The sequence below is a fragment of the Mycobacterium sp. H4Y genome, from assembly GCF_000364405.1.
Taxonomy (GTDB): Bacteria; Actinomycetota; Actinomycetes; order Mycobacteriales; family Mycobacteriaceae; genus Mycobacterium; species Mycobacterium intracellulare.
Genome location: NZ_AKIG01000002.1, coordinates 224,519 through 336,690, shown reverse-complemented (window position 1 = coordinate 336,690; position 112,172 = coordinate 224,519). Strand labels below are relative to the sequence as shown.

Genomic DNA, 112,172 nt, shown 5'->3' with positions numbered 1-112,172 from the left:
GCAGGGTTTCCGGATCGGAAACCGGCTTGCCGCCCGGCTCGTAGTAGGAGAAGCCCTTTCCGCGACGCTTGCGCGCGATTCCCGGCTTGCTCAGCACGCTGCGACGCAGTCGCATCATCGGCCCTCCACTTCCGTTCGCCGCCCGCACCGATATTCGCCAGAAGTACCCGCCCGCAAAGCCGTTCACACGGGCCCTCGGGGCTCAACGCGGAAACGACCCGCCACATCGTCGTGGCGGGTCGTCTCGTGGGCTGGATCAGCCGGCCATGAACTCGTGGTAGGCCGACTCCAGGTACGGCGGCAGGGCGGTGACATTGCACTGCCTTTCGGTCTCGCCGATCGGCGCGAGGATGCCGCGCAGGTCGTAGTACTCCTGCGGGTGCCCGGTGAAGTAGCTGCGCAGGCTCGATGCGGCCTCGGGGCGCGGCTGGCCATAGGCGGCCGTCACCACCTGGTTGGCCCCGGGGTGCGCAGCCAAATACTGCTCGGCGGATCCTTGCACCGAGGAGACGGTGGAGTTCACACCGGCGGGGCTGCAGTCGGGTGCCGCGGCAGCCGACGGCGCGCCGACGATGCCCATGGCCATCCCCCCGAGCAGGCAGCCGGCGCTGACTCCGGCCACTCGGCGGCGCGCGACAATACTGCTGATTTTCATGATGTTTGTTGTCCTTCGAAACGAAATGGATTTCTTTCGACTGAGGCTCCCGATCCTCGAAATCCAAAGTAGCGGAGGCAAACAGTGGCGATGTTCGCTGACGACGAACGATCGGGCGCGCTTGGGCCGTTGAGGGCGCTCGCGGCCGTCTTTGCTAAGCGAACCGTGAAGCGGTCCGAAAATTTCTAAGAGAACGCACCCGTTCTTAACCAATCGTGATGTCGATCGTGACGCAATCGTTATTCGCGGTGCGCTGACCGTGGACGGTTGATCATGCCGTGCGACGGGTATTCCGGACCGTCCCCGCGATACGAGGGCGAAAGGTGGGCATCGGGGTGGGCATTGCGGCGCGTGCGCAGCGGGTAGTGGCGCTGACGGCGTGGGCTTTCGCGGTGTGGATCCTGCTGACCTGGACCCCGACGGTGGAAAACCTGCTGGTCGGCCTGGTGGTCGCGGTGGGGTGCGGGTTCGCTTTCGCTCCGCTGGGCCCGGTCGCCGGGCCGTGGTCGGCGTTGGCGCCGCGCCGCCTCGCCGCGCTGGTGGCGCTCGCGGCCGCCTGTGCGGCGCGCATCGTGGCCGCCAACCTGTCGCTGTCGCGCCGCATCTTGTCGCCGTCGCGGCCGCTGCGCTCGGGCATGATCATCGTGCCGACCCAGGCGCGCTCCGACGGGGAACTCGCCGCGACGGGCCTGCTGACGTCCCTGGTCGTGGACAACCAGTTCGTCGACCTCGACCGCGGCCGGCACCTGTTGCAGTATCACGCGATGGCCGTGCCGCGCGGCCCGGCGCGGGAATCGGTGAACGGGCCACTGGAGAGCCGAGTGATCGCGGTGGCCCGGGCTCGGGGCGGGAGAAGCGGATGAGCGGCGTGCTTTCGGGGGTCTGCATCGCGCAACTGCTGGTGGCGTGCCTGCTGCTGATTCGGCTGGCGCGGGGGCCGTCGGTGTCGGATCGCGTGGTCGCGCTGAACACCATCTCCACGCAGTGCGCGCTGGTGGTGTTGTTCTACGCCGCCGTGGCCGACCGCGCGATTTATCTGGACGTGGCGCTGTGGCTGGCCTCGTTCAGTTACCTCGGCGCGCTGGTGTGGGCGCGGTACCTGGAGCGGGGTCTGCTGTGAGCTCCGTCGTCACCGAGGCGCTAGTGGTCGTCTTATGCGTTGTGGGAGTGTTCTTTTCGCTGAGCGGGGCGATCGGCATCCTGCGCATGCCCGACGTCTACACGCGAATCCAGTGTTCCTCCAAGACAATCACCGCCGGCGCGTTACCGCTGTTGGCCGGTCTGGCGGTGGCCAAAGGGCCTTTCACCGAGTACGGCTCGAGGGCGCTGCTGGTCGCCGTGTTGCTCCTGCTGGTCAATCCGATCGCCGCGCACGCGTTGGCGCGGGCGGCGTACAAGACCGGGGTGCCGATGTGGCACGGCGCGGTCATCGACCAGCCCGAGGGGCCCGGAGCGGGCCGGTGACATCGCTGTGGGCGGTCGACTATCTGTGCCTGGCGCTGGTCATCGCCTGCGCGGTGCTGGTGGTGTTCCAGCGCAGCATCACCGGTTCGGTGATGGCCCTGTCGGCAATGGGCACCGTGCTGGGCGCGCTGTTCGTGGTCATGGCCGCGCCGGACGTCGCGCTCGCCACGGTCGCGGTCGGCGCGATCGCCCAGCCGGTCCTGTACTTGATCGCCATCGGGAAGATTCGCACCGACGTTTTCGACCGGGGTGAGCTGGGCGAGGCCCTCGACGATGGTGGTGCCCGCGGTGACTGATCGACGATCCCCGCGCGAGGCCGGGTGGCACCGCGTGTGGCTGGGCGGGCTGCTGGTCGGCGGTTTCGCCGCCGTGGTGGCCGTCGGCCTCACGGCCTTGCCCGACGGTTCAAACGCGTTGCCGGACATTGCAAGGCACGCGATGGCGATCGCTCTGCCGCGGTGGGGGACCACCGAGGCGGTCAGCGAAGTGGTCTACGGCAGCCGGGCATTCGACACGTTCGGCGAGACGTTCCTGTTGCTGGCCGCCGTCGTCGCGGTGCTGCTGCTCTCGCGGGGCCGCGAACCGCGGTCGGAGTTCGTCGGCGAAGCCAGCGCCGGGCGCGCCGAGCAGGAGAAGGCCGACCCCGACGAAGGCCCCGACCCGCGGGAGTCACAGGCGCGTGCGGCGGAAGACCAAGAGCGCCAGGACGAGCCGGAGCCCGCCCCCGAGCACGCCGACGACGACGTGCTGGGCGCGCCCGCCCCGGAGCGCGCGGTCGCGATGACGGTCGTGGTGCGAGTGGGCGCGCGCGTCGCCGCGGTCATCCTGGCGGTCGCCGGGGTCTACCTGGCCGCGTGGGGCTACACGCCCGGCGGCGGTTTTCCCGCCGGGGTGGTGCTGGCGGGCTGCGTCGTCCTGCTCTATACGGCGCTCGGGCACCGCGCGGTGCGCGCCGCGGTGCGCCCGGCGACGCTGGAGGTCGCCGAAATGGCCGGTGCCGCAGCCATTGTCGCGGTCGGCCTGGCGGGCATGTGGCTGACCGGTTCATTCCTGGCCAATTGGCTTCCGCTGGCGCCCCAACAGACGATCCGCGCCGGTGGCACGCTGCAGGTGATCTCGGCCGCCGAGTTGGTGGAGGTGGCCACCGGCATCACGATCGCGGTGTTCGCGTTGCTGGGCATGGGACATGACTGGACACCCGACGAGGACGAATCATGATCGTCGCCAACTACGTCGCCGCCGGGGTGTTGTTCTGCCTCGGTTTGTTCGCGGTGACGTCGCGCCGCAACCTGGTCAAAATCGTCCTCGGCCTGTCACTGATGGAGTCCTCGACCTATCTGCTCTTGGTGTCGATGGCCTATCGCAACGACTCGACCGCGCCGGTGCTCGCCGGGCTGCCGGGCGGGCGCACTCAAAAAGACCTGGTTGCCGGGAACGTGGCCGATCCGGTGCTGCAGAACTTCTGCATCACCGCGGTGGTCATCGGGGTGGCCATCACCGCGGTGTTCTTGACGGTGGTGGTCCGGGTGGCCCAGCACTACCGCAGCGTCGACGCGGCGGACCTGACCGAGCTGCGGGGCTGAGCCGGTGCCGACGCCCGCGCAGCTGCTCCCGTTGCCAGTGGTGCTCCCGCTGATCGGCGCGGTGCTGGCTCCGCTGGCCGCCCGGCGGGCGCGGCGGGCGCCGCTGTGGGTGGCGGTGACCGCGTTGAGCGCATCGCTGGCGGTGCTGCTGGGCGTCGCCGCGCGCGTGTTCGCCGGTACCGGTCATCTGTTGACGCACTTCCTGTCCAACGAACACCCGGTGCGGGGCGCGTCGCTCGGAATCGCCTTGGTGGCAGACCCTTTCGGGCTCACCTTCGCCACGCTGGCCGCCGGGGTGGGCGTCGTGTTGGTGGTCAGCGCGCTTTCCGAACTCGGCGACCTCGGCCGCCGAGAGCTGGGTGGCCTGGCCTGCCTGGTGCAGCTGCTGTTGGCCGCGCTGATCGGGGCCGCGCTCACCGCCGACACGGTCAATCTGTTCGTCTGGTTCGAGGTGGCCGCGCTGGCCAGCTACGGCCTGACCGGTTTCTTTCTGGAACGCCCCATCGCGGTGGAGGCCGCCTTCAAAAACCTGGTCCTCACCAGCATCGCCGGCTTCTCGGTTTTCATCGGCAGCGCGATGCTCTACTCGGCGACCGGGGCGCTGAACTTCGGGCAACTGCACGGCGCCGTCGCCGCCGGTGCCACCAGGGCGACGCTGCTCGCGGTCGCGTTTCTGGTGGCGGGCTTCGCGACCAAGGCCGGCCTGGTGCCTTTCCACGCCTGGCTGCCCGACACTCACACCCCCGTCCCGGGAGCAGTGTCGGCGCTGTTCTCGGCGCTGATGGTCGACCTCGGGGTGGTGGCGCTGGCCCGCCTCAGGCTGCAGGTCTTCGTGAACCTGCCGTCGCTGCCGGCCCTGCTGACCGGACTCGGCCTGGCCTCGGCGCTGGTCGGCGCGGCGATGGCATTGCTGCAAGACGACCTCAAGCGATTGCTGGCCTGGGACACCGTCGCCCAAACCGGAGTCCTGACAACGGGATTCGCGAGCAGGACCGCGGACGGCGTCGCGGGTGCGGTCTATCACCTGGTCAACCACGGACTGTTCAAGGCGCTGCTATTCCTGTGCGCCGGCGCGGTGGTGCACGCCACCGGGCTGACCAGACTCTCCGAGATGGGCGGGCTGGCGCGTCGGCGTCCGCTGCTGACCGCGGCCTTCACGGTCGGGGTGTTGTCGATCGCCGGCCTGCCGCCGCTGAACGGCTATGCCTCACTTGGCTTGATACACAAGGGTTTGTCGGACCAGCCAGCCGTGCTGGGCGGTGCGCTGCTGGCGCAGGTCCTGACCGTCGCCGCCCTGGGGCGCGCCGCATACCTGGGCTTCTACCGCCGCCGGAACCGGGCCTACTCCCATTTGGAGCCGATCCGGCCGGGCATGAAGGCCAGCCTGATCATGTTGAGCGCGTGCTGCCTGGGCTTCGGCGTGCTGGCCGGCCCGTTCGTCGCGCACGTCGCCGGCCCCGCCACTGCCGGGCTGCTCGACCCGGCGGGATATGCGGCGGGCGCTTTGGGGTCGGCGGTCACGCTGCCGGACCCGGGCGTGGGATTTGGCTATGTCGAACCGAAGACGTTGGGAACCATCGCCATCGAGCTGATCCTCGGTGTGGTGCTGCTGGTGCTGGCGCTGCGGCGCGACGGCGTTGCGCGATCGCTGGGGTGGCTGCGGCGCGTCCACACCGGGAGCATCAACGACTACGCCGCGTTCGTCACCGTCGGGATGATCGTCGTCAGTTGTGCGCTGCTGCTGTGAGCTCAGTTCCCGCCGGGTTTTTCGCCGTCGGCCGCGTGGTGGCCGTCGGTGCTCGGCGCCAAGGTCCGCAGCCACGTGTCGACGTCGGGACCGACGACCACCGCGTGCCCGGACGCCAACAGCGCCCCGTTGGCGAGCGCGGCCACCGCGGGCCGCACGGTCCGCACCTGCCGGCCATCGCCTTGCTGGGCAAGCAGTTTCGATGTCAGCTCGGGCAGGCGGATGGGATGTGGGCCGGTGATGGTGCGCGGGGTGTGCGACTGTCCCAGCGCCGCCTCGACGAGGACGTCGGCAACGGTGTCGGCGGCGATCGGCTGAATCAGCCAGTCCTCGACGATCACCTCGTCGCCGTCGCAGCTCACCGCATCGCAGTGGGTGGCGCATTCATACCACTGGGTGGACTTCACGATCGTGGTCGGCACCGGGCCGTCGAGCACGATGTTCTTCGCCGCCCGTTTGCCTTCGTAGTAGGGGATGCCGTCCAATTCCGGGTCGTCGATGCCCGCGATCGTCGGCACCACCAGGCGATGCACCTCCTGGATGGCACAGGCGCCCACGATGTTGTGCGAGGCGGTGGCCAGAGATTCACCGATGTCGGACGGCTCGGGCGGCACCGGATCGGACACGTCGATCGCCACGTCGACCCCCTGGAGCGCCTCGCACAGGTCCAACCCGCTGAACACATCGACGCCCTGCTCGCGTGAGATCTCGACCACCGCGACGTCGCGCGACCTCAGCCGGGCGACAACGCGGGACCCGGCCGTGCCGGTGGCCCCTATCACGGCGATGGTGGTCACCGCCTTCACCCCCCTTCGCGCCGCCGGCTAGTACTACTACCCGGTAAAACCCCGTTCAAACCGACCGATCGGCGCTGGAATACGTGGGGCGTGGGATGCGACGGCGGGGCGTTTGGCGAGGCGCGCGGCGGGAACGCCCTAGTGTCGCGAGTCGTTAATTCGCTTGCAGTAGTTGGCGACGGATTCGAGGATTTGGTCGGCGGTTTTGGTCCAGACGTAGGGGCGCGGGTTGTCGTTCCAGTTTTGGATCCAGGCGCGGATGTCGGTGTTGAGTTGGCGTACCGAGGTGTGGGTGCCGCGGCGCAGTTTCTTGGTGGTCAGTTCGGCGAACCAGCGCTCGACGAGGTTGAGCCAGGACGAGCTGGTCGGGGTGAAGTGCAGGACGAACCGTGGATGGGCGGTCAGCCAGCGTTTGACCTGGGGCGTCTTGTGCGTGGAGGCGTTGTCCAGCACGACGTGGCAGTCGAGGTCGGCGGGGACTTCGGCGTCGATCTTTTTCAGGAAGGCCAGAAATTCCTGGGCGCGGTGACGCGAGTGCAGCGCGCCGATGACCTGGCCGGTGGCCAGATCCAGGGCGGCATACAGGCTCGATGTGCCGTGGCGCACATAGTCGTGGCTGGCCCGCGCCGGGTGCCGGCAGCATCGGGAACACCGGTGCGGTGCGGTTGAGCGCCTGGATCTGAGTCTTCTCGTCCACGCAGAGCACGACCGCACGTTCGGGCGGGTTCAGATACAACCCGACGACGTCACGCACCTTGTCGACAAATAACGGGTCCTTGGAAAGTTTCCACGAATCCTGTTTGTGCGGAGCCAATCCGAACGCCCGCCACACCCGCGACACCATCGACTGGCTCAACCCCAAATGTTGGGCCATCGACCGCGTCGACCAGTGCGTGGCATCGAGCGGCGCGGTCTCCAGCGTCGCGGTGATCAACGCTTCGATCCGCTCATCACCGACCACCCGGGGCCGACCCGGCCGCGGCTCGTCGAGCAACCCGTCGAGGCGATCGGTGGCGAATCGATTGCGCCACTTGGTCACCATTCCCCGCGTGATACCCAGATCGTGTGCTATCGCGGTATTACTCGAATCCCCTTCGCAGGCAAGCACGATCCGTGACCTCAGGGCCAGCGCCTGGGCGCTCTTCGGGCGGCGCGCCCATCCCCGCAACTGATCGCGTTCTTCATCGGACAACACCACAGGCACAGCAATCGGACCCGGCACAGGCCAAGTCTACTATCCGGATGCGGATTAACGACTCACGACACTAGGTGCCATCGAGCGCAAGTCACTCACCACCGAGAGGGAGGTCGACCCATGGGGGATCAGAAGAGCGGGCCGCAGGAAGCGGTGCAGGGCGCCGTCGAGGGCGTGAAGGGCAAGGCCAAGGAGGTCGGCGGGGCCGTGCTCGGCCGTGACGACCTTGCCGACGAGGGCCGGGCTCAGCAAGACAAAGCCGACGCCCAACGCGACGCGGGCAAGAAGGAAGCCGAAGCCGAGTCGGCGCGGGCCGGCGCGGACGCGGCCGAAGAGCGCCAGAAGAAAAACCAGTAAGCCGCTTGCTCGAGGGTCCGGTCCGGGCCCCGGTTTCAATCCGCCCCGCCTGGTTATCCCTGCCGTGTCCCGCTGGAGCGGGCGGGCGGTGGATGAGCGAGGTGGACCATGAACCTTCAAGCTCGGGTGTCCAGGGTTGTCGCGTTTCTGCGTGCGGGCTGCCCGCCGCTCGCGCCGGCCACCGGATACGCGCCGCTACTGGCGTTGTTGCCGCGACGGGTGGCCGACGACGAGGTCATGGCCATCGCCCGCAAACTTGTTGCGCCCCAGCATCGCCCGGTCGACAGCGCCGACGTCGGAGTGGAGATCATCAGGGTCACCGGCGAGGCGCCGTCGACGTACGACATCGAGCGCGTCCTGGGTGCCATGAAATCGGCCGGCGATCGCCCGTGCTGACGCCGCGGGCTCAGACTCGCTGCAGGTCGACCACCAGCGGTCGGTGATCGGAAATCGGCATGGGGCTGGCGTCGACCGCTCCGCCGCGCAGCCGGGGATCGTCGGTCAAGATGTGATCGAGCTGGCGGTTGGGGTTATCGGCGGGAAACGTTTCGGCGGTGGCCAACGCCCGCATACCCGACCAGCGGCCAACGGTTTTCGGCGTCATGTTCAGGTCGCCGGTCAGCAGCCGTGGACCGGGGAAGCCGCGCAGGTCATGAATCACCCGCAGCAGCTGGCGCCTGTTCCAGCCCGGAACGAAGGACAAATGCGTGTTGGCCACCGTCAGCCCGCCCATCGGGGTGCGCAGCTGCGCGATGACCGCCGCCCGCGGCTCCTCGTCGACGATCATCACCCGGTTGGGGCCGGGCAGGTACATCGGAAACCGCATCGGGATGCGGGGCAGTCGCAACACCTGCCAACTGGCCACGGGGTATCGGGACAGCAGGGCGATTCCGTACGCGGCTGTCCCGGGTTGTTCCCGGCCGGTGGCGGCCATCCAGGTCGCGCCCGGGGTACCGGAAATCGCCGCCACGAAACGGTGCTCGACAGCGCCCATGGCCTCGGCCGCCGCGGCGGTCAGGTCGGCCCGCTCGGAACGTGGCTGATCGCAGTCGACCTCCTGCAGGCTGAGCACGTCCGGATCGAGACGGCGCACGCAATCGCGCAGGCGCGCAACGTCGACACCGTCCCCGACCGTGCGGCCATGCAGGATGTTGAAGGTCGCCACGCGCATAGGTTTTCACCTACCCACTTTGCCGCCTGGGCACTCACCGCGGCATTTCGTCGCGGGTCGGCGCGGGGGTCACCGGAATACGAGTTCCCCCATCGCGGCGCCCACCGCGAGCAGCCGCGCAAGCACGAAACCCGGCAAGGTGGGCGAGGATTCCCCGCCGGCGGGCTCGAGTTGGCTCCGATAGCATTGCGCCGCGCGGCGTTTGCGACCCATCGCCCAACTCGGTGACGGCACCGAATAGGCCCGATCCCACGGCACGGCAGGATCGGCGACGCGCGCCCAATGCCACATCAGCACCGGATATTCCAGCAGCGTCGTGCCGGTGCGGGCGCACGCCGCGGAGGCAGCGCGCCCGGCGGCTTCGTGATCGGGATGCCCGTCCCCCCGCCACGTCGCCGCACACCAGGTCGCCGGGCCGCCACCCTCGAGGATCTCCGCCAGCGTGTCGGCCAGCGTGTCCTCGTGATCGGTCAGCTCACCGTCGGGAAAACCCAGCGAGATCGGGCTGGGGACATTCAAAAGGCTGGCCGCCCGGCCCAATTCGTATCTGCGGATGGTTGCCATACGAAGTCGGTCCGTGACCGACACGCCGGGCTGGGCAGCGCCGCCGTCGCTGACCGAGACCACCTGAACGTCAACCCCCAGCGCGGTCAGCTGCGTGGCCATCGCGCCCAGGCCGAGGGTTTCGTCGTCGGGATGCGGGGCTACGACGATCAGCCGCCGGCACTCCGCCAGATCCAGTGTCGGCAGGGGACTTTCGGCGAAAGCAGCCAGCCACAACGGCACCGGTGTGCCGCCGTGGGTCAGCGGATCGGCCGCGAACGCGCAGTTGCCCGCCGGCGCGGTTTTCACGGCGCCCTCATCGCCTGTCTGCCCGCCAGCTGCCCGAGTTCGGCCAGGTCCCGCTCCGCATGGCTCTGTCGGATGTAGATGCTCAGGTCGGCGACCCGTTGAGCGTGCCGTCCGTCCTGGCACAGCGGGCCGGGGCCCAGGGCCCGGCCGGTGCGCGTAATCGCTTCGTCGACAGCGTGTTCCACGACCGTGCGGACGCGGCGGGCCAGCAGTTGCGCGGTTCCGGATCGGTCGAACGGATCCGTGTCGACCTGCGCCGCGGCCTCGGCCAGCATTGCGTCACTGGCGGCGAGCGCGGCGTCCACCGCGCCCAGGTGCGCCAGCGAGTACGCGTCGGCGGATCGGCTTGCGGCGCAGCGGTATAGCGGGTCGGCGACCCTGCGTGCACCGCCGAGCCAACAGGCGGCGACACCGATTGCGCCGTGCCAGAAGCCCGGTCGATTCAGGTAGGCCCCGGGGTCACCCACGGCGACGGCCTGGGCGTTGGTGAACTGGACCGGCCTGGTGTCGCTGCCGGCCATCCCCGCGTTCCACCAGGTGCTGGGCAGGGCCTTGACGGCGGGGTCGGTCACGGTCACCGCGAATAGGCCTTGGGTCCCGTCCTCGAGCCGCGCCGTCACCAGCGCATGCGTGCAGAACCCGGCGCCCGCGCACCAGACCTTGGTGCCGTTCAGGGTGAACGCGCCGTCGGTGTCGGTTGCCGTCAACGCCGTGTCCGGCGCTTCGGCGGCCCACACGCCCCACAGCTGACCGGGGTCGGGGGGCTTGCCGCCCAACTCGTGCAGGATCGCGACCGCATCCACGTGCGACTCGGCGATCCTGGCCGCGACGATGTTGTCCTCGGCCAGCCGCGCCAGCCGCTGCCAGCGTTCGGCCGTGCGTCCCGACGCAGGCAGGGGAAGCTCGAGCCGTCCGGACTCGAGCCAGTGCTCGACCAGCCCCGCCGTCACGCCGGGCCGCCCACCGGGAGCGTTCCCCCTCGCCTGAGGGGGTCGGGGAGGGGGCCGAAATCACGACGGCCGCAGCATCGTATGAGCGTGGCACCGCGGTTGACATAACGGACGATTTCCCCGTTCCGCGCAAGTTAAACGGCCTTACGATCGTCCGTCGTCAGGTTGCCGGTCCGGCCCGCGGGGTATCACCTAATGCACCATGGAACCCCTCGACGCACATGCCGACGCAACCAGCTGCGCCTCGCGGTTGCGAGAGGCGCTGAGAGGCGCCGCCTCGGCCCTCAAGGAACATGGGCCGCGCTTCGCCCTGGCGGGCAGCTATGCGTTATGGGCTTACGGCGCACCGGAACCCAGCCACGACGTGGACCTCGTGGTGGCCGAGGCCGACGTGGAGACGGCGGTGGCCACCCTGACCAATGCGGGGTTCGCCATCGAACGTCCCCCGGAGGACTGGTTGTTCAAGGCCCGCACCGGCGACACGCTCGTCGACGTCCTGCATCGCATCAACGGCGTGCCCGTCGATGCCGCGACGCTGGATCAGGCCGAACAGCAGGAGGTCCTGGCAATCGGCATGCCGGTGCTGCCCCCGACCATGGTGCTCGTCCAGCAGTTGCGCTCACTGGGGGAGCATCACTGCGACTTCGCCCGGCTGTTGCCGGCCGTGCGCGCGGTGCGTGAACGCCTGGACTGGCAGCGCATCGAGGCGGAGACCGCCGAAAACGATTACGCGGTCGCCTTCTTGGTGCTGGCCGACCGGCTCGGCCTGTCGCGTCAGTGATTACGCAGCTTGGCCACGAGCTTGTCCTTGGTCAGGCTCGAATAACCTGACATACCAAGCTCTTTGGCCCGCTTCTTAAGTTCCGGAACGGTCCAGTCCTGGTAAGACCCGGACTTGCCGCCCTTGCGACCCACCGAGGACTTGCCCCGGCCGGCGGCCGCATTCGAAATCCGCGCGGCCTTCTCCTTGGAGTCACCCTTCTTGCGCAGATCCTGGTACAGCTTCTCGTTCTTGATCGACGAACGCGGCATGATCCATCCTCCTGTCCACGATGAGACACCTTTTCAGTTATGCCCGCCCCGGCCGCGAGGAAAACACCGGCGCTAGGCCGGAACCGGGTCGGTGCGCCGTTGCCAGCAACGGTGTTGGGCGAGCGCGCCGGCGAATTCCTCGACGAAGCGATCGGGCAACTCGTCGGCGGCGGCCTTGGTGGTGATGACGGACTGGTCGTTGAGCACGTCGGTGTCCTCGGCGAGGCGGTTGGTGATGCCGGCGGTGCGCAACAGGTCGACGCCGGCGCCGTACGCCCCGATGGGCTTGAGATGCTTGTAGGCCTCGGTCACGAAGTGCACCGCATACCCGTCGTCGGACAGCGTCGCGATCGACCGCGGCCCGCACGCCACCACGACCGCGTCGTAGAGCACCGAGGCCATCGTCGTGAAGGACCGGTCGACGGGAAGTTCGCCTCCGGATCCGCCCTCGAGCGTGCCGCCGGCCACCGGCGCCAACACCTCGACCACCGCCCCGAGCTGTCCCATCAGCTCGATAAAGCGCTGTGTCCCCACCACATCGACGCCGTTGGCGGCCAGCACGGCGACCTTGCGCGATTCGATGGTGTCGCCGGCGTCGGTGACCTGTGACAGCGCCGGTGAGGCGGTCACCGTGTCGACCTGCTCCTCGGGCGGCGCGGGAAGCCCCAGCTTCGCGGCCACCTGGGCGGCCAATTCGCCGTCGACCCGCGCGAGCTGTGCCACCACCGCCGAACGGATCTCGGGCATCTCCACCTTGCCGAGCTCGAAAGCGAACGCCGCGACGATGTGTTCGGCCTCCACGCGCGTCATGCTCATCCAGAACATCCGCGCCTGGCTGTAGTGATTCTCGAAGGACTCGGCCCGCTTACGCATAGTCTGCCCGTCGAGGCGCTGGGTGTAGTGCCGGAACACGTTCTCGTCGGCCAGCGCTGGGCAGCCGCCGCCGATGGTGTTCTTGTAGTAGCTGGAGCGGCCCTGCGGAATCGCGTGCTGCCCGTAGCCGTCGTGCTGGTTGGTCCGGACCTCGGCCACCGGCCGGTTGATCGGCAGCTGGGCGAAGTTGGGGCCGCCCAGCCGGATCAGTTGGGTGTCCAGGTAAGAGAAGTTGCGGAACTGCAACAGTGGATCGTTGGTGAAGTCGATGCCGGGCACCACGTTCGCCGTGTGGAACGCGACCTGCTCGGTCTCGGCGAAGAAGTTGTCCGGGTTGCGGTTCAACACCATCTTGCCCACCGGGCGCACCGGAACCTGTTCCTCGGGAATGATTTTCGTCGCGTCGAGAAGGTCGAAATCGAAGCTGAACTCGTCCTCCTCGGGCACGAGCTGGACGCCGAGCTCCCACTCCGGGTACTGGCCCGACTCGATGGCCTCCCACAGGTCGCGGCGGTTGTAATCGGGGTCCTTGCCGGCGATCTTTTGGCATTCGTCCCAGATCAGTGAGTGCACGCCGAGCCGCGGTTTCCAGTGGAATTTCACGAAAGTGCCCTCGCCGCGGTCGTTTACCAACCGGAAGGTGTGCACGCCGAAGCCCTGCATCATCCGGTAGCTACGGGGCAATGCCCGGTCCGACATCAGCCACATGATGGTGTGCAGCGTCTCGGGCTGCAGCGCCACGAAGTCCCAGAGCGTGTCGTGGGCCGACTGTGCCTGCGGAATCTCGTTGTGCGGCTCCGGTTTCACCGCGTGCACGAAATCGGGGAATTTGATGCCGTCCTGGATGAAGAACACCGGGAAGTTGTTGCCCACCAGGTCGTAATTGCCTTGTTCGGTGTAGAACTTGGTGGCGAAGCCGCGCACGTCGCGCACGGTGTCGGCCGAACCCCGCGAGCCGGCCACCGTGGAGAATCGCACGAACACCGGGGTCTGCAAACCTGGAGTGGTCAAGAATCTCGCCGCGGTGTACTGCGCCAACGAGTCGTCGTACGGTTCGAAATAGCCGTAGGCGCCGGCACCCCGCGCGTGCACCACGCGCTCCGGGATGCGCTCGTGGTCGAAGTGGGTGATCTTCTCGCGGGCGTGAAAGTCCTCCAGCAGCGTCGGTCCCCGCTCACCGACCGACAGCGAATCGTCGGTGTGGTCGACGCGCACGCCCTGCTGGGTCGTCAGGTATCCCGTGTCGCGGCGGAACCGTGCGGATTCCAGGTCGCGCTGCTTGGGATTCTGGTCGGTGGCCATGGCCTCCCTCTCTGCCTGATGTGGAATCGGGACTGATTTGCTGTGATGGGCCGCTCAACGGTGTGGGGTACCACAGCGAAACCGGTGTAAAACGGCCCGAATCCGGCCCTGTCCATCGCGTCGACGGTTGCCTACCATCGATCCGGGTAGACGGAAGTGGTGATTGCGGCGGCGGACGGTGGCGATCTCGAGGGCGACCTCCAGGGCCTCAACGGTGTGGTGGCGATCGGCGCCTCGGCGGGCGGCGTCGAAGCGCTGTCGAATCTGGCCGCCGGTCTGACGCCGGATGTGCCATTCGCCTACTTGATGGCGTTGCACGTGCCCGCCGACGCACCCAGCATCCTGGCGCGCATCATCGACCGCAGCGGGCCGCTGCCCGCGGTCACCGCGCAGGACGGCGCGCCGCTGGAGCCGGGGCACATCTATGTCGGGGTTCCCGATCGCCACCTGCTCGTCTCCGACCATCACGTCCTGCTGTCCCAGGGGCCCACCGAGAACGGGCATCGGCCGGCGATCAACGCGTTGTTCCGGTCGGTCGCCGTAGCATTCGGGCCCCGCGCGATCGGCGTGCTGCTCTCCGGCGTGCTCGACGACGGCGTGCTGGGAATGGGAGCCATCCGTGCCCGAGGCGGCACCACCATCGGCCAGGCACCCGAGGACGCCTTGTTCCCCGCGATGCCCGTCAACGCCGCCGAGGCCGGCGTGGTGGATCGGCAGGCCGACGCGGCCGACATCGGAGCGGTCCTCAAACAGCTGTCGCACCGAGAGACGAAGGATATTGCCATGGAGCGCGACGCCGCGATGGAGCTCGAGAACCGCATCGCCATGATGTCGCGGTTCGCGACCGACTTCGACACGGAAAAACTTGGGGCGCCGTCGGGCTACACCTGCCCCGATTGCAACGGTTCGCTGGTCTCCATCAGCGAGGGCAACTTCCGCTGCCAGGTCGGCCACGCCTGGACGGCCGAAGCCCTGCTCAGCGCGCGGGACGACGAGCTCGAGGGGGCGCTGTGGATCGCGGTGCGCAGCCTGCAGGAAAAGGCCCGGCTCGCAAGGGACATGGCCGACAAGGCCGGGCCCGGACTGCTCGTCCGCCGCTACGCGGGGATCGCCGAGGAAACCGAACGCGCGCTGCACGTGCTCAGCGACCGGCTGTCCGGCGCCGCCCGGCAGCCGGGTGAAGCCGGATGACCGGTCGCAGCCCCGCTCCGCGGGTAGCGCTGGAACCCGTTGAGGATGCGCCCATCCTGAGGGTGGAGGGCGTGCTGGACAGCTCTTCGTATCGAACGATCCGCGACGCCGTGATCAAGGCCGCAATCGACGCGCCGCGCGCGGTGATCGTCGATATCAACGGTCTGCATGCGCCGTCGGCCTCGGCGTGGGCGGTGTTCACCAGTGCTCGCTGGCACGTCAGCGTGTGGCCGGACGTCCCGATCCTGCTGGTGTGCGAACATCCGGCGGTGCGCCGGGCGATAGCCATGGCGGGGGTCACCCGGTATGTGCCGGTGCATCCGGACCGCAAGCTCGCGCTGGAGGCGGTGCACGGGGAGTCCCTCAAGGTCCGGCGACGGGCCCGCACCGAGCTGTCGCGGTCCGGCGCAAGCATCGATCTCGCCCGTGCCGTCGTCGCCGATTGGCTTACCAACTGGGATATTCGCGAGGTGATCGCGGTCGCGGCCACCGTGGCGACCGTGTTCGTCGAAAACGTCCTCGACCACACCGAGAGCGCTCCGGTGCTGATCGTCGAGAGCTACCAAGACACCATCTCCGTCGCGGTCGAGGACAACAGCCCGCAGTTGCCGGCCCGGCATGAAGATGCCGAGCGCGGCGCCCACATCGTCTCGGGCCTGGCGATCGTGTCCGCGGTGTCTCGGCGGTGGGGGGCCACCCCCACGTTGTCGGGCAAGACTGTGTGGGCAATGGTCGGTCGGGAAAACCGGCTCTGACATCGCGAGTAGTGTTCAAGTCCGTCGTCGAACCGTTATCGGACGGAACTTGCATTGGAATCCACGACTGACGAGGCGTTCGAAGCCCTGCTGCGCTATATGCGCGATTCGCGGGGCTTCGACTTCACCGGCTACAAGCGCACTTCTCTGATGCGTCGCGTCCATCGCCGGATGGACCAGGCGGGTTACGCCACGTTCGGGGAATACCTCGATTTCTTGCAGGCCAGCTCTGACGAATTCACCGCGCTCTTCAACACCATCCTGATCAACGTCACCTCGTTCTTCCGCGACGCGGAGGCCTGGGACTACGTCGCCGCCGAGCTCGTTCCACGGCTGCTAGCCGAGCGCGGGCCTACAGACCCGATTCGGGTGTGGAGCGCCGGATGCGCGTCGGGCCAGGAGGCGTACACGTTGGCCATGCTGCTGGCCGAGGCGTTGGGAGCCGAGGAGTTTCGGCAGCGGGTCAAGATCTACGCCACGGACGTCGACGAGGACGCGCTCGGCGAGGGGCGCCTCGCGTCCTACGACGCCAAGGCGGTCGAGTCCGTGCCGCCCGAAATGCTCGGGCGCTACTTCGAACAGGTCAGCGGCCGCTACGCCTTTCGCAAAGACCTGCGCCGAGCGGTGATCTTCGGCCGCAACGACCTGGTCACCGATGCGCCGATATCACGCGTCGATCTGCTGGTGTGCCGCAACACGTTGATGTATCTCAACGCGGAAACGCAGCGAAACGTGCTGGGGCGACTGCACTTTGCGCTCACACCCCAGGGCGCGCTGTTTCTCGGGCACGCCGAGATGCTCCTCAGTCATGGCGACCGATTCACGCCGCTGAGCCTGAAGCACCGGGTCTTCCGCAAGGCGGCGGGGACCCATGTTGGCGTGGATCGCTACGAGCCGGGCGGGGCGTTCTACGAACGCCACGCGGAGCTATCGGGCTTGGCGACGGTGCGGGACCTGGCCTTCCGTGCCGGCCCGGTAGCCCAGATCGTGGTGACCGGCGAGGACACCGTCGCCATGATCAACCAGCAGGCCGAAACCCTGTTCAATCTCTCGGCGCGCGACATCGGCCGGCTGCTGCGTGATCTCGAGGTCTCCTACCGTCCGGTGGAGCTGCGCGCCTACCTAGAGCAGGCCAAGGTGGAGCGCCGTCCGGCGCGGATCCAGGACGTCAAATGGCAGCGGCCGGGCGCCGAGACGGTGTGGTTCGAGATCCACGTGAATCCGCTCGTCGACGCCGAGAACGGCCTGCTCGGCGTGTCGATCGTCTTCTTCGACGTCACCGCGACGCGGGCCCTGCTGGACAAGGTCGTGCACACCAACCACCAGCTGGAGGCGGCCTACGAAGAGCTGCAGTCCACCAACGAAGAGCTCGAAACCACCAATGAGGAACTGCAGTCCACCATCGAGGAACTCGAGACCACCAACGAGGAACTGCAGTCCACCAACGAAGAACTCGAGACGATGAACGAGGAGCTGCAGTCCACCAACGACGAACTGCACACCATCAACGACATGCTGCGCGAACGCAGCCTGGAACTGGACCACGCGAAGAACTTCCAGGATGCCCTGGTCGACTCGATCCAGAGCGGAATGGTGGTGGTGGACCGCGAAATGAACGTCGTTCTGTGGAACCGCGGCTGCGAAGAGCTCTGGGGCCTGCGGGCCGACGAGACGAGCGGGTCGCGGCTGACCGCGCTCGACATCGGCCTGCCGCTCGACGGCGTGCTGCCGCTGATCGGGAACGCCTTCGTCGATCCCGACACGTCCGGGGAAGTCGTGGTGGACGCCGTCAACCGGCGCGGCCGGCCCGCCCGGGTGCGGATCATTTGCACGCCGTTTCGTTCGAACGAGGGCGCCGTCGGGGGCGCCCTGCTGCTGATGGAGGTCCTGGGCTAACAGCCCACAGCAGCACACTTGTGGTCCATCAGACGAATTGCCGGCCACCAAACGAAGCGGTGATCTTGTTCGTTTCGCGGATGCCCCAGGGTGGTATGCCCCAGGTGATGTCGGGGTGGACGGATGACGTGCGCGGAGGGAACCGCGAGTGAAGATCGCAATCGTCAGCGGCGATGACGTGGTCGGGGAGGACCCCGAGCAGCTGGGCGCCGCGCTGACCACCCAGGGGCACGACGCGACGGTCTGCCTGCGGCAAAACGGCCCGCGGCGTGCCAGGGGCGGTGCCTGCCGCAGCGTGTCGGTTCCCGTCGGTCCGCGCGCCGCGGCCTCCGCCACCGACGTGCTGCCCTATGTCGGGGACTGGGCGGCCAAACTCGAGCGGGTCTGGTCGAGGGAACAACCCGACGTCGTGCACGCGTACGGGTGGCTGGGCGGGTTGGCCGCCCAGCTGGCCGCACGACGTCAGCGTGTCCCGGTAGTGCAGACGTTCTTGGGCCTCGCCACGGCATCACGCGCCCACGCGGTGAATGGGAGCGAACGGCGGCGCATCGAGCCGTTGCTGGCGCGCAGCGCCGCCTGGGCGACCGGCGAGAGCAGCGCCGACGTCGACCTGCTGGCCCAACTGCGCCGCAGCCGGGCCCGGGTGTCCGCGTTGACCTGCGGGGTGGATTCCGAGCGATACACCCCGGCCGGTCCCGCAATTGCCCGTGACGGGCTGCAGCGTGTTCTCTGTATAGCGCCGAACCCCCTGCAGCATAACGGTTTTGACATTGCGATCAGCGCGCTGTACCGCGTCCCCGGAGCCGAGTTGGTCATTGCGGAAACCGAGGCGACCAACACCGCGCACGACGACGCGCGGGCCCAGCTGCAGTATCTCGCCAAGGAATTCGGGGTTGCCGATCGTGTCCGCTTCGCGGGCACGATCCCCGGCGACGAAATGCCGATGTGGGTCCGGTCCGCCGACGTCATGGTGTGCACCCCTCGCGAACCGCTGCGCCCCGCGACCGCGTTGCAGGCCATGGCCAGTGGCGTGGTGGTGGTCGCCGCGACCGTGGGCGCCCTCGCCGACGTCGTCCTCGACGACATCACCGGCGTCGTACTGCCCCCGGAAAATCCCGTCGGCCTGGCCGCCGCGCTGAGACGGCTTCTCGCCCAGCGCTTTCAGTGCGAAAGCATGGGAGCGGCCGGACGCAGCCGCGCACAGTCACGCTTCGCATGGGAGCGGATCGCGCTCGACGCGCTGAATGTCTACCAGAGCCTGGGCGCGCAAGGCCGGGCATCCACAGATCTGTCATCGACGGCGGCACGGTGATGCAATGACGATGCTGCCCCCGGTCGTTCCTCCGAGCCGGCCATGACCACCGCGACCCGCGGGACCGCCAGTTTGCCCTCTGGGGAACTCCTGGGTTCCGCGGGCGAGGAGACCCGGGTCGAGTACCGTCCCGCACGTCCCGAGCTCGGAGGTGAGGTGGAGCACGGGGTTCAGCCAGTCGCGGTGGAATACAAGCAGTTTCGCGGCATTGATGCGCAGGCGGCGTGCCGGCTTTTCGCGGCCGCCTATCGGCCGGGCTGGCGGCTCTCCGGCTTCACCGGACACTGCGCGGTGTCGCATCGGCGCCGGGACACCGGATCGATGACGGTGGACGAGGTGGCGATCCAGGGTCGATTGACGCTCGAGATCCCGGCGGGCGACACCGTCGTCGTCATACAGCCGCGCGCGGGATCGTTGAGCGTCGCGGGCGGACCCTCGGCGACCGCGGACTTCCCCATCCTCGTCGCGCACGGCATGTCGTGTGTATTGCACTGCAACGGGGCACGTTTCGATGTGGTTGTCCTCGCGGCGGAGGTGCTGCACGCGGTCGCCGCCGAATGGCACACGGCGCTGTCGCAACGGACCCAGTTCCTGAAGTGGCGACCACGTTCGCGTGCCGCCGTGCGGGCCTGGCATCGCGCGCTCGACTACGTGTTGACGACGTTGGCGTGTGCCGACACCGCCCAGCAACCGATGATCGCCGCGGGCATGGCCAACCTGTTGGCCGGCGCGCTGCTCGAGTGTTATCCGTCCAATCTGACCGAGCAGGATCCGGCCGGCGACGGCACGCTGCCCGAAACGCTCAAGGAGGCGGTGTCTTTCATCCACCGTCACACCACCGAGGACATCGGCATCAACGATGTCGCGGCCGCGGTGCATCTGACACCCCGGGCGGTCCAGTACCTGTTCCGCCGCCAACTTGACACCACACCCACCGAGTACATGCGCCGTGTCCGGCTGCGCCGCGCCCATCTAGAGCTGATCGCGGCGTCGGCGGGCACCTCGACCGTCACCGAAATCGCCCAGCGGTGGGGGTTCGCGCACACCGGGCGGTTCGCGGTGCTGTACCGGCAGACCTACGGGCAAAGCCCCCACACCACGCTGCGCCAGCAGACCCCGGCGTGACGGCCGGCATAGCGCCCCACTGAGCACCGCGCCGGTCGCGGTCGCCGTCCGTACGTCGGTCGGCGCGATGTGGTACCCGAAGAGCCGGATTTCCCAAATCCATACCGAATGTCGGGATAAAATCGTCTCATCCTTAGCTGCGGCGACGGGGTCGCGTTCGAGGGGGGAGCGGCGCATGAGTGCTCGACGGGCGGTACGCGCCTTTGACCCGTTCCCCGAACGGCTGCCACCGAGCGAGACCGTGCCGGTCCGCGCGGCCGACGGCACCTGGCTGCACGCGGAGGTGTTCGGGCCTGCTGACGGTTATCCGATCGTCCTGACGCACGGCATCACGTGCGCGATCCGCGCGTGGGCCTACCAGATCGTCGACCTGGCCGGCGACTACCGGGTCATCGCGTTCGACCATCGCGGGCACGGCCGCAGCGGCGTACCGCGGGCCAAGGGGTACAGCCTCAAACACCTTGCGTCCGATCTGGATTCGGTGCTGGATGCGACGCTGGCGCCGCATGAGCGGGCGGTGGTGGCCGGCCACTCGATGGGCGGCATCACGATCGCCGCGTGGTCGGAGCGCTACCGGCACAAGGTTGCACGGCGCGCCGACGCCGTCGCGCTGATCAACACCACGAGCGGCGACCTGATCCGCAACGTGCAACTGTTCGCGGTGCCCCACCGGCTGTCGCCGGCGCGGGTGCTCGCCGGGCAGGCCCTCATCGGCGCCTTCGGCGGGTTTCCCGTCCCGGGTGCGGCCCGCATCCCGAGCCGTTACGTGGTCGCGATGCTGGCGACCGGGCGCGACGCCGACCCGAGCATCGCCCGCCTCGTCTACGAGCTCTTCGAGGACACGTCGCCGCGCGGGCGGGCCGGCTGCGCGCGGGCGCTGGTCACGTCGATGGGGTCCCGCTATCTCGACCTGAGCGGGCTGACGGTGCCGACGCTGGTCATCGGCAGCGAACGCGACCGGCTGACACCGATCAGCCAGTCCCGCCGGATCGCACGCGACGTGCCCAATCTGATCGGTCTGGTGGAGCTGCCCGGTGGGCACTGCTCGATGCTCGAGCACCCGCGCGAGGTGAGCCGCCAGCTGCGCGCGCTGGCCGAAGCGGCGATCCACCAAGCGGCGACCAGCCGGATCAGCTCATAGCAGCGCGGTGATCTCGGCGGCCGCACGCTGGCCGGACCTGATCGCCCCGTCGAGGAACCCGGTCCATTCGTCGGCGGTCTCGGTGCCCGCCCAGTGGATCGGGCCGACCGGTTCGCGCAGCCACCGCCCGAACCGCGTCCACGACCCCGGCGGCACCGCCGCGGTCGGGCCGCCCGGCGCGAATTCCTCTGCGCCCCAACGATGATCGACGTAGTCGAGCGGTTTGAGTGCGTCGTCACCGAAAAGCGTTGCAAAGCAACGTAACACGTCGCGACGGCGCTGGTCGCCGGGCAGTGAGTCGAACGCGCGGGCGTCGACGAAACCCATGAGGATGCCCGGACCGTCCGGGTGCGGGCTGACGTCGAACGTGATGAAAACGGGGCCCCGGTCGGACAGCGCCTGCCCGGAAAAGCCGTTGGCCCGCCAAAACGGCGTGGAATAGGCCGCGTACGCCTTGGACAGCCGGCCCTGGGGCCAATGCCGGGCGAGCTGCTCGTACTCGGCGGGCAGCGGGGGAGTGAACTCGATCGAGGCGCGATGGGCCGGCGGGATCGCGACGATGACGAAGCCGGCCTCGGTCTCGCCGACATCGGTCGTCACGGTCACGCCCGCACCGTGGCGTTCGATGCGCCGCACCGGTGCGCCCAGCACCACTCGCGTGTCCAGTTCGGCGGCCGCGGCCTCCGCGATCTGTTGCGTGCCGCCGGGAAAGCGGTCCTGTTGGGCGCCGTCCTCGACGTCGAGCAGTCGGTCCAGGCCGCCGGCCGCGTGCGCGTAGCGGGCGGCGTGCAGCATCGACACGTCGTCGGGCTCGCACCCCCAGGTCACCCGCGCCACGATCGCCAGCAGGTCGCGCGACGAGGCGGTTGCCCGCACCGAGCGCAGCCAGCCGCCGAGCGACAGGCCGTCGAGTTCGCGCGCCCGGCGGGCGTCCCACGGGGCCGCCAGCGGGACGCCGCGGGCGATCCGGTCGAACTGCCAGCGCAGTCGGCCGATGTCCAGCAGGCCGGTCAGGGACAGCTTGGGAATGGTGCCGCGATACGCGTGCGTCCAGCCGCGCCAGTGGATCAGATTCTTGCCGTCGTGGTGCGTGGGCGTGGTGGGAACGTCGAGTTCGGCCGCCATCGCCAGCACGGCGTCTTGGGTCGGCCCGACGAAAGTGCCGCCCAGGTCGGCCGGCAATCCGGCGACGTTGCCGGTCAGCGACCGCCCACCGACCCGGTCGCGGCCCTCGAAGACCACCACGTCGTGGCCCTGCCGGTTGAGCTCGCGCGCGGCGGCGAGCCCGGCAAAGCCCGCTCCGACCACGACGACGTCGACGATCCGGGGCGGCTTTGACACGCGGTCTAGTGAACCGCATTTCCGCGGTTTGCAGGGCGAAATCGTGAAGCGGACCGGTTACGGCGCGACCGTCAGCCAGTCCTTGAATCCCGACGGGTCGTGGCGGCCCAGCGCGCCGTGCTCGTAGAGGCCCCAGCCCTCCACCGGTGGCTTGTCGCCGTCGCGGCACAGCGCCCGGCCGACATGGTCGATCACGCCGAACCCCGCGCGCGCGACGATCGCCGGGTCGGTCATGTCGTAGGTCAGCCGCTCGGCGAACTTCTCGCCCTTCCACATGCCGTGTATCCAGTCGGAATCGCCGCCGTAGCCACCGCCGACGTGAATGGGGACCGGCAGCTTGGACTCCACGTCGAAGTGGACCTCGGTGCCGTCGGGGGAGGTGGCCTCGATGGTCGCGCCGGTCGGGATGCGGGTGCCCGAGCGGTAGTGGATCTTGACCCGCGGCCAGCCGAGCTGCTCGACGCGGCCGTCGCGCCAGATCCGGGTGCAGTCGTTGAGCGAACGGAACCCGTTGGGCTCCTCCTGAATGATCAGGACGATCGCGAAATCGTCGAAGGCCATGGGCACATAGAGCCACCACATGCCCTCGAACGGCGGGTCGGCGGGCCGGCCGGCGGGCTCGGCCTCGCCGATCGGGCGGATGCCCCAGGACCGGTCGCGGCTGCCCAGCCAGGTGTTGGGGTCGACGGTTATTTCCTCCCCGTCGATGACGATGCGGCCACTCCAGCTGCCGAGTTGCGCGAAACGCTGGGCGTCCAGCGTCACCCGGTTGCCCGAACGCAGGATGTGCGGCTGTTCCTGGACGACGTCGAACAGCCCCTTCCAGGTGAGATCGGCTGCGATGCCTTCGGTTTCGTCGAGCACGATGCGCAGCTGGTGCAGCGGTTCGATGACCTCGACGCGATAGCCGTTGACGTGCTGGTTGAGCCGGTCCTGATCGATGGCGTCCGAGACGTGCACGGCGGTCTGGGTGTCCCCCCGCCTGACGAGCAGGAACGCGTCCTTGACCCCGAGGTTGGGGTAGTAGCCGATGCCGCTGATGACGAAGATGTTCCCGGTGCGGTCGTGGGCGTTGAAGTAGGAGCGGTCGTAGAAGTTGCGGTCCGAGGAGCCCGGCCACGCGATCGGCTGGGGGATCTGATGTACCGGGTATTCGTCGAGCGGTCCGAGCATTACTGGTCCTCTCCGATCAAACGTCGCATCAATCCGGCGTGGTAGAACAGCGATTCGACATCGTCGGGCTTTTCGGTCTCCCCGAAGTGCACGCGCCGCGCGCCGGTGCGCATGAACACGCACGCCCACATGACGCCCGAGTACACGTAAAACCAGTGCAGGTCGCCGACTTCGACGCCGGCCAGGCGCGCGTAGGTCGCGCGCACGTCGTCCTCGCGCATCACCTCCGGCAACCCAGGCAGCGTCGCCAGGCCGGCGAGTTCTTGAAAGACCATGTGCGCGAATATCATCCACGCCACGTCCAGTTCGCGCGGGCCCAGCGTCACCATTTCCCAGTCCAGCACCGCCACCGGCGCGAAGTCTTTGTACAACACGTTGCCGACGCGCGCGTCGCCCCACAGCAGCACCGGCTCGGCGGCGGCCGTCTCGGCCGGCCAGTTGGCCTCCAGCCAGTCGAAGGTGCGTTCCAAAAGCGGCGACCGCCCGATGTCGGGCACGGCGAAGTCATACCAGGACCGCACCCAATTGAAGTGCTTGCGCAGCGCGGTGTCCCCGATTTGTCCCTCGGTGAGGAAGCCAAAGGTGTTCTGCGCGTCGGGAATCGAGTGCAGCGAAGCCAAGACGCCGACGGTGGCGTCTTGCAGTTCGCGTTGCCGCTCGGTGGGCGCGTCGGCGAACCAGTTGCCACCGAACGTGTAGGGCATGACGTCGGGCGGCACCTCCCCGTCGACGTAGTCCATCACGAAGAACGGTGTGCCCAGGACGTCGCCGGTGTTCTCCAGCCACCGCACCCGGGGCACGGGCACGTCGGTGAGTTCGCCGACCTTGCGGATGACGTCGAATTGGTGGTCGAGCCGGTAGGTCGGGAAGACCTGCACGTCCTCGGCGGTGGGCGCCACCCGCGCCACCAGCTTTTGCTCGGTCGGTTGCCCGTCTTGCTGCCAGCGGACGGTCAAGATGATGGTCTCCGACGACATGCCCGTCGAATCCACGCCGCTTTCGACGGTCACCTCGGGTTTTGCGCCGTCGGGCAGTACGGTGGAGAGCCAGCGCGACATCACCGTCGGCAACGTGGTGACGTCGCGGCTGGAGCGCTGCAGCCGGTCGACGTTGTCGACTGCCGGTTCAGTGGCCACGGGAGTGCCTCCATCCTTTGAGACTTTTTCGCGGCAATTACGATACGGTAGGTAGCGTTATGAAAGCAGACCCGTCCGGCCTTGACAAGGCCCCCGGCGCCGGCCGCCCGCGCGATCCGCGTATCGACTCGGCCATCCTATCGGCGACCGCGGAACTGCTTGTCCAAACGGGCTATTCAAACATCAGTCTGGCCGCGGTGGCCGAGCGCGCCGGCACCACGAAGTCGGCGCTGTACCGGCGGTGGTCGAGCAAGGCCGAACTGGTGCACGAGGCGGCCTTCCCCGTGGCCCCCACCGCGCTGGAGGCGCCGGCCGGGGATATCGCCGCCGACACGCGGATGATGATCGAGGCCGCCCGCGACGTGTTCACCACCCCGGTGGTTCGCGCCGCGCTGCCCGGCCTGGTGGCCGACATGACGGCCGATCCCGCACTCAACGCGCGGGTGATGTCGCGATTCGTGGACTTGTTCGCCGCGGTGCGGGTGCGGCTGCGCGAGGCCGTCGACCGGGGCGAAGCCCATCCCGACGTGGATCCGGATCGCTTGATCGAGTTGATTGGGGGAGCGACGATGCTGCGGATGCTGCTGCGCCCGGAGGAAGAGCTCGACGACGCGTGGGTGGAACAGACCACGGCCATCGTCGTGCACGGCGTGCGGCGATGACGGGCCGGCTCGCCGGGCGCGCCGCGATCGTCACCGGTGCCAGCCGCGGCCTCGGTCGAGCGATCGCGTTGGCGCTGGCCGCCGAGGGCGCGGCGGTGGCGGTCGGCGGGCGCACCGAAGAGGTCTGGGATGACCGGCTGCCGGGAACGATCGGTGAGACGGTCGCCGACATCGAGGCCGCGGGCGGACGCGCCGTCGCGGTGCGGGCCGATCTGACCGACCGCGACGAGATCGCCCGGCTGGTGGACTCGGCGCGAGATGCGTTGGGCCCGATCGCGATTCTGGTCAACAATGCGGCCTTCACCGCGCCCGGCCGCCCGCCGGCGCCCGGCGGCGAACCGCGCCCCAAGCCCGCCAAACCGCCGAGCGGCGCCGCCAAGCCCGGCTGGCCGGGGTTCGTCAGTACGCCCTTGCATGCGTATCGCCGGCATTTCGACATCGCGGTGTTCGCGGCTTACGAGCTGATGCAGCTGGTGTGCCCCGACATGATCGAGGCGGGGGGCGGGTCCATCATCAACATCACCTCGGTCGCGTCGCGGCTGCCCGGTGATGGCCCCTACGCCGACCGCAGCGACGGTGTGCTGCCCGGTTACGGTGGGTCCAAGGCCGCGCTCGAGCATCTAACCCAATGCGCGGCATTCGATCTCACCGACCACAACATCGCGGTCAACGCGCTGTCGCCGTCCAAGCCGATCCTCACACCGGGGCTTTCCTACTACGCCCGCAACTTCGACGACACCGCGTCCGCGGATGAATTCGCCCGCGCGGCAGTGGAATTGGCGCTCGTCGACCCCGGCAAGGTCACCGGACGCACCATCGGGCACCTACAAGTGCTCGACGGCAGTTTCCGGCCGTTCGCGCTGGACTGAGCCGGGGCGGTCGATCGCACTCCGGCGAAGCCCGGACCACGCCACCGACGCTATCGAACGCCAGTCCTGGCCCTAGGGTCGCCTGACGTGCAAGTATGAGCAAAGCCAGTGCCGCAACGGCGGCAGGCAACCGGTTGAGTGGTGTGCCCATGCCTGGTATGGACAAGCCGACAGGGCGGGTCGTGGCCCTGATCGTTCTCCTACTCGTGGTCGCGGCCGCCCTGCGCGGGTATTTCCCGGCTCAGCAGCATGCGGCCCGCAGCGAGGCGGGGGGCCGGGCGGCCATGGTGTTCGTGGTCGCGATCCTGGCGGCGACGCTGGCCTTGGTCGCGATCGCGGTCGTCGCGCGGTTGCGAGACCCCCGTGCACCCGCGCCGTCCGCCGGGGCGCTGTCCGACATGCTGGGCACCGGGAGGGGCCGACCGAGCTGGCGGGTGTTGCTGATCGGCCTCGCGGTGATCGTCGCGTGGCTACTGATCGTGATGCTGCTGAGCAGGCTCCTGGCGCCCCACGGCATCGGCCCGGCTCCCTCCGCATCCGAGACCGGCGGCCAGCCGCCGTCGGGGCATGGCGGCTCGCCGCCACCACCGCAGCAGCAGCACCGGCCGCGCGGCGGCTCCCAGAGCATGCTCGGCGTGCTGCTCGCCAGCACGGCCGCGATGTTGTTCGTGATCGTCGCCGGAACGGTCGCCACGGCGAGGCGAAGGCGGCACCCGATCGCACTCCCCATCGCCGACGAGCCGGCCGAAACCCCGGCGGCCGCGGCGCCGCCGCGGTCGCTGGCGCGGGCCGCCGAGCGTGGACTGGCGGAGATGACGGACCTCAGCCGCGAGCCGCGCGAGGCGATCATCGCCTGCTACGCCGCGATGGAACGCGAACTCGCGCATGTTCCCGGGGCCGTCCCCCAGGACTTCGATACCCCGTCCGAGGTGTTGGCCCGTGCGGTCGAACGCCATGCCCTGCATGCCGATAACGCCGTACAACTGGTGAACCTGTTCACCGAGGCGCGGTTCAGTCCGCACGTGATGAACGAGGGACACCGCGACGTGGCGGTGCGCGTGCTTCGACTGGTCCTCGACGAACTCCGATCGCTGAGCGTCGCATGAAAAAGACCGCGGCCCTCGGGGTTTGCCTCATCATCGCCATCGAACTGCTGACGCTGACGCAGCATGACCGCCGACTCGTGTTGGCGGCCTCCGGTATCGGGCTGGCCGTGGTACTGCTCGGCCTGCGGCGCACGCTGGGACGCGGGCCCGAGGCCGGCACCGAGCCCGAGGCCGACGACCTCGGGGATTCGTTGCGCCGCTGGCTTTCCACCACCGAGACGACCATCCGCCGGTCGGAGGCCACCCGGGCCGACTGGGACCGGCATCTGCGCCCGATGCTGGCCCGACGGTACGAAATCGCCACGGGCCAACGGCAAGCCAAAGATCCCGCCGCCTTCCACGCGACTGGCCGAATGCTCTTCGGTGTCGAGCTGTGGGACTGGGTCAACCCCAACAACGTCATCCGCAACGGTGACCGCCAGCCGGGGCCGGGCCGGGCGGCGCTGGAAGAGATTCTGCGAAAGTTGGAGCAGGTATGACAGGGGGCGCGATCCAGAAATGACGCTGCCGGCAGCAACCACGACCGCACACTGCGAGGCGATCCTCGACGAAATAGAACGCGTGGTGGTGGGCAAGCGCGCCGCGCTCAAGCTCATCCTGACCGCCGTTCTCGCGCGCGGTCACATCCTCATCGAGGACCTGCCGGGCCTGGGCAAGACGCTGATCGCGAGATCCTTTGCGGCCGCGCTGGGGCTGCAATTCACCCGTGTGCAGTTCACCCCCGACCTGCTGCCGGCGGACCTGCTCGGGTCGACGATCTACGACATGCAGTCGGGGCGCTTCGCGTTCCGGCCCGGACCGATCTTCACCAACCTGTTGCTCGCCGACGAGATCAACCGCACGCCACCGAAAACCCAGGCGGCGCTGCTGGAGGCGATGGCCGAACGACAGGTCAGCATCGACGGCGAAACACACCAGCTGTCAAGGCCTTTCATCGTGCTGGCCACCGACAACCCGATCGAGTACGAGGGCACGTATCCGCTGCCCGAGGCGCAGCTCGACCGATTCGCGATCCGGCTGGAACTGCGCTATCTCTCCGAACGCGACGAGACCTCCATGCTGCGGCGGCGCCTCGAACGCGGATCGGCCGAGCCGACGGTCAATCAGGTCGTGGACGCGCACGACCTGCTGGCGATGCGGGAATCGGTCGAGCAGGTGACGGTGCACGAAGACGTCCTGCACTACGTGGTCTCGCTGGCCAACGCGACGCGGCACCACCCGCAGGTCGCGGTCGGGGCCAGCCCGCGCGCCGAACTCGATCTGGTCCAGCTCGCCCGCGCCCGCGCGCTGCTGCTCGGCCGCGACTACGTGATCCCCGAGGACGTCAAGGCGCTCGCCACCGCGGCGGTTGCGCACCGCATCACCTTGCGCCCGGAGATGTGGGTGCGAAAGATCCAGGGCGCCGACGTCATCGGGGAGCTGCTGCACCGGCTGCCGGTGCCGCGCACCGGCGCGAACCCGGGGGACACCGGATGAGTCCGGCGTGACGCGGGGCCGCGGGATCGAGTTTCGCTGGCGCGCATCGGGATTGACGCGCGCGGTCGCCACCTGCGCGGGATTCGCGATGGCCGCGGCCGTCATCGACGCCCGGTGGCAGCTGATCGCGTTCGCGGCGCCGCTACTCGGCGTGCTGTGTTCGATCAGCTGGCAGCGGCCGGTGCCGGAAATTCGCGTGCACGGCGAGCCCGACGCCCAGCGATGCTTCGAAAGCGAACAGGCGCACCTGCGGGTGTGGATCAGCGGGGAAGAACAAGGGTTGTCGGCCGCCCGGCTCACGGTCCCGGACGTCGACGGGATGGAGCTCGAGATCGCCGATGCCGATGCGGGCCGGGCGAAGACGGTCGCGGCCACGGCGCAGCGCTGGGGACGGTACCGGATCGCGGCCCGCGTCGAGGTGATCGCACGCGGTGGGCTGCTCACCGGCACCGGCATTGTCGACGCCGCCGAGGTCATCGTGTTTCCGCTGACGCCGCCGCAGGCCACGCCCATCCCGCAGATCGAGTTGCTCGACCGGCTGGGCGCCCACCTGACCCGGCACGTCGGCCCCGGGGTGGAATACGCCGACATTCGTCCCTACGTGCCGGGAGACCAACTGCGCGCGGTGAATTGGCCGGTGAGCGCGCGCCGCGGCCAGCTGCACGTCACGGAGCGGTTGACCGACCGCGCGGCGGACGTGGTCGTCCTGATCGACGGGTACCGGCAGCCGGCGGGTCCGGCGACCGTAGCCACCGAACGGGTCGTCCGGGGCGCGGCGCAAGTGGTGCAAACCGCACTGCGGCACGGTGATCGGGCCGGGATCGTCGCGCTCGGGGGCAACCGTCCGCGCTGGCTCGGCACCGACATCGGGCAGCGCCAGTTCTATCGGGTGCTCGACACCGTGCTCGGTGCCGGTGACCGATTCGAGCGCACCACGGGCACGCTGGCACCGCGCGCGGCGGTGCCTGCCGGGGCGATCGTCATCGCGTTCTCCACGCTGCTCGACACCGAATTCGCGCTCGCCCTCATCGATCTGCGGAGGCGGGGCCATGTCGTATTGGCCGTCGACATCCTCGACAGTTCGCCGTTCGAAGACGATCAGGATCCGTTGGTCGATCGGATGTGGGCGCTGCAGCGCTCCGCGATGTATCGCGACATGGCCACCGTCGGGGTGGACATCGTGTCGTGGCGGGGCGACAGCGGTCTCGAGCAGTCGATGGGTGTGCTGCCCGATCGCCGCCGCCGGGTGCGCGGGAGGCTGCGTGGATAGCGGTGGTGCGGGCGCGCTGGGTCGGCTGGGGTCGCCCGCGTTCGCGACCGGGTTCGGTCTGCTCATGGTCGGATCGGCGGCCGGGGGCTCGCACGGTTTCGCCGTGGCCGCGGGGGTGGCGGCCCTGGTTTCGGTGGGTGCGGGGACGGTATTCCGGTTCGCCGCAACGGTTGCCGTGCTGCTAGCGGTCGTGACGGTCACGCTGTCCGATCCGCCGGTCGTGTTCGTCGCGCTGTCCGGATTGTGCGCGGCCGCCTACCTGGTGTGCCGCCACGCGGCCGGCGCGGCCGCCCCGGTGGTGCTGGGCAGCTGGCCGACGGCCGTTGCCGCGGTAGGGTTTACGTTCGCCGGGTTGGTCGCAACGTCGTTCCCGTTGCAGTTGCCGTGGTTGCCGTTGGCCGCCCCGCTGGGTGCGCTGGTGATCTACCTGCTGGCGATCTGGCCGTTCTTGGCCTGAGCGCCGATGTCGGTCACCGTCAGTGCAGCAGGTGCGCGGCGTGGTCGGCCAGGTCGAGCAGCGGCTGCGGGAAGATGCCCAACACCACGGTGACCGCGGCGCAGACCGCGATCGCGGCCTTGCTCAGGATGCCCGGCGCCACCACGTGCGGGGTGTCCTCGGTGGCCTCGGTGAAGAACATCGACACGATCACCCGCACGTAGAAGTAGGCGGCGACACCGCTGGCGACCACACCGACGATCACCAGGGGCGCGGCGCCCCCCTGCGCGGCGGCCTTGAACACGGCGAGCTTGCTGACGAATCCACTGGTCAGCGGGATGCCGGCGAAGGCCAACAAGAACATCGAAAACATCACGCCCACAATGGGGGAACGCTGTCCCAGCCCGGCCCAGTGCGACAGCGCGGCATCCTCGACACCGTCGTCGTCGCGAATCAGGCCCACGATGGCGAACGCGCCCACGGTGCTGAAGCTGTAGGCGAGCAAATAGAACAACGTGGAGGAAAGCCCGGTGTGGTTGTCGGCGATGACGCCGGTGAGGATGAATCCGACGTGGGCGACCGACGAGTAGGCCAGCATCCGCTTGACGTCGGTTTGGTTCACCGCGGTGATGGTCCCCACCACCATGGTCAGGATGGAGATCGTCCACAGCACCGGCCGCCACTGGTCGTGCAGCGGCGGCAGCGCGACGTAGATCACCCGAAGCAGCGCGCCGAACGCCGCCACCTTGGTGGCCGCCGCCATGAATCCCGTGATCGGGGTGGGGGCGCCCTGGTACACGTCGGGAATCCACGAGTGGAACGGAACGGCGCCGACCTTGAACAGCAGGCCGACCGACAGCAGCGCGACACCGACCAGCGCCAGCGAGCTGTCGCCGTGGGTGGCCAGTGCATCGCGGATACCGGTCAGCAGCAGCGTGCCGGTCGCGCCGTAGAGCAGCGCCACACCGTAGAGGAAGAAGGCCGACGAAAACGCGCCCAGCAGAAAGTATTTCATGGCCGCTTCCTGCGACAGCAGGCGACGGTGGCGGGCCAGGCCGCACATCAGGTATAGCGGCAAGGACAACACTTCCAGCGCGACGAACATCGTCAGTAGGTCGTTGGACGCCGGAAAGACCATCATGCCGCCGACCGACAGCATCGCCAGCGGGAAGAGCTCCGTCTGGGCGGCTCCGGCCCGCTCGGCCTCCCGCTCCGCGTCGCTGTCGGGCACCGCCGACGCCTGCGGGGTGAACGAGTCCAGGCCTCCCGTGCCGCCGGCGCCCGTTGCGACGGAAACCTTGCTCTCCGTTTTGGTTTGGGTCCGTTCGGCGATGAAGATGACGGCCATCACCGCGACCAGCAGCACGGTGCCCTGCAGGTACAGCGTCGGACGGTCGATGGCCATGGCGCCCAGGACCGCGGCCCGCCCCGAGCTCTTGATCGAGCGGCTCACGGCGACGACGGCGACGAACGCCGCGATCAAGCCGCCGAGGGCCAGCGCCACCTGGCCGCTGTAGCGAATGCGCCTGGGCAGGAACGCTTCGGCGAGGACCCCCACCACGGCGATGCCGAACACGATGAGGGTCGGGGACAGCAGGAAGTACTGGATGCTGGGGGTGGGGAGGGTCATCGCGGTCCTTCAGCGGTCCGGGCTTGGGCCGGTCTGGGATTGCCCACCGGCACCGTCGGTTTGGGGTCGTGCTGGCCGATGGTGGTCATGGTGTTCTCGACGGCCGGATTGATGATGTCGAGGACGGGCTTGGGATAGATCCCGAGCACGAGCAGCAGCGCGATCAACGGTGCGACGACGATCAATTCGCGCGCCCTCAGGTCGCCGATCTTCTCGTTGCCGGTGGCCACCGGCCCGGTCATCACGCGCTGGTAGAGCCACAGCATGTACACGGCCGACAGCACCAGCGCGGTGACGCCGAATCCGGCGGCCAGCCAGTACCGGTTGAAAGTTCCCAGCAGGACCAGGAATTCGCTGATGAACGGGGCCAGGCCGGGCAATGACAGGGTGGCCATGGCGGAGACCAGGAAGGTGCCCGCCAAGATGGGCGCCACCTTCTGCACGCCGCCGTAGTCGGCGATCGCCCGGCTGCCGTGCCGCGAGATCAGGAAGCCGGCGATCAGGAACACCGCCGCCGTGGACAGCCCGTGATTGAGCATGTACAGCGTCGACCCGCTCTGGCCCTGGCTGGTCATCACGAAGATGCCGAGGATGATGAACCCGAAGTGCGAGATCGACGTGTAGGCGATCAGGCGCATGATGTCGGTCTGGCCGATGGCGACGATCGCCCCGTAGACCACCCCGATGACCGCCAGCACGACGATCAGCGGACGGAAATACGTTGAGGCATCGGGGAACAGCTGCAGGCAGTAGCGCAGCATGCCGAAGGTGCCGACCTTGTCCATCACGGCCATCATCAGCACCGCGGTGGCCGGGGTGGCCTCGACCGCGGCGTCGGGCAGCCAGCGGTGGAACGGCCACAGCGGGGCCTTGATCGCGAACGCGAACATGAAGCCCAGGAATAGCGCCTTGAACACCGCGGAGTCCGCCCCGTAGCGCCCGGAGGCGACGCCGGCGACGATCTCACGGAAGTCGAACGTGCCCGACCCGTGCTGCGAGGTCACCACGTACAGCCCGATCACCGCGGCCAGCATGATCAGCCCGCCGAACAGGTTGTACAGCAAGAACTTCACGGCCGCGCGTGAGCGGCCCGGCCCCCCGCCGAAGCCGCCGATCAGGAAGTACATCGGGATGAGCATGGCTTCGAAGAACACGTAGAACAGCAGCACGTCCAACGCGATCACCGAGATCAGCACCATGGATTCGATGGCCAGCGTCAGCGCGACGTAGGCGTGCACGCCTCGCGTGCGCTGGCCCGCGTCGTTCCAGCCGGCGATCTGCAGCACCGGGATCAGCACCGCGGTCAGCAGCACCAGCACCACCGCGATGCCGTCGACGCCCAGGGTGTAGCCGGCCCCGAAAGCCGGGATCCACTGGTGCTTTTCGACGAACTGATACGGGGCGCCGCCGGTCTTGAACCCGAGGGTGACGACGATCGCGACCGCCAGAGTCGCGACGCCGAACACCAGGCCCGTCCACTTGGCGAGCTGCCGCAGCCCGGGCGGCATCAGGATGATCAGCACCGCTCCGGCCAGCGGCACCAGCCACAGCACGCTGAGCCACGGAACCGAGGTCATCGGGTTCACCACAGTTTCACCGCCAGGATCAGCGCGACCACCAGCACCGCGCCCGTCAGCATCGACAGTGCGTAGTTGCGGGCGAAGCCGGTTTGCAGGCCCCGCAGCCGATTCGACGTCTGGCTCACCAGCGCCGCCAGCGCGTTGACCGAGCCGTCGACGCCCGCGTTGTCGACTTCGACAAGCGCGTGGGTCAGTTGCGCACCGGGGCGCATGAACACCTCCTCGTTGAAGGCATCGCCGTAGAAGTCCTTGCGGACGGCCGTCGTCAGGGCCGAGACCGACAGCGGGGCCACCCGGGGGATGTCCGCGCTGGCGTAAAGCCGGTAGGCGACGGCGATCCCGATGGCGACCACACCCAATGCCAGCGCGCTGCTGACCCAGACCGGGAACGCGTGGGTGACTTCTTCGTGTTTCCCGACGACCGGTTCGAGCCAGCGCGCCAAGGTGCCACCGACCGCGAGCAGGCCGCCGGAGAACACCGAGCCGATCGCCAGCAGGATCATGGGCCACGTCATCAGGCCGGGCGCCTCGTGCGGGTGGGCGCCGGGCGCCCAGCGCTTTTTACCGAAGAAGGTCATCAGCATGACGCGGGTCATGTAGAACGCGGTGACCCCCGCGCCCAGCAGCGCCGCCCCGCCCAGCACGTAACCCCGGACGCCGCCGACGGCCAGCGCCGCCTCGATGATGGCGTCCTTGGAGAAGTAGCCCGCGAAGGGCGGCACACCGATGATCGCCAGGTATCCCAGGCCGAACGTGGCGAACGTGATCGGCAGCGCGGCCCGCAGGCCGCCGTAGCGGCGCATGTCCTGCTCTTCGTCCATCGCGTGGATCACCGCGCCGGATCCCAGGAACAGCCCGGCCTTGAAGAAGCCGTGGGTGAGCAGATGCATGATCGCGAACGCGTAGCCGGCCGGGCCCAGGCCCGCGGCCAGCACCATGTAACCGATTTGGCTCATCGTCGAGGCCGCCAGCGCCCGCTTGATGTCGTCCTTGGCGCAGCCGATGAACGCCCCGAGCAGCAACGTGACGGCACCCACGACGACCACCGCCAGTTGCGCGTCGGGCGAGAGGTTGTACAGCGGGTTGGACCGCACGATCAGATACACCCCGGCGGTCACCATGGTGGCGGCGTGGATCAACGCGGACACCGGGGTGGGGCCCTCCATGGCGTCACCCAGCCAGGCCTGCAGCGGCACCTGCGCGGATTTGGCGCAGGCGCCCAGCAGCAGCAACAGTCCCATCGCGGTCAGCGCGCCCCGCCCTGCGGCCGGCGCCCCGGCGAACACCCCGGCGTACGACAGCGTGCCGAAAGTGCTGAACATCAAGAACATTCCGAGCGCCAGCCCGGCGTCGCCGACCCGGTTCATCACGAAAGCCTTCTTGGCGGCCGTGGCGGCGGTCGGCTTGTGGTACCAGAACCCGATCAGCAGGTAGGACGCCAGGCCCACCCCTTCCCAGCCGACGTAGAGCACCACGTAGTTGTCGGCGACCACGAGCAGCAGCATCGAGGCGAGGAACAGGTTGAGGTAGCCGAAAAACCGCCGGCGGTCGGGGTCTTCGGCCATGTAGGCGACCGAATAGATGTGGATCAGCGAGCCGACCCCGGAGATCAGCAACACGAAACACACCGACAGCTGGTCGATCTGGAGCCCGAGGTCGACCTGGAGCTGGCTGACCGGGATCCAGCTGAACACCTTTTGGTGGATGACGCGGTCGTCGGCGGGGCGGCCGAGCAACTCGCCCAGCAGGCTCAGGCCCAGGGCGAACGCCGCCAGCGCGGTGGCGCAGCCCAGCCAATGCCCCCAGCGGTCGGTGCGCCGCCCGCCGAACAGCAGGATGGTGGCACCCGCCAACGGCAGCGCGACCAGCAGCCAGCTGTATTGAGTCCCAATAAGATTCGTCACGTGGCGCTCTTCAGCCTTTGAGTAGGTTCGCGTCGTCGACGGACGCCGATTTGCGGGCACGGAAAATGGTCATGATGATGGCCAGGCCGATGACCACCTCGCAGGCGGCCACCACCATCGTGAAGAAAGCGATCATCTGCCCGTCCAGGTGGCCGTGCATCCGCGCGAACGTGACGAACGCGAGGTTGACGGCGTTGAGCATGAGCTCGACGCACATGAACATCACGATGGCGTTGCGGCGCAGCAACACACCGGCGGCCCCGATGGTGAACAGCAGCGCCGAAAGGTACAGGTAATTAGCGGGATTCACGACGGACCGCCTTGTGACAGACTCGAGCTTGCCTCGGGGGACGGGGTCTTCTTGCCGTCGGCGCCGCGGCTTTGCAGCATCGGCGACACCGACAGCTTCGAGTACGAGCCGTCCGGCAGCAGCGCGGCCACGTCGACGGCGTTGTGGCGGGCGTACACGCCGGGGCCGGGCAGCGGGGTGGGGTGCCCGCCGGGCCGGAATCGTTCCTGGGAGAGCTCGCGTTGCGTCTTGCGGCGTTCGAAACGCTCGCGATGCGCCAGCACCATGGCCCCGACGGCCGCGGTGATCAGCAATGCGCTGGTGAGTTCGAATGCCCACAGGTAGCGGGAAAAGATCAGCGCCGCCAGCCCTTCCACGTTGCCGGCGGCGTTCGCGGTGGTCAGCCCGGCGAAGCCGCCCGTGGCCACGTTGCCGATGGCGGCGATGAGCAGGATGCCGAACCCGACACCGGCGGCCACCGCGGCGACGCGCTGACCCCGCAGCGTCTCCCGCAGCGATTCGGCGGAGTCCACGCCGATGAGCATCAGCACGAACAGGAACAGCATCATCACCGCGCCGGTGTAGACGACGACCTGGACGACGCCCAAGAACAACGCGTCCTGGATCATGTAGAACACCGCCAGGATGATCATCGTCATGGCCAAAAACATCGCCGAGTAGACGGCGTTGACCGCCAACACCACCCCGAGCGCACCGATCACCGCCAGCGCCCCCAGTACCCAGAACGTCACCGCTTCGCCGGTGGAGGTTCGAGCGATGGTGTCGTGGGCGAAACTGGAGGCCGTCACGGACGTGACGGCGTGGCCCGCGAAACCGGTCACCGGGAGTCTCCGGCGTGCTGGTTGTCTCGCAGCCCGTGTGCGGTCACGTTGCCCAGGTAGTAGTCCTTGTCGGTGGCGCCCTCGGTCCTGGGATGCGGCGGCGCGAGCATGTCTTGCAGCAGCGGGGCCAGCAGCCGGTCCTTCTCGTAGATGAGGTCGGCGCGATTGTCGTCGGCCATCTCGTAGTCGTTGGTCATCGTCAGCGCCCGGGTCGGGCAGGCTTCGATGCACAGGCCGCAGCCGATGCAGCGCAGATAGTTGATCTGATACACCCGGCCGTAGCGTTCCCCGGGGGAGTACCTGAGTTCCTCGGTGTTGTCGGCGCCCTCGACGTAGATCGCGTCGGCCGGGCACGCCCACGCGCACAGTTCGCAGCCGATGCACTTCTCCAGGCCGTCGGGGTAGCGGTTCAGCTGGTGACGCCCGTGATAGCGGGGCATGACCGGTCCCGGCTTTTCCGGATACTCCTCGGTGACGCGCTTTTTGAACATCGATCCCAGCGTCACGCCGAATCCGGCCACGGCGTCCAAGAATTTAGCCATGTGCTTCCTCCTTGCTCGCCGCCGCCAGCGACTTCATCTCTTTCGCCGGCAGCGGCGGTGTCGGGAATACCGGTGTGGAGATCGATGCGGCCGGCAGCTTCTTCGCCTGACGCCGCAGCTGGCGCTCCAGCGCGCGAATCCCCGGCGCGCTGAACGGTTTTCGCAGCAACAGCACCAGGACCGTGGCGAACACGATGCTGCTCACCACGAGTATCGGGGTCCAGTGCTGATACCCCTGGTTGCGCAGTGTGCGGATCACCGCCGCGATCAGCACCCAGACCAGCGAGGCCGGGATCAAAAGCTTCCAGCCCAGGCCCATGAACTGGTCGTAGCGCAGCCGGGGCAGCGAGGCCCGCAGCCAGAAGTAGATGAACAAGAAGGTCCACATCTTGGCGGTGAACCACAGCACCGGCCACCACCCGGTGTTGGCGCCGGCCCACATGTTCAGCGGCCACGGCGCATGCCAGCCGCCGAAGAACAAGGCGGTGGCGAGCGAGGACACCGTCATCATGTTGACGTACTCGGCCAGCATGAACATCGCGAACTTCAGCGACGAGTACTCGGTGTGGAATCCCGCGACCAGTTCACCCTCGGCCTCGGGCAAATCGAAGGGCGCCCGGTTGGTTTCGCCGACCATCGAGATCAGGTAGATCACGAACGACGGCAGCAGCAGGAACACGTACCAGACCCGGTCCTGCGCGGCGACGATCTGTGACGTCGACATGGACCCGGCGTAGAGGAACACCGCCGCGAACGACAGTCCCATCGCCACCTCGTAGGAGATGACCTGGGCCGTGGAGCGCACCCCGCCCAGCAGTGGATAGGTGGACCCGGATGCCCAGCCGCCCAACACGATTCCGTACACCCCGATGGCCGACAGCCCCAGAATGAACAGCACCGCGACGGGGAGGTCGGTCAGTTGCAGCGGCGTCCGGTGGCCGAACACCGACACCACCGGGCCGAACGGGATGAACGCGAAGGCGGTGAACGCCGGGATCGTGGAGATGACCGGCGCCGCGAAGTAGACGAACTTGTCGACACCGCCGGGCGTGATCGTTTCCTTGAGCGCCAACTTGATTCCGTCGGCCAGGCTCTGCAGGACGCCCCAGGGTCCCGCCCGGTTCGGTCCGGGCCTGCGCTGCATCCAGCCGAGGATCTTGCGTTCGAGCAGGATCGCGACGAGCACGTTGAGCATGAGGAACACGAAGATGGCCAGCGCCTTGCCGAGCACCAGCCACCAGGTGTCGTGCCCGAAGACCGTCAAGCCGGTAGTCATGCGCTCACTCCGATCGCGACGATGCTGCCGGGGGTTGCCCCGAGCTGGCGGTACACCGCCGACGCCGACGAGTTCAGTGGGAGCCACACCACCCGGTCGGGCATGTCGGTGACGAGCAGCGGCAGGCTGATGGACCCGCGTGACGTGCTGACGGTCACCGCGTCGCCCTCGGCGGCGCCGATCTCGGCGGCCGTGTCGGCGGACAGCCGCACGACGGATTTGCGGGCCGTTCCCGCCAGATGTGGCTCACCGTCCTGCATTCGGGCGTTGTCCAGCAACATCCGCCAGCCGGCCAGCACCGCCTCACCAGCGCCGACCTCGGGTGGCTGCGGCGCCGCGACGTCCGGGCTCGCGGGGCGCTTGCCGTCCCAGTGCCGCAGCGCGGCCAGTTCTTCGCGGGCCGCGTCGACGGTGGACATGCCCAGGTAGACGCCCATCTCGTCGGCCAGCGCGTCGAGCACCTGGTGGTCGGACTGGGTGGCGTCCTGGGTGTTGCGCAGCGCGGCGTCGAAGGGCCGGAAGCGGCCCTCCCAGTTGACGAACGCGCCGGCCTTCTGTGTCGTGGACGCGACCGGGAACACCACGTCGGCGCGCTGCGTGACGGCGCTGTCCCGCATCTCGAGGCTGACCACGAAGCCGGCGCCGTCCAGCGCCGCCAGCACCGCTTCGGGGTCGGCGAAGTCGTCGGGCTCGACGCCACCCACCAGCAGCGCGCCCAGCGTCCCGTCGGTGGCGGCGGCCAGGATGCCGTCGGCGTCACGCCCACGGCCGGAGGGCAATTCGGACACGTTCCAGGCCCGCGCCACCTGCGCCCGGGCGGTCTCGTCGTCCACCGGACGGCCGCCGGGGAGCAGCCCGGGTAGCGCACCGGCCTCCAGCGCGCCCCGCTCGCCGGCGCGCCGCGGCACCCAGGCCAGGCGGGCGCCGGTGGTGTCGGCGAGCCGCGCCGCGGCGGACAATCCGCCGGGTACGGTGGCCAAGCGTTCGCCGACCATGATGACCGCGCCGGGGGTGGATAGCAGGTCACCCACCTCGCCGGTGGCCAACCCGTCCAGCGCCGTGGCTTCGGCGCCGGGCACGGTCTTGATCAGCCGGCCGGACATCTTGTCCAGCGCCCGGGTGGCGAACGGCGCCACCGCGTAGACGGGCAACCCGCGTTTGCGGGCCGCCTTGCGCAGCCGCAGGAACACGATCGGCGACTCGTCCTCGGGCTCGAACCCGGCCAGCACGACCACCGGCGCCGATTCGAGGTCGGCGTAGCTGACGGTCATCGGCCTGCCGGCGATGCGGGCCGCCAGGAAGTCGGCCTCCTCGCCCGAGCTCGGCCGGGCGCGGAAGTCGATGTCGTTGCTGTCCAGCACGATTCGCGCGAACTTGGAGTAGGCGTAGGCGTCCTCCAGGGTCGCGCGGCCGCCGACCAGCACCCCCGTGCGCCCGCGCGCCGCCTCGAGGCCCTGCGTCGCGACGGCGATCGCGTGTGACCACGAGGTCGGCTGCAGCGAGCCGCCGGCGTCGCGAATCAGGGGAGTGGTGATCACGTCGGGCTGGGTCGCGTAAGTGAACGCCCACCGGCCCTTGTCGCAGTTCCACTCCTCGTTGACTTCCGGGTCGTCGCCGGCCAGCCGGCGCAGCACCTTGCCGCGGCGGTGGTCGGTGCGCTGTGCGCACCCGGAGGCGCAGTGTTCGCAGACGCTCGGGCTGGAGACGAGATCGAACGGACGGGCCCGGAAGCGGTAGGCGGTCCCGGTCAGCGCGCCCACCGGGCAGATCTGCACCGTGTTGCCCGAGAAGTAGGAGTCGAACGGCTCGTTGGCGTAGATGCCGACCTGCTGCAGGGCGCCCCGCTCCTGCATGTCGATGAACGGGTCGCCGGCGATCTGTTCGGAGAATCGCGTGCAGCGCGCGCACAGGATGCAGCGCTCGCGGTCGAGCAGCACCTGCGAGGAGATGTTGATCGGCTTGGCGAAGGTGCGCTTCTCGTCGGTGAAGCGAGAATCGGCCCGCCCGTTGGACATTGCCTGGTTCTGCAGCGGGCATTCGCCGCCCTTGTCGCACATGGGGCAGTCGAGCGGATGGTTGATCAGCAGCAGCTCCATCACGCCGTGCTGCGCCTTGTCGGCGGCCTCGGAGGTGAGCTGGGTGCGCACGACCATGTCGTCGGTGGCCACGGTGGTGCACGAGGCCATCGGCTTGCGCTGGCCCTCGACCTCGACCAGGCACTGGCGGCACGCGCCGACCGGTTCCAGCAGGGGATGGTCGCAGAACCGCGGGATCTGGATGCCCATCAGTTCGGCGGCCCGGATCACCAGAGTTCCCTTGGGAACGCTGATTTCGATGCCGTCGATGGTCAGTGTCACCATCTCCGGCGGACGCACCTCGTCGCCGGTCTCGGTTTTGGCAAGGCTCGTCATCAGCTCGTCATGCCTTTCCGTTCGGTATCAGCATGGAGTCTCGTGGGTCGAACGGGCACCCGCCGCCCTCGACATGGGCGACGTATTCGTCGCGGAAGTACTGGATCGACGACATGACGGGGCTGGCGGCGCCATCGCCCAAGGCGCAGAACGCTTTACCCAAGATGGCGTCGGAGATGTCCAGCAGCTTGTCGAGGTCCTCGTGCGTGCCCGTGCCGGCCTCCAGCCGCTCGTAGATCTTGTCCAGCCAGAAGGTGCCCTCGCGACACGGCGTGCATTTGCCGCACGATTCGTGCTTGTAGAAGTACGTCCAGCGCTGCACCGCACGCACCACGCAGGTGGTTTCGTCGAAGATCTCCAGCGCCTTGGTGCCCAGCATTGAGCCGGCGCCGCCCACGCCCTCGTAGTCCAGCGGAACGTCGAGGTGCTCGTCGGTCAGCAGCGGGGTCGACGAGCCGCCGGGCGTCCAGAACTTCAGCCGGTGACCGGCCCGCACCCCGCCGGCGTAGGCGAGCAACTCCCGCAACGTGATTCCCAGCGGGGCCTCGTACTGCCCGGGGCGGGCGACGTGCCCGGACAGCGAATACAGCGTGAAGCCCGGGGATTTCTCGCTTCCCATCGAGCGGAACCAGTCCACGCCGTTGCCGATGATCGACGGCACGCTCGCGATGGTCTCGACGTTGTTGATCACCGTGGGGCAGCCGTACAGGCCGGCGACCGCGGGGAACGGCGGCCGCAGCCGCGGCTGGCCGCGTCGGCCTTCCAGCGAATCCAGCAGCGCGGTCTCCTCGCCGCAGATGTACGCGCCGGCGCCCGCGTGCACGACCAGTTCCAGATCGAATCCCGAGCCGTTGATGTCGCGGCCCAGGTATCCGGCGGCGTACGCCTCGGCCACCGCGTTCTGCAGGCGGCGCAGCACCGGCAGCACCTCGCCGCGCACATAGATGAACGCGTGGTTGGCCCGGATCGCGTAGGCGGCGATGATGACGCCCTCGACGAGGACGTGCGGTGTCGCCAGCATCAGCGGAATGTCTTTGCAGGTACCGGGTTCCGACTCGTCGGCGTTGACCACCAGGTAGTGCGGTTTGGCGGCCGCGCCGGTGTCGCCCTGCGGGATGAACGACCACTTGGTCCCGGTCGAGAAGCCCGCGCCGCCGCGCCCGCGCAGCCCGGAATCCTTCACCAGCCCGATCACCGCGTCCGGCTCCATCGCCAGCGCCTTCTTCATCGCCTCGTAGCCACCGTGCCGGCGGTAGGTCTCCAGCGTCCAGGACTCGGGGTCGTCCCAGAAGCGGCTGAGCACCGGAGTGAGCGGCGTGGCGCCGGACGTTTCGGAAGTGGTTGTCATTGCTGGCCTTCCGGCGCGCCGGGCGCCTGCATGCCGTGTTCCTTGGCTACCTTCAGGCCGGCCAGGGTCGCCGCACCGGCGCCTCCCTGCCCCTGGTCGGGCCGCTCGTCGGGCAGGCCGGCCAGGATGCGCGACGTCTCCCGAAAGGCGCACAGCGGCGCGCCGCGGGTGGGGGCCTTGGGCTCACCGGAACGCAGCGAGTCGACGAGTTCGCGCGCCGATTCGCAAGTCTGGTTGTCGAAGAACTCCCAGTTGACCATCACCACGGGCGCGTAGTCGCAGGCGGCGTTGCATTCGATGTGTTGCAGGGTGACCGATCCGTCGGCCGTCGTCTCGTCGTTGCCGATGCCCAAATGTTCTTTCAGGGCATCGAAAATGGCGTCGCCGCCCATGACCGCGCACAGCGTGTTGGTGCAGACGCCCACCAGGTAGTCGCCGGTGGGACCGCGGCGATACATGGTGTAGAAGCTCGCCACCGCGGACACCTCGGCCCCGCTGAGTCCCAGCTGCTCACCGCAGAACTCCAGGCCCGCCGGCGTCAGGTAGGAATCCTGCGCCTGCACCAGGTGCAGCAACGGCAGCAGCGCCGAGCGCTTCTCGGGGTAGCGGCCCATGATCTCCTTGGCGTCGACCTCCAGCCGGGCCCGCACCTCGGGCGGATACGACGTGGGCGCGCCCTCGACGACGAACGCGTTGGGCTCGTCCGGCGGCGGGCCGAGCCGGAGGAAGACCGGCTGTCCCTGCGGGCCGGTCACCGGTCCACCCCGCCCATGACCGGGTCGATGCTGGCGACCGAGGTGATCAGGTCGGCGACCAACCCGCCCTCGCACATCGCGGCGACCGACTGCAGGTTGGTGAAGGAGGGGTCTCGGTAATGCACTCGGTAGGGCCGGGTGCCGCCGTCGCTGACCATGTGCACGCCGAGCTCCCCGCGCGGCGACTCGACCGCGGTGTACACCTGGCCGGGCGGAACCCTGATGCCCTCGGTGACCAACTTGAAGTGGTGGATCAAGGCCTCCATCGAACCGCCCATGATCTTGGCGATGTGCTCCGGCGAGTTGCCCATGCCGTCGGGCCCCACCTTCAGGTCGGCCGGCCAGGCGATCTTGCGGTCCTCGACCATGGTCGGGCCGGGCTTCAGCTTGTCCAGACACTGCTCGACGATCTTGATCGACTCCCACATCTCGTTGACACGAATCATGTAGCGCCCGTAAGCATCACACGTGTCCTCGGTGATTACGTCGAATTCGTAGTTTTCATATCCGCAGTACGGTTCGCTCTTGCGCAGATCGTGCGGCAGCCCGGTGGCACGCAGGATCGGCCCGGTGATGCCCAGCGCCATGCACCCGGTCAGGTCCAGGTAGCCGACGTCCTGGGTGCGGGCCTTCCAGATCGCGTTCTCGTTGAGCAGACCGCTCATCTCGCGCAGCACTTCCCGCAGCGGTTCGAGGGCCTCGGCGATCTCGGTCTGCGCGTTCGGCGGCAGGTCCTGGGCCACGCCGCCGGGCCGGATGTAGTTGCTGTTCATCCGCAAGCCGGTGATCGATTCGAACAGGGTCAGCACGATCTCGCGGCCCCGGAAACCGACGAACATCGGGGTCATGGCGCCCAGTTCCATGCCGCCGGTGGCCAAGGCCACCAGGTGCGACGAAATCCGGTTGAGCTCCATCATCAACACCCGGATGACATCGACGCGCTCGGGTATCTGGTCGGTGATGCCGAGCAGCTTCTCCACGCCCAGGCAGTAGGCGGTCTCGTTGAAAAACGGTGCGAGGTAATCCATCCGGGTCACGAAGGTGACACCCTGGGTCCAGTAGCGGTATTCGAGGTTCTTTTCGATGCCGGTGTGCAGGTACCCGATCCCGCAGCGGGCGTCGGTGACCGTCTCGCCCTCGATTTCCAGGATCAGCCGCAGCACCCCGTGCGTGGACGGGTGCTGGGGCCCCATGTTGACGACGATGCGTTCGCCGGGATCGGCGTTGCGGGCGGCTTCGACGACCTTGTCCCAGTCCTGGCCGCCGGCGACCACGAGTGTCTCGCCGGCGCCGTCGTGCGTCGATTCGGTGGTGGTGCTCATCAGTTGTACGCTCTCCGCTCGTCGGGCGGGGGTATCTGTGCGCCTTTGTATTCGACGGGAATTCCGCCGAGGGGGTAGTCCTTGCGCTGCGGATGTCCGTGCCAGTCGTCGGGCATTTCGATGCGGGTCAGCGACGGGTGACCGTCGAAGATGATGCCGAAGAAGTCGTAGGTCTCACGCTCGTGCCAGTCGGTGGTCGGATAGATGCCGAACAGCGACGGGATGCGCGGATCATCGTCGGGCGCAGACACTTCCAGGCGGACGCGGCGGTTGTGCGTGATCGATTGCAGCGGATAAACCGCGTGCAGTTCGCGGTCGGCCTCGTGCGGGTAGTGCACCCCGCTGACGCCCAGGCACATTTCGAAGCGCAGTTGCGGTTCGTCGCGAAGGCGCTGGGCGACCTGCGGCAGCGCCTCCCGGCGCACATGCAAGGTGAGCTCGTTGCGGTACACCACCACTTTTTCGATCGCGTCCGTGAATTCGACGCCACCCTTTTTCAGGGCCTCGGCCAGTCCGTCGACGAGCTCGTCGAAGTAGCCGCCGTAGGGCCGCGGGCTGCTGCCCGGAAGCAGGACTTCGCGCACCAGCCGGCCGTAGCCGGACGTGTCACCCGAGCCTTGGACGCCGAACATTCCGCGGCGTACGTCGATGACTTCTTCGTCGGCGCGGCCGATCGCCTCGTGAGGATCCTGATTCGGCGAACTCATCGGAGCAGTCCGCGCATCTCGATGGTGGGCCGGGCCGACAGCGCCGCCTGCTCGGCCTCGGCGATGGCGTCTTCCCTGTTGACGCCCAGCGGCATCTCCTGAATCTTCTCGTGCAGCTTCAGGATTGCGTACAGCAGCATCTCCGGCCGTGGCGGGCATCCGGGCAGGTAGATGTCCACCGGGACCACGTGATCCACGCCCTGGACGATCGCGTAGTTGTTGAACATTCCGCCCGACGACGCGCACACGCCCATGGCGAGCACCCATTTCGGCTCGGCCATCTGGTCGTAGATCTGCCGCAACACCGGTGCCATCTTCTGGCTGACCCGGCCGGCGACGATCATCAGATCGGCCTGCCGGGGGGTGGCCGAGAAGCGTTCCATGCCGAACCGCGCGATGTCGAATCTTGGCCCGGCGGTTGCCATCATCTCGATGGCGCAGCAGGCCAACCCGAATGTCGCCGGCCACAGCGAGTTCTTGCGGACATAGCCCGCCACCTTCTCGACCGTGGACAGCAGAATCCCGCCGGGCAGCTGTTCCTCAAGACCCACGTTTTACCTCAATCCCACGTCAGGCCGCCGCGGCGCCACACGTAGGCGTAGGCCACGAAGACCGTGAGCATGAACACGACCATTTCGACCAGAGCAAACGTGCCCAACGCGTCGTAGCTGACCGCCCACGGATACAGGAACACGATTTCGATGTCGAAGACGATGAACAGCATCGCGGTCAGGTAGTACTTCACCGGAAACCGCTGTCCTGCCGTCGCATGCGGCCCGCTCACCGAGGTCTCGGTGGGTTCGATCCCACACTCGTAGGCCGCCATCTTCGACTTGTTGAACCGTGACGGGCCCGCCAGGCTCGCGATCACCACCGAGCCCACGGCAAAGGCCGCGGCGATCGCACCGAGCACCAGGATGGGTATGTAGACGTTCAATTCGCTCCATGATCCGTCGTACGAGCCGCCTGCAGCGGCCAGGCGGTAACCGGGCTGCTGTGACGAACTGGGTCTGGAGCCCGTCACAGTGATCTTCAACATAGCGTCGCGGCGCGCGGTGCGCTTGCCCGGGGTGGGCGTTTTGCACTATTGGGGGGCCGCGCGCGTGCTGTGCTGCGCGAACTCGGACCGGCGCCGGTGGTCAGAACCGCCGCAGGCGGTCAGCGGAAGGCAAAAGCCGCGGCAACGCCGCGGCTAGGAGAAAGTCAGCGAACCGGGGTCCGCAGCAAATTGAGGACCGTGCGGCCCAGCAGGATGGGGTCGATGGGATGTGGCACCGCACCCTCGGCGCGCGACCAGGACGCCAGCCACGCGTCGTCGGGACGCCCGGTGAGCACCACCAGCGGCGGGCAGGTCTCGAGTTCGTCTTTGAGCTGTTTCGCGATTCCCATGCCGCCCGTCGGGGTGGCTTCGCCGTCCAGGATGGCCAAGTCGATGCCGCCCTCGTCCATCGTCCGCACCACCATCGGACCGGTCGCCACCTCGACATAGCTCAACTCGGGCAAATCCGGGTGCAGCTGCTTGCCGAGCGCGCGCATCACCCGTTCGCGGGTTTGGGCGTTGCTGCTGTAGACGAGGATCCGCAGGGCGACGCTGGACTGGGGGAGGCTGTCGGACACGGTGCAGATGCTACTGGGGTCGCTGCGGGTTTATCGCCGGTGCCCGCAGAAATCTCATCGCGATTCGCGCACGAAGATGGCTTCCGCCGCCGCGGTCACCGTCGGGCCGATCATGCCGAGCCGGTTCCAACCCAGGTCGAACCGGGCACGATCGAGCGTGGTCTCGCCGGCGACGCGGACCGAGCCGTCGTCGAGTTCGGAGATCGTGACGGGCAGCGGCAGCTCCGCGGTGATGCCCTTGACGGTGAAGTTGGCCCGAACGTTGGCGGCCTTGCCTTTGGGAGGGCCCTGAGTGGGGCGCAGCGCGGTGACGACGACGCTGATCTCGGGAAAGCGGTCCACGTCGAAGAAGTCCGCCGAGCGCAGGTGTTTGTCGCGGCGGCCGATCCCGGTGTCCAGCGAGGCGGCCCGGATGTCGACGCGCCCGAAAACCGCTCCCTTGCCGGTCAGTTGGCCGTCGCCGGTGAAGTCGGTGAAGCGGCCCTTGACGTTGACGAGCCCCCACATGTTGCGGACCTTGAACGTGATGGCCGAGCGATCCGGGACCAGGTTCCACCCGCCGGCGAGGTCGGGATCGTGAAGCAGTGTCTCCAAAGTCGTCATCGTCACCCCCATGTCTGGTGGCGAATCTAGTCTCAATCCAGCAACGGCGCGATCCCGGCGGGGTCGAAATATTCGTCGATGCGCTCGATCCGGCCGTCGGTGTTCACCCGGATCACGATGCACACGCGCAGCGAGATCGATTGCGCCGCATGCCCGGTCGCGTGCAGGACGTGCTGCTGGACGAAGCCCTGAGCGGTCCCGTCGTCGAAGAGCTGCCGGTCGAGAATTTCGTAGCGGCGCTGCGTGGTCGCGCCGATGAACCACTCGATGACCCGCATCGCGCGGGCCTTGTCGTCCGTTTTGAGGGGGTCGCGGCGCGAGCCGACGCGCCATACCGCGATGTCGTCGCTCCACATCGCGCCGACCGCCGCGACATCGCCTCGCTCGATCGCCGTGAACAAGCGGTCGGCGGCCTCGATGACCGTTTCTGCGCGGGACGCGGGCATGGCGGTGGCTCCTATTCGCTGTCGTATCCGGGGTGGGCGACGGCGAGCCGGCGCCGTACCAGGGTGCGCAGGCAGGCCGTGACGTCGGCCGCCCGGTCGTCCATCTCGCCGGACCGGATCGCGGCGGCCAGCTGGTCCTCGTCGGCGACACCCAGGCCGGCCAGCGCCGCACGGGATTCGGCCTCGCTGTCGTCGAGCAGTTCGCGCTCGACGATGCGCAGGGCGTTGGCCGCCACCCTGGCGTGAAAGTTGACCTGGCCGTCGGTCGCCGCGCGCACGTCGGTCTCCAGGAATTCGGCCACCGCGGCCACGAGTTCGGCCGCCCGCGGGCGGCCGTACGCGCCGGTCATGGCTGCGCCCGGCCCCGATTGCCCGCCTCCTCCTCGCGCCGCCGCGGGGCGCGCATCGTCGGCGGGCGCGAGCAGGTTGAGCAAGTCCCACTCGGTCTCGCAGACGCGGCGCCCGATGGTGGCCAGCTCGACCGAGCGGTGCTGACCGCTCAGATGCCGTTCCGCCTGGAATCGGCAGATGACACCCCAGCGCAGCGTGGTCAGCACCAGCCACCAGTGAAACGCCACCCGGTCGACGGTAGTCGCGCCGGACTGCTCATAGGCCCGCAGGAAGCTCTCGATGCTGCCGAGGCCGCCGGCGCCCAGGCTGGCCGGGGCGCCGAATCGCCAGGCCCGGATGCAGAACCACGCCAGGTCTTCGTACGCCTGGCCGACGTGCACAAGTTCCCAATCCAGCACGGCGGCAAGGTCGGATCCGTCGACGATGAGGTTGCCCATCCGGAAGTCGCCGTGCACCAGCACCGCCGGCGTCGGGTCGGGCCGGTTTGCGGCCAGCCAGCGAAACCCCCATTCGAAGGTGGCGGTGGTGTCGCCCATGTCGTCGAGGCGCCGGCGCCATTCGTCGAGCTGGTCCTCGTGTGCCAGGCCCGGGCCGTGTGGGTCGGCGCGGTGAATGGCGGCCGCCGCCTGCGCGCACTGCCGCAGCAATCGGGCGCGGCCGGCGTGCCCGTCACCGGCGTCGAGCCGGCGTTGGATGCGCCGCACGATGGTCTCGCCCTTGATCTCATCGCAGATAAGAAACGGATTACCCAGTGCCGCAGGCGAATCGTCGGCGATCAGGACGTGGGGGACCGGAGCGCCGGCGGCCGCGGCGGCGGCCTGGGACCGGGCCTCGAGTTCCATGCCGGCATGCACGTCGTCGGGTGGACCGGTGCGCAGGATCAGCGAGCGGCGTTGCGCGCCGGTCACCGCCTCGAACGCCCAGGTGGTTCTGCTGGCGCCGCCGGTCAGCGCGCGCAGGTTCTCGACCGCCGTGTCGGCGCCGATGGCCGACGTGAGCACGGCGGCGAGTTTGGCCGGCAGCTGTGCCGACTCGTCGTCGTGCATCATTTTCGGCCGAAGTTGAACAGCCGCTGCGCCACCCGGCGAATCTGGATCTCTTCGGCGCCCTCGGTGATCCGGTAACGACGGTGGTGTCGGTAGATGTGCTCGAACGGCTCGTGCCGGCTGTACCCGAGGCCGCCGAAGATCTGCATGGCGCGATCGGCGGCGTCGCAGACCAGGCGATTGGCGCGGTAATTCGCCATCGACACCGTGTCGGAGACCTCCATGTGGTGGTCGCGGTCCAGATGCCAGGCGGCGTATTGGACCAGTAGGCGCACCATCTGCGCTTCGGTCTGCAACTCGGCCAGCGGCCACTGCACCGCCTGGTTGACCGACAGCGGCTTGCCGAACACCGTTCGGCCGCCGGCGTATTCGGCGGCGCGGTCGATGCAGTATTGCGCGGCGCCCAGGCTGCTGGCCGCCTGCCGAATCCTGTTCTCGTGCAGGAAGGTTTGCGCCACCTCCAGGCCGCGATCCACCTCGCCGAGCACCGCGTCCGCGGGCACCCGAACGTCGGTCAGCTCGACCTCGCCGTGGTCGGTGGGCATGTTGAACGTCCACCAGTAGTAGGGAACCTCGAACCCCGGCGTATCGGTCGGCACCAGAAACGCGGTGATTCCGCGTGCGCCGCCGGGCTCCCCGGAGGTGCGTGCGAAGACCAGGTCGTGGGTGGCGCGGTGCACGCCGGTGTTGAACCGTTTGGAGCCGTTGATCACCCAGTCCTCGCCGTCACGTTCGGCGTGTGTTTCCAGCCAGGTGGCATCCGAGCCGTGCTTGGGCTCGGTCAATCCGAACGCCATCGAACGTTCCCCGGTGATCAGCGCTTCCGACCACACCCGGCGTTGCTCGTCGGTGCCGAAGCGCTCTATCATGATCACCTGCGGGAAGTTCCCGACGATCGACGACTCGTTCTGCAGGTCGTTGTGCAGGCCAAGTCCCTTGCGCGCCAGGTGTTCCCGGATGACGGCCATGTCGACGTTGCTGCCGTCGCGGCCGCCGAGCGAGGCCGGCAGGCCGTAGCGCAGCCAGCCCGCCTTGTCGGCGCGCCTGCGCATCTCGGCGAGCAGGTCCTCCCACTCGCGGGTGGGAATGCCGTCGTTGTCCCAATCGGTGCGCGCGTGCTCGCGGCGCTGGTCGAAATACTGGATGTTCTCGCGTTCCAGCGGTTTGATCTCGGCCTCGATGAACTCGTCCATCTCGGCGAGCACACCCGGAAGGTGCTCGGGCAGCGTGAAATCCATGGTTTCTCCTTATGCGCCGTACAGGGTTCTCTTCCAGATCGTCGACAGCGTGGCGATGGCGTCCTTGTCGCTGATCTTGATGCCCAGGTTGGAGGGACCGACGAACACGGTGGTGAAGTTCTCGAACAGCAGCGCGATGGCCGCCGCAGTGTGTTCGGGGTTCAATTCGGCGCCGTAGCCCTGCTCCTGGGCGCGGCGCACCGAGGCCGCCACGAGATCGATGCCCAATCGCCGGAATTCGTTCTGCACGGCGGCGAACCGGCGCTGGGTGGCGGCCAGCTGGGCCACCGCGATCATGATCCCGATGTTCTGCTTGAACATGTTCCAGTAGCCGGTGACCACCGAGGTGAAGAAGGCGTCGTCGTCGGCTGCGTCGGGCAGGTGAACACTGGCCCCCGACGGCGTCACCACCTCGTGCAGGAACGATTTCGCCAGCGCCGCCAGCAGGTCTTCCTTGTCGGTGAAGTAGCGGTAGAACACCGCCGGCGATTTCCCGGCGGCCGACGTGATGTCGGCCACCGTGGTGCCGTGAAAGCCCCGTTCGGCGAACAGTTTACGGGCGGCCTGCTCGATGGCCTGCCTGGTTTGGCGGCCTTTGGCGGTCAGCTCGCGGGTTGCCTCCGGGGCGGACATCAATTCTGTATCCGGTCGCCGGCGCGCAGCAGGGAGCTCGGTAAATCGTGGCCCACCAACGACTTCGCCACGGCGGCCGCGGCGATGGCGGCTTGCAGGTCGACGTCGACGTCGATACCGCTGTCGCGCAGCAGATACACCAGGTCCTCGGTGGCGATGTTGCCCGTGGCGCCGGGGGCGAACGGGCAGCCGCCCAGCCCGCCGACCGAGGCGTCCAGCCGGGTCACCCCGGCGGTGACCGCGGCGTAGGCGCTGGCCAGTCCGGAGCCGCGGGTGTTGTGGAAGTGGCCGCCCAGCGGCATGTCCCCGATGACCGGACGCAGTTGCGCGATCAGCGAACTCACGCGGCCCGGGGTGGTGGTGCCGATGGTGTCGGCGATCGACAGCCGGTCGGCGCCGCGCTCGCGTGCGGCCGCGGCGATGTCGAGCACCCGCTGCGGCGAGGTGGGGCCTTCGAACGGCGAATCCCACGCCGTGGCGATGACGACCTCGACGGTGACAGGGACGCCGGTGGGGCCGTCGTGCGCGATCGCGACGATCTCGTCGATCTGGTTGGTCGCTTCCGCGCTGGTGCGCCCGACGTTGGCCTTGCTGAAGGTGTCGTCGGCGGCCACCACGTACTCGATGGAGCGCAGCCCCGCCGCGACGGCCCGCCTGGCCCCGTTGGGGCTGGCGACCAGGGCGGAGAATTCGATGTCGGGGTAGTCGTGCAGGTGGGCGGCGAGTTCGGCGGCGTCGGCCATCGACGGCACCTTCGTCGGGGAGACGAACGCGGTGGCCTCCACCTCGCGGACGCCGGTGGCCGCCACCGCGGCCAGCAGTTCGAGCTTGGCCGACAACGGGATTGGCGCCTCGATCTGCAGGCCGTCGCGCAGGGCTACTTCCCGAATCTGGACATGCTGGGTGGTCATAGCACCTCCTGGGCCCGCAGCTCGTCGAGCTCCTCGGCGGTCTTGCCGAGCAACCCGACGTAGACGTCGTCGTTGTGTTCGCCCGGACGCGCCGGACCGGCGTTGCGCAGCCGGCCCGGAGATTCCGAGAGCACCGGAACGATGCCGGGTCCGAGGACATTGCGCCGCAACCGCTCGTCGTAGTGCTCGACCAGCATGTCGCGGGCCCGCAGCTGCGGGTCGTTGACGACCTCGGCGACCGTGTTGATGGGACCCGCGATCACCCCTGCGGCGGAAAGGGTTTCGATGATCTCGCCCGGCTGGCGTTCGGCCGCCCAGCTGCCGATGATGTTGTCGAGCTCGTCCTGGTTGCGGCCGCGCGCGACGTGCGTGGCGAACCGGTCGTCGGTGGCCAGCTCCGGGCGCCCCATGGCCTTGCACAGCCGCGCGAAGACGGTGTCCTGGTTGGCGGCGATCACCACCCACGAGCCGTCGGCGCTGCGGTAGATGTTGGACGGGGCGATGCCCTCGAGCCGGGTGCCCGACGGTCCGCGCACCACGCCGCCGACGTCGTAGTCGGGGATCGTGGATTCCTGGACGGCCAAACAGGATTCGGTGAGCGCGACGTCGACCACCTGGCCGCGCCCGGTCACGCTGCGGCGGTACAGCGCGGCCAGCGCTCCCTGGGCGCCGAACATGCCCGCGAGGCTGTCGCCGAGCGAGAGCGCCAGCCGGGGTGGTGGGCCGCCAGGGAAGCCGTTGAGGTGTCGCAGTCCGCTGGCCGCCTCGGCGACCGACGCGTAACCGGCCTTGGACGCGTCGGGTCCGGTCTGTCCGTAACCGGACACGCGCACCAGGATGATGCCGGGGTTGCGCTCGGACAGCACGTCGTAGCCCAGGTTCCACTTCTCCAGGGTGCCCGGGCGGAAGTTCTCCACCACGATGTCGGATTTCTCGACGAGCTCGCAGAACAGTTCGCGGCCCTGGGGGTGGCGCAGGTCGAGGGTGATGGCTCGTTTGTTGCGGGCGTGCACCGTCCAGAAGACGTGCTGCCCGTCGACTTCGGCCTGGCCCCAGGTGCGCAACGGGTCCGGGGCCTTGGGTAGTTCCACCTTGATGACGTCGGCGCCCATGTCGCCCAGCAGCCGCCCGGCGAACGGGCCGGCGATCAGGGTGCCCAGTTCGAGCACCCGGACGCCGTCCAGCGGACCAGTGGGAATCACTCGGCGCTCGCGAAGTCGTGCCGGACCAGCCAGTCCGTGACGATGGTGACCGCCGTGCGCAGCGCGTCGCGCTGGTCGGGTCCCGCGTAATAGTGTGTGGCGCCGGGGATTTCGTGTATCTCCTTGTCGGGGTGTCCGATCGCTTCGAAAAGCCGCCGGGTGTGGCTGGGTGTGCACGCGTCGTCGGCCAGGTTACCGATCACCAGCGCCGGGATCGCGATGTCTGGGCCGCAGGACACCGCGTCGCCGCGGGCGTCGTCGTAACTCCACTGCGAGAGCCAGCCGCGCAACGTCGAGAACCGGGCCAACCCGACGGGGCTCATGTTCACCACTTGAGGATCCCCCAGGTAGCACGTCCCAGGGGCGCGTTCGTTGGGATCGACGGTCGGGTCCAGCCATCGCGGGTCGGCCATGGTGCCGTGCACGACGAACCCGAACTCGTCGTCCGGCCGGCCGGCGGCCTTCAGCTCGGCCAACTTGTCTTTGACCCACGCCGTGATGCGGCGGTTGCGGTCGACCTGCGCCTGCCGGTACCGGGCCAGGAATTCCTGGCTGTAGGGCGGCTGGTTGGGGTTGTCCGGGTTGTACAGGTCCAGCTCGGGATCGCGCTTGGTGGGGTCGGATTCGTCGAGGATCGACGCGTCCAGCCATTCGGTCAGCGTGCCGTGCCGGCTGATGTGCGCGGCCAGCAGCATGATGCCGTCGGCGGCGGGCAGGTCGAGTTTGGTCAGGTCGGGGCCGTCACCGGTCGGACTGGAGGTGATCGTCGGATTCTGCGCCTGCTGCTGGTAGAACACCGACAGCGAACCTCCGCCACTCCACCCGGCCAGCACCACCTTGGAGTAGCCCAGCCGTTTCTTGGCGTCCTTGATGCACTCGCCGAGGTCCTCGACCACCTTCTCCATCAGCAGCGCTGAGTCGGTGCCGCGGAAGCGGCTGTTGCAGTAGATGACGTGATGACCGGCGCGGGCCAGGGCATTGATCATCGGCAGGTAGGCGCCACCGCCGATCGGGTGCATGAACACCAGCACGGTGTCCGACGGATTGTCCTTGGGCTTGAGCAGGTAGCTTTCCAGCACGGTGATCTCGGCCAGGCCGCCGTAGACGTCCCGGACACCGGAATTGTTCTGGAAGGCAACGAGATAGGGGATGCGGTCGTACTCGTGCTTCTTGGGTTTCACCGGCGTGGTCATCAATGTTGTCCTAGGTCGTGGGCGAGTATTTCCGCCGACGGGGTCAGCCGGCGGCGGGTGTCGATGGCGATCACCTGCCAGTCGACGCGGGAGTATTCGTCGAACTTGCGGCGCGCCCGTTCCCGCGCCTTCTCCGGTGCCCCGTGGTGAACCCCTTGCGGCGCATGCGAAATCAAACCGGGCGGCATCGGGATGCCGTAGAGCGATCCGCCGTGGAAGAAGGCGATCTCGTCGTAGTCGACGTTGCGGTGATACCACGGTGTGCGCTCGGTGCCCGGGACGCCCTCGGCGGGCTTGGGCAGGAAGTTCATCACGTAGACGCCGGTGGCCTGCATGAACAGATGCACGGTCGGAGGCAGGTGGACGCTGTCGGAGGTGACGACGTTGTAGTCGGAGATGTTGAACGTGAACGCGAAGTTGTCGCCGCGCCAGCCCTCGACGTCGAGCGGATTGTGTTGGTAGAACAGCGTTGTCGGACCGCCCTCGTGGATCAGCCGGACCTCGTACTCGCCGCCGGATGCGTCGTCGTCGGCGGGGACCGGCTCGGGGATGACGACCTGCGACGGGTCGAAGGGGAAGTGGCGGCCGAGCGCGCCGGGCGGCGGTATCCGAAACTCGTCGCGGGCCTCGATCATCAGCATCGTCGTCGCGGTATCGGGGCGCTGGCGCCAGGTGCACGCCTTAGGGATGTACAGCCAGTCGCCCTCCCGATAGCGCAGCGGCCCGAACTCCGTCTCGGCCAGACCGCTGCCCTGGTGGACGAAGCACAACAGGTCGCCGTCGACGTGACGAGCGAAGAACGGCATCGGCTCATGGCGACGGCTCAACAGAATTCGGCAGTCGTCGTTGCGGAACATCAGCAGCGGCCCGCCGCCCGCGTCCGTGGCGTCGCCGGGCTTGAGCTCGCTGGACAGCACGTCGAGGGGGCGCAGCGGGCCGACCGACCGGTAGGCGGTGGGATCGTTGCGCCGGTAGAGGTTGGCGGTGCGGCCGGTGAATCCGCCGCGGCCCAGCTCGTCGTCCTTGAGCCCGTCAAGATCGGCATGAAGCCGGCGTGGCGTCTTCCCTTTCCGCAGGTGCACAAAGGATTCCATGGACGGCTCCTCGGATGGGCCAAGCTCGGCGGTCACAAAACTGAAAGTGACATTACTTTTTGTTTTGGTCGGACACAAGGGCCGCAAGAGCGCGAGGCCGTCGTCGTCTCGCGTCAGTCACAGTCGCCACAGGCGTCTCCGGCGGGCCGGACCCGCTCGGTGCCCACCTCCCAGCGACAACTCCGATGGCAACGCGCCCGCTCAGACTTTTGTCGCTGGGAGGCGGCCAACAAATACGTCCGTCAACCCCGGACGCGCAGCACGACCTTGCCCTTGGCAGTGCGGTTCTCGAGTGAGGCGACGGCGGCCGCGGCCTCGTCCAGCGGGTAGGTGGCCGGCTCGGGCGGGGCCAGCTCCCCGGAGGTGAGCAGACGTTCGAGGCCGGCCCATTGCTCGGCCAGCGCGCCCGGATGCGTGCCCGCCCACGCGCCCCAGCCCACGCCGACGACGTCAATGTTGTTGAGCAGCAATCGGTTTACCTTGACGGTGGGGATTTCACCGCCGGTGAATCCGACGACCAGCAGTCGTCCGCCGGGGGCGAGCGAGCGCAGGGAATCGGTGAACCGGTCGCCGCCGACCGGGTCGACGACGATGTCGACGCCACGGCCGTGGGTCAGCTCCTTGACCGCGTCCTTGAACCCGTCAGCCAGCACCACGTCCGTCGCGCCAGCGGCCGTGGCGATGTCGGCCTTGTCCTGCGTGCTGACGACGGCGATGGTGCGCGAGGCGCCCAGCGCCGGCGCCAACCGCAGCGCCGAGGTGCCGATGCCGCCGGCCGCGCCGTGGACCAGCACCGTCTCGCCGCGCTGCAACCGGCCCCGCACGGTGAGCGAGAAGTACACCGTCAGGTCGTTGAACAGCAGGCCGGCGCCGGCCTCGAAGCTCACGTTGTCGGGCAGCTTGAACACCCGGTCCGGGGCCAAGATTGCGACCTCGGCCATGCCGCCGGACAGCATCGTGAGGCCGACCACCCGGTCGCCGGGACCCACGTGCGCGCCCGCGGGCGCCGACCGGACCACGCCGGCGATTTCGGCGCCCAGCACAAAGGGCAATTCCGGGCGGTACTGGTACAGGCCGCGGGTGAGCAGGGCGTCCGGGAACGCCACCCCGGCGGCGTGCACGTCGACGACGACCCCCTCACCTGTCGGTTCGTCGATGTCGGCCAACTCGACCGCGTCTGGACCATCGAGCCGAGTCACCCGTACCGCGCGCATGCCAGCAGAGCCTACTGCCGCCTCAAAAGCCGCCGGCGACCCGCACCACGGCCCGGCCGGAGAACTTGCCGGCGCGCACCTGATCGATCACGCCGACGACGTCCTTCACGTCGACGTCGCTGACCAGCGAGTCCAAGTGACGCGGCCGCAACGAATCACCCAGCCGTGCCCACAGCGCGCGCCGCGGCCCGATCGGCATCAGCACCGAGTCCATTCCCAGCAGCGCCACACCGCGCAGGATGAACGGCATCACCGTGGTGTGCAGGGCGGGACCGCCGGTGAGACCGCTGGCCGCCACCGCGCCGCCGTAGTCGATGGTGCTGAGCACATCGGCGAGCGTCGCTCCGCCCACGCAATCCACCCCGCCCGCCCAGCGCGCCTTGCCGAGCGGTCGCGGCTTGGCGTCGGGATCGGCGGGCAGGCGACCGATAACCTCCGCGGCGCCAAGGGTTTTCAGCCGCTCGGCGGCGTCGGCCTTGCCGGTCGAGGCGACGACCCGGTACCCGGCGGCCGCCAGCAGGTCCACGCTGACCGAGCCGACTCCGCCGGTCGCGCCGGTGACGACGATGTCGCCGGCGTCGGGCGCGATGCCCCAGTCGATCAGCGCCTGCACGCTCATCGCCGCGGTGAAGCCCGCGGTTCCGATCGCCGCGCCCTCGTGGGGGCTCAACGCGCCGAGCGCCACCACCTGGTCGGCCGGTAACCGCGCGTATTCGGCGTAGCCGCCGTGGTGGCCGGTGCCGATCGCATAACCGTGGGCCAGCACCGCGTCGCCGACGGCGAAGTCCGGTGAGGTGGACTCGACGACCTCGCCGGTCAGGTCGATGCCGGGCACCACCGGATAGTTGCGCACCACGCCGCCGCCGGGCGTCAGCGCCAGGGCGTCTTTGTAGTTGACGCTCGAATACAACACCCGGATCGTCACGTCCCCGGACGGTAGGTCGTCGGGACGAAGCGTCTCGACCGACGCGGTTATCCGGTCACCATCTTGGCGCGCGACGAGCGCGTGAAACGTGTCCATGCTTCGACGCTAACCTGACCGCAGACCAAAGCGACACTGCCCAATTCCGCCGAACGTGTGCTCAGGGCGAGAAATCAGCAGCAGAAGTCTCGCCGTGGTTGCACGTTCGGCGCGGACGCCGAAACTCGCGAGTTACCTGAGCTCGGCCGAGGACAGGCCCAGCAGTCGGCGCGCGACGACCAGCTGCTGGATCTGTTGGGTGCCCTCGAAGATGTCCAGGATCTTCGAGTCGCGCGCCCACTTCTCCAACAGGGTCTGTTCGGAATACCCTGCGGTGCCGGCCAATTCGACGGACTTGAGGGTCACGTCGGTGACCATCCGGCCGGCCTTGGCCTTGCTCATCGACGCTTCCTTGGAGTTGGGGATCTTGTTGTCGGCCTGCCAGGCCGCCCGCAACGACAGCAGGTAGCTGGCCTCCCAGTCGGCTTCCATTCGCAAGAACTCGGCGGCCGCCGCGCTCTGAACGTGCGCCGGTCGGTCATAAGAGATCTCCACGCCGGCCTCGGTGAGGATCTTGCGAATCTCCTCGAGCGCTGCGCGCCCCACGCCGACGGCCATGGCGGCGACGATGGGCCGGGTGTTGTCGAAGGTCTCCATGACACCGGAAAAGCCTTTGCCGACTTCGATTTCGGGGTTGCCGAGCAGGTTTTCCTTCGGGATGCGGACGTTGTCGAACCGGATGGCGGCGGTATCGGAACCCTTGATGCCCAGCTTGTGCTCGAGCCGTTCGACCGTGACCCCGGGGTGCTCGCGCGGCACGACGAACGACTTGATCGCCGCGCGGCCCTGCGACTTGTCCAGGGTCGCCCACACCACGATGTGCGTGGCGCGCGACCCGGCGGTGACGAAGATCTTCTCGCCGTTGATCACGTACTCGTCGCCGTCCAGGGTGGCGGTCGTCGCGACCGCCGCCGAGTCCGACCCGAAGCCGGGCTCGGTGATCGCCATCGCCGCCCACACCTTGCCGAGGCGTTGCAGCTGCTCGTCGTTCGCGACGGCGGAGATGGCGGCGTTGCCCAGCCCCTGGTAGGGGACCGACAGCATCATCGCGAGGTCGCCCCAGCTGGCTTCCAGCGTCTGGAGTAGCGCGGCCATGTTGGCGCCGTTGTGGTTCTTGTCGCGCTCTTCGTCCTCGCCGCCGAGCGCGTTCGCTCCGGCGAATTCGAATGACTCCGAGGCCCCTTCGAAGAGGCTGAACAGGGTGTCGAGCTCGACCGGGTACGCGTGCTCCTTGAGGTCGTACTTGCGGGCGATCGGCCGCATTAACTCAGCGGCGCCCTGATGCGTCTTGGTCGTGACCGCTTGCATCTTGCGGGGCAGTTCCAGATTGATTGCCATGATTGAACTTTCAGCTCGAATGAGTTAACGACTTAGATGACTGCTAGATGACGACGACACCCTCGGCGACGCCGATGGCCCGCAGGTCGCGGTACCACCGCTCGACCGGGTGCTCCTTGGTGTAGCCGTGGCCGCCGAGCAGCTGAACGCCGTCCAGTCCGATCTGCATGCCCTTGTCGGCGCCGAGCCGCTTGGCCAGCGCCGCTTCGCGGATGAAGGGCAGGCCCTGCTCGGCACGCGCCGCGCCGCGCCAGGTGATCAGCCGCAGCCCGTCCAATTCGATGGCGATGTTGGCGCACATGAAGGCGACTGCCTGGCGGTGGGCGATCGGCTCACCGAAGGCCTCGCGTTCCTTCACGTAAGGGACGACGTAGTCGAGCACCGCGTGCGACGTGCCGACCGTCAGCGCCGCCCAGCCCAGCCGGGACAGCGCGATGGCCTCGGAGTAATCCTGATCCGAGGCGTCGTCCTCGCCGAGGCGCGCGCCCAGCGGCACCGACACCCCGGAGAGCTCGACGTGGCCCAGGGCCGCCGCGCGCAGCCCCATGCTGGGATCGGCTTTCACGGTGAGCCCTTTCGCCGACGACTCGACGATGAACAAGGCCGGCTTGCCGTCGAGCTGGGCGCCGACGATGAAAAGCTCGGCGTCGGCCGCGGCCGGTACCAATGACTTCACGCCGTCGAGGCGGTAGCCACTCGGGGTGCGCACCGCGGTCGTCTTGAGCCGGGTGGGGTCGAAGAGCGGTTGCGGCTCGGCGATGGCCACGCAGGCCTGCGGCACGTTCTCGCCGGCGAATTCCGGTAGGTAGGTCGCCTGCTGATCGGCGCTCCCCCAATGGGTCAGCGCGGAGGCGACGCCGCCCGGCGCGAGCAGCGGCAACGCCAAGCCCATGTCGCCGTAGGCGAGCGCCTCGGCGACCAGCACGTTGGTCACGCTGGAGCGGTGCGCGGCGATGCCGTCGAAATCCTCGGGAATGTTGATCGCCGTGATGCCCAGCTCGGCGGCCTTGGCGATCAGGTCTTGCGGGTAGGTGGCCGCCTCGTCGGCGTCGTGCGCCGCGGGGCGCAGCACTTCTTCGGCGAATTCGTCGAGGGTCTCGACGATCATCTTCTGCTCGTCGTCGGGCGTCAGGTCGAAATAGTCCTTGCCGCTGGACTTGAGCCGGGTCGGCCCGGTGCGCAGATTCTGGACCCGCTTGAACTGCCGAGAAGTCGTGGCGGCCGTAGAGAAAATCGTCTTGGTGCCGTAGCGCAGGGCGCGGTTGAGCGGGTCGCGCAGCTGGTATTTGTCCAGGAACTCCTGGCCGACGAGCGGGGTGATGAGCGCGATGGCGATGTCGACGCCGGTGCGTTTGTGCGGTTGCAGCCCGACCGCGGACTTATGGTCGCGCCGTTTGACGCGCGAGCGGGCGGTTGTTTTTGGTGAACCGGTATCGGTCATGGGTCAGCGGCCTCAGGTTGATGGGCAAGCGGATACAGCCGATCTTACTCCGGAGTAAGATCACAGAGAACACTTGTTAACTAATTCACAGTGAGGCTGCCGAGCACCTGCCCCTGCAGCAGGCCGTTGGTGGCCACGGCGCTGCCATGATGCGGTCCCGCGGTGCCGTCGAGCGCCGTCAGCGTCCCGCCCGCTTCGCGCACCAGGATGTCCAGCGCGGCCAGATCCCATACCGACACTTCCGGCTCGGCGGCGATGTCGACGGCCCCCTCGGCCACCAGGCAATAGGACAGGAAGTCGCCGAACGCGCGCACCCGCCACACGGCATCGGTCAGCGCGATGAAGCGGTCCCGCACGCCCAGCTGCGCCCACCCGGAAAGACTGGAGAACGACAGACTGGCCGAATTCAGTTGCGCCACTGAGGAAACCGATATCCGGCGGGGTGGTGTGCCGTTGAGGGCGACGAACGCGCCGTGGCCGTCCGCGGCCCACCACCGGCGCTGCAACGCCGGGGCGCTCACCACGCCGACGACGGGGACGCCGTCGTGCAGCAACGCGATCAAGCTGGCCCAGACCGGCACCCCGCGGACGAAGTTCTTGGTCCCGTCGATCGGGTCGATGATCCACTGCCGCCCGGTGAAGGCGGTGTCTCCGCCGAATTCTTCGCCGACGATGCTGTCCTTCGGCCGTTCGCGCGCGAGCGCCTCCCGCAGCTCGGTTTCGACCGCGCGGTCGGCATCGGTCACCGGCGTCAGATCCGGTTTGGTGTCAACGCGCAGGTCCAGCGCACCGAATCGGGAGGACGTCAACGAGTCTGCGCGGTCGGCAAGCGTCAGTGCCAGCGCCAGATCCTCGGTGCCACTCATGACGCAGTCTTATCACGGCCCTACGATGGCGGGGTGTGGGAATTCGGACTGCTGATCCTCCTGATCGCGGTGCTGGCGGTATTCCTGGTCCAGCGGTTCGTCCCGCGCGGTCCCCGCGGTGAGCTGCTGAGTGGCACGCTGCTGGTGACCGGAGTCAGCCCGCGTCCCGATGCCACCGGCGAGCAATTCGTCACCATCGCCGGAGTGATCAACGGCCCCTCCGTCAACGAACACGCGGTGTATCAGCGCATGGCCGTCGACGTGGATCAGTGGCCGACCATCGGTCAACTCTTCCCGGTGCTGTATTCGCCCAAGAATCCGGACAACTGGAGAATCGCCCCGCCGACTCCCCCCGCACCGCAGGAGCCGCAGGCCTAGCGGTGCGTCAGCCGGCGGCGGGCGGGCGCGTCATGACCGTGATGCGAACGCCGTAGCGGGGCACCACAAGCGGTGCCCGCCGAACCGTCCCTCCGGGTATGCCAGGGACGCCCGCGGCGGGCCCGGTGCGGGCGAGCTCCTCGGTCGCCGGCAGCCCGGACCACCCGCCGCCTTGCAACGCCGGGACGGGGTCACCCGCCGCGGCGGCCCAACCCGCGGGCACCGACATCGGGCCGATCCGGCCGGCGCGGGCCAGCGCCGCATTGACGTTCCCCAGACCGGACGCGGCGCCGCTGAGCGCGGGAACCTTGGGGAGCGCGGCCGGAACCGCGGCGAGATTCGGCAAAATGCCCAAGTTCTTGTCGGCCTGGATGATTCCGGCGTTGAATCCCTCCGCCGTGAACAGTGATCGGAAGGCGACCTGGGTGCCCAGGATGGTGTCAAGGACGCGAAAGTCGAGCGGGATTTCCGAGGCCCCGGGCGCGGCCTGCGCGCCCGCGTTTGAACCGGTGGTGCTGGCGTCGGCTTGGGCGACGGCGGCGCTTTGGGCGCTCACCCCATCCGGATCGGTGGCTTGGCGCGGGGCGGAGAAGGGCGAAAACTGCACCGCCGCAGTAGAACTGGCGGAATAGCTGTACATCGCGGAAGCGTCCTGGGCCCAGAAATCGGCGTACTGGGCCTCGTTTGCCGCGATCGCGGCGGTGTTCTGCCCGAAGAAGTTCGTTGCCACCAGCGTCGCCAACTGCGTGCGGTTGGCCGCGACCACGGGTGGGGGCACGGTCATGGCGCGCGCCAGCTCGTAGGCCGCCGCCGCCGTCCGGGCCTGCATGGCCGTCTGCTGTGCCCGCTCGGCCGTCGCGTACAGCCATCCAACATAGGGGGCGGCGCTGGCCGCCATCGCCTGGGATGCCGGCCCGTGCCAGTACAGGTTGGTCAGGCCGGACAGCACCGATTCGTACACGGCGGCCGTGATGCTCAACTCGGCGGACACCGAGTCCCAGCTTCCCGCAGCGGCCAACAACGAGCCCGACCCGGGACCCGCGTACATCCGGCCAGAGTTCACCTCTGGAGGTAGAAACCCGAAATCCATTGTCTTACAGCGCTATCAGCTGCGTACAGCGGCCCTGCCGGCGGTGCGTCACCCGGCGGCAGGCGGGCGTGGCATCACCGTGAGCCGCACGCCGTAGCGGGGCGGGACGCCCGCGCCGGCGGTTCGCGAGGCGCCCCCGCCCGGCATGCCGGGGTAACCGGGGTAACCGGACGCCATCGGCTCCTCGGTCCCCGGCAGCGTGGTGAAGCCCGCCGGTGTCAACGGCGAGATGTGGGTGCTCGTCGGTGCGGCCCAACTCGCGGGCACCGACATCGGCCCGATCGAGCCGGCCCGCGAGAGCGTTGCCGTGACGTTGCCCAGCCCCCCGCCGAGGCCCCCACCGAGTCCCGCTGTGGCACCGCGGAGTGCGGGCGCTGCAAGCGCGGGGGCGGCGGCCACGGGCTTGGCGAGGATGCCCAGATTGTTCTCGGCCCCGATGATTCCGGACACGAACTGCTCCATGTTGTACGGGGCGCTGAAGCCGAGGCCCGTTCCTTGAATGGCATCCAGGACCCGGAAGGCGTTGGCATTGGCGTTGGCCGCGTTGGTGGTCGATGCGTCCAAGTAGTAGTAGTTGTTCACCGTCGTTCCGGTGGTGTCGTCCAGCGCCGAAAACGTCTGCGTGACGGCCTTGTTGGCGGCGGCGTTGCTGTTGGCCGCGGTCACGGCGGCCTTCTGGGCGCTCACCCCGGACTCGTTGGTGGAGTTGGTCGCGGGCGCAAACCGCGGCAACTGGGTCGCGGCCGCCGAGGACACCGAGTAGCCGGACATGGCGGCGGCATCCTGGGCCCAATAATCGGCGTACTGCGCCTCGGTGTCCGCGATGGCCGCGGTGTTCTGGCCGACGATGTTCGACGCCACCAGCGCCGCCAGCAGCGTGCGGTTGGCGGTGATCACGGGCGGGGGCACCGTCATCGCATACGCCTGCTCATAGGCCGCCGCGGCCGTCCGGGCCTGCATGGCCGTCTGCCTGGTCTGCTCGGCGGTCACCTGCAGCCACTCGGCGTAGCGGATGGCGGCGAACGCCATCGCCTGCGCTGCGGGACCGCGCCATTGCAGGTCCAGGCCCGAGAGCGCCGATTCGTAGCCCTCGGCGGCCGAACTCAGCTCGGCCGACAGCGCGTCCCAGCTTCCCGCCGCGGCCAACAGCGAGCCCATGCCGGGGCCCGTATACATCCGGGCGGAGTTGATTTCTGGTGGAAGAAAAGCCCAATCCATGTGGATACATCCCCTCAAAGTGCGGTCTGTGGACAGACGCCACTGGCGCCGGCGCTTGCCGCAACGGCGTTGATCAAAGTTGGTGGGGCCGTTCCCAGGCCGGCGTGACAAGCCGGCAAAGCTCATCCCCGCGTCGGGGGACGGGACGGCCGGGCGCGATCGCTCCGCGCCTGCCTAGCGGGCAGCGCGGTACTTATCGAGTTGGCGGACCGTGCGCACAGGGCATCGCGGGAGACCTTCGGTTTTTGGGCCCTTCAAAGGTCGCAGGTGCGGCCGACGTGTGCGGGGTTTTGTGTATTTCACGGCGCCGACCAGGCAGAATTAAGACTACGTTTGCCCATCGTTCATCTTCTGTTCACCGAATCGCCCTCTAGATCTACGCGTGTCGAATATTGAAAGTAATTGACGCGCTTGATATTTGGGCTAACCCCGGCGTCGGCCCGCCGTCAACCGCGGTGGTTGAAGCTGTCGACCACACCCCGCAGCATCTCGGGATTTCGGAGGAACGGCGTGATGATGTCGACCGGCAACGGGAAGACGACGGTCGAGTTCTGATCGGCCCCCAGCTCCAGCAGCGTCTGCAGGTAACGCAACTGCAGTGAGGCCGGGCTCTTCGACAGGGTCTCGGCGGCCTCGCGCAGCTCCTCCGAGGCCTGCAACTCGCCGCGGGCGTTGATGACCTTGGCGCGGCGCTCGCGTTCGGCCTCGGCCTCACGCGCCATCGCTCGCTGCATCGACTCGGGGATCTCGACGTCTTTGATCTCCACGACACGGACCTGGATGCCCCAGGGTTCGGTCTGCTTCTCGATGATCGTGCGCAGGTCGCTGTTGAGGTCCTCGCGGTGGGCGAGCAGCGTGTCCAGGTCCGCCCGGCCCAGCAGCGAACGCAGGGTGGTCTGGGCGATCTGCGAGGTCGCGACCGCGTAATTCTCCACCGCCAGAATCGCTTTCAGCGGATCGGTCACCTGGAACATCACGACGGCGTTGACGCGGGCCGGCACGTTGTCGCGGGTGATCACCTCCTGCGGCGGAATGGTCAGCGTGACCAGGCGCTGGTCGACGCGAATCATCTTGTCCAGAAGCGGAATGAGGAGCCGCAGCCCCGGGGCGTACAGCGGACGTACATGTCCCATCCGGAACACCACCCCGCGTTCGTACTCGCGCAGCACCACCAGCGACCACGTCGCCAGTACCACAAGCACAACGAATCCGGCGGCGATGAGACCGATCACCAGTGTGGTCATGTCGTGTTGTCCTCCTTGGGCTTCCAGCCGCCCCAGCGCGTGGAGTAGCGGTCGATCGCCGCGGCCACCTGATCCTCGATCGCGGTGCGGTGCGGCAGGTGTTCGGGCGCGTTCGACGGAGTGTTCCACAGGTGGCGGACGAGCGGCGCTCCGAGCAGCGCGACCAGCAGCACGGTCGCCATCAGGACCAGCGCGTCCGCTGCCGAGTGGTTGGCGATCAAGGTGGCCAGCGGTAACACGATGCCCAATGCCGCCACGCAGCAAGCGATTCCGCGGTGAAACCGGCCGGCGTCCGAATGCGGCCACGGGTCGATCTCGCGGCTGATCTCGCGTCCGTGCTCGGATGTGGTGCAGTCGGATTTGACGGGGCAGCTGTTGCAGACCACCGGCAGCGCGCGGTACCGCATGACCCGATGCTTGGGATCGAACGACGTCGGCCACAGCCAGTGGTCCTGCGGACATATCCAGGCGTCATGGTCGGGCCGGTAGGAGAATTGGCCTGTGCGCCAGCGCGCCGCGTGCGCCGACGCCCGTCGGGCCATGACGTCGAAACTCCACCCCACGGCCAACAGGGCCAGGGAGTACCCCGCGATCAACCACACCGAGGTCGCCGGCGCGGTCACCGTCAATCCTTCGCCGGCACCGCGGCGCCGGCCCCCGGCTCGACCGCGGCCTGGGTGTACAGCGGACTCTCGGGCAGCTCCTGCGCCGTCGTGCCCGACCGGAAATTGCGCAGCGCGATCCAGGCGATCCAGACGAACGGCAGTACGCCGCCGACGATCAGGATGACGTCACCGGGTAGCCGCAGCCATTCGAGTACCGCGTTGCCCGGCTTGGTGATGTAGCCCAGCGACCTCGCCTCGAAATAGCCGTCGTTGACCGAATGGTAGAGCTGCAGCACGCCCAGCGGCAGCAGGGTGGCGAACACCATCCACGCCAGTCCGATGTTCATGCACCAGAACGAGATTCGCGCCAGCTTCTCCGGCCACTTGTCGGCCGGGATCACGTACCGGAAGGCGAACATGGCCAGGCCGACGGCGAGCATGCCGTAAACACCCATCATCGCCGCGTGCCCGTGGTTGGCCGTCAGGGCGGTGCCGATCTGGTAGTAGGACACGATGGGCAGGTTGATCAGGAACCCGAAGATTCCCGCCCCCAAGAAGTTCCAGAATCCGACCGCGACCAGGAACATCACCGCCCAGCGATGCGGGAACGGGTTGGCGTCGCCGGACTGCTGGCGCGCCCCGAGTTGGAGGAACGCCCAGGCCTCGACGGTCAGGAAGGTCAGCGGAATGACTTCGGCGGCGGAGAAGAATGCTCCCAGCGCCATGTGCTCCACCGGTGTGCCGGAGAAGTACAGGTGGTGCATGGTGCCGATGACGCCGCCGGCCGAGTACAGGATGACGTCGAGGAAGATCACGCCCAGGGCGATCCGCTCGCGCACCACGCCGAGCAGAACGAACATGTAGGCCACCATCACGGTGGTGAACAGCTCGAGGAAGTCCTCCACCCATAGGTGCACGACCCAGAATCTCCAGAAGTCGGCGACGGTGTAGTGGGTGTCGCTGCCGGCCAACAGCCCGACGGCGTAGAAGGCCGGGATGGCCAGCCCGGAGAAGAAGAACAGCCAGGGCATGTTCATCTTCGACTCGGTCTTGAGCCTGCCGCGGATGCCGCGCCAGATGATGGCGATCCACAAGAACATGCCGACGATCAGCAGGACCTGCCACAGCCGCGGCAGGTCGAGGTACTCCCACTGCTGGGAGAACAGCCCGCCCGCGGGGATCACGCCGTAGATGGACAGCGCTTCACAGATCAGCGAGCCGAAGACCACCACGGCGACCGCCCCGAGCAGCGCGTACGCGAGCAACGCCTGACGCCTGGGTTCGCGACGCGCGATGAATGGCACCAAGAAGATGCCACCGGCCAAAAAGGCCGCCGCCGTCCAGAACAGCGAGAGCTGCAGGTGCCAGGTGCGGGCGAGGTTGTACGGCAGCACGCGGGCCAGGTCCAAGCCGAAGAAGTTCGACAGGTCGGCGCGGTAGTGCTCGGCGGCCGCGCCCAGCAGTGTCTGCGCCAGGAACAGCACCGAGACGATGGCGAAGAACCAGATGCAGGCGCGTTGCGCGGGCGTCAGGCTCACCTCGCCGGGTTGGCGGAAGGACAGGGTGGACGACTCGGCGCTGTGCCAGCCGACCTTCTGGCTCCAGCGGCCGTAGACCGCGAACATGATGCCGATGCCGCCCAGCAGGGCGATCAGCGACAGCGCCGACCAGACGATCACCGGAGCGGTGGGGCCGTTGTCGACTCGTGGCTCGGCGGGCCAGTTGTTGGTGTAGGTGTACCGGTGCCCGGGGCGTTCGGCCGCCGCCGCCCATGCCGTCCAGGCGAAGAACCCGGTCAGTTCACGGATTTGCGCCCTGTCGGTGATCATGTGGGGCAGCAGACCGTATTTCGTCGAATTCTCCCCGAAGTAGGCCGCGTACCGGTTCTGGATGTGGTCGAACGCCGCGGCCTGCCGATCGGTGAACACCAACGTCTTGGTCACCGGGTTGTAGCGGTTGGTGCGGAATTCGGTGACCACCCGGTCGCGCGGCTCGCTGACACCCTGCGCCCGCAGTTGATCGGCGACGTCCTGCGTTGCCGCGCGCAGGTATTCGGCGGTGTAGTCGGGTCCCAGGTAGGCGCCGTGGCCGAGCACCGAGCCGTATTCCATCAGTCCGCGCGCCTGGTAGAGCTCCTGCCCGCGGGTGATGTCCTCGCCGGTGAACAGCAGCTGACCGGATTCGCTGACGACCTTGTCCGGCATCGGCATCGACGCCGAATAGGTGCGGTAGGCCAGAATGCCCATCACCAGGAAGCCGAAGATCATGACGAGGGCGACACCCTGGACCCAGCCTTTGCCGACCAGGGGCTGTGCGGACGACGTCTGGGCAGCGGACTCTTCAGTGGCCATTCGGTGAACTCCCTGGTGGACGGCGGGGCTGGTCCGGGTCACGCATGTCAAACCCTAGTTTCGGCCCCACCCGATTGAAAGGGACTTCTGGCACCCAATCGGGGACCAATGCCTCTGGGAGGCGCCCTCGCGCGCCAATAACGTGGGTTCATCAGGGGATTCGTCCCCCCGGCTCGATGAGGGAGGCCGCGATGAGCGACATGAAGGCAGCCCCGACGATCGTCGTCGGCGTAGACGGCTCGAGGGCCGCGACTCACGCGGCGGTGTGGGCCATCGACGAAGCGATCGAGCGGGACATTCCGCTGCGCCTGGTGTACGCCATCGATTCGCGCGACGCGCGCAACGCCCACGATTCCGATGTGGCCTACGCCGCGGCGCGCGCCGCGCTGTTCGACGCGCGCGCGGCCGTCGAGGCGACCGGCCGGCCGGTCAAGGTGGAAACCGAAATCCTTTGGGGGCGGCCACTGACCAAGCTGCTGGACGAATCGCGATGGGCGGCGATGGTCTGCGTCGGATCGCTCGGCCGCAACCACGCGCTGCGCGGGCAGGGGGCGGTGGCCGCGCGCCTGGCCGGATCGGCGCTGTGCCCTGTGGCGGTCGTCCACCAGCCGCCCGGCGCGCCGGCAAGCCCCGCCGTCACCGCCGTCGTCGCCCAAGTGGACAATGGTTCGGTGCTGCGTCACGCGTTCGAGCAGGCCAGGATGCGCGGGGTCGCCCTGCGGGCAATCTGCTTGCGCACTCCCGAGGCGCCGGACGACGTCGTGTACCAAAACCGTTCGGCGCGAGCGCAATTGAGCCGCCGACTGGCCCGGTGGACGCGCCTGTATCCGGACGTGCCCGTCGAATCGGCCGTCGTCCGCGGGGGCGTCGAGCGTTACCTGGCCACCGACGCCGAGCCCGGCCACGTGTTCGTCGTCGACGCGTGCCTCGCCGACAACTTGTGCGGCTCGTACACCGCGAAGAGCTCGATTCTCACCGTACGATGCGGCAACCTATAAGGAACCGATCCCGGGAGCGACGCCTTGGTCAGAGTCTTCTTGGTCGACGACCACGAGGTGGTGCGGCGCGGCCTGATCGACCTGCTGGGCGCGGACCCCGACCTCGACGTGGTCGGTGAGGCGGGCTCAGTCGCCGAGGCGCTGGCCCGGATCGGGGCGGCCAATCCGGACGTCGCCGTGCTCGACGTCCGGTTGCCCGACGGCAACGGTATCGAGCTGTGTCGAGACCTGTTGTCGCGCATGCCCGATTTGCGCTGCCTGATCCTGACGTCGTACACCTCCGACGAGGCGATGCTGGACGCGATACTGGCCGGCGCCAGTGGATACGTCGTCAAGGACATCAAGGGGATGGAGTTGGCCCGTGCCGTCAAGGAGGTGGGCGCGGGGCGCTCGCTGCTCGACAACCGGGCCGCGGCTGCGCTCATGGCGAAGCTGCGCGGCGGCGCCGAGCGCGAGGACCCGCTGTCGGGCCTCACCGATCAGGAGCGCAAGCTGCTGGCGCTGCTCAGCGAGGGCCTGACCAACAAGCAGATCGCGGACCGGATGTTCCTGGCCGAGAAGACGGTGAAGAACTACGTGTCGAGGTTGCTGAGCAAGCTTGGCATGGAGCGCCGCACCCAGGCAGCGGTGTTCGCAACGGAATTGAAGCGCACACGCCCGGACGGGGACCGGTGAGGTGACCACGGCCGATCAGGACGACGCGGGAATGCGGTTGCGCCGCACGCTGTCCCAGCTGCGCCTGAGCGAACTGCTGGTCGAGGTGCAGGACCGGGTGACCCAGATCGTCGAGGGCAGGGACCGGCTCGACGGCCTGCTCGAGGCGATGCTGGTGGTGACCTCGGGGCTGGAGCTCAACGCCACCCTGCGCTCGATCGTGCGGTCGGCGACCAGCCTCGTCGACGCCCGCTATGGCGCCCTGGAGGTCCACGGCGCCGACAACCGGGTGGTGCACTTCGTCTACGAGGGTGTCGACGAGGAAACGGTGCGGCGCATCGGTCATCTGCCCGAAGGCCGGGGGGTCATCGGACTGCTCATCGACGAGCCGAAGCCGCTGCGGCTGGAAGACGTCGCGCAGCACCCGGCCTCGGTCGGGTTTCCCGAAAACCATCCGCCCATGCGGACGTTTCTCGGTGTTCCGGTTCGGTTGCGCGACAACGCTTTTGGCACGCTGTACCTGACCGAGAAGACCAACGGCCAACCGTTCAGCGTCGACGACGAGGTGCTGGTTCAGGCGCTGGCCGCGGCCGCGGGGATCGCGATCGCCAACGCCCGGCTCTACGAGCAGGCCAAGGAGCGCCAGTCGTGGATCGAGGCCACGCGTGACATCGCCACCGAGCTGCTGTCGGGCAGCGAGCCCGCGACGGTGTTCCGCCTGGTCGCCGAGGAGGCGCTCAAGCTGACCGCGGCTGACGCGGCCCTGGTGGCCATCCCGGCGGGTGAGAAGGAGCCCGCGGCCGAGCTGCTGGTCATCGAAACCATCGGCAGCGCAGTCGCTTCCGTCGGCGGCAGCGCGATACCGGTGGCCGGCACGCCGCTCGGTGAGGTGTACACCACGAGCGTCCCGCGGCGCGTCGAGCGCCTCGAACTCGACGGCGTGGACGACGCGGGACCCGCGCTGCTGCTGCCGCTGCGGGCCGCCGACACCGTCGCCGGCGTCGTGGTCGTGCTCCGCCACGGCAGCCCGGGCTCCTTCGGCGACGAGCAGCTCGAGATGATGGCCGCCTTCGCCGATCAAGCCGCCCTGGCGTGGCAGCTAGCCACCTCGCAGCGCCGCATGCGCGAACTCGACGTGCTCACCGACCGCGACCGCATCGCCCGCGACCTGCACGACCACGTGATCCAGCGCCTGTTCGCCGTCGGCCTGGCGCTGCAGGGCACCGTGGCCAGGGCGGCCGAACCCGAAGTGCGGCAACGTCTTTCCGAAGCTATCGACGACCTGCAGGGCGTCATCGGTGAAATCCGCACCACCATCTTCGATCTGCACGGCGCGTCGCAAGGCATCACCCGGCTGCGCCAGCGCATCGACGAGGCGGTGGGCCAGTTCGCCGGCTCCGGACTGCGCACCACTGTGCAGTTCGTCGGGCCGCTGTCGGTGGTCGGCGCCGCGCTGGCCGACCATGCGGAGGCGGTGGTCCGCGAAGCCGTCAGCAACGCCGTCCGTCACGCGCAGGCCACCACCGTGACGGTCCGGGTCGCGGTCGACGACGACCTGACGATCGAGGTGGCCGACAACGGGCGCGGGATGCCGGATCAGTACACCGGCAGCGGCCTGACGAATCTGCGGCGACGGGCCGAACAGGCCGGCGGCCGGTTCGACATCGACGGCGCGCCGGACACGGGGGGACGGTGCTGCGCTGGTCAGCCCCGCTGCTCCAATAGCCCTGCCCACTCGACGATTTCGGATACGTCCCGGCGCGGCGTCGACGGCAGCGGATCGGCGTTGATCGGGGGCCAGCCCACCCGTAGCAGCATCTGCGGGTAGCCGCCGCCGTCGAACACGTCGGCGCGCACGGCCTCGCGCGTCTCGCGGACTTCCAGCGGCTCGGTGATCGGGCAGCACGCCAGCCCCAGCGCCGTCGCGGTCAGGGCGACCATGCTCGTCGCCTCCCCGGCGCGCAGCCGCGACAACCGGTCGTCGCCTTCGGTGCCCAGCGCCAGGATCGCGGCGCCGTCCTCGGCGGGCGACGCGCCGGAGGGGGCCAGCATCGGTTCGGCGAACAGCCGGCCCGGGATCGGGGCGCTGCGGTCCGACGGCGGGGTATTCCTGGCCGGCACCCCTGCCACCGAACCGTAGCGCCCGCTCCACCTGGTGAGCTCCACCAGGTAGTCGTGATTGGTGATGTGGGCCCAGACTGACTGCGCCACAATGTCTTTCATCCGGTCCACCGCATCGACCTGGCGTAGCATGACCCCGCTGCGGGCGGCCCGGGCCGCCATCAGGGCGATGTCGCCCGGCGCCACCGGCCACCAGCTGTAGGCCCGCCGGTCGGTGCGTCGCCGCGGGATGGCCGCGGCCAGCGCGATGTCGACCTGGTCGGGGGAGTGCGGCATCACCTCGACGGCGGCCAGGTAGCCGGCGTCGTCGGGGTCGGGGAGGCGATGCACCTTGGCCTTCCAGCCCAGCGCGGCCAGGGCCACGACGCAGTGATGCAACGCGGCGCCGCAGCTGATCATCAGGTCGCGGCCGTCCGGGTCGGTGTTCTCCAGCTGCCGGTTGGGCTCGCAGTAGAACTCGAGGTCGGCGCCGCCCACCCGCCACCGCCATGGCTGCGTGTTGTGGATCGAGGGCGCCCGCCCGGCCAGCGTCAGCGCCGTCCGGATGGTCACGGCGTCGGGGAAATAGGGATACATGATTGCCTCTCCGGCCTCACGGTGAGCACCCGCGATCATGACCTCCAGCTTCGTGCGTCGACACCGCAGGCGGGAGAGGCGAAAGCCCCGTACACAAGGGACTTTCGGCCCTGCCGCCCACCGGCGCCCGCGGCGGATAGTGGACGCATGGACCTGGCCGACCGGACCGACATCGAGGTGCTGCTGCGACGCTTCTACGAACGCGCGCTCGTCGACGATGTCCTATCCGAGCCGTTCGCGCAGCTGCGCGCGGCCGGGCTGGACGGGCACATCCCCACGATGTGCGACTTCTGGGAGACGGTGCTGTTTCGCGCAGGCCGGTGCCGGGGCAGCGCGCTGAACGTCCACCGCGACATCCACGACCGCACACTGCTGTCGGCCGACCACTTCCGGCGCTGGCTCGACCTTTGGTGTCACACGGTGGACGAGATGTATCGCGGCCCGGCGGCCGAGCGGGCGAAGGTGCAGGCCGCCAGGATCGCGTGGGCGATACACCGCCGGCTGGTGGGCGTGGACGCGCGCGAGCCCGACGCCCTCGTGGCCCGCTGAACCGTTCAGGCGAAGCTCGCGTGCGGGTCCGGCTCCGGCCCGAACCGGAAATGACGACCGGTGACTTCGGTCGGGGTGATCCGCACATAGTGCGGCTTGGGCATGGCCGTCCACGGCAGTAATTGCGCGCGGTCGGCCCTGGCAATGTCCGCGTTGGTTTTCAGCAGCCGAGCGCGACCGCGGACGATGACGCTCCAGCCCTCGACGAGGGTGTGATCGTCCACCTCGAAAACCACCGCGTGGTTCGCCACGGCCGAGAACAGTTTGGTGCCCTCGGCGGTCCGGAACAGCACGGTGCGGTCTTGGGCCACGAAGTTGACCGGAAAGATCTCGGGCTCACCGGCGAAATTGGTGACCAGCCGGCCCAGCGTGACGCTGCCCAACCGATTCCAGCTCTCGTCTTCAGTAAGCACGCTCACCGGTTCGTCGCTCCGCACGATCCCAATCTAGCCGTGGCTGACCCGAAGCAACTTGGCCAAGCTCGGCAGCTTGACGCGGGGGCGCCCGTGCGGCTCGCCGGCCGCCCGCTCGTGGGCGTCGATGAGCTCCCAATGCGCCGAGGTGACCAGTTTGGGCTGGCGCGAGGCCAGCCATTCGGCCAGCTGGTCGGCGTGGTCGTGCGGGAAATCCGCCAGGCCGCCGCCATCGGGGGGGGCGACGCTGGCCAGGTCGGCGAGCAGCGTGTCCACCGTGTCCTGGGAGTCCTTCTTGTTGGTGCCGATGACGCCGGTCGGCCCGCGCTTGATCCACCCGACCACGTATTCGTTGCGGCTCCCGTCGACCCGGCCCCCGCTATTGGGGATCGTCGCGGTCTTCTCGTCGAACGGCAGCCCCGGCGTGGGCACGCCGCGGTAACCGACCGAGCGCACCACCAGCTGCACCGGCAGCTCCTCGCGCTCGCCGGTGTCGTTCGCGGAGACCCGCCCGTTGGCGTCGGTGACGAGCTCGTTGCGGCCGAGCACAATCCGCTCAACCCGGCCCTCGCCCTTGATCTCGATCGGCGAGGTCATGAAGCGCAACACGATCCGGCGATGCCCCGGGCGCGGGGAGCGCTTCGCGTAATCACGCAGCACGTTGATGTTCTGCTTGGCCGTCTTGCCGGCCGCGGCGGCGTCCTCGTCGCTCACGCCCTCGAGCTGCGCAGGGTCGACGATCACGTCGACGTTCTCCAGATCGCCCAGCTCGCGAAGTTCGAGCGTGGTGAACGCGGTCTGCAGTGGCCCGCGCCGGCCGATGACCACCACTTCGTCGACCCCGCACGGCCGCAACGACTCCAGCGCGTGGTCGGCGATGTCGGTCTGGCCCAGCACGTCGGGATCGGTGACCAGGATGCGCGCGACGTCGAGGGCGACGTTGCCGTTGCCGACGACCACGGCGCGCGCGCCCGACAGGTCGGGCGTGGCCTCCTCGAAGTTGGGGTGCGCGTTGTACCAGCCCACGAAATCGACGGCGGCGATGCTGCCCGGCAACTCCTCGCCGGGGATGTTCAGCGCGCGGTCGGACTGGGCCCCGACGGCATAGATGACGGCGTCGTAACGCTCGGCGAGCTCACTGGCTTGCACGTGCTCGCCGACCGAGACGTTGCCGAAGAAACGGAACCGCGGATCTTGGGCCGTCTTCTCGAATTGCTTGCTGATCGACTTGATCTTCGGATGATCGGGCGCGACGCCGGAGCGCACCAGCCCCCACGGGGTGGGGAGCATCTCCAGCATGTCAACGGCGACATCGATGTCCTGCGACGCGTCGGCCGCCTTCAGCAAGGAGGACGCGGCGAAGAACCCCGACGGTCCGGAGCCGACGATTGCAACGTGGTACGGGCGCATTCTCGACCTTCTATTCGGGCCACGTCAGCGCCGGGGGCTTCCAAAATAGGCCGGCGCGCAACGCGGGGCGCACATGATCGTGCCTCGACTCTAAACGCATGACCGCTGGTCGTGACCTCAGCACTCGCCGGTGGCCGAGCAGGCTGGCGGCCCCCGGTAACGTTGTCGGCTGTGGAACCCGACCGTCAAGCCGACATCGCCGCCCTCGACTCCACCCTGACCACGGTGGAGCGGGTGCTCGATGTGGACGGTCTGCGCGCCCGCATCGAGAAGCTCGAACACGAGGCGTCCGATCCTCAGTTATGGGACGACCAGACCCGCGCCCAGCGGGTGACCAGCGAGTTGTCCCACGCCCAGGGCGAGTTGCGCCGGATCGAGGAGCTGCGGGGGCGTCTGGACGACCTTCCGGTGCTGTACGAGCTGGCGGCCGAGGAGGGCGAGGGCGCGGCAGAGGCGCTGGCCGAGGCGGACGCCGAGCTGAAGGCGCTGCAGGCCGAGATCGAGGCCACGGAGGTGCGCACCCTGCTCTCGGGCGAGTACGACGAGCGCGAGGCGCTGGTCACGATCCGTTCCGGCGCCGGTGGGGTGGACGCCGCCGACTGGGCCGAGATGCTGATGCGGATGTATATCCGGTGGGCCGAGCAGCACAAGTATCCCGTCGAGCTGTTCGACACCTCCTACGCCGAAGAGGCCGGCATCAAGAGCGCGACGTTCGCCGTGCACGCCCCGTTCGCCTACGGCACGCTGTCGGTGGAGCAGGGCACCCATCGGCTGGTGCGAATCAGCCCGTTCGACAACCAGAGCCGGCGTCAGACCTCGTTCGCCGAAGTCGAGGTGCTGCCTGTGGTGGAGACCACCGATCACATCGACATCCCGGAAGGCGATGTGCGCGTTGACGTTTACCGCTCGAGCGGCCCGGGCGGCCAATCCGTGAACACCACCGACTCCGCGGTACGTTTAACCCACGTCCCAACGGGTATCGTCGTCACTTGCCAGAACGAAAAATCGCAATTGCAGAACAAGATCTCGGCGATGCGAGTGCTTCAGGCAAAGTTGTTGGAGCGCAAGCGATCCGAAGAACGCGCGGAGCTGGACGCGTTAAAAGGCGAAGGCGGCAGTTCGTGGGGTAACCAGATGCGCTCCTACGTGCTGCACCCCTATCAGATGGTCAAGGACCTGCGGACCGAATACGAGGTCGGCAATCCGGCGGCCGTCCTGGATGGAGACATCGACGGATTCCTGGAAGCGGGAATCCGTTGGCGCAACCGAAAAGATGACGAATAACACAAGCATTCTTGCGGCCTCGATGACGCACCATTGGCACGACTTCTGGCGGGGCGAGATCGGTGAGTGGATCATCACCAGGGGTCTGCGGATCGCCATGGTGCTGATCGCGGCGGTGCTGGCGGCGAGGTTCGTCAACTGGGTGGCACAGCAGGTGACCCGGCAGCTCAACCTCGGCTTCGCCGAAAGCGACGCGCTGGTGCGCTCGGAAGCCTCCAAGCACCGCCAGGCCGTGGCCTCGGTGATCTCCTGGGTATCGGTCGTCATCATCGGCATCTGGGTCATGCTGCAGATCGCCGACGTGCTGCAGTTCTCGGTGGGGGGTCTGGTCGCCCCGGCCACCGTGGTCGGCGCCGCCCTGGGTTTCGGCGCCCAGCAGTTGGTGAGAGACCTGCTGTCCGGCTTTTTCATCCTGGTGGAGCGGCAGTACGGCTTCGGGGATCTGGTCACCCTCACCGTCGTTGCCGCCACGGAAGCCAGCGGCACCGTCGAGAACGTGACGTTGCGGGTGACCCGGCTGCGCTCGCCGGACGGCGAGGTGCTGACCATCCCGAACGGGCAGATCGTCAAGGTGGTCAACCTGTCCAAGGATTGGGCGCGCGCGGTGGTGGACATCCCCGTGTCGACCAGCGCCGACCTGAACCGGGTCAACGAGGTCCTGCACCAGGAATGCGACCGCGCGATGGACAACCCCGTGCTGGGGGCATTGCTGCTGGACGCGCCCACCGTGATGGGCGTGGAGAGCATCGAAGTGGACACCGTCACCTTGCGTATGGTGGCCCGCACCCTGCCCGGCAAGCAGTTCGAGGTCGGCCGGCAGCTGCGTGTCCTGGTCATCCGCGCGCTGGCCCGCGTCGGGATCGTGACGGCGGCGGACGCGCGGGTGGAGCTGGTCGACGACGCGTCCGTCCCGGCCGCCGAACGGCAAACCGACGATGACGTCCAAGGTGCGGGGCAGAAGCGGTGAAATTCACCCTGAACATCCTCGAGAAGCGCGGCGACGACACGGATGCCGAACATCGCTGGCCCAATTACGTCTTCGGCGGGCGGATGCGCACGTCGACCCTCGTGCTGATCATCGCCTTTTTCCTGGTGTGGTGGACCTACGACACCTACCGCCCGGCACCGGCGCCCAAGCCCCCGGCCCAACAAGTTGTGCCGCCGGGGTTCGTGCCCGATCCCAACTACACGTGGGTGCCGCGCAGCCGCGTGCAGCAGCCGCCGGCCACCGTCACCTATACGCCGACCCCGACGACCACGCCGCCGCCTCCACCGCCGCCACCCCCGGTGACCACGACCACCACCACCACCACCACGCCGCCGTTCCAGATGCCGCAGCTGCCGTGCATACTCCCGGCGCCGTTCTGCCCTCCGAGCACGAGCCCGCCCACGCCGACGCCCGAGCAACCGCAGCCGGGCCCCGGTCCGACCCCCACGACGTCGCCCCCGGCCCGTTGACTTCGCCTGCCAGCGAAAATCACCGCTACACTGGCGTGCCGTGATGATCACCCTGGACCACGTCAGCAAGAAGTACAAAAGCGCGGCCCGTCCCGCATTGGAGGACGTCAACGTCAAGATCGACAAGGGTGAATTCGTCTTCCTGATCGGCCCGTCGGGGTCGGGCAAGTCGACGTTCATGCGGCTGCTGCTCGGCGAGGAGAACCCGACCTCCGGCGACATCCGGGTGTCGAAGTTCCACGTCAACAAGCTGCGCGGTCGTCACGTACCGAAGCTGCGTCAGGTGATCGGAACGGTCTTTCAGGACTTTCGCCTGCTGCAGCAGAAGACCGTGTACGAGAACGTCGCCTTCGCGCTGGAAGTGATCGGCAAACGCAGCGACGCGATCAACCGCGTGGTGCCCGACGTGCTGGAAACCGTCGGCCTGTCGGGGAAGGCAAACCGGCTGCCCCACGAGCTGTCCGGCGGCGAGCAGCAACGCGTGGCGATCGCGCGGGCCTACGTCAACCGGCCGCTGGTGCTGCTGGCGGACGAGCCGACGGGCAACCTCGACCCAGATACCAGTAAGGACATCATGGATTTGTTGGAGCGGATCAACCGCACCGGGACGACGGTGTTGATGGCGACGCACGACCATCACATCGTCGACTCGATGCGCCAGCGCGTCGTCGAGCTGTCGTTGGGCAGGCTGGTGCGCGACGAGCAGCGTGGCATCTACGGGATGGACCGCTAAGTGCGCTTCGGCTTCCTGCTCAACGAGGTCCTGACCGGCCTTCGCCGCAACGTCACGATGACGGCCGCGATGATCCTGACGACCGCCATCTCGATCGGGCTGTTCGGCGGCGGCCTGCTGGTGGTACGGCTGGCCGACAACTCCCGGGAGATCTATCTCGACCGCGTCGAGACGCAGGTCTTCCTGACCGACGACATCTCCGCCAACGACGCGACGTGCGCCTCAGCTCCGTGTAAGGCGCTGCGCGAGAAGGTCGATGCGCGACAGGACGTCAAGTCGGTGCGGTTCGTCAACCGGCAGGACGCCTACAACGACGCCATCAAGAAGTTCCCGGAGTTCAAGGACGTCGCGGGCAAGGACTCGTTCCCCGCGTCGTTCATCGTCAAACTCAACAATCCCGAACAGCACGCGGAATTCGACGCAGCAATGCAGGGGCAGCTGGGGGTGCGCAGCATCCTCAACGAGAAGGATCTGATCGACCGGCTGTTCGCGGTGCTGGACGGGTTGCGGGATGCCGCGTTCGCCGTCGCGCTGGTGCAGGCGGTCGGGGCGATCCTGTTGATTGCCAACATGGTGCAGGTCGCGGCCTACACCCGACGCACGGAGATCGGGATCATGCGGCTGGTGGGCGCCAGCCGGTGGTACACCCAGCTGCCCTTCCTGGTGGAGGCGATGCTGGCCGCGTCCATCGGTGTCGCGATCGCGGTCATCGGCCTGATGTTGGTGCGGGCCTTGTTCCTGGACAACGCGCTGAGCCAGTTCTACCAAGCTCACCTGATCGCCAAGGTCGACTACGCCGACATCCTCTATATCTCGCCGTGGCTGTTTCTGCTCGGCGTGTCGATGGCGGCCCTGACGGCGTACGCGACCTTGCGCCTCTATATCCGGCGGTAGCTGTGGCCAAGGGATCCGGCCGGGCCAAGGCGGCGGGCGGCAAAGGTGGCAGCAAACAAGTTGTGGCCACCAATCGCAAAGCGCGGCATAACTATTCGATCATCGAATCGTTCGAGGCCGGGGTCGCGCTGCAAGGCACCGAGGTCAAAAGCCTGCGCGAGGGCCAAGCTTCGTTAGCTGACGCCTTCGCAACGATCGACGACGGCGAAGTGTGGTTGCGCAACTTGTACATTGCGGAGTACCAGCACGGTAGCTGGACCAATCATGACCCCCGGCGCAACCGAAAGTTGTTGTTACATCGGCAACAAATCGACAGGCTGGTCGGCAAGATTCGAGATGGTAACCTCGCCTTGATGCCGCTGTCTCTGTATTTCTCCGAGGGCAAGGTCAAGGTCGAACTGGCTCTTGCGCGCGGCAAAAGGGCTTACGACAAACGCCAGGACATGGCCCAGCGCGACGCACAGCGCGAAGTGGTCCGTGAACTGGGGCGCCGAGCAAAGGGCATGACCTGATCGGGGCCGCGTACGCCCAGCTGTCAGCCGTTACGTACGGTGTCAGCGATTTTGTGGGCGGTGTCGCAGCTCGGCGGGTGGCCGCGCTGCGCGTCATGCTGGTCGCCTATCCGATCGAGACAGTTCTCCTCGGTGTGATGGCCATCTTCGTCGGTGGCCCTATTCATGTCGGGGCCGTTCTGTGGGGGACCCTCTACGGAATCGGCATGGCCTTCGGCATGTGGGCGTTCTTCGCGGCGCTCGGTTCGGGACCGATCTCCGTCGTCTCACCGCTGGCGGCCGTGCTGAACGCCGCGGTACCCGTCGCGGTGGGTATGGCTCTGGGGGAGCGGCCGGGGCAGGCGGCCCTGGTGGGTGTCGTGCTGGCCCTGGGGGCGGTGATGCTGGTCAGCCGCGAGGCCCCCGTCGAGGGGACCCCGTATCGGTTCACCCCAAAAGTGGCCTGGCTCACGGTCGTTGCGGGCTCGGCGATGGGACTGAACCTGGTGTTTCTGCACCAGGCGCCCCACGTCTGCAAGCTCTGGCCGCTGGTCTTCGCCCGGGTGGCGGCCAGCCTGGTGATCTTCGCGATGGCCGCAACCAGCCAGAACCTGAAGATGCCGCGCGGCAAGCCGTTGCGGTTGGCGGTCGCCGTTGCCGTCCTGGACATCTTCGCCAACATCACCATGCTGGCGGCCCTGCACACCTGGCTGCTGTCGCTGGCCAGCATCCTGATCTCCCTGTATCCGGCGGCGACGGTCGTTCTGGCGATGGTCGTGCTGCGGGAGCGGGTGACCCGCTGGCAGGGGATCGGGATGGTGCTCGCCATGGGGTCCGTGGCGATGATCGCGTCGGCCTGACCGGCCTACGATCCTGACCATGGCCGATCGCCCCGTCACCAAACTCGACAAGTCCACCGTCCTCACCGGCCTCTTCGCCGTTTGGGACGACCTCGACGCGCTGTTGGCGGGCCTGTCCGAGGCGCAATGGCGGGCCGCGAGTCCGCTGCCGGGCTGGGACGTCAAGGCCTTGGTGTCGCACATGATCGGCACCGAGTCCTTCCTCGCCGGCATCGCCGCGCCCCAGCCCGACATCGACGTCTCCGCGCTGGAGCACGTGCGAAACGACATCGGAGCGATGAACGAGTGCTGGGTTCGCCATCTGGGCGCCCACGCGGATGCCGATGTGCTGGAAAGCTTCCGGGCGATCACCGACGACCGGCGCGCGGCCCTGACGGCCCTGTCCGATGAGGAGTGGAACGCGGTGACGGCGACCCCAACGGGCCCGGACACTTACGGCCGGTTCATGCGGATCCGGGTGTTCGATTGCTGGATGCACGAGCAAGACATCCGCGTCGCATTGGAGCGGCCGCCCTCCGACGACGAGCTCGCCGGCCCGGCGGCCTCGCTTGCCGTCGACGAGATCGCCGCCACGATGGGCTACGTCGTGGGCAGGCTGGCCAAGGCCCCCGAGGGTTCGCGCGTCCAGTTCGAGCTCACCGGCCCGCTGGCCCGCACCATCCGGGTCAGGGTCGACGGTCGGGCCGCCGTCGTCGACAGCTTCGCGGGACAAGAGCCGACGGCGACGATCCGGCTGGACGGGCTGCAGTTCACCAGGCTCGCCGGCGGCCGGCCGATGTGCCCCGCGCGCGCCCAGGACGTCGAACTCGGTGGCGACAAAGACGTGGCCGGCCAGATCGTCGAGCACCTCAACTTTGTGATCTGATCGCTTTTCGTCGCCTTTCGCGACGAACGTCGGGTTGATGCGTTGATCTGGGGGTTTTTCGCGCAACGAGTCGACGCTCGCAGCCCGGCCGGGGAAGATAATCTCGTTGCTGCTGGTTGATAGCCAGGTACCATTGATATTCCTGCCGAAAGTCGGTGGGGTGCGAGGGGCTGAAAGGTTTCGACTTCGCGCATCGAATCAAGGGAAGCGTGCCGGTGCAGGCAACCGACCACCGTAAGCGTCGTTGCAAACAGATAAGCGCCGATTCACATCAGCGCGACTACGCTCTCGCTGCCTAAGCGACAGCTAGTCCGTCAGACCGGGAACGCCCTCGACCCGGAGCCTGGCGTCAGCTAGAGGGATCCACCGATGAGTCCGGTCGCGGGACTTATCGGGACACCAACAGCGACTGGGATCGTCATCTCGGCTTGTTCGCGTGACCGGGAGATCCGAGTAGAGGCATAGCGAACTGCGCACGGAGAAGTCTTGAGGGAATGCCGTAGGACCCGGGTTCGATTCCCGGCAGCTCCACTGAAAGCGAACTGGCCAGAGCTCACAATGTCTGTCCAGTTCTTTTTCGATCACGGTCATCGGGCTGAGTTGTCCGCGCATCCCAAATCCTCTGTGTCTCTTCACTTATCGACCGATGGTGGATTTCCTGGAAGTTCCGTCCACCCCGACGGAATGTGGCGACGACCGCGGTCGGGACATCCTGCTCCAGCACTGGCATGGGCGCCCACTCGCAGGGTCTTGTGTGCACTAGGTCGACCGCTGCAGCGGTTTCGTCGGCGTCGTAGAAGTAAGAACCCGAGATACGGCCCAACCAGAACCACCCGTCGGTGTCGCGGGTCCACACAAACGAGCCCTCGTCAACCTCGGCGAATCGGCCGACCCGACGGACAAGCCGCTCCTGTTCGCCCGAGCGATCCACGTATTGCCCGAAGCCGCACAGCGCGAGCCGTCGAGCCCGATCGATCGTGGCCTGGTGCTCGACGGCATCGTTGCGGGATCGCATCGGCGCGCGGTAGACGGCGACCATCAGGGACACCGTGCCTCGGCGCCGCAGCCGAATGGCTGACGAGCGGTCAACAGCCCGTCTGCGCCGTTAGCTCTTCCAGACGACCTTGTCGACGCCGGCGGCGTCCCGGTAGACGACGCTGTCCGGCGCCGTGCCGCCTCGAACGTCGAAGTAGAGACGCCCGGTCGCCTGGGCGCCCGGCGCGATCGGCTGGTTCGGGAGGCCGTCTACTTCATGCCCTTTCATGACCGCGTAGGTCGAGCTGTTGACGGCACGTGCGTTGAAGTCGGCAATGACCGGAGTCGCGTTACCGCGCACACCTGTGGCCGTGACGTCGGAGTACCAGATGCCGTCGTTGTGGCCGCTGGGCTGCAAGTTGTTCACGGTGTAATTGATGGCTTCTGCGCCGTTTGCACTCGGAATCTCTGCGGATTGGCCAAACGCTACGACTTGCGGATCCGCCAGCGCCGGCGACGCCATCAGAATCCCCGCCGTCGCGATGCCGGCGGCGGCCGCCGTCGTCTTCATGGCAACCTTGGAGAGCATCATGGCAAAACCCCTTCCCTAGGTCCCTGCGGTCAAGAAGCGCTAGCCGCTTGCTCGACATCCCGGGAGGTATCCAGACTCGCCGGTTTCAAACCTGCTCGGGCGAGGTCAGAGGGTGAATCGTTCTAGCCTTTCGGACTCAGGACGACCACCGGGATGGGTCGTGACGTTCGCTTCTGATACTCCACGTAGCGGTTTTGGTTGTTCTTGTTGACGATCTGCCATAGCCGCGGGTAGTCGGGGTCCTCGGGCAGCACCGGTCGCGCGGTGACAGCGAAACGCCTTGGGCCGACGTTGATCTCGACGTCGGGGTTGGCTTTCAGGTTGTGGTACCAGCCGGGGGCTTCGGGCGCGCCGCCCTTGGAGGCGACGACCAGATATTTGTCACCGTCGCGGGCATAGGTCAGCGACGTCGTGCGTCGTTTACCGGTCTTCGCGCCGACGGTATGCAGTAGCAGGCTCGGTATCCACAGCGCGCGGTGACCGATCCAGCCGTTCGTCTTTTGATACACCGCGTCGTGCACTCGCAGCAGCTGCGGAAGCACCTTTTCCTCCACGAAACTCATAGCTGTCAGTCTCGCTCGGCGGCGCCGGTATTTACCAGGGGGTTCCTCGAAGCGGGAGGCAATTCGGACGTATATCCGCACATGGCCTCGGAGATAGCTATAGTCACCTCGGACTGAAGGGGCGGTTGGGGTCAAGGGGGGTCAGACGGTAATTGGCGCAAATATTGACATAGCTGCCCCCGTCGCGATTTCGCATGTATCTACCATTCTCGAGAGTTGCCCTTCACCCAGTTGGTGACGATGGCAGACGTTGAGAGCGTCAGCCCCGTCACGCAAGCGCGGGGCCTACGTCCGCCGAAGCCGGCATTTCGCCAAGACCTCGAAGGCCTGCGTGCCGTCGCGGTGTTGGCCGTCGTGCTCTTTCATGCCGGCGTGCCCGGTGTGGGCGGTGGGTTCACCGGCGTGGACGTGTTCTTCGTCATCTCGGGATTCCTCATCACCGGAATGCTTTACCGCGAGGTAAGCACTGCGGGCACCGTCCGGCTGGGCCGCTTCTACGGGGCGCGAGCCCGCCGGCTGCTGCCGGCATCGGCTGCGGTGGGCGTTGTCACCGCGATCGCCTCGGCGATCCTGTTACCCCCGTTGCAAGCCGAGGGCGTCATCGGTGACGGCATCGCCAGCGCGCTGTACATCGGCAACTACTGGTTCGTCTTCCACGGGATCGACTACCAACTTGCCTACACGCCGCCGTCGCCGTTCCAGCACTACTGGTCACTGGGCGTAGAGGAGCAGTTCTACCTGGTGTGGCCGGCCGTCATCATCGGTACGGCCTGGGCCATCCGGCGGCGGCGTCGGCGCGCCACGGGCGTGTCGTCCGAGCGTCCTTATGTCCTGGCCCTTGCGCTGGTCGCGGTCCTGTCGTTTGCCGCGTCGCTGCTGGCCACTCCGATCGTGCCTTCCGTCGCGTTCTTTTCACTGCCCACCCGGGCGTGGGAGTTGGCCGTGGGCGGCCTGGTGGCCCTGACGACCACCCAGTGGCGCCGGCTCGCGGCGCTGCCTGCGGCGATCGCCGGATGGGCAGGCCTGGCACTGATCCTGCTGGGTTGCACGGTCTTGAGCGTGACCACGCCCTACCCGGGCACGGCCGCCCTGCTGCCCGTGCTCGGCACCGCACTCGTGATCGGCGCTGGCTGCCTCCACCCCACTCGAGGGTGTGGGCACCTTTTGGCGTGGTCGCCGATCGGAGCCATCGGCCGAATTTCGTATTCGTGGTATCTCTGGCACTGGCCCGTGTTGTTGCTCGCGCCGCCGTTGCTGGGCCATCCGCTGGGACTGGTGGGCAGGCTGGCGACGGTCGCGATATCCGGCGGCCTGGCCGTGCTCACCCTGCGCTTCATCGAAAACCCGCTCCGCTTCGCCCCTTTCGTGCGCCGGTCCGCGTTCCGCAGCCTGTTGCTCGGTGGTGGTGCGACCGCGGTGGCGGTATGCGTGGGCGCGGCGTTGCTGGTGGCGATCCCCGCCCCCGTCGGTCACGGTGCCCCGGCGGCGGCGCTGAAAGTCACCGGGCCGATACCACCGGCGGGTGACAGCCTCGACGCGTACGACGCGGCGGTGCAGTACGCGTTTGCGCAAGTGCAGACGATGGTCGCGGTGTCCGCCGACCTCAAGGCGGTTCCGTCGAATCTCGACCCATCGATCGGCGCTGCTTCAGCCGAAAACCCGATCGCCTACTTCAAGGGTTGCTTGCGCAATTTTTTGGAGGCCGATCAGCCCGAGTGCATCAGCGGCGACAGGGCGTCGAAGACCGGCGTCGCCCTGGTCGGTGACTCGACCGCAGCGATGTGGATCCCTGCATTCCAGCAGGTCACCGGGCGGCGGCACTGGCGGCTGGAAGCCCTGACCAAGGGCGGCTGCCCGATGCTGGACCTGCCCATCATCAACCCGTTCCTGCGCCGGGAATTCACCGAGTGCGACAAGTGGCGCGATCTGGTCGTCGCCCGCCTGCGCAACCAGCATCCACAGTTGGTCGTGTTGAGCCTGTGGCGCAAATACGGTGACCGTTACGACTTTCCGGCCGGTGTCACGTCATACGACTCGGCCTGGCTCGGCAGCCTGACCCGACTCGTCCAGCAGCTGCGCGGTACCGGTGCCAAGGTGCTGGTGCTCGGGCCGGCCCCGGATCCGCACGCATTGGTGCCGACCTGCCTGTCCGGTCACCTCGATGACGCGACGGCCTGCGCGCCGCCGAGATCGACGGCGGTGAACGATCCGGGCATCGCCGCCGAGGCGGCGGCCACCAAAGCGGGCGGCGGACAGTACGCCGACCTCACCGAGCTGTTCTGCACCTTGGACCGATGCCCGGTCATCGTCGGCAACACCGTGGTGTTCCACGACGCCAATCATCTGACGTTCGAATACGCCCGGGAACTGGCGCCGGTGATGGGCGCGCTGGCCGATCGCGCGCTGCTCCCCGGCTGAGCTTTGCGACGATCCTCACCGGAACCGTTCAGCCGGTGCGCTCATGTTCGCTACCCTTAACTCGATCATCAGTTGCCTGGGAAGTTGAGGCCACGAAATGGCTGAAAGACCCAAGGCTCGCCCCCGGGCGCCGGGACCGAGCGACATCGTCGCGGAGTTGGCTGCCGCCGGATTCGACAACGCGCGCCAGATCGCTCGAGGCGCCGCCGGAGTGGTGTATCGCTGTCGCGAGACTGCGCTGGGTCGCAACGTCGCCATCAAGGTGTTGCCGACCTTCGGCGACGACGAGAGTCGCGAACGATTTCTCCGCGAGGGCTACGCCATGGGCGGCCTGTCGGGCCATCCGAACATCGTCAACATTCTGCGCGTCGGCGTCACCGCGGGCGGCCGGCCTTACATCGTGATGTCGTACTGCGCCGCCGGTTCCCTGGGCCTGCGGGTGCAGCGAGAGGGGCCGATCGCCTGGCCCGAAGCGATGCGGATCGGTGTGAAATTGTGCGGGGCGCTCGAAACCGCTCACCTGACAGGAACTTTGCACCGCGATATCAAGCCCGCGAACGTTCTCGTCAACGATTACGGCGAACCGCAGCTCACCGATTTCGGGACGGCGCACGTCGCTGGAGGCTATGAAACGGCGTCCGGGTTGTTTTCCGGCACAGTCGATTTCCTCGCGCCCGAGGTCATGACCGGCGATCCGGCGACGGTCGAGACGGATGTTTATTCGCTCGGTGCCACACTCTATGCGCTCATCGCCGGCAACGCCGCATACGAGCGCCGCAGCGGCGAAGACCTCCTCGCGCAGTACACCCGGATCAAAAGCACGCGGGTCCCGGACCTGCGCCCCAATGGGATCCCCGACGCGGTCTGTTCGGCGATCGAAAAAGCGATGCGGTTCGATCCCGCCGAACGGCCGGCGTCAGCGGCGGAGTTCGGCCGCGAATTGCAGGAGAGCCTGCGCCGCAACGGATTAAAGCCCGATTCCATGGCGATTACCGCCGCGGGTGCGGGTTCGGGGCGCATCGCGCGGCCGGTGCCGAGACCGCCGAGGATCGCCAAACCGGGCCCACGGATCGCCGGCCCGGAAAGCGCCACCTCGCTGATGAATGCGCTGGGAGATCGCCCCGCCTCGACGCCACCGCATCCGCCGTCACGGCCGCCCGGTCGCCAACAGCCGGGCCGCGCAGCCGCCATCTCGCGCGGCTCAAACACGTCCGAGCCCACCCAGGTGATCCCCGAACAGACAAGTGTCACCGACGCGATCGCGCCGACGAGTCCTGCCGACCGTGTTCCGGATACGCCGCGCGGATTGGCGACCGGCGCGGTGGCGTGGCCGAAACCGTCGAAAGCGAAGCGAAGCCGCGCCACCGCGGCGCTGATCGCCGTCGCGATCGTGGTGGCCGTGTTGGTGCTGGGCAGCGGCGTCTACGTGCTGCTGACGCACGGCAAGCGGCACCCCCAGGCCGCCGCGAGCCAGCCGAGCCAGGCGTCGGTGAAGTGGCAGCCGATCACGAACGCGCGCATCGCACGCGACGCGGCGGCAACCACCCAGGCCGATGGCACGATCTGGATATTCGGCGGAATCGGCAGCAACCACGCCGTCGTCGCAAACCACGAGGGGTATGACCCCGTCATCGACAGCTGGAAGAGCGGCGACGATCTCCCGGTCCCGGTTCAACAGGCCATGGCCGTGACGTGGCAGGGAAACCCGATCGTGCTCGGCGGCTGGCGCGCCGCGGGCGCGCAAAAGGTTGCCAGCGACCAGGTTTGGCGCGTGGTCAACAGCCACTGGGTGGAGCTGCCCCACCTGTTGCAGCCCCGCGCGGCAGCGGCGGCGGCCGTGGTGGGCGACCGCATCATCGTCACCGGCGGCGTCGACGCCAACGGAGCGCTGCTGAACTCCACCGAGATCTTCGACGGCAACGCCTGGACCCTCGGCACCCCCATCCCGACCCCGCGACAGATGCTGGCTGCGGCCTCGGACGGGAAACTGGTGTACACGGTCGGCGGGACCAACGGGAACGCCGACCTGGTAGCGGTCGAGGCGTACGACCCGGCCGCGAAAACCTGGATGAAATTGCCCGACCTTCCCCACCCTCGCAGTGACCTTGGCGTGGCGATCGCGGACCGGCGCCTGGTCGCCGCCGGGGGTCAGTCGGCGGGGCAAGTCCTCAAGAGCGTGGCGGTGTTCGATCTGTCGACGAAGACGTGGGATGGCTTGCCGGACATGGGGACTGCGCGCCACGGCATGGCGGTCGATGCGGTGGGGAAGTCCATCTACGCCGTCGGGGGGTCGACGGCCGTCGGTGACGACCAGGTGACCGCGACGGCCGAGGCGTTGCAACTGCCGCCACGCCTGGCCCAGCCGGAAGCGCAGTGGCGTTCGCTACCGGACGCGCCGACACCCCGGCTGATGACGGCGTGGACCGTGCTGGGCGACAAGATCTGGATCATGGGCGGACTGCGCGACGGAGTCGCACTCCAGACGGTCGAGAGTTACGACCCGCGCACCGGCGCCTGGCAAGCCCAACCCCCGCTGCCCGTCCCGCTCCACCACGCCGCCGCGGCCACGTATCGCAACGAGGTGGTGGTCCTCGGCGGCGCCAGCGGCGACCTCACGCAGGCGTCCACCAAGGTGTTCGCGTTGCGCGGCGGCAATTGGGTGGAGCTGGCCGGCCTCAGCCACGCGCGGGCGGCACCGGCGGCCGCGGTGGTCGGTGACAAGCTCGTCGTCGCCGGCGGACAGAACGCCAAGCAGCTCGTCGGCCAGACCGAGGTCTTCGACGGCAGCTCGTGGCGCGACGCGGCCAACATGCCCACCCCGCGCGAGCACTTGGCCGCGGCGTCCGACGGCACCTACATGTACGCGGTCGGCGGGAGGTTCTTGTCCGCCGACAAGAACTCCGCGGCGTTCGAACGGTTCGATCCCCAAGCAGGGACCTGGACCAAGTTGGTCGACATGCCAACTCCGCGTGGAAGTTACGGCGCCGCGTTCATCGATGGCCGAATCGTGGCGGTCGGTGGTGAGGAACCAACCCAGGTGTTGGGAGTGGCGGAAATGTACGACATCGCCAATGCGAAGTGGTCCACGCTGCCCCCGCTGCCGACGCCGCGTCACGCTGAGGCGGTCGCGGCGCTGGGCAACACCGTGTACTGCATTGGCGGTGCAAACCGGCCCACCCATGAGGGCCCCGTCGCGACGGTCGAGGCTTTGGACTTCGTCTAGCGACGGATCAATGGCGCTTGAGCCGGCTGCGCCACCCCACGATTCCCGCGTACACGACCGTCAGCAACACCAGCATGCCGACGTCGAACAGCCATGTCCCCGCCGTGTGTTTGAAGTGGCGGTCTTTCGGGGCGAGCGGCCCGGGCTCGATCGTCCACAAGTCGACCGTCGAAGCCTGCGCCGCATACCCCCAACGGGAGGGGACCGCCCAGGACATCTGATCCAGCCCGATCCGGTCGGTGACCGGGACCATCCCACCGCAGAGCACCAGCTGCAACATGAGCGACACCACCAGGAGCGGCATGATCTGCTCGTTCGAGCGCGCCAGCGAGGACAGGACCAGGCCGATCATCGCCGCGGCCACGCACATGGCGGCGGTGGCGACGTACAGCTCGAGTGTGGCGCTGCCAAGGAGCAGGGCCGGCCGGGTCGGCGCGCCTTTCCCCAGAATGGTGATGGTGGTCGCGATCGTCGACTGGACGATGGCGAACACGAAGAAGACCGCCATCTTCGCGAGCAGATAGGCCTTGGTCGACAGGCCGACCGCCTGTTCGCGGCGAAAGATCGGGCGCTCGCCGATGAGATCGCGGATCGTCAGCGCGGTGCCCATGAAGACGGCGGCCATAGTCAGCAACATCAACACCGATCCGGGCTCGTCGGACCCGTCGCCGTTCGGATCGGCCACGCGGAATCCCGTCGAGCCGGGAACGGTCAGCGCCAGCGCGCCCATCACGAACGGCAACAGCGCCAGGAAGATGAAGTAGGCGCGATCGGCGACGATCAGCCGGACCTGGCGGCGGGCGATCGTCGAGAATTGACGCCAGGTGCTGGAGCGCGCCGGAGCGCCGAGATCGGCCGGCTTGTCCGCGTCGGATACAGGAGGCGGCGGTTTGGCTTGGGCCAGGAATCGACGGTTGGCTTCGTCGGGGTCCGCGCCCACCATTCCAAAGATCTTGGCCCAGTTGGTGGTTCCCATGGTCGCTTCGATGTCGCCGGGTGGGCCGCAGTAGGCGGTCTTGCCGCCCGGCGCCATCAGCAACACCTGGTCGCACAGATCGAGGTAGCTCAGCGAGTGCGTCACCACCAGCACGACGCGGCCGGCGTCGGCCAGCTGCCGAAGCATCGTCATGACCTGCAGGTCCAATGCGGGGTCCAGGCCCGACGTGGGCTCGTCGAGGATCAGCAGCGACGGCCCGGTGAGCAGTTCCAGGGCCACCGAGGCGCGCTTGCGCTGCCCGCCGGACAGCTTGTCGACTCGCGTGTCGGCGTGCTTGGTCAAGCCGAGTTCCTCGATGACCTGCGCGACGACCTGCGCGCGGTCGGACTTGCTGGTGTCGGTCGGCAGCCGCAACTCGGCCGCGTAGTTCAGCGCCTGGGTCACCGTGAGCTGGCGGTGCACGACGTCGTCCTGGGGCACCATCCCGATCCGGCTGCGCAACGACGCGAACTGGGCGTGGATGTCGTGGCCCTCGAAGGTGATCGAGCCCGAGGTCGGACAGGTGGCGCCGGCGATCAGCCGGGACAACGTGCTCTTGCCCGCTCCCGACCCACCGATGAGCGCGGTCAGCGTCCCGGGCCGCGCCGTCAGGGACACCTTTTGGATCAGGCGCTTGTTGTCGACGTGAAAGTCGACCTCCCGCACTTCCAGCCCGCCGGTGCGGGTGGCGGCTTCGGCGCGGCGCAGCAGGATTTCACCGTTGAAAACCAGGTCGACGTTGCCGATCGTGACCACGTCACCGTCGGTGAGCGGTGCCGACAAGATGCGGGTGCCGTTGACGAAAGTCCCGTTGATGCTTTGCGCGTCGTGGATCTCCATGCCGGTGGGGCCCGGCACCAAGTAGGCATGATGGCGCGACGCCAAGACGTCCGAGATGACGATGTCGCTGTCTTCCGCGCGGCCGATGACCGCCGCCCCCGCGGGGGGCGCGCCGAGCCTCGAACGTGACCGCTGCACGGCGCGCCGCAGGTTGGCGCTGTCGAAGCCCGAGGCTTCAAGGGTCTGTGCCCCGATCTCGGTGAGCGGCTGGAGCCCCGCCGGCTGCGGCGCCGGGTGGGGAGCGCGCGGGGGCTGGCCGGCGGGCGGGTAGCGCGGCGGGGCGGGTTGCGGTCGCGCGATGCGGGGCGGCGGGACGCCGGGCCGCCGTGGCGGTTCCGGACGGGCGGTCTTCGGGGCGCCCGGCGGCGCGATCACCGGCACCGCCTCCAGGGTGGGCGGTAGTTGGCCCACCGCCCCGTCGTGCCGGCCGATCCCAAAGCTCAGACGCGGCCCGTCGGGCCGGGCGAGGTTGAGGCTCTGGCGATCGTGGATGTCGACGGCCCGTACCCGGTGACCATTGACGAAAACGCCGGAGGGCGAACCGTTGTCGATCGCGATCCATTTGGCCCCGTCGAAGCGCAGCAGGAGGTGGGCGCGGGCGATCAGCGGATGGGCGACGCGCATGTCGGCGCGGAGGTCACTCCCGACCACGATGTCGTGGCCCGGCGCGAAACTGCGCTGTGACCACTCCGATTGAACCGTCAGCACGGGCGGTGCAGGCCTACTCATCACCTAAGTATTGGACTCGCCGCCAGCAAACGCTCACTTTTTCGCTTTATAGGTGCAGACGGCCGGTTTTGCCGCCTGCGCTTCGCGCGGTGTTCTCGGTGATGATGTCGCACGCCGTCTCGTAGAACGCGCTGATCAACGTGGAGAACGAGAGCTGGAAGGGATGGATCATGTAGACGTCAAGCTGCTCGAGGCGCCATTCGGGCAGCACCGGCACGATGCTGCCGTCCCGCAACTCGGAGGTGACGATGATCTGGCTCGGCATCGCACCGACACCGAGCCCGTTGAGGATGTACTGCTTGCACACCTGAAAATTGTTGGCTCGCGCCCGAACCATCGGCGAGAGCTCATGGCGCCGCTTGTTCTTGGCGACGGTGAGCCTGCGCGGTCCCTCGCTGACTCCGCAGTCGATGAACGGCACGGTATCCAATTGGGTGGGAGCGGTGATGGGTTCGGGTAGTTCCCGTATGAACTCCGGTGATGCACAAAGGAACAGTTCGAGGCTGAAGACCTTGCGCGCGATCAGCGTCGAGTCCTGCAGCGGCCCCGTCCCGAAAACCACGTCGAACCCGTCGTGGACGGGATGAACGACGTTGTCCACCAAGCGGATATCCAGCCGCGACTGGGGATATTGCTTCAGGAATTTGGCGCCGACTCGCGATGCGTAGTCGATGCCGACAAAGACCGGGATGGCAACGCGCAACTCACCCTGCGGCTCGAGCTTGCTGCCTTCCACCAGCGCCCGCACCCCGTTGGCCTCGGCCAAGATGTTCACGCCGTGGCTGTAGATCTTCTCGCCAAGGTCGGTGACGGTGAGCTGGTGCGTGTTCTTGCGCAGCAGCTTGATCCCGAGGTCCGCCTCGAGCTTGCTGAGCTTGCGGCTGACGGTGGACTTGGGCATGCCCAGCAGCGCGGCCGCCTTCGACAGGCTGCGGCACTCGACCACCTTGCCAAATACGAGCAAGGCATCGAGGTCGAACGGCAGGTTCTGCTCCACGTGGTGTTCCAAAATTGCAACAGGGTGTTGCAATTGAAGGCCTATTTGCGCATTTGGTCAAGTGCTACCTTCGGCCGAGAGGCGGAGGAGGGCCCGATGAGTCAGGACGTCTTGGTGACGAAGCCGTCGAGCGGGCACTGGACGGATGCCTATCCCGAATTGGGCCGTGGCCCAGTGTCACTCGAGGACTGTGTCTCAGAAGAGTTCTACGAGAAGGAACGCGAGCACGTCTTCAAAAAAACCTGGCTCTACGTCGGACGGGTTGAGCGGGTGCCGAAGTCGGGAAGCTACTTCACCCGCGAGCTGAGATTCCTCGACACGTCGATCATCATCGTTCGCGGCAAGGACGACGTGATCCGCGCCTTCCACAACATCTGTCCGCACCGCGGCAACAAGATGCTGTGGGAAGACGACCCGTTCGAAGAGGTGCAAGGTCGCGCCCCGGTGCTGTACTGCCGATTCCACGGCTGGCGCTACAAGCTCGACGGTTCGCTGCACGCGGCCACCCGCAAGGATCTGCTGCTCGACTTCGACGCCGAGAGCTGTCGGGTGCCGGCGATCCAATGCGAGGTGTGGGAGGGGTTCATCTTCGTCAACCTCGACCCGCACAACACCGAGCCGCTGCGGTCCTACCTCGGCGAGCTGGCCCACGGCATCGAAGGGTATCCGTTTGCGGGGCCACACCAGGTGTATCGGTTCAAAGTCGAATTGCAGTGCAACTGGAAGATTTTCGTCGACGGATTCGCCGAAAGTTACCACGGGCCGTATCTGCACGCGTCCTCGTTCGGCGCCCTCACCGCGGAGGCGCGAGACGCCTTCGACCAGCCGAACCCGTTCACCGACGCGCTGGCCTACCGGCTCAAGGGTCCGCACCGGATGTTTTCCTTCGCCGGCGAGCCGTCGCAGAAGACGCCGTACTCCAAGCCCATTGAATGCGTGATGGAGGCGAGCGCGGCCGGGCCGTGGAACAAGCGGACCGATCGCGGCCCGATGCCGCCTGGGCTCAATCCGACTCGTTCTGAGAAGTACGGCTTCGATTCGTTCCAGTTCTTCCCCAACTTCGTGCTGATCTTCGGTTCGTCCGGTTTCAGTACGCACACGCACTGGCCGACGGGCCCGCACTCGCACATCTTCGAAGTCGAGATGTTCTACCAGCCGCCCAAGACGCACAAAGAACGGCTGGGCCAAGAGCTCACCGTTACCTTCCTCAACGACATCATCCTGGAAGACGCGAGCCCGTCGGAAGGGTTGCAGGCGATGCTGAACAGCGGTGCGCTCACGCATTTCACGATGAATGACGAGGAGATCCTGCTGCGTCACCTGCACAAGGTGGTGGGCGATTATGTGGCGGCCGGCGAGAAGGCGAAGGCCGGCCGATGAATGCCCTTTTGCCGCACGAGTTCTCGCAACTTGAGCACCTGGTGCCCGAATGGGCCATCGAGGATGGGCACGAGCGCTACGTGAAGCGTGTGAACAGCTCCATGGCCGAGATCCAGGCGTTCTACGACGAGGTTTTTCCGCACGCCGAGGAGGCGGTCGCCTACATCGACAAGTTCGACTATTCCGAGCCGCTGCCCGAGGACGTCGCGAACCTGCGCAATCTGCTCTACTCGCTGATCACGGTCTCGTTGGCGGTGGAGTTGTGGAGACAGCCGCGGGTAAAGCATTCGGCGAAGACCATTCTCACGAGATTGAGCTGACGCATGGGACTGTCCACCACACGACTCGACGTCATCGACTGCACGCCGTTGATCGGCAGCGAGATCAAGACCGATTTCGACACGCTGCTCAGTGGTCGCGAAGCCGAGGCGATCCGCGCGATCCTCGAGCAGCGCGGGGTGGTCTTCTTTCGCGGACTGCAGATCAGCGACGAACAGCAGGTCACCATCGCGAAAACCCTTGGCAGCATTGTGCAGAACGAGGGTGAGGGCGGGATCTACAAGATCTCGCTCGACACGAACGTCAATCAGCGCGCCGAGTACCTGAAAGGCTCGCTGTTCTGGCATTTCGACGGCTCGCTGCAGCCCTATCCGAATCTGGCCACGCTGTTGCGCGCCATGAAATTGTCCGACTCCGGCGGTCAGACCGAGTTCTGCAACACCTACGCGGCCTACGAGGAGCTGCCGGAGGCCGACAAGGCGGCGATCGCCGGCCTTCGGGTGGTGCACAGCGCGGAGCGCTCGCAGTACTACGTGCGACCCGAGATGAGCTACGAGGAGATCGCGTTCTGGCAGAAATCGCCTACGAAATCGTGTCCCATGGTGTGGACTCACCGATCGGGGCGCAAGTCGTTGTTGCTCGGTGCGACGGCGGATTACGTGGTCGACCTGCCGGTGGAAGAAAGCCGCGCATTGCTTGCGCGCCTTCGTGACTGGGCGACTCAACCGCGCTACGTCTACCGCCACGAGTGGCAGCTGGGCGACCTGCTCATATGGGACAACACCGGGACCATGCACCGGGCGCTGCCGTATGCCGCTGACAGCGGCCGGCTCATGCACCGCACGGTCCTTGCCGGTGAAGAGCCGCTGGATTGAAACTCGGCATCGCGACACCCGTCGTCACGAACGTCGCCGGCGCGGCGTTGACGTGGGAGAAGACGGCCACCATCGGAGACATCGGTCGCGTCGCCGAGACGGCGGACGGTCTTGGCTATCACCACCTCACCTGCAGCGAGCACATCGGCATTCCGTCGACCGAGGCCGCCCGCCGCGGCTCCCGGTACTGGGACCCGCTGGCCACGCTCGGCTACGTGTCGGCGCGCACCAGCCGGATTCGGCTCGTCACGATGACCCTGGTGCTTGGCTATCACCACCCGCTCGCGATCGTAAAGCGTTATGGCACATTGGATCACGTCAGCGGCGGCCGGGTGATCCTGGGCGTCGGCGTCGGGAGCCTCAGGGAGGAATTCGACCTGCTGGGCGCGCCGTTCGACGACCGCGGTGCTCGTGCCGACGACGCCCTGAAGGCGCTGCGGGCGGCCTTGCCCACCAACGAGCCGGTGTATGACGGCGAGTACTACTCGTTCGGTGGGCTCACCATCGATCCCTGTGCGCTGCAGCCACATATGCCGATCTGGGTCGGCGGGCGCACCAAGCGGTCGTTGCGCCGTGCGCTCACGCTCGCCGACGGCTGGTGTCCGTACTACGTGTCCATCGCCACCGCCGCCGAGTGGCTGCGGGCGCGAGAGCTGCCGGACGGCTTCGAGGTCGTCTTGCCCGCCGACCAGCCACTGGACCCGGTGGGTGAACCGGCGAAAACCGAAGACGCGCTGCACACCATCGCCGCCGCCGGGACCACCACGTTGTCGGCCAGGTTCATCCACCATTCGCTCGAGCACTACCTCGAACAGATTCACGCGCTGGCAGAGTTGCACGGCAAAACGTTCTGACCGGGCAGCATCAGAACGGCCGCACCGCAGATCGCGGGAGTCTAATCTCCTCGCATGGACCGCATCTGGCAGTGGGCGTGGGATCGGTACGGGGCGAGGTACACCTGGGCGGGCGGCGTGATCGCATTCGTCATCTCGGTGCCGATCTACCTCACCCTTGTCTCGTATCCGATCGTCGTGTTCGAAAGGTCCGATCGCTACGTTGCAGCGACGGCAGCCACCGTGGTGGCCGCGCTTCTGCTCGCATGCATCATGGTTCTACCGGATCACCGATGGGCACGGCTCGCGGAGCAGTGGGCAGCGGGTCGTCGCGAGGTCGATCGAGCGGCCGCCCTGGAGGGCACCTATATCTTTTCCCGCAGGGCGACTTCCCGCACGATGTGGGCCGCCGCTGTCTGGGCTGCCGCGTTGTCGGTCGTCGTCGGTGTGATCGCCGGAGCGAGTTGGTTGCGGCTACTCCAATACGGGAGCGTGGCTGCGACCATTGCATTAGCGGTCCAGTTGGTCGCGCTTCACAACAGCATCGAGGCGGCATGGCGGCCCGCCAGGGTCGCCCTCGCCAATGACACTGGGGTCGGTGACTCACTGCCGCGCTCTCGCCCGACTTTCGCCGCGCGATCGAACGTGTCCATGGTCGCTGTCGCGTTTGCCTATGCTGTCGGCGGCGCGTTGCTTGCCGCAGCGTCGAATCGAATCAGTGATGCTCCCATCGTTTCCCTCGTGATCGGCGGCGCGTTAGCCCTTGTATTCGCCATACCGGTCTCCGTCGGCCTTGGATTCTCGAGGTCTTTGCAACCCATCCGCGACCTCGCCGAGGGCGCCGAACGCGTTGCGGCAGGCGACTATAGCCAGCGCCTACCCGTCGTCCAGGACGACGACCTCGGCGCCCCGGCCGCGTCGTTCAACCGCATGCAGGCGGGTTTGGCTGAGCGGCAACGACTTCAGGGCGCTTTCGGCACCTACGTCGACCCGGCGCTGGCGGCGCGGCTGCTCGAACAGGGTGACGACGTGTTTACCGGTGAGCGCCGCGAGGTGACCGTGATGTTCATCGACATTCGCGATTTCACCCCGTTCGCCGAAGCCAATACCGCCGAGGATACCGTCGCCCGGCTCAACTCGCTGTTCGCGATCGTCGTGCCCGCCGTCGTTCAGGCCGGTGGGCACGTCAACAAGTTCCTTGGCGACGGAGCCCTCGCCGTCTTCGGCGCACCGAACGACCTTGCGGCACATGCCAATGCCGCGGTGCATGTCGCTGTCGGGATCCAGCGGCTCGTTTCGGAGCGCTTCGACGGAGCACTGCGGATCGGCATCGGGATCAACACCGGGGTGGTAATTGCCGGCACCATCGGCGGGGGAGGCAAGCTCGAATTCACGCTGATCGGTGACACCGTCAACGTAGCCGCGCGCGTCGAGCAGCTAACCAAGACGACGGGCGACGCGATCCTGCTCACCGAGTCGTGCGTCGATGCGCTGGCTTCTCGACCTGTCGGCCTCGTCGATCGGGGGCCCCATGCCCTCAAGGGCAAATCCGCAGCGGTGCAGGTCTTCACGCTGGAAGAAAGCAGCTGGTCAGCGCCTTGACCCGCAAGAGGTGAAGTGCGCGGTCCTACGCAGCAAATTAAGATTCGGAGCGCAATCCCGGCGAGCCGTAGGAGACATTCGTGGCAAATGGATTGAAGGTCGATCCCGCCGCACTGCACGTCGGCAGCAACGACATGTTCAACGCGATCGGCGAGGCCGCGTTGGATTTCTTCAGTCATGAGGACGGCCTGGCGGCGGCCGCGCCCGGCTGGATCGGATCCTCGGAGCTGGCGCTGGGTGAGCTCGCGGCGCGCTGGCAGGCCCGCCACGACCACCACCAGCTGCAGGTGGACGGCCTGGGGTCGCACGTCGCCGAGGCGATGCTCGGCTACCTCACCAACGAGGACGAGTCGGCGCGAGCTTTTCGGTCGGTGCGGGAGTAGGGGTCACGGGTGGGGCAGCTGACCCCCAATGACGTCAAGCGTTGGGATCTCGGCGCGATCCAGAAGGTGTTCGAGACCGCGAACGGACGCGCCAACACCTTGCAGCAGTTGGGGGAGAACCTCCAGCAGGTGCATAACGTTCTCAGCGGCTGGCAGGGAGAAGCCGGAGAGGCGTTTCGCGCTGACCTCGGTAAGGCTCGACGTGACATCGAGGCCGACGGTCAGGAGTCCCGGCAGGTAGCCGCGGCGGTGGCACGCGCCGAGGGCGATGTGCGCGCATGCAAGCGCGACCTCGAGGACATCGAGCGGGCCGCTGAGGCCAATGGCTGGACCATCACGCCGGACTGGCGAATTGACGTTGGCGACACGTGGATTGGGCGCGATCCCATAGAATTTGCCGCCCAGCAGCAGCTGCTGCAGGATCAGCTCATTGCGTTGAACGTGCATGCCCACAGCGCCGACCACGAGCTTGCCACCGCCGTCCGCTTTGCCGTGGGCGAAGTCCCGCTGGATACCGGCGGTCATGCACCAAGTGGTGGCGCACCGCCGCAAGGTCCGCCCAATCCGGCAGCAGGGCGCAAGCCACGGACGTGGCAAGACATGTTGTTGCCCGATGGCCCGGCAGACGCTGGGCCGGACGGTGCCTCGCCGAAGGGCCCGCCTGTTCCCGCCGGCGCCGTTGGCAAGCCCCTGTCGCTGCAAGACATGCTGTTGCCGGCTGGACCTGCCGGACCCGGGCGCGGCGGTGTCCCGCCGCCGCGGCTGAACCCAGCAGATGTCGAGAGCTTCAAGTCGATGGCGCGCCAGACCATGACTCGCGACGGTGTGCCGCCGAATCAGATCGAGGCGCGGCTGAATGACGTTGTGAGCCAGACACAGCAGTGGATCGACAACGGGATGCCCAACTACGTTCCACCCGAGCCGAAGGCCCCGCCGCCACCGGGATTCTCCGAAGGATTTAGTGACCGTTGGTTCGCTACCGAGCAGGGGATCAAAAACCTTTTCGGGCAGGGAGGCCCCGGAGCTCCAAGTGTGCTCAAGTCATGGGAGCAGATGCTCAAAGGCACCGCCGAAACGGCCCTGAACCCCGTGGGCACTGGACTCACGGAAATCAAGAGCGCAATAGACTCCCCAAGCCTCGCTTACTATTTGGGCGGCAAGACCTCCGACGCCGCCACCACGCTGCCCACGATGCTCTTCGGTGGCGAAGGAGCGGCCGTCGTACGTGCGGGGGAATTGGCCGACCTCGACGCCGCCGCCACTGTCCCACACGACTTCGTCGGCAGCCATCCGCCGATAGGTGCTGGCGATCACCTTCCCGCCGCAATTGGTGAGCACCACGATCCCTTTGTGGCCGACCATTCCATCCTGGACGGTAACCATGGTGATGGCCCTTACCCAATGGACAGTGCGGGTCACTATCTGCCCGGAAGTCTGCCGTCGTACGAACAGCTTCTAGAAATCACGACCACACAGCCAAATACCGCATATTACTGGTCGGGCAGAACTGCCGACGGGATCGGAGTTGGTCCCGATGGCTCAGGGGTAGCGGAACTGATCGCTCATGGAACTGGGGGCAGGACGTTAGAAATGACGCTTGCGGACAACGGGATTGATCCGCTCCCAGTCTGGAATCGCCATGATCCGGTATCGGTACAGTTCTGGGACGATGCTTCGACGGCATACGCGGAAAACGCGCAAGGAGAAGTTACCGCAATCATTGGTTCCAACTTGCGCCCAGGCAACGTCTGGCAAAATATTGAGATACCTCGACTGATGGAAAACCTTAATATAAGCCGCATTGTGCAGATCGATCCAGACACAGGGGAAGCAGTAACGATTTTTGAGAGGCATGGGTGAGGTGGACCTTGGAGAATGACGGTATCGACATCAATGAAGCGATTGTTCTATATTTGCGCCGTTACCCCGGTAGCAATGGAGTTGAGTTCGAGGAGCATTTCGGATCAAGGGCTACGGTTGCAAATGAGAGGGTGCATGCGATTCTTAACGAAGCGATGAGGGTGGAACCTGACTGGAATCGCATGAGCCTCAATGAGGCTGGGGACTATGTCGAAGCTGTGATGCACGAAAGGCATCCGACTCTCACGAAACAGTCACTCACGGCTATCGGCAACTTTTACACCTTTCAGATGCGTTGAGTTTGAACCCGGAGTCAAAAGTAGTGGGCAGCGACCGCATGCGAAGATGGCGTAAACGGGGCGCTATTAGGTACTGCTTTCCATGATGATCACGGACCGCGCCTTGGACGATAAATCTGCGGCGCTTCAAAGTGAAATCGATCGTTTGTCGGAAAGGCTCGGCGTGCGTCCCATGCCGGTTGGCTTCCGGACGACCGATGGTTTGAACATTTTCGTTGCCGAGGACGGTTCCTACCACTACACCTTCTACGAGCGCGGAAAACTCGGCTTCGACCGGGCGGGCAGCCTCGATGACCTTCTCTACTGGTACATGCAAGGCGTGGTTACGAGCCAAGCGGCTAAACGAGACGGAGACAGGGCACAACGCTTCAAATACGAGTACCAGGTGCTATGCCAGTTCAATACTGATTGGGCTATCAGAAATATTCGGGAAACTGCGGCATTGTTTCGCCGGTACGGCCAGCCAGAGGACATCGCCCTACTCCCTGACATCGGCGAACCGTTATGACACCAGCAGGCCCCGCCTAGCTGTTGGTCCAGCGATCGAAAGCAGCCTCCATGTCGGGACAGAATGTCCCGACGGCAGCGCCCATGATCTGACCCGCTTGCGCGGATGTGTAGCCGTTGCTCGCCACCGTCGGGTAGATGGTGTCGAAGTCGGTGCCGCCACGCGCTTGCTGGCAGACGTTGTTCCCGATGTCGACAATCCTGCCCGGATTGTCGTACGGCACATGCAACACGTTCAGTGTGTGCAGATAAGCGCCGACGGAGATGGGATCGGGGTCGGCGTGGGCTGTGGGCGCGAGCCACACCAGCCCGGTCAGCGATGCGGCAATCAGTGCCGACGGAGACAAGGCCTTGCCGTGGCCGATGCCGGCCGACACTCTCGGGTCCATGGACAGGGAGCGTAAATGCTGCGAAGCGCAGTTTTATGTGTTTTCGGCGATCCACGTAGTGGTGAAGCGCAGCATCTCGGGGATTCCCTCCGCCAAACCTGCCCCGATGGACTTTTCGAGTTTGCCGCCCACCAAAGGGATTTTGACGTTCACCTGAAGGGCGGCGCGCAGTTGCGAACCGCTGTCATCCGTCGGCGCCAGCCACGTATCCGCATGGCCTGATCCCAATCCGCCCGAAGCGGACACGGTGACCCGCCCACGCACCTGGCGATCGCTGTCCGGACGCCACGTCTCGGTCTGCACGATCTTCACCTCGCCGGTAACGAATTTGGCGACCAGCCCGGGCAGGAGCTGACGACCGAGGCGTTGAGTCGTGCGCACCGTCACCGTGCCGTCGGCGTCGGCCACCAGTGAATCCAAGGTGGTGTCGGCGGCGCCGGCCGCGATGCGGGCCAGCCAATAGTCCTCTCGGCCGAACGCGGCGTGAATCTGCTCAACGCTGGCGGGCGACTCGGTCAGGACGTCGAATGATCGCGACATATCGGACCATTCTTGCAGAGGCGGATCGTCCGAGGCGGTGAAGCCGCCCCGCATCTATGCGTCGGGACCAGATCCCAACAGCCGCAACGGATGCAAGCCATCGACGTTGCCGACGAACGGCGGGTGGATGCTGTAGCCGAGCATGCGGCGGATGTCGTCGGAGACCGTGCGCGCGATGTCGCGCGACACCGACAACGTATAGGCCTCCATCGGCCGCAGCCACGGCTCACAGTATTGAGCGGTGATGGCCAGCCGCTCGTGGGCGGTGTTGTTGGCACCCCCGCCATGCCAGAGGGTGCCGACGAAGAAGACGCAGGAGCCGGCGGGCATGACCACCGGCAACGCCTCGTCGTCGGAGTCCGGCCGGCGCTTGCCCCACCGGTGGCTCCCCGGGTACAGGACCGTGGCGCCGTTGTCGGCGGTGAAGTCGTCGATCGCCCAGATCGTGGCGGCCGCCAGCGGCGCGCGAGGGCGTGGAATCGGGTAAAAGCCGTCGTCATGGTGTGCCAGCTGTGCGGCCTCGCCGGGCTGAATGTTGATGGCCTGCAACGCCGAAAGCAGATAGTTGGGCATCAGCAACCGGTCGAGAGCGGCGAGCACCCGGGGATGGTCGACAAGCCGATCGCACGCCCGTGTCCTGCTCAGCACGCTGTAGATCCGCTGCGTACGCCGGCCCTCGAACGAGTTGCGTCCGGTATGCCCGAGCCACGGCCGCACGGTCTGGCGAATGTGCGCGCATTCTTCGGCGCTCAGCAGGTTCTCCCAGATGACGTAGCCGTCGCGGTCCAGGGCCGCCATGTCGGCTTCGGCGATCGCGCTGTCGATCGAACTTCCGCCCGTCGGCGTCCTCTTGTACCGCTGCGCCAGGTCGCCCCGAAGGTCCTCCAACGTGGTGACGGATTCGTCGTCGATGCTCATGGGTGCTCGTCCTTAGTCCACTGGCACTTCTGCCCAGACTAGGCCGAGTCCGGTTCGACTCACACCCCAATCGCCGGCGCGTTAACCCCGGAGGCCGGTGATGAAGCGTTGCACGCTTCGGCTCAGCGACCGCGGCACATGGTCGGGGTCCATCAGCTCGTTCTCGGCCAGCGGGCCCGCCTCATCGGCCACGGTGCGCTCGGTGAAGGGCTGCAACGTCTTGCCGTCGCCCCGAAGCGCCTCGACGGCCTTGTGCACCGACCGGTGTTCGGCGATCGCTCTGTCGAGCTCGCCGGGCGACACTCCTAAGTGCTCGGCCACCAAACCGTTTCGCACGGAGGCGATTTCACGGCGCACGTCATCGTCGGAACTCGCCGGCGGCGCCTCGATGGCCACATCGCATTCGCTGTCGAATCCCAATGACCGGTTGTTGAAATTCGACGACCCGATCCGCAGCAGCCGATCGTCGACCGCCAGCACCTTGGAGTGGATGTAGATCGGCGCGCCGCGGTCGGTCACCGGCCAGTAGATGCCCAACCGGTCATGCTCGTCGGCTTCCCACAGCTGGTGAAGCAGGAGGTGGCGTGCGCTGTCCATCGTTCCCCGTTCGAGCGGGTTATTGCCTTTGCGCGCAAGCACGATGACGATCTCCGGGCCGTCGGCTTCCCGCAGCCGCGCCGCCAGGGCGTCGGCGATGGTGCGCGACGCCAGGTATTGGTTCTCCACGTAGATGGTGTCGCGGGCCGCCGCTATGGCGGCAAGGTTGAGCGCCTCGACCTCGCGGACCTCGGGGCGATCGTCCAGTTCGGGCAGGGTGAGCGCGATCCCGATGTCCACGTTGCGCAGCGTCGGTTCCAGCTTGCCGGGCCACGCGCTGTGCCGTGCCTCCACGGGCGCCAACGCTTGTTGCGTCGCCGTCTGCCACCGCGCCAACGCTTGCTCGCCAAGAGCCCGCGCCGCCGCACCGTCGACCGCGGCCCCGACGTCGTGCCGTGGCCCGTAGCTGCGGCGTGCCGTGCGGCGGTGGCGGTTGACATGCTCATGGGCGCGGGTGTCCCAGCGGTCAAGGGTGAGGTCGATGCCGCCGCAGAAGGCCACCGCGTCGTCGACGACGACGATCTTCTGATGATGCACCGAGCCGAGCGGATGGGCGCCGTCGATGGCGAAGTGCATTCGCTTACTGCTGATCTGGTTCACCAGCGATACCGGGGCAAGCCCGTACCAGAGGCCATCGAAGGCCGGGAGCAGACGCAAATTGGACTTCAGCAGGTAGATGTCCAGACCCGGGCGCTTCCACAGCATCCAATAAAGGAAGGTGCCGAGCTGGTTCGGGCCGGGCAGCGTCTTGCGGCCGCGCTCGAACGTCACTCGGGAGTCGAAATCCCAGCCGATCAGCATGATTCGGTGGCGGGCGCGCAGCATCGCTGCCTTGACGTGTTTGAAGTAGTCCGCCGCATCGACGATGGGGGCGAACTTGTCGGCACGCGCCGTACGCCAGCACGTCCGGCCGGGACTCAGCAGTCGATCGTCGTGCACGCTGGGGCTCTCAACAGGGTTGATGGATCAGCGCGGACATAGCCACTGTGTACCACACCTAGGTCCTTCGCCCAGGTGGCCCGGGCTGCCGGCGCCAGGACCGCGGCTCTGTACCAAGATGAAGCCATGCGCATCCCTGTAGTGCTTGCGGGCTTCGTCGTCTTCATCGGTGTGGCCACGCCGGCGCACGCCGATCCGGCCGGCAATTCAGCCGCGGATGTGAGCTTCCTGACCGCGCTCAACAAGGCCGGCATCACCTATGAGAGCCCCGCCACCGCGGTCGGGGTCGGCAAAAGGGCGTGCGAGCTGATGGACCAGGGCCATCCCCAGGTCGACGTCATCCACAACGTGTCGTCGAGCAATCCGGGGTTCACCGTGGACGGCGCCGCACAGTTCACCATGATCGCCGCGAGCGCTTACTGCCCCCAGCACCTAGGGCAGCCGGTTACACCGACTGGAAGCTGAGCTCCACCTCGGAGCGGGTGCGGACCTGATCGGTGCCGGGCACGTAGGTCGGCACGGTGTGGGGGACGGTGGTGCCTCCTTTGACCCGGGCCTGGGCCTGCCGAAACTCCGGCGTCGGGCCCGCCGCGGCGTTGATCCCGTTGATGATCGACCACACCGCGGTACGACGGGCGGTGCGTTCGATGATGTTGGGGTCACGGTGCTGCAGCAGCTGCTTGGCCCATTTCGGCATCGTGTCGCGAATGGCCCAGTCGACGGCCGCCTGCGGCATGGGAACGTTGGGGCCGGTGCCCATCGCTTTCCCATGAGTCACAGCCAATTTCGGCAAGTACGACTCCAGGCACTCGAGCGTCTCGGCCTTGGTGGTCGGCAGATCGGTGCCGCCCAGGGCGTGTCCGACCCGCACGAACTCGCCGTAATAGCGGTCGAGGTTCTTGCCGCGCAACGGCATTGGGTGATAAAGCTCGTGCGCGGTGGCCAGCCCCCAGACGACCGTCGCGTAGTTCCATCGCAGCCACTCGGGATCGTCGGCGTCGTAGCGGGCTCCGTCGGGACGGGTGCCCTTGATGGTGTGATGCATCGCGCGCACGGACGTCGCCAGGCGCTCGGCGGTTTCCGTCGACCCGTACGCCGTGCCGATGAAGAAGGCGACCGAGTGGCCCAGCCGCGTCGCGGCGCCCTCGGGGTCGATCTGCGGCACGCGCGATATCGGGTTTCCGTTGCTGTCGCGCTTGATCAGGCGCGAATGGTGCATGCCCATCCAGTAGATCGACGGGTCCAGGGATTCCATGAAGGCGGCGCAATACAGGCCGAAGATCAACGCGGGCAGGTGCGAATGCACGCGCCACACGGCGCTGTCGGGACCGAACCAGCCCGGATCGCCGACGGGCGCGGCGAATTCCATGCCGCGGAAGAAGCGCCGCCGCATGGTGTCGTCCAACCGCTTGTTGATCATCTGCCCGACTATCTGGTGTGGCAGGAACACGAATCACTCCCTCGGGACTTCTGGTCACGACTGTAACCAGAATATGTTTTGGTTACGGGTGTGACAAGACCCGCGCCGTGTCGACCTACGCTGTAGGGATGTCGAGTCCCACCCGGTGGGCCGGTGTACCGCTCAAGGACCGCCGCGCCGAGCGTCGTGCGCTGCTCGTCGAGGCCGCGTATCGCCTGTTCGGCAGCGGCGGCGAGGCCGCCGTCTCGGTCCGCTCGGTCTGCCGGGAGTGCGGGTTGAACACCCGGTATTTCTACGAGAGCTTCGGCGACACCGACGATCTGCTCGGCGCGGTTTACGACCGGCTGAGTGAGCAGCTCGCCGAGGTGATCGCGGCCGCTATCGAGGAGGCGGGGGATTCGCTGGGCGCCCGCACCCGCGCCGGCATCGCGGCCGTGCTGGGCTTCTCCTCGGCCGATCCGCGGCGCGGCCGCGTGTTGTTCACCGATGCGCGCACCAACCCGGTGCTGGCCGCCCGCCGTCGCGCCACCCAGGACATGTTGCGCCAGGGGGTACTGACCGAGGGCTGGCGTCTCAACCCGGGTTCCGATCCGGTGGCCGCCGAGGTCGCCGCGGCGATGTACACCGGCGCGATGGCCGAGCTTGCCCAGCAGTGGCTCGCCGGTCATTTGGGCAATGATCTCGACGCGGTCGTCGATTACGCTTTGAAGCTGGTGTTGCGGTAGCGGGGAGTGCGGTGATGGGCCAAATCGAACATGCGATGGACCCGGTACGGCGCGTCCTCGGGCGCAAGGTCAGCATCGGCGGGCTGATCGAGCTGGCCGTGTGGCTCGCGATTCCCTACCTCTGTATCGGTTTCGCGTGGACCGTTTTTCACCCCGAGCAGACCCAGCGAATTCACGCAAGGATAGAAGTGGTGTCACCCGCCGCCGCCGACGCCTTCGCCTTCGGTGTGGCCACGGTGCTGTGGCCGGCCGCGCTGCAGATCGCCGACGCATGCCCGGCGCCATGACCGGCATTCGGAGCGAATGCGTGCGCGAGACGGGCTTTTGCTCCTAGGCTCAGGGACCATGTCAATCGACCGGTTCGGCCTCTCCGCGGGCACCATTCGGCTCGCCTCTGGCGTTTCGTTTCTCGTTGATCCCCTGCGCGCAAACAAATTGTGGGGCGACCCCGAGGAGCCGACGCCGACGGCGCAACTGTTGTTGCGATCGATGGGTTATCGCGACGCGCTGATCGGTGCACTGCTGGCGGGCGCGGCGCTGCGCGGCAAGAACACCCGCGGCTGGTTCCTGGCCTCCGCCGGGGCCGACGTGGCCGACCTGGTCGGCGGGTTGAGCGTGCACAGCGAGTTGAAGCCCTCGCAGCAACTGATCGGCCTGGGCGGCGCCGTCGTCGGGATCGTCACTGGGCTGTGGGGCGCGCTACGTCCGGCCAGGCGGACGGGCGAAGCGCCAGAGCCTGCCTGAGCGCTGACAGCCGAGCGGAGATGCTGTTGACTGAGCGGCATGGGTTTCGGTGTGCTGACATTTGTTACCGACGAGGGCATCGCTCCAGCGGACCTGGGTAAGGCGCTCGAGCAGCGCGGTTTTGAATCGCTCTTTCTCGCCGAGCACTCGCACATTCCGGTCGACGCGAAAACTCCGTACCCCAGCGGGGGACCGATTCCGCGAAAGTACTACCGCACACTCGATCCGTTTGTCGCGCTGACGGCGGCGGCGGCCGTCACCGAGAGGCTCCTCGTGGGCACCGGCATCGCGTTGGTGCCGCAGCGCGATCCGATCCACGTCGCCAAGGAGGTTGCGTCGCTGGACCTGGTGTCGCAGGGTCGATTCCGCTTCGGCGTGGGCGTGGGGTGGCTGCGCGAAGAGATCGCCAACCACGGCGTCGATCCCGCGGTCCGGGGACGCGTGGTCGACGAGCGCCTGGACGCGATGATCCAGATCTGGACGAGCGAAAAGGCCGAATTTCATGGTGAATTCGTGGACTTCGATCCCATCTACAGCTGGCCCAAGCCCGTGCAGCAACCGTATCCGCCGCTGTATCTGGGCTGTGGACCCGCGGGCTTCAAACGCATCGCCCGGCTCAACGCGGGCTGGCTCTCGATGACAGGCTCGGCGGGAGAGCTAGCACCGCAGCTGGACCAACTGCGCGAGCTGGTCGGCCGGGACGTGCCGGTGATCCACTTCCACGGCGGCGAGGCCACGGCGGCTGAGCTCGAGGGCTACCGAGATTTGGGATTGCAACACCTCTTGGTGAACCTGCCGACGGAACCGCGGGATCAGACGCTGCAACGCCTCGATGAGTTGCAGGACGAGTTCGCTAAGCTAACGTAAGGCTAAGTGCCGCAGAAGGTTTGGTACTTCCCGAAGTCCTCGGGGGCGGGGCTGGCGTAGCGCTCCCAACCGGGCCGTTCCGCGTACGGCTCGGTCACCGCCGCCAGGAGCCGCTCGACGGGCGCGAGATCGCCGTCCGTCGCCGCGGTGAGGGCCTCCTCAACCAGGTGGTTGCGCGGGATATAGATCGGGTTGGTGCGATCCATCGCGTCGGCGTCGGGGCGCAATGCTTGCCAGCGCGCCAACCACTCGTCAAAGCCGGCCAGGTCCACGAACAGTCCGCGCGCGGGCTCCGCGTCGCCTCGCGCGACATGGCTGAGCTGTCGGAAGAACGACGTGTAGTCGACGTGGTTTTGCTTGAGCAGAAGGAGTAGCTCCTCGACCAAGGCCGTGGCGAATTCGGCATCCACGTCGGCGGAGAGGCCGAGTTTGGCCCGCATGCCCGAGGTCCACACCGCGTCGTAGCGGGCTTGGAACACCCCGAACGACTGCTCCGCCAGTGCGATGGACTCCTCGCTGCTGTCCGACAGCAACGGAAGGAGTGTCTCGGCGAAGCGCGCGAGGTTCCAACCGGCGATGACCGGCTGGTTGCCGTAGGCGTAGCGGCCCCAGAAATCGATCGAACTGTAGACCGTGTCCGGGTCGTAGGCCTCCATGAACGCGCAGGGACCATAGTCGATCGTTTCCCCGGAGATCGTCATGTTGTCGGTGTTCATCACCCCGTGAACGAACCCGACCAACATCCACTGGGCGATCAGCGCGGCCTGGACCGCGACGACCGCTTCGAACAACGCGAGATAGGGGCGTTCGGCCTCGGCCGCGGCGGGATGGTGGCGGGCGATTGCATGGTCGGCGAGGCGGCGCAGTAGGTCCTTGTTGCCGGTGGCCGCGGCGTATTGGAAGCTGCCCACCCGCAGGTGGCTGCTGGCCACCCGGGTCAGCACGGCGCCCGGCAGTGTGGTTTCGCGATATACCGGGCGGCCGGTGCCGACCACGGCCAACGACCGTGTCGTCGGGACGCCCAACGCGTGCATCGCCTCGCTGACGATGTATTCGCGCAACATCGGTCCGACGGCCGCCAGGCCGTCCCCGCCCCGGGCGAACGGTGTGGCTCCGGAGCCTTTCAGGTGGATGTCGCGCAGCCGCCCGTCGGTGTCCACGAGCTCGCCGAGGAGCAGCGCGCGACCGTCGCCCAATCGAGGGACGAAGCCGCCGAACTGATGCCCCGCATAGGCCTGGGCGACGGGGGTGGCCCCGCTGGGCACCAGGTTGCCCGTCAGGAAGCGCAGCCCGTCGTCGCCGCGCAGCCAGGCGGCGTCGAGCCCGAGACTCTCGGCGAGCCGGTCGTTGAGCACGAGCAACCGCAACTCGGGAAATGTCTCGGCTTGCCAGCGGACCGCCATTTCCGGCAATTCGCGGAAGAACCGGTCTTGCAGGGCAACGGTGGTGTCCGGGGCAACGCTCATTTGATCGAGCCTACGGAAACTCAGCCGACGGCATGTCCGATGAGGTCGCGGGCCCGATCGAGCATGGAGGCAAACGGGCCGAGTGCGAAGTTCAGCTTTGCCGACTCGACGCCGGGGTGGGGGTGGGTCGGCGCGATGGCTTCGGCGGCGCGCACCGCCGTGCCCATCCGCTTGAGATCGTCGTCGTCGAGCTGGCGTGTGAGGACCGGGAATTCCTCGGTCTCCTCCTGCTTGGCGTGCTCGAGCACGGCCTCGCGCAGTTTGGTGAGTTCGTCGATGAACCGCTGCGAGGTGACGTCGAGCTGCTCGATCTGCGACAGCAGCTCCTTGGCCCCATGTTCTTCATTCAGGCGGGCGTCGACGATCGCGTCGCCGTCGTCGGCCTCCTTGCGTGCGCGCGGGTGCACGATCATTTCCTCGGCGGTTTCATGGACCGCCAGCAGTTGGCGCAGCGCCGCGAACGGCTCTTCCCGCGCTTTGGGATCCGTAGCGTGCAGCACCTGGTCAAACATGTCCTCGATGAGGTTGTGCTGTGCTTTCAGGAACGCGACGACCTCGTCGGGTGACTGGATAATCATGTCGGCCATCGCCGATACCTCCAGTGATCGGGAGTTGTGAAACGCACGCTGGGCTGTGTGCGGCTTGGCAAGGTATACCCGCTGCAGATACGGCCAAACGGCGCCCCGCGGTGCGGGACGCCGTTCGGCCGGGCTAACTGAAACCGGGATACGTTGGGGAACAATATATTTCGTCGCCAAACCCGGTGCCCACAGGTCGGCGAAGGGTTAGACGCCGCGGTCGCGAGGGGTGGTCGGTGCGACGCCGGGGCGCGCGGCGGCGTCCTTGCGGCGCATCAGCCCGGCAAGCCCGCCCAAGCCGAGGAGGCCGAGAAGGCCCCACAGTCCGCTGTTGTCGCTGTGCTGACTATTGTCGTTGTCCGCCAACGTCGTTGTGGTCGGCGACGGCGCCGGAGCGCTCGGAACGGCGGCATTGGCGACACCTGCTCCACCGAACAACAGCGCCCCGGTGGTTGAAACGATTGCAATGGCCCTACGCATGTTTACTCCTCGTGGGTTTTCTCGGTCGCGGCCAGGCGGCTGATCGAGAGGCTTCTGGGGACCAGGGTGCTCTAGTCTCCGCAGGAAACGGCGTCGGCCGGCGGCCGCGACGTCCAGGGAGGTGGCTACCCCGGGCGGCCACGGCGAAACTCGGCGGCGGGTCCGTTTCGTTTGCTGGACGGTCCGGCGATTCGCCGCTCCGCTCAGGAGCTCCGCGGGCGGCGCGGCCGAGGCGTCAGCACGTCCGCGGGGGATTGCCCGACCGGTTGTTCGGGACATCGCTACGGTTAAGGGGCACACGCCCGCCATTCGAAACCACGAGAAGACGACAGATCAGCGAAATGTACGAACAGGTCAACAGCAGCGCCGCCGCACCCGAAGACATCGGCTCTCGCATCGACCCGGTACTGGCCCGAAGCTGGCTGCTGGTCAACGGCACGCATCCCGACCGGTTCCAGTCCGCGGTGGACTCGCGCGCCGACATCGTCGTTTTCGACATCGAGGACGCGGTCGCGCCCAAAGACAAGCACGCCGCGCGCGACAACGTGGTGAGTTGGCTGGGCGCCGGCAACGTGGACTGGGTCCGCATCAACGGCTTCGGCACCCCCTGGTGGGCGGACGACCTGGCCGCCCTGGCCACCACCCCGGTCGGCGGGGTGATGCTGGCGATGGTCGAATCGGTCGACCACGTCACCGAGACCGCGAAGCGGCTGCCCGATGTGCCGATCGTCGCCCTGGTCGAAACGGCCCGAGGCCTCGAGCGCATCACCGAGATCGCCGCGACCAAGGGAACCTTCCGGCTGGCGTTCGGTATCGGGGACTTCCGCCGGGACACCGGCTTCGGGGACGACCCGGCGACGCTGGCCTACACGCGATCTCGCTTCACCATCGCCTCCAAGGCCGCCGACCTGCCCAGCGCGATCGACGGCCCGACCATCGGCTCCAATCCGCTGAAACTGATCGAGGCCACCGCGGTCTCCACCCAGTTCGGGATGACCGGCAAGATATGCCTGACACCCGACCAGTGCGCCGTCGTCAATGAGGGTCTGTCGCCGTCGCAGGACGAAATTTCTTGGGCGAAAGAGTTTTTCGCCGAGTTCGAACGTGACGGGGGAGAGATCCGCAACGGCTCCGATCTGCCCCGCATCGCGCGGGCGACCAAGATCCTCGAGTTGGCTCGCGCGTACGGTATCGAGGCGTTGGACATCGACGAGGAAGAGCGCGATCACTCACCCGCGCCGTCGGACACCTATCACTACTGAGTGTCAGGCCGCATGTCGCGCGAGCGCGACGCCGACG

114 protein-coding genes, 1 other RNA gene and 2 pseudogenes (2 of these 117 running past the window's edge) are annotated in these 112,172 nt (G+C 67.6%); 54 read left to right on the top strand and 63 right to left on the bottom strand.

What is annotated here, in order from left to right:
- Positions 1-115: the 5' end (the start) of a DNA topoisomerase IB gene (locus W7U_RS15410; RefSeq protein WP_036429590.1), read on the bottom strand. Its footprint begins 941 nt before the window's first position; the window shows 115 of its 1,056 coding nt (coding positions 1-115); its start codon is at positions 113-115; the stop codon falls past the left edge of the window.
- Positions 116-256: 141 nt separating this feature from the next.
- Positions 257-655: a heme-binding protein gene (locus W7U_RS15405; RefSeq protein WP_008259529.1), complete on the bottom strand. Its 399-nt coding sequence runs from the start codon at positions 653-655 to the stop codon at positions 257-259.
- A 323-nt stretch (positions 656-978) separates the two neighbouring features.
- On the opposite strand from W7U_RS15405, the gene W7U_RS15400 reads away from it, so the two are divergent.
- The 7 genes from W7U_RS15400 to W7U_RS15370 are packed head-to-tail and all read left to right on the top strand — an operon-like array spanning position 979 to position 5,449.
- Positions 979-1,518: a Na+/H+ antiporter subunit E gene (locus tag W7U_RS15400; RefSeq protein WP_008259526.1), complete on the top strand. Its 540-nt coding sequence runs from the start codon at positions 979-981 to the stop codon at positions 1,516-1,518.
- A complete protein-coding gene (locus tag W7U_RS15395) occupies positions 1,515-1,775 on the top strand; it encodes a monovalent cation/H+ antiporter complex subunit F (RefSeq protein WP_008259523.1) in 261 nt (86 codons plus the stop codon). Before W7U_RS15400 ends, W7U_RS15395 begins: the two co-directional genes overlap by 4 nt.
- Entirely contained in the window at positions 1,772-2,119 is a 348-nt protein-coding gene (gene mnhG / locus W7U_RS15390) for a monovalent cation/H(+) antiporter subunit G (protein ID WP_008259519.1), read from the top strand. Before W7U_RS15395 ends, mnhG begins: the two co-directional genes overlap by 4 nt.
- Complete coding sequence (locus W7U_RS15385; RefSeq protein ID WP_008259518.1) at positions 2,116-2,415, top strand: hydrogenase subunit MbhD domain-containing protein; 300 nt, start codon at positions 2,116-2,118, stop codon at positions 2,413-2,415. Before mnhG ends, W7U_RS15385 begins: the two co-directional genes overlap by 4 nt.
- Positions 2,393-3,337 (top strand): MnhB domain-containing protein, encoded by a 945-nt coding sequence (locus W7U_RS15380; RefSeq protein ID WP_008259517.1) that lies wholly within the window; start codon positions 2,393-2,395, stop codon positions 3,335-3,337. The genes W7U_RS15385 and W7U_RS15380 overlap by 23 nt, the downstream gene beginning before the upstream one ends.
- Positions 3,334-3,702: a Na+/H+ antiporter subunit C gene (locus W7U_RS15375; RefSeq protein ID WP_008259516.1), complete on the top strand. Its 369-nt coding sequence runs from the start codon at positions 3,334-3,336 to the stop codon at positions 3,700-3,702. The genes W7U_RS15380 and W7U_RS15375 overlap by 4 nt, the downstream gene beginning before the upstream one ends.
- Positions 3,703-3,706: 4 nt before the next feature.
- Entirely contained in the window at positions 3,707-5,449 is a 1,743-nt protein-coding gene (locus tag W7U_RS15370) for a proton-conducting transporter membrane subunit (protein ID WP_008259515.1), read from the top strand.
- A gap of 2 nt (positions 5,450-5,451) precedes the next feature.
- Here the strand turns inward: W7U_RS15370 and W7U_RS15365 are convergent, their stop codons facing one another.
- On the bottom strand, positions 5,452-6,255 hold the full coding sequence (locus W7U_RS15365) for a hypothetical protein (protein WP_008259514.1): 804 nt from the start codon (positions 6,253-6,255) through the stop codon (positions 5,452-5,454).
- 129 nt (positions 6,256-6,384) lie between these two features.
- Positions 6,385-7,468, bottom strand: a pseudogene (locus W7U_RS15360) (IS630 family transposase).
- 93 nt (positions 7,469-7,561) lie between these two features.
- On the opposite strand from W7U_RS15360, the gene W7U_RS15355 reads away from it, so the two are divergent.
- Entirely contained in the window at positions 7,562-7,798 is a 237-nt protein-coding gene (locus tag W7U_RS15355) for a hypothetical protein (RefSeq protein ID WP_008259513.1), read from the top strand.
- 108 nt (positions 7,799-7,906) lie between these two features.
- Positions 7,907-8,194, top strand: coding sequence for a DUF3349 domain-containing protein (locus W7U_RS15350; protein WP_008259512.1), 288 nt, complete (start codon positions 7,907-7,909; stop codon positions 8,192-8,194).
- 10 nt (positions 8,195-8,204) lie between these two features.
- Here W7U_RS15350 and W7U_RS15345 read toward each other — a convergent pair whose 3' ends face one another.
- From W7U_RS15345 to W7U_RS15335, 3 genes are all read right to left on the bottom strand, one after another.
- Positions 8,205-8,969, bottom strand: coding sequence for an endonuclease/exonuclease/phosphatase family protein (locus W7U_RS15345; RefSeq protein WP_008259511.1), 765 nt, complete (start codon positions 8,967-8,969; stop codon positions 8,205-8,207).
- 69 nt (positions 8,970-9,038) lie between these two features.
- Entirely contained in the window at positions 9,039-9,821 is a 783-nt protein-coding gene (locus tag W7U_RS15340) for a PIG-L family deacetylase (protein WP_008259510.1), read from the bottom strand.
- Positions 9,818-10,771: an acyl-CoA dehydrogenase family protein gene (locus W7U_RS15335; protein ID WP_008259509.1), complete on the bottom strand. Its 954-nt coding sequence runs from the start codon at positions 10,769-10,771 to the stop codon at positions 9,818-9,820. Before W7U_RS15335 ends, W7U_RS15340 begins: the two co-directional genes overlap by 4 nt.
- A 202-nt stretch (positions 10,772-10,973) precedes the next feature.
- Between W7U_RS15335 and W7U_RS15330 the strand changes: the two genes are divergently transcribed.
- Positions 10,974-11,552, top strand: coding sequence for a nucleotidyltransferase family protein (locus tag W7U_RS15330; RefSeq protein ID WP_008259507.1), 579 nt, complete (start codon positions 10,974-10,976; stop codon positions 11,550-11,552).
- On the opposite strand, the gene W7U_RS15325 is transcribed toward W7U_RS15330, so the two are convergent.
- Both W7U_RS15325 and W7U_RS15320 read right to left on the bottom strand, forming a co-directional pair.
- A complete protein-coding gene (locus W7U_RS15325) occupies positions 11,546-11,803 on the bottom strand; it encodes a hypothetical protein (protein WP_008259505.1) in 258 nt (85 codons plus the stop codon). The genes W7U_RS15330 and W7U_RS15325 overlap by 7 nt on opposite strands.
- A 72-nt stretch (positions 11,804-11,875) precedes the next feature.
- Positions 11,876-13,978: a catalase gene (locus W7U_RS15320; RefSeq protein WP_008259503.1), complete on the bottom strand. Its 2,103-nt coding sequence runs from the start codon at positions 13,976-13,978 to the stop codon at positions 11,876-11,878.
- Positions 13,979-14,134: 156 nt separating this feature from the next.
- Between W7U_RS15320 and W7U_RS15315 the strand changes: the two genes are divergently transcribed.
- The 6 genes from W7U_RS15315 (at position 14,135) to W7U_RS15290 (ending at position 21,398) form a co-directional block, all read left to right on the top strand.
- Positions 14,135-15,169, top strand: coding sequence for a chemotaxis protein CheB (locus W7U_RS15315; protein ID WP_008259502.1), 1,035 nt, complete (start codon positions 14,135-14,137; stop codon positions 15,167-15,169).
- Positions 15,166-15,924 (top strand): STAS domain-containing protein, encoded by a 759-nt coding sequence (locus W7U_RS15310; RefSeq protein WP_036429425.1) that lies wholly within the window; start codon positions 15,166-15,168, stop codon positions 15,922-15,924. Before W7U_RS15315 ends, W7U_RS15310 begins: the two co-directional genes overlap by 4 nt.
- Positions 15,925-15,978: 54 nt before the next feature.
- Positions 15,979-17,820, top strand: a complete 1,842-nt coding sequence (locus W7U_RS15305) for a CheR family methyltransferase (RefSeq protein ID WP_008259492.1) — start codon at positions 15,979-15,981, stop codon at positions 17,818-17,820.
- A 148-nt stretch (positions 17,821-17,968) separates the two neighbouring features.
- On the top strand, positions 17,969-19,132 hold the full coding sequence (locus W7U_RS15300) for a glycosyltransferase (protein ID WP_008259490.1): 1,164 nt from the start codon (positions 17,969-17,971) through the stop codon (positions 19,130-19,132).
- A 42-nt stretch (positions 19,133-19,174) separates the two neighbouring features.
- Positions 19,175-20,257 carry a helix-turn-helix domain-containing protein gene (locus W7U_RS15295; protein ID WP_008259489.1) on the top strand — a complete coding sequence of 361 codons (1,083 nt, stop codon included), beginning with the start codon at positions 19,175-19,177 and terminating at the stop codon, positions 20,255-20,257.
- Between the two features lie 175 nt (positions 20,258-20,432).
- Positions 20,433-21,398 carry an alpha/beta hydrolase gene (locus W7U_RS15290; protein ID WP_020823320.1) on the top strand — a complete coding sequence of 322 codons (966 nt, stop codon included), beginning with the start codon at positions 20,433-20,435 and terminating at the stop codon, positions 21,396-21,398.
- Here W7U_RS15290 and W7U_RS15285 read toward each other — a convergent pair.
- From W7U_RS15285 to W7U_RS15275, 3 genes are read right to left on the bottom strand one after another with little or no spacing between them, the layout of a single operon-like run.
- Positions 21,393-22,739 (bottom strand): flavin monoamine oxidase family protein, encoded by a 1,347-nt coding sequence (locus W7U_RS15285; protein WP_008259483.1) that lies wholly within the window; start codon positions 22,737-22,739, stop codon positions 21,393-21,395. The genes W7U_RS15290 and W7U_RS15285 overlap by 6 nt on opposite strands.
- A gap of 57 nt (positions 22,740-22,796) precedes the next feature.
- Positions 22,797-23,912 carry a hypothetical protein gene (locus W7U_RS15280; RefSeq protein WP_008259476.1) on the bottom strand — a complete coding sequence of 372 codons (1,116 nt, stop codon included), beginning with the start codon at positions 23,910-23,912 and terminating at the stop codon, positions 22,797-22,799.
- Positions 23,912-25,048 (bottom strand): phosphotransferase family protein, encoded by a 1,137-nt coding sequence (locus W7U_RS15275; RefSeq protein ID WP_008259474.1) that lies wholly within the window; start codon positions 25,046-25,048, stop codon positions 23,912-23,914. Before W7U_RS15275 ends, W7U_RS15280 begins: the two co-directional genes overlap by 1 nt.
- Before the next feature lie 59 nt (positions 25,049-25,107).
- On the opposite strand from W7U_RS15275, the gene W7U_RS15270 reads away from it, so the two are divergent.
- The 7 genes from W7U_RS15270 to W7U_RS15240 all read left to right on the top strand — a co-directional run bounded on the left by W7U_RS15270 (position 25,108) and on the right by W7U_RS15240 (position 30,888).
- On the top strand, positions 25,108-25,710 hold the full coding sequence (locus W7U_RS15270; RefSeq protein ID WP_008259472.1) for a TetR/AcrR family transcriptional regulator: 603 nt from the start codon (positions 25,108-25,110) through the stop codon (positions 25,708-25,710).
- On the top strand, positions 25,707-26,579 hold the full coding sequence (locus tag W7U_RS15265; RefSeq protein ID WP_008259469.1) for an SDR family NAD(P)-dependent oxidoreductase: 873 nt from the start codon (positions 25,707-25,709) through the stop codon (positions 26,577-26,579). Before W7U_RS15270 ends, W7U_RS15265 begins: the two co-directional genes overlap by 4 nt.
- Before the next feature lie 158 nt (positions 26,580-26,737).
- Positions 26,738-27,685 (top strand): DUF4129 domain-containing protein, encoded by a 948-nt coding sequence (locus W7U_RS15260; protein WP_008259468.1) that lies wholly within the window; start codon positions 26,738-26,740, stop codon positions 27,683-27,685.
- Complete coding sequence (locus W7U_RS15255; protein WP_008259466.1) at positions 27,682-28,164, top strand: hypothetical protein; 483 nt, start codon at positions 27,682-27,684, stop codon at positions 28,162-28,164. The genes W7U_RS15260 and W7U_RS15255 overlap by 4 nt, the downstream gene beginning before the upstream one ends.
- Before the next feature lie 19 nt (positions 28,165-28,183).
- Positions 28,184-29,161 carry a MoxR family ATPase gene (locus W7U_RS15250; RefSeq protein WP_008259464.1) on the top strand — a complete coding sequence of 326 codons (978 nt, stop codon included), beginning with the start codon at positions 28,184-28,186 and terminating at the stop codon, positions 29,159-29,161.
- Between the two features lie 7 nt (positions 29,162-29,168).
- The gene (locus tag W7U_RS15245) at positions 29,169-30,431 is read left to right on the top strand and encodes a DUF58 domain-containing protein (RefSeq protein WP_008259462.1); all 1,263 of its coding nucleotides are present in this window, start codon (positions 29,169-29,171) and stop codon (positions 30,429-30,431) included.
- A gap of 64 nt (positions 30,432-30,495) precedes the next feature.
- Positions 30,496-30,888 (top strand): hypothetical protein, encoded by a 393-nt coding sequence (locus W7U_RS15240; RefSeq protein WP_232536718.1) that lies wholly within the window; start codon positions 30,496-30,498, stop codon positions 30,886-30,888.
- A gap of 19 nt (positions 30,889-30,907) precedes the next feature.
- On the opposite strand, the gene nuoN is transcribed toward W7U_RS15240, so the two are convergent.
- The 29 genes from nuoN to hisN all read right to left on the bottom strand — a co-directional run bounded on the left by nuoN (position 30,908) and on the right by hisN (position 61,687).
- On the bottom strand, positions 30,908-32,497 hold the full coding sequence (nuoN, locus tag W7U_RS15235; protein WP_008259460.1) for an NADH-quinone oxidoreductase subunit NuoN: 1,590 nt from the start codon (positions 32,495-32,497) through the stop codon (positions 30,908-30,910).
- Complete coding sequence (locus tag W7U_RS15230; protein ID WP_008259459.1) at positions 32,494-34,074, bottom strand: NADH-quinone oxidoreductase subunit M; 1,581 nt, start codon at positions 34,072-34,074, stop codon at positions 32,494-32,496. Before W7U_RS15230 ends, nuoN begins: the two co-directional genes overlap by 4 nt.
- A gap of 5 nt (positions 34,075-34,079) precedes the next feature.
- A complete protein-coding gene (nuoL, locus tag W7U_RS15225; protein WP_008259458.1) occupies positions 34,080-35,981 on the bottom strand; it encodes an NADH-quinone oxidoreductase subunit L in 1,902 nt (633 codons plus the stop codon).
- A 10-nt stretch (positions 35,982-35,991) separates the two neighbouring features.
- Positions 35,992-36,291 (bottom strand): NADH-quinone oxidoreductase subunit NuoK, encoded by a 300-nt coding sequence (nuoK, locus tag W7U_RS15220; protein ID WP_008259456.1) that lies wholly within the window; start codon positions 36,289-36,291, stop codon positions 35,992-35,994.
- Complete coding sequence (locus W7U_RS15215) at positions 36,288-37,112, bottom strand: NADH-quinone oxidoreductase subunit J (protein WP_008259454.1); 825 nt, start codon at positions 37,110-37,112, stop codon at positions 36,288-36,290. The genes nuoK and W7U_RS15215 overlap by 4 nt, the downstream gene beginning before the upstream one ends.
- Positions 37,109-37,654, bottom strand: a complete 546-nt coding sequence (nuoI, locus tag W7U_RS15210) for an NADH-quinone oxidoreductase subunit NuoI (protein ID WP_008259453.1) — start codon at positions 37,652-37,654, stop codon at positions 37,109-37,111. The genes W7U_RS15215 and nuoI overlap by 4 nt, the downstream gene beginning before the upstream one ends.
- Entirely contained in the window at positions 37,647-38,918 is a 1,272-nt protein-coding gene (nuoH, locus tag W7U_RS15205) for an NADH-quinone oxidoreductase subunit NuoH (protein WP_008259451.1), read from the bottom strand. Before nuoH ends, nuoI begins: the two co-directional genes overlap by 8 nt.
- Positions 38,919-38,926: 8 nt before the next feature.
- Positions 38,927-41,341 carry an NADH-quinone oxidoreductase subunit G gene (locus W7U_RS15200; RefSeq protein WP_008259449.1) on the bottom strand — a complete coding sequence of 805 codons (2,415 nt, stop codon included), beginning with the start codon at positions 41,339-41,341 and terminating at the stop codon, positions 38,927-38,929.
- A 7-nt stretch (positions 41,342-41,348) separates the two neighbouring features.
- Positions 41,349-42,689, bottom strand: a complete 1,341-nt coding sequence (gene nuoF / locus W7U_RS15195; protein WP_008259446.1) for an NADH-quinone oxidoreductase subunit NuoF — start codon at positions 42,687-42,689, stop codon at positions 41,349-41,351.
- Positions 42,686-43,444, bottom strand: a complete 759-nt coding sequence (gene nuoE / locus W7U_RS15190) for an NADH-quinone oxidoreductase subunit NuoE (RefSeq protein WP_008259440.1) — start codon at positions 43,442-43,444, stop codon at positions 42,686-42,688. Before nuoE ends, nuoF begins: the two co-directional genes overlap by 4 nt.
- Positions 43,441-44,766, bottom strand: a complete 1,326-nt coding sequence (gene nuoD, locus W7U_RS15185; protein WP_008259439.1) for an NADH dehydrogenase (quinone) subunit D — start codon at positions 44,764-44,766, stop codon at positions 43,441-43,443. The genes nuoE and nuoD overlap by 4 nt, the downstream gene beginning before the upstream one ends.
- On the bottom strand, positions 44,766-45,473 hold the full coding sequence (locus W7U_RS15180; protein ID WP_008259438.1) for an NADH-quinone oxidoreductase subunit C: 708 nt from the start codon (positions 45,471-45,473) through the stop codon (positions 44,766-44,768). The genes nuoD and W7U_RS15180 overlap by 1 nt, the downstream gene beginning before the upstream one ends.
- On the bottom strand, positions 45,470-46,024 hold the full coding sequence (locus W7U_RS15175; protein WP_008259437.1) for an NADH-quinone oxidoreductase subunit B: 555 nt from the start codon (positions 46,022-46,024) through the stop codon (positions 45,470-45,472). The genes W7U_RS15180 and W7U_RS15175 overlap by 4 nt, the downstream gene beginning before the upstream one ends.
- Positions 46,025-46,032: 8 nt before the next feature.
- Positions 46,033-46,410, bottom strand: coding sequence for an NADH-quinone oxidoreductase subunit A (locus tag W7U_RS15170; protein ID WP_008259436.1), 378 nt, complete (start codon positions 46,408-46,410; stop codon positions 46,033-46,035).
- A 266-nt stretch (positions 46,411-46,676) separates the two neighbouring features.
- Positions 46,677-47,090: a response regulator transcription factor gene (locus tag W7U_RS15165; RefSeq protein WP_008259435.1), complete on the bottom strand. Its 414-nt coding sequence runs from the start codon at positions 47,088-47,090 to the stop codon at positions 46,677-46,679.
- A gap of 54 nt (positions 47,091-47,144) precedes the next feature.
- On the bottom strand, positions 47,145-47,693 hold the full coding sequence (locus tag W7U_RS15160; protein WP_170320606.1) for a YceI family protein: 549 nt from the start codon (positions 47,691-47,693) through the stop codon (positions 47,145-47,147).
- A 32-nt stretch (positions 47,694-47,725) separates the two neighbouring features.
- The gene (locus W7U_RS15155; RefSeq protein ID WP_008259430.1) at positions 47,726-48,139 is read right to left on the bottom strand and encodes a nuclear transport factor 2 family protein; all 414 of its coding nucleotides are present in this window, start codon (positions 48,137-48,139) and stop codon (positions 47,726-47,728) included.
- Positions 48,140-48,150: 11 nt separating this feature from the next.
- Positions 48,151-49,539, bottom strand: a complete 1,389-nt coding sequence (locus tag W7U_RS15150) for a phosphotransferase family protein (RefSeq protein ID WP_020823312.1) — start codon at positions 49,537-49,539, stop codon at positions 48,151-48,153.
- A complete protein-coding gene (locus W7U_RS15145) occupies positions 49,536-50,774 on the bottom strand; it encodes an acyl-CoA dehydrogenase family protein (protein WP_008259425.1) in 1,239 nt (412 codons plus the stop codon). Before W7U_RS15145 ends, W7U_RS15150 begins: the two co-directional genes overlap by 4 nt.
- A gap of 9 nt (positions 50,775-50,783) precedes the next feature.
- Positions 50,784-51,407, bottom strand: a complete 624-nt coding sequence (locus W7U_RS15140; RefSeq protein ID WP_008259423.1) for a TetR/AcrR family transcriptional regulator — start codon at positions 51,405-51,407, stop codon at positions 50,784-50,786.
- The gene (locus W7U_RS15135) at positions 51,407-52,318 is read right to left on the bottom strand and encodes a hydroxymethylglutaryl-CoA lyase (RefSeq protein WP_008259421.1); all 912 of its coding nucleotides are present in this window, start codon (positions 52,316-52,318) and stop codon (positions 51,407-51,409) included. The genes W7U_RS15140 and W7U_RS15135 overlap by 1 nt, the downstream gene beginning before the upstream one ends.
- Complete coding sequence (locus W7U_RS15130; RefSeq protein ID WP_008259419.1) at positions 52,315-53,520, bottom strand: CoA transferase; 1,206 nt, start codon at positions 53,518-53,520, stop codon at positions 52,315-52,317. The genes W7U_RS15135 and W7U_RS15130 overlap by 4 nt, the downstream gene beginning before the upstream one ends.
- Entirely contained in the window at positions 53,517-54,713 is a 1,197-nt protein-coding gene (locus W7U_RS15125; RefSeq protein ID WP_008259417.1) for an alpha/beta fold hydrolase, read from the bottom strand. Before W7U_RS15125 ends, W7U_RS15130 begins: the two co-directional genes overlap by 4 nt.
- Positions 54,713-55,807, bottom strand: coding sequence for a homogentisate 1,2-dioxygenase (locus W7U_RS15120; protein ID WP_008259415.1), 1,095 nt, complete (start codon positions 55,805-55,807; stop codon positions 54,713-54,715). The genes W7U_RS15125 and W7U_RS15120 overlap by 1 nt, the downstream gene beginning before the upstream one ends.
- A 242-nt stretch (positions 55,808-56,049) precedes the next feature.
- Complete coding sequence (locus tag W7U_RS15115) at positions 56,050-57,021, bottom strand: NADPH:quinone oxidoreductase family protein (protein ID WP_008259413.1); 972 nt, start codon at positions 57,019-57,021, stop codon at positions 56,050-56,052.
- Between the two features lie 22 nt (positions 57,022-57,043).
- Complete coding sequence (locus W7U_RS15110) at positions 57,044-58,042, bottom strand: acryloyl-CoA reductase (protein ID WP_008259411.1); 999 nt, start codon at positions 58,040-58,042, stop codon at positions 57,044-57,046.
- Positions 58,043-58,174: 132 nt separating this feature from the next.
- Entirely contained in the window at positions 58,175-59,380 is a 1,206-nt protein-coding gene (locus tag W7U_RS15105) for an acyl-CoA dehydrogenase family protein (RefSeq protein ID WP_008259399.1), read from the bottom strand.
- 43 nt (positions 59,381-59,423) lie between these two features.
- Entirely contained in the window at positions 59,424-60,821 is a 1,398-nt protein-coding gene (locus tag W7U_RS15100) for an acyl-CoA dehydrogenase family protein (protein ID WP_008259397.1), read from the bottom strand.
- Between the two features lie 80 nt (positions 60,822-60,901).
- On the bottom strand, positions 60,902-61,687 hold the full coding sequence (gene hisN / locus W7U_RS15095) for a histidinol-phosphatase (protein WP_008259395.1): 786 nt from the start codon (positions 61,685-61,687) through the stop codon (positions 60,902-60,904).
- A 33-nt stretch (positions 61,688-61,720) separates the two neighbouring features.
- Between hisN and W7U_RS15090 the strand changes: the two genes are divergently transcribed.
- On the top strand, positions 61,721-62,065 hold the full coding sequence (locus tag W7U_RS15090; protein WP_008259393.1) for a hypothetical protein: 345 nt from the start codon (positions 61,721-61,723) through the stop codon (positions 62,063-62,065).
- A gap of 7 nt (positions 62,066-62,072) precedes the next feature.
- Here W7U_RS15090 and W7U_RS15085 read toward each other — a convergent pair whose 3' ends face one another.
- The 5 genes from W7U_RS15085 to W7U_RS15065 form a co-directional block, all read right to left on the bottom strand.
- Positions 62,073-63,155, bottom strand: coding sequence for a PPE family protein (locus W7U_RS15085; protein WP_020823311.1), 1,083 nt, complete (start codon positions 63,153-63,155; stop codon positions 62,073-62,075).
- Between the two features lie 48 nt (positions 63,156-63,203).
- Positions 63,204-64,373 (bottom strand): PPE family protein, encoded by a 1,170-nt coding sequence (locus W7U_RS15080; RefSeq protein ID WP_020823310.1) that lies wholly within the window; start codon positions 64,371-64,373, stop codon positions 63,204-63,206.
- A 446-nt stretch (positions 64,374-64,819) separates the two neighbouring features.
- Positions 64,820-65,617 (bottom strand): slipin family protein, encoded by a 798-nt coding sequence (locus W7U_RS15075; protein WP_008259382.1) that lies wholly within the window; start codon positions 65,615-65,617, stop codon positions 64,820-64,822.
- Positions 65,614-66,240, bottom strand: coding sequence for a hypothetical protein (locus W7U_RS15070; RefSeq protein WP_008259381.1), 627 nt, complete (start codon positions 66,238-66,240; stop codon positions 65,614-65,616). Before W7U_RS15070 ends, W7U_RS15075 begins: the two co-directional genes overlap by 4 nt.
- Before the next feature lie 2 nt (positions 66,241-66,242).
- Positions 66,243-68,573 (bottom strand): cbb3-type cytochrome c oxidase subunit I, encoded by a 2,331-nt coding sequence (locus W7U_RS15065; RefSeq protein WP_008259380.1) that lies wholly within the window; start codon positions 68,571-68,573, stop codon positions 66,243-66,245.
- 191 nt (positions 68,574-68,764) lie between these two features.
- Here W7U_RS15065 and W7U_RS15060 point away from each other — a divergent pair, with 191 nt between their 5' ends.
- The 3 genes and pseudogenes from W7U_RS15060 (at position 68,765) to W7U_RS15050 (ending at position 71,950) form a co-directional block, all read left to right on the top strand.
- Positions 68,765-69,571 carry a universal stress protein gene (locus W7U_RS15060; protein ID WP_008259379.1) on the top strand — a complete coding sequence of 269 codons (807 nt, stop codon included), beginning with the start codon at positions 68,765-68,767 and terminating at the stop codon, positions 69,569-69,571.
- 24 nt (positions 69,572-69,595) lie between these two features.
- Positions 69,596-70,246: a response regulator transcription factor gene (locus W7U_RS15055; protein ID WP_008259378.1), complete on the top strand. Its 651-nt coding sequence runs from the start codon at positions 69,596-69,598 to the stop codon at positions 70,244-70,246.
- A gap of 31 nt (positions 70,247-70,277) precedes the next feature.
- Positions 70,278-71,950, top strand: a pseudogene (locus tag W7U_RS15050) (GAF domain-containing sensor histidine kinase).
- Here W7U_RS15050 and W7U_RS15045 read toward each other — a convergent pair.
- The gene (locus tag W7U_RS15045) at positions 71,930-72,922 is read right to left on the bottom strand and encodes an NAD(P)H nitroreductase (protein ID WP_014712152.1); all 993 of its coding nucleotides are present in this window, start codon (positions 72,920-72,922) and stop codon (positions 71,930-71,932) included. The pseudogene W7U_RS15050 and the gene W7U_RS15045 overlap by 21 nt on opposite strands.
- A gap of 147 nt (positions 72,923-73,069) precedes the next feature.
- On the opposite strand from W7U_RS15045, the gene W7U_RS15040 reads away from it, so the two are divergent.
- Complete coding sequence (locus W7U_RS15040) at positions 73,070-73,471, top strand: group III truncated hemoglobin (RefSeq protein WP_008259375.1); 402 nt, start codon at positions 73,070-73,072, stop codon at positions 73,469-73,471.
- A 5-nt stretch (positions 73,472-73,476) separates the two neighbouring features.
- On the opposite strand, the gene W7U_RS15035 is transcribed toward W7U_RS15040, so the two are convergent.
- The gene (locus tag W7U_RS15035; RefSeq protein WP_036429418.1) at positions 73,477-73,908 is read right to left on the bottom strand and encodes a pyridoxamine 5'-phosphate oxidase family protein; all 432 of its coding nucleotides are present in this window, start codon (positions 73,906-73,908) and stop codon (positions 73,477-73,479) included.
- Positions 73,909-73,917: 9 nt separating this feature from the next.
- Positions 73,918-75,294, bottom strand: a complete 1,377-nt coding sequence (locus W7U_RS15030; protein ID WP_008259373.1) for an FAD-dependent oxidoreductase — start codon at positions 75,292-75,294, stop codon at positions 73,918-73,920.
- A 171-nt stretch (positions 75,295-75,465) separates the two neighbouring features.
- On the opposite strand from W7U_RS15030, the gene prfB reads away from it, so the two are divergent.
- The 9 genes from prfB (at position 75,466) to ssrA (ending at position 82,413) form a co-directional block, all read left to right on the top strand.
- Positions 75,466-76,578: a peptide chain release factor 2 gene (gene prfB, locus W7U_RS15025; RefSeq protein ID WP_008259372.1), complete on the top strand. Its 1,113-nt coding sequence runs from the start codon at positions 75,466-75,468 to the stop codon at positions 76,576-76,578.
- Entirely contained in the window at positions 76,568-77,545 is a 978-nt protein-coding gene (locus W7U_RS15020) for a mechanosensitive ion channel family protein (protein WP_051070691.1), read from the top strand. The genes prfB and W7U_RS15020 overlap by 11 nt, the downstream gene beginning before the upstream one ends.
- Entirely contained in the window at positions 77,542-78,036 is a 495-nt protein-coding gene (locus W7U_RS15015) for a hypothetical protein (protein WP_008259367.1), read from the top strand. The genes W7U_RS15020 and W7U_RS15015 overlap by 4 nt, the downstream gene beginning before the upstream one ends.
- Positions 78,037-78,079: 43 nt before the next feature.
- Positions 78,080-78,769, top strand: coding sequence for a cell division ATP-binding protein FtsE (ftsE, locus tag W7U_RS15010; protein WP_008259365.1), 690 nt, complete (start codon positions 78,080-78,082; stop codon positions 78,767-78,769).
- Entirely contained in the window at positions 78,770-79,663 is an 894-nt protein-coding gene (ftsX, locus tag W7U_RS15005; RefSeq protein WP_008259364.1) for a permease-like cell division protein FtsX, read from the top strand.
- 2 nt (positions 79,664-79,665) lie between these two features.
- Positions 79,666-80,175: an SsrA-binding protein SmpB gene (smpB, locus tag W7U_RS15000; protein WP_009954261.1), complete on the top strand. Its 510-nt coding sequence runs from the start codon at positions 79,666-79,668 to the stop codon at positions 80,173-80,175.
- The gene (locus W7U_RS14995) at positions 80,172-81,014 is read left to right on the top strand and encodes a DMT family transporter (RefSeq protein WP_072501403.1); all 843 of its coding nucleotides are present in this window, start codon (positions 80,172-80,174) and stop codon (positions 81,012-81,014) included. Before smpB ends, W7U_RS14995 begins: the two co-directional genes overlap by 4 nt.
- Positions 81,015-81,033: 19 nt before the next feature.
- Entirely contained in the window at positions 81,034-81,879 is an 846-nt protein-coding gene (locus W7U_RS14990) for a maleylpyruvate isomerase family mycothiol-dependent enzyme (RefSeq protein WP_008259357.1), read from the top strand.
- 166 nt (positions 81,880-82,045) lie between these two features.
- Positions 82,046-82,413, top strand: a transfer-messenger RNA (tmRNA) gene (ssrA, locus tag W7U_RS25090).
- Between the two features lie 19 nt (positions 82,414-82,432).
- Here ssrA and W7U_RS14985 read toward each other — a convergent pair.
- The 3 genes from W7U_RS14985 to W7U_RS14975 form a co-directional block, all read right to left on the bottom strand.
- On the bottom strand, positions 82,433-82,918 hold the full coding sequence (locus tag W7U_RS14985; protein WP_008259355.1) for a hypothetical protein: 486 nt from the start codon (positions 82,916-82,918) through the stop codon (positions 82,433-82,435).
- A gap of 66 nt (positions 82,919-82,984) precedes the next feature.
- Complete coding sequence (locus W7U_RS14980; protein ID WP_008259353.1) at positions 82,985-83,446, bottom strand: DUF1942 domain-containing protein; 462 nt, start codon at positions 83,444-83,446, stop codon at positions 82,985-82,987.
- Positions 83,447-83,568: 122 nt separating this feature from the next.
- On the bottom strand, positions 83,569-84,009 hold the full coding sequence (locus W7U_RS14975; RefSeq protein WP_008259352.1) for a nitroreductase family deazaflavin-dependent oxidoreductase: 441 nt from the start codon (positions 84,007-84,009) through the stop codon (positions 83,569-83,571).
- 216 nt (positions 84,010-84,225) lie between these two features.
- Between W7U_RS14975 and W7U_RS14970 the strand changes: the two genes are divergently transcribed.
- Both W7U_RS14970 and W7U_RS14965 read left to right on the top strand, forming a co-directional pair.
- Complete coding sequence (locus tag W7U_RS14970) at positions 84,226-86,427, top strand: acyltransferase family protein (protein WP_008259350.1); 2,202 nt, start codon at positions 84,226-84,228, stop codon at positions 86,425-86,427.
- A 97-nt stretch (positions 86,428-86,524) separates the two neighbouring features.
- Positions 86,525-89,650, top strand: a complete 3,126-nt coding sequence (locus tag W7U_RS14965) for a kelch repeat-containing protein (protein ID WP_008259346.1) — start codon at positions 86,525-86,527, stop codon at positions 89,648-89,650.
- A gap of 7 nt (positions 89,651-89,657) precedes the next feature.
- On the opposite strand, the gene W7U_RS14960 is transcribed toward W7U_RS14965, so the two are convergent.
- A complete protein-coding gene (locus W7U_RS14960; protein ID WP_036429415.1) occupies positions 89,658-92,195 on the bottom strand; it encodes an ATP-binding cassette domain-containing protein in 2,538 nt (845 codons plus the stop codon).
- Positions 92,196-92,241: 46 nt separating this feature from the next.
- Positions 92,242-93,192, bottom strand: coding sequence for a LysR family transcriptional regulator (locus tag W7U_RS14955; protein ID WP_008259343.1), 951 nt, complete (start codon positions 93,190-93,192; stop codon positions 92,242-92,244).
- Between the two features lie 96 nt (positions 93,193-93,288).
- On the opposite strand from W7U_RS14955, the gene W7U_RS14950 reads away from it, so the two are divergent.
- From W7U_RS14950 to W7U_RS14910, 9 genes are all read left to right on the top strand, one after another.
- Positions 93,289-94,572 (top strand): aromatic ring-hydroxylating dioxygenase subunit alpha, encoded by a 1,284-nt coding sequence (locus W7U_RS14950; protein ID WP_008259341.1) that lies wholly within the window; start codon positions 93,289-93,291, stop codon positions 94,570-94,572.
- Positions 94,569-94,892 carry a hypothetical protein gene (locus W7U_RS14945; RefSeq protein WP_008259339.1) on the top strand — a complete coding sequence of 108 codons (324 nt, stop codon included), beginning with the start codon at positions 94,569-94,571 and terminating at the stop codon, positions 94,890-94,892. Before W7U_RS14950 ends, W7U_RS14945 begins: the two co-directional genes overlap by 4 nt.
- A 3-nt stretch (positions 94,893-94,895) precedes the next feature.
- Complete coding sequence (locus tag W7U_RS14940) at positions 94,896-95,726, top strand: TauD/TfdA family dioxygenase (RefSeq protein WP_008259338.1); 831 nt, start codon at positions 94,896-94,898, stop codon at positions 95,724-95,726.
- Positions 95,723-96,580, top strand: coding sequence for a TIGR03619 family F420-dependent LLM class oxidoreductase (locus W7U_RS14935; RefSeq protein ID WP_008259337.1), 858 nt, complete (start codon positions 95,723-95,725; stop codon positions 96,578-96,580). Before W7U_RS14940 ends, W7U_RS14935 begins: the two co-directional genes overlap by 4 nt.
- 54 nt (positions 96,581-96,634) lie before the next feature.
- A complete protein-coding gene (locus W7U_RS14930) occupies positions 96,635-98,161 on the top strand; it encodes an adenylate/guanylate cyclase domain-containing protein (protein ID WP_008259336.1) in 1,527 nt (508 codons plus the stop codon).
- 80 nt (positions 98,162-98,241) lie between these two features.
- Complete coding sequence (locus W7U_RS14925) at positions 98,242-98,544, top strand: hypothetical protein (protein WP_020823299.1); 303 nt, start codon at positions 98,242-98,244, stop codon at positions 98,542-98,544.
- Positions 98,545-98,553: 9 nt separating this feature from the next.
- Positions 98,554-100,404 carry a hypothetical protein gene (locus W7U_RS26490; protein ID WP_020823298.1) on the top strand — a complete coding sequence of 617 codons (1,851 nt, stop codon included), beginning with the start codon at positions 98,554-98,556 and terminating at the stop codon, positions 100,402-100,404.
- An 8-nt stretch (positions 100,405-100,412) separates the two neighbouring features.
- On the top strand, positions 100,413-100,703 hold the full coding sequence (locus W7U_RS25655; RefSeq protein WP_083212179.1) for a hypothetical protein: 291 nt from the start codon (positions 100,413-100,415) through the stop codon (positions 100,701-100,703).
- An 82-nt stretch (positions 100,704-100,785) separates the two neighbouring features.
- Positions 100,786-101,211 carry a hypothetical protein gene (locus W7U_RS14910; RefSeq protein ID WP_008259331.1) on the top strand — a complete coding sequence of 142 codons (426 nt, stop codon included), beginning with the start codon at positions 100,786-100,788 and terminating at the stop codon, positions 101,209-101,211.
- A 16-nt stretch (positions 101,212-101,227) separates the two neighbouring features.
- On the opposite strand, the gene W7U_RS14905 is transcribed toward W7U_RS14910, so the two are convergent.
- The 4 genes from W7U_RS14905 to W7U_RS14890 all read right to left on the bottom strand — a co-directional run bounded on the left by W7U_RS14905 (position 101,228) and on the right by W7U_RS14890 (position 104,593).
- On the bottom strand, positions 101,228-101,599 hold the full coding sequence (locus W7U_RS14905; protein ID WP_232518833.1) for a DUF732 domain-containing protein: 372 nt from the start codon (positions 101,597-101,599) through the stop codon (positions 101,228-101,230).
- Between the two features lie 33 nt (positions 101,600-101,632).
- Positions 101,633-102,139, bottom strand: a complete 507-nt coding sequence (locus W7U_RS14900; RefSeq protein WP_014385546.1) for a DUF2505 domain-containing protein — start codon at positions 102,137-102,139, stop codon at positions 101,633-101,635.
- A gap of 54 nt (positions 102,140-102,193) precedes the next feature.
- The gene (locus W7U_RS14895; protein WP_008259328.1) at positions 102,194-103,057 is read right to left on the bottom strand and encodes a phytanoyl-CoA dioxygenase family protein; all 864 of its coding nucleotides are present in this window, start codon (positions 103,055-103,057) and stop codon (positions 102,194-102,196) included.
- Between the two features lie 81 nt (positions 103,058-103,138).
- A complete protein-coding gene (locus tag W7U_RS14890; RefSeq protein ID WP_008259327.1) occupies positions 103,139-104,593 on the bottom strand; it encodes a phospholipase D-like domain-containing protein in 1,455 nt (484 codons plus the stop codon).
- Positions 104,594-104,719: 126 nt separating this feature from the next.
- On the opposite strand from W7U_RS14890, the gene W7U_RS14885 reads away from it, so the two are divergent.
- Positions 104,720-105,058 carry a DUF732 domain-containing protein gene (locus W7U_RS14885; protein ID WP_014942721.1) on the top strand — a complete coding sequence of 113 codons (339 nt, stop codon included), beginning with the start codon at positions 104,720-104,722 and terminating at the stop codon, positions 105,056-105,058.
- Here the strand turns inward: W7U_RS14885 and W7U_RS14880 are convergent.
- Positions 105,039-106,043 carry an oxygenase MpaB family protein gene (locus tag W7U_RS14880; RefSeq protein ID WP_014942720.1) on the bottom strand — a complete coding sequence of 335 codons (1,005 nt, stop codon included), beginning with the start codon at positions 106,041-106,043 and terminating at the stop codon, positions 105,039-105,041. The genes W7U_RS14885 and W7U_RS14880 overlap by 20 nt on opposite strands.
- Before the next feature lie 98 nt (positions 106,044-106,141).
- On the opposite strand from W7U_RS14880, the gene W7U_RS14875 reads away from it, so the two are divergent.
- The 4 genes from W7U_RS14875 to W7U_RS14860 are packed head-to-tail and all read left to right on the top strand — an operon-like array spanning position 106,142 to position 108,349.
- Complete coding sequence (locus W7U_RS14875; RefSeq protein ID WP_008259321.1) at positions 106,142-106,738, top strand: TetR/AcrR family transcriptional regulator; 597 nt, start codon at positions 106,142-106,144, stop codon at positions 106,736-106,738.
- 14 nt (positions 106,739-106,752) lie between these two features.
- Positions 106,753-107,025 carry a hypothetical protein gene (locus W7U_RS14870; protein ID WP_008259319.1) on the top strand — a complete coding sequence of 91 codons (273 nt, stop codon included), beginning with the start codon at positions 106,753-106,755 and terminating at the stop codon, positions 107,023-107,025.
- A 58-nt stretch (positions 107,026-107,083) separates the two neighbouring features.
- Positions 107,084-107,482 (top strand): DUF4267 domain-containing protein, encoded by a 399-nt coding sequence (locus tag W7U_RS14865; protein WP_008259317.1) that lies wholly within the window; start codon positions 107,084-107,086, stop codon positions 107,480-107,482.
- A 39-nt stretch (positions 107,483-107,521) separates the two neighbouring features.
- Positions 107,522-108,349, top strand: coding sequence for an LLM class F420-dependent oxidoreductase (locus tag W7U_RS14860; RefSeq protein WP_008259314.1), 828 nt, complete (start codon positions 107,522-107,524; stop codon positions 108,347-108,349).
- Positions 108,350-108,351: 2 nt separating this feature from the next.
- Here W7U_RS14860 and W7U_RS14855 read toward each other — a convergent pair whose 3' ends face one another.
- The 3 genes from W7U_RS14855 to W7U_RS14845 all read right to left on the bottom strand — a co-directional run bounded on the left by W7U_RS14855 (position 108,352) and on the right by W7U_RS14845 (position 110,873).
- Positions 108,352-109,815 carry a protein adenylyltransferase SelO gene (locus W7U_RS14855; protein WP_008259313.1) on the bottom strand — a complete coding sequence of 488 codons (1,464 nt, stop codon included), beginning with the start codon at positions 109,813-109,815 and terminating at the stop codon, positions 108,352-108,354.
- 20 nt (positions 109,816-109,835) lie between these two features.
- A complete protein-coding gene (locus tag W7U_RS14850) occupies positions 109,836-110,402 on the bottom strand; it encodes a hemerythrin domain-containing protein (RefSeq protein WP_008259311.1) in 567 nt (188 codons plus the stop codon).
- 198 nt (positions 110,403-110,600) lie between these two features.
- A complete protein-coding gene (locus W7U_RS14845; protein ID WP_014380816.1) occupies positions 110,601-110,873 on the bottom strand; it encodes a WGxxGxxG family protein in 273 nt (90 codons plus the stop codon).
- A gap of 332 nt (positions 110,874-111,205) precedes the next feature.
- On the opposite strand from W7U_RS14845, the gene W7U_RS14840 reads away from it, so the two are divergent.
- Positions 111,206-112,135, top strand: a complete 930-nt coding sequence (locus W7U_RS14840; protein ID WP_170320621.1) for a CoA ester lyase — start codon at positions 111,206-111,208, stop codon at positions 112,133-112,135.
- A gap of 3 nt (positions 112,136-112,138) precedes the next feature.
- Here W7U_RS14840 and W7U_RS14835 read toward each other — a convergent pair whose 3' ends face one another.
- Positions 112,139-112,172, bottom strand: the 3' end of a protein-coding gene (locus W7U_RS14835) for an HNH endonuclease signature motif containing protein (RefSeq protein ID WP_008259306.1). It continues 1,241 nt past the right edge of the window; the window shows 34 of its 1,275 coding nt (coding positions 1,242-1,275); the start codon falls outside the window, past its right edge; it ends in the stop codon at positions 112,139-112,141.

Excerpts from the sequence above, each read along its gene's own strand:
- W7U_RS15150 (WP_020823312.1), bottom strand. The coding sequence starts at position 49,539 with ATGATGCACGACGACGAGTCGGCACAGCTGCCGGCCAAACTCGCCGCC.
- W7U_RS14865 (WP_008259317.1), top strand. The coding sequence starts at position 107,084 with ATGTCAATCGACCGGTTCGGCCTCTCCGCGGGCACCATTCGGCTCGCC.
- W7U_RS15250 (WP_008259464.1), top strand. The coding sequence starts at position 28,184 with ATGACGCTGCCGGCAGCAACCACGACCGCACACTGCGAGGCGATCCTC.
- W7U_RS15085 (WP_020823311.1), bottom strand. The coding sequence starts at position 63,155 with ATGGATTTCGGGTTTCTACCTCCAGAGGTGAACTCTGGCCGGATGTAC.
- W7U_RS15405 (WP_008259529.1), bottom strand. The coding sequence starts at position 655 with ATGAAAATCAGCAGTATTGTCGCGCGCCGCCGAGTGGCCGGAGTCAGC.
- W7U_RS14940 (WP_008259338.1), top strand. The coding sequence starts at position 94,896 with ATGGGACTGTCCACCACACGACTCGACGTCATCGACTGCACGCCGTTG.
- W7U_RS15080 (WP_020823310.1), bottom strand. The coding sequence starts at position 64,373 with ATGGATTGGGCTTTTCTTCCACCAGAAATCAACTCCGCCCGGATGTAT.
- W7U_RS15160 (WP_170320606.1), bottom strand. The coding sequence starts at position 47,693 with ATGACGACTTTGGAGACACTGCTTCACGATCCCGACCTCGCCGGCGGG.
- W7U_RS15355 (WP_008259513.1), top strand. The coding sequence starts at position 7,562 with ATGGGGGATCAGAAGAGCGGGCCGCAGGAAGCGGTGCAGGGCGCCGTC.
- W7U_RS15155 (WP_008259430.1), bottom strand. The coding sequence starts at position 48,139 with ATGCCCGCGTCCCGCGCAGAAACGGTCATCGAGGCCGCCGACCGCTTG.
- W7U_RS14960 (WP_036429415.1), bottom strand. The coding sequence starts at position 92,195 with ATGAGTAGGCCTGCACCGCCCGTGCTGACGGTTCAATCGGAGTGGTCA.
- W7U_RS15045 (WP_014712152.1), bottom strand. The coding sequence starts at position 72,922 with ATGTATCCCTATTTCCCCGACGCCGTGACCATCCGGACGGCGCTGACG.
- ftsE (WP_008259365.1), top strand. The coding sequence starts at position 78,080 with ATGATCACCCTGGACCACGTCAGCAAGAAGTACAAAAGCGCGGCCCGT.
- W7U_RS15110 (WP_008259411.1), bottom strand. The coding sequence starts at position 58,042 with ATGGACACGTTTCACGCGCTCGTCGCGCGCCAAGATGGTGACCGGATA.
- nuoI (WP_008259453.1), bottom strand. The coding sequence starts at position 37,654 with ATGGCTAAATTCTTGGACGCCGTGGCCGGATTCGGCGTGACGCTGGGA.
- W7U_RS14845 (WP_014380816.1), bottom strand. The coding sequence starts at position 110,873 with ATGCGTAGGGCCATTGCAATCGTTTCAACCACCGGGGCGCTGTTGTTC.
- W7U_RS15320 (WP_008259503.1), bottom strand. The coding sequence starts at position 13,978 with ATGGCCACCGACCAGAATCCCAAGCAGCGCGACCTGGAATCCGCACGG.
- W7U_RS15065 (WP_008259380.1), bottom strand. The coding sequence starts at position 68,573 with ATGGCCACTGAAGAGTCCGCTGCCCAGACGTCGTCCGCACAGCCCCTG.
- W7U_RS15200 (WP_008259449.1), bottom strand. The coding sequence starts at position 41,341 with ATGACGAGCCTTGCCAAAACCGAGACCGGCGACGAGGTGCGTCCGCCG.
- nuoN (WP_008259460.1), bottom strand. The coding sequence starts at position 32,497 with ATGACCCTCCCCACCCCCAGCATCCAGTACTTCCTGCTGTCCCCGACC.
- W7U_RS15135 (WP_008259421.1), bottom strand. The coding sequence starts at position 52,318 with ATGACCACCCAGCATGTCCAGATTCGGGAAGTAGCCCTGCGCGACGGC.
- W7U_RS14965 (WP_008259346.1), top strand. The coding sequence starts at position 86,525 with ATGGCTGAAAGACCCAAGGCTCGCCCCCGGGCGCCGGGACCGAGCGAC.
- W7U_RS15345 (WP_008259511.1), bottom strand. The coding sequence starts at position 8,969 with ATGCGCGTGGCGACCTTCAACATCCTGCATGGCCGCACGGTCGGGGAC.
- W7U_RS15325 (WP_008259505.1), bottom strand. The coding sequence starts at position 11,803 with ATGCCGCGTTCGTCGATCAAGAACGAGAAGCTGTACCAGGATCTGCGC.
- W7U_RS15125 (WP_008259417.1), bottom strand. The coding sequence starts at position 54,713 with ATGACCACGCCGGTGAAACCCAAGAAGCACGAGTACGACCGCATCCCC.
- W7U_RS15375 (WP_008259516.1), top strand. The coding sequence starts at position 3,334 with ATGATCGTCGCCAACTACGTCGCCGCCGGGGTGTTGTTCTGCCTCGGT.
- W7U_RS14885 (WP_014942721.1), top strand. The coding sequence starts at position 104,720 with ATGCGCATCCCTGTAGTGCTTGCGGGCTTCGTCGTCTTCATCGGTGTG.
- W7U_RS14900 (WP_014385546.1), bottom strand. The coding sequence starts at position 102,139 with ATGTCGCGATCATTCGACGTCCTGACCGAGTCGCCCGCCAGCGTTGAG.
- W7U_RS14850 (WP_008259311.1), bottom strand. The coding sequence starts at position 110,402 with ATGGCCGACATGATTATCCAGTCACCCGACGAGGTCGTCGCGTTCCTG.
- W7U_RS15140 (WP_008259423.1), bottom strand. The coding sequence starts at position 51,407 with ATGTCCGCCCCGGAGGCAACCCGCGAGCTGACCGCCAAAGGCCGCCAA.
- hisN (WP_008259395.1), bottom strand. The coding sequence starts at position 61,687 with ATGAGTGGCACCGAGGATCTGGCGCTGGCACTGACGCTTGCCGACCGC.
- W7U_RS15270 (WP_008259472.1), top strand. The coding sequence starts at position 25,108 with ATGAAAGCAGACCCGTCCGGCCTTGACAAGGCCCCCGGCGCCGGCCGC.
- W7U_RS15115 (WP_008259413.1), bottom strand. The coding sequence starts at position 57,021 with ATGCGCGCGGTACGGGTGACTCGGCTCGATGGTCCAGACGCGGTCGAG.
- W7U_RS14875 (WP_008259321.1), top strand. The coding sequence starts at position 106,142 with ATGTCGAGTCCCACCCGGTGGGCCGGTGTACCGCTCAAGGACCGCCGC.
- nuoF (WP_008259446.1), bottom strand. The coding sequence starts at position 42,689 with ATGACAACCACTTCCGAAACGTCCGGCGCCACGCCGCTCACTCCGGTG.
- W7U_RS15290 (WP_020823320.1), top strand. The coding sequence starts at position 20,433 with ATGAGTGCTCGACGGGCGGTACGCGCCTTTGACCCGTTCCCCGAACGG.
- W7U_RS15075 (WP_008259382.1), bottom strand. The coding sequence starts at position 65,617 with ATGACCACACTGGTGATCGGTCTCATCGCCGCCGGATTCGTTGTGCTT.
- W7U_RS14980 (WP_008259353.1), bottom strand. The coding sequence starts at position 83,446 with ATGATGCTCTCCAAGGTTGCCATGAAGACGACGGCGGCCGCCGCCGGC.
- W7U_RS14930 (WP_008259336.1), top strand. The coding sequence starts at position 96,635 with ATGGACCGCATCTGGCAGTGGGCGTGGGATCGGTACGGGGCGAGGTAC.
- W7U_RS15380 (WP_008259517.1), top strand. The coding sequence starts at position 2,393 with ATGGTGGTGCCCGCGGTGACTGATCGACGATCCCCGCGCGAGGCCGGG.
- W7U_RS14855 (WP_008259313.1), bottom strand. The coding sequence starts at position 109,815 with ATGAGCGTTGCCCCGGACACCACCGTTGCCCTGCAAGACCGGTTCTTC.
- W7U_RS15230 (WP_008259459.1), bottom strand. The coding sequence starts at position 34,074 with ATGACCTCGGTTCCGTGGCTCAGCGTGCTGTGGCTGGTGCCGCTGGCC.
- W7U_RS14975 (WP_008259352.1), bottom strand. The coding sequence starts at position 84,009 with ATGAGTTTCGTGGAGGAAAAGGTGCTTCCGCAGCTGCTGCGAGTGCAC.
- W7U_RS14910 (WP_008259331.1), top strand. The coding sequence starts at position 100,786 with ATGATGATCACGGACCGCGCCTTGGACGATAAATCTGCGGCGCTTCAA.
- W7U_RS14870 (WP_008259319.1), top strand. The coding sequence starts at position 106,753 with ATGGGCCAAATCGAACATGCGATGGACCCGGTACGGCGCGTCCTCGGG.
- W7U_RS15145 (WP_008259425.1), bottom strand. The coding sequence starts at position 50,774 with ATGGATTTCACGCTGCCCGAGCACCTTCCGGGTGTGCTCGCCGAGATG.
- W7U_RS15180 (WP_008259438.1), bottom strand. The coding sequence starts at position 45,473 with ATGAGTTCGCCGAATCAGGATCCTCACGAGGCGATCGGCCGCGCCGAC.
- W7U_RS14895 (WP_008259328.1), bottom strand. The coding sequence starts at position 103,057 with ATGAGCATCGACGACGAATCCGTCACCACGTTGGAGGACCTTCGGGGC.
- W7U_RS15255 (WP_008259466.1), top strand. The coding sequence starts at position 27,682 with ATGAAAAAGACCGCGGCCCTCGGGGTTTGCCTCATCATCGCCATCGAA.
- W7U_RS15260 (WP_008259468.1), top strand. The coding sequence starts at position 26,738 with ATGGACAAGCCGACAGGGCGGGTCGTGGCCCTGATCGTTCTCCTACTC.
- nuoD (WP_008259439.1), bottom strand. The coding sequence starts at position 44,766 with ATGAGCACCACCACCGAATCGACGCACGACGGCGCCGGCGAGACACTC.
- W7U_RS15020 (WP_051070691.1), top strand. The coding sequence starts at position 76,568 with ATGACGAATAACACAAGCATTCTTGCGGCCTCGATGACGCACCATTGG.
- W7U_RS15280 (WP_008259476.1), bottom strand. The coding sequence starts at position 23,912 with ATGCTCGGACCGCTCGACGAATACCCGGTACATCAGATCCCCCAGCCG.
- W7U_RS14950 (WP_008259341.1), top strand. The coding sequence starts at position 93,289 with ATGAGTCAGGACGTCTTGGTGACGAAGCCGTCGAGCGGGCACTGGACG.
- W7U_RS14985 (WP_008259355.1), bottom strand. The coding sequence starts at position 82,918 with ATGGTCGCCGTCTACCGCGCGCCGATGCGATCCCGCAACGATGCCGTC.
- W7U_RS15060 (WP_008259379.1), top strand. The coding sequence starts at position 68,765 with ATGAGCGACATGAAGGCAGCCCCGACGATCGTCGTCGGCGTAGACGGC.
- W7U_RS15030 (WP_008259373.1), bottom strand. The coding sequence starts at position 75,294 with ATGCGCCCGTACCACGTTGCAATCGTCGGCTCCGGACCGTCGGGGTTC.
- W7U_RS14860 (WP_008259314.1), top strand. The coding sequence starts at position 107,522 with ATGGGTTTCGGTGTGCTGACATTTGTTACCGACGAGGGCATCGCTCCA.
- W7U_RS14945 (WP_008259339.1), top strand. The coding sequence starts at position 94,569 with ATGAATGCCCTTTTGCCGCACGAGTTCTCGCAACTTGAGCACCTGGTG.
- W7U_RS15330 (WP_008259507.1), top strand. The coding sequence starts at position 10,974 with ATGGAACCCCTCGACGCACATGCCGACGCAACCAGCTGCGCCTCGCGG.
- W7U_RS15040 (WP_008259375.1), top strand. The coding sequence starts at position 73,070 with ATGGACCTGGCCGACCGGACCGACATCGAGGTGCTGCTGCGACGCTTC.
- W7U_RS15395 (WP_008259523.1), top strand. The coding sequence starts at position 1,515 with ATGAGCGGCGTGCTTTCGGGGGTCTGCATCGCGCAACTGCTGGTGGCG.
- W7U_RS15295 (WP_008259489.1), top strand. The coding sequence starts at position 19,175 with ATGACCACCGCGACCCGCGGGACCGCCAGTTTGCCCTCTGGGGAACTC.
- W7U_RS14905 (WP_232518833.1), bottom strand. The coding sequence starts at position 101,599 with ATGGACCCGAGAGTGTCGGCCGGCATCGGCCACGGCAAGGCCTTGTCT.
- W7U_RS14990 (WP_008259357.1), top strand. The coding sequence starts at position 81,034 with ATGGCCGATCGCCCCGTCACCAAACTCGACAAGTCCACCGTCCTCACC.
- W7U_RS15310 (WP_036429425.1), top strand. The coding sequence starts at position 15,166 with ATGACCGGTCGCAGCCCCGCTCCGCGGGTAGCGCTGGAACCCGTTGAG.
- W7U_RS15100 (WP_008259397.1), bottom strand. The coding sequence starts at position 60,821 with ATGACCGATACCGGTTCACCAAAAACAACCGCCCGCTCGCGCGTCAAA.
- W7U_RS15240 (WP_232536718.1), top strand. The coding sequence starts at position 30,496 with ATGGTCGGATCGGCGGCCGGGGGCTCGCACGGTTTCGCCGTGGCCGCG.
- W7U_RS15105 (WP_008259399.1), bottom strand. The coding sequence starts at position 59,380 with ATGGCAATCAATCTGGAACTGCCCCGCAAGATGCAAGCGGTCACGACC.
- W7U_RS15120 (WP_008259415.1), bottom strand. The coding sequence starts at position 55,807 with ATGGAATCCTTTGTGCACCTGCGGAAAGGGAAGACGCCACGCCGGCTT.
- W7U_RS15350 (WP_008259512.1), top strand. The coding sequence starts at position 7,907 with ATGAACCTTCAAGCTCGGGTGTCCAGGGTTGTCGCGTTTCTGCGTGCG.
- W7U_RS15265 (WP_008259469.1), top strand. The coding sequence starts at position 25,707 with ATGACGGGCCGGCTCGCCGGGCGCGCCGCGATCGTCACCGGTGCCAGC.